The organism is Mycobacterium sp. NGS49 (genome assembly GCF_059812565.1).
Map to the genome: position 1 here is coordinate 1 of NZ_JCALCX010000021.1, position 115,343 is coordinate 115,343.

General features: G+C 67.4%; 98 protein-coding genes, 1 tRNA gene and 5 pseudogenes (1 of these 104 running past the window's edge). 62 read left to right on the forward strand and 42 right to left on the reverse strand.

The annotated features are described in order from the left end of the window. Positions 1-286, reverse strand: a 286-nt coding sequence (locus tag AC5Y7D_RS20930; protein WP_499927323.1) for a DUF4190 domain-containing protein, incomplete at its 3' end; no start/stop codon positions are given. Positions 287-437: 151 nt separating this feature from the next. On the opposite strand from AC5Y7D_RS20930, the pseudogene yaaA reads away from it, so the two are divergent. Beyond that, positions 438-1,175, forward strand: a pseudogene (gene yaaA / locus AC5Y7D_RS20935) (peroxide stress protein YaaA); the annotation flags it as partial. 36 nt (positions 1,176-1,211) lie between these two features. On the opposite strand, the gene treZ reads toward yaaA, so the two are convergent. The 6 genes and pseudogenes from treZ to AC5Y7D_RS20965 all read right to left on the reverse strand — a co-directional run bounded on the left by treZ (position 1,212) and on the right by AC5Y7D_RS20965 (position 11,386). Next, entirely contained in the window at positions 1,212-2,945 is a 1,734-nt protein-coding gene (gene treZ, locus AC5Y7D_RS20940) for a malto-oligosyltrehalose trehalohydrolase (RefSeq protein ID WP_499927325.1), read from the reverse strand. Beyond that, on the reverse strand, positions 2,938-5,238 hold the full coding sequence (gene treY / locus AC5Y7D_RS20945) for a malto-oligosyltrehalose synthase (RefSeq protein WP_499927327.1): 2,301 nt from the start codon (positions 5,236-5,238) through the stop codon (positions 2,938-2,940). The genes treZ and treY overlap by 8 nt, the downstream gene beginning before the upstream one ends. A gap of 3 nt (positions 5,239-5,241) precedes the next feature. Then, entirely contained in the window at positions 5,242-7,437 is a 2,196-nt protein-coding gene (gene glgX, locus AC5Y7D_RS20950; RefSeq protein ID WP_499927329.1) for a glycogen debranching protein GlgX, read from the reverse strand. 39 nt (positions 7,438-7,476) lie between these two features. Beyond that, positions 7,477-9,624 carry an acetyltransferase SucT gene (gene sucT / locus AC5Y7D_RS20955; protein ID WP_499927478.1) on the reverse strand — a complete coding sequence of 716 codons (2,148 nt, stop codon included), beginning with the start codon at positions 9,622-9,624 and terminating at the stop codon, positions 7,477-7,479. 312 nt (positions 9,625-9,936) lie between these two features. Continuing rightward, positions 9,937-10,614: pseudogene (ripD, locus tag AC5Y7D_RS20960) on the reverse strand (NlpC/P60 family peptidoglycan-binding protein RipD); the annotation flags it as partial. Positions 10,615-10,942: 328 nt separating this feature from the next. Next, entirely contained in the window at positions 10,943-11,386 is a 444-nt protein-coding gene (locus AC5Y7D_RS20965) for a hypothetical protein (RefSeq protein WP_499927331.1), read from the reverse strand. A gap of 61 nt (positions 11,387-11,447) precedes the next feature. On the opposite strand from AC5Y7D_RS20965, the gene AC5Y7D_RS20970 reads away from it, so the two are divergent. From AC5Y7D_RS20970 to AC5Y7D_RS20985, 4 genes are read left to right on the forward strand one after another with little or no spacing between them, the layout of a single operon-like run. Further along, positions 11,448-12,761, forward strand: a complete 1,314-nt coding sequence (locus AC5Y7D_RS20970; RefSeq protein ID WP_499927332.1) for an adenosylmethionine--8-amino-7-oxononanoate transaminase — start codon at positions 11,448-11,450, stop codon at positions 12,759-12,761. A 6-nt stretch (positions 12,762-12,767) separates the two neighbouring features. Further along, positions 12,768-13,913 carry an 8-amino-7-oxononanoate synthase gene (locus tag AC5Y7D_RS20975; protein ID WP_499927334.1) on the forward strand — a complete coding sequence of 382 codons (1,146 nt, stop codon included), beginning with the start codon at positions 12,768-12,770 and terminating at the stop codon, positions 13,911-13,913. Continuing rightward, entirely contained in the window at positions 13,910-14,584 is a 675-nt protein-coding gene (bioD, locus tag AC5Y7D_RS20980; RefSeq protein ID WP_499927336.1) for a dethiobiotin synthase, read from the forward strand. Before AC5Y7D_RS20975 ends, bioD begins: the two co-directional genes overlap by 4 nt. Next, the gene (locus AC5Y7D_RS20985; RefSeq protein ID WP_499927338.1) at positions 14,584-15,102 is read left to right on the forward strand and encodes a 2'-5' RNA ligase family protein; all 519 of its coding nucleotides are present in this window, start codon (positions 14,584-14,586) and stop codon (positions 15,100-15,102) included. Before bioD ends, AC5Y7D_RS20985 begins: the two co-directional genes overlap by 1 nt. On the opposite strand, the gene AC5Y7D_RS20990 is transcribed toward AC5Y7D_RS20985, so the two are convergent. The 4 genes from AC5Y7D_RS20990 to AC5Y7D_RS21005 form a co-directional block, all read right to left on the reverse strand. After that, positions 15,099-16,442 (reverse strand): hypothetical protein, encoded by a 1,344-nt coding sequence (locus AC5Y7D_RS20990; protein ID WP_499927339.1) that lies wholly within the window; start codon positions 16,440-16,442, stop codon positions 15,099-15,101. The two genes, AC5Y7D_RS20985 and AC5Y7D_RS20990, sit on opposite strands and share 4 nt — an antisense overlap. Continuing rightward, a complete protein-coding gene (locus tag AC5Y7D_RS20995) occupies positions 16,439-16,825 on the reverse strand; it encodes a hypothetical protein (protein WP_499927341.1) in 387 nt (128 codons plus the stop codon). Before AC5Y7D_RS20995 ends, AC5Y7D_RS20990 begins: the two co-directional genes overlap by 4 nt. 4 nt (positions 16,826-16,829) lie before the next feature. After that, positions 16,830-18,611, reverse strand: a complete 1,782-nt coding sequence (locus AC5Y7D_RS21000) for a hypothetical protein (protein ID WP_499927480.1) — start codon at positions 18,609-18,611, stop codon at positions 16,830-16,832. Between the two features lie 114 nt (positions 18,612-18,725). Further along, positions 18,726-18,869 carry a hypothetical protein gene (locus AC5Y7D_RS21005; RefSeq protein ID WP_499927343.1) on the reverse strand — a complete coding sequence of 48 codons (144 nt, stop codon included), beginning with the start codon at positions 18,867-18,869 and terminating at the stop codon, positions 18,726-18,728. Positions 18,870-19,048: 179 nt separating this feature from the next. Between AC5Y7D_RS21005 and bioB the strand changes: the two genes are divergently transcribed. From bioB to AC5Y7D_RS21020, 3 genes are read left to right on the forward strand one after another with little or no spacing between them, the layout of a single operon-like run. After that, positions 19,049-20,095: a biotin synthase BioB gene (gene bioB / locus AC5Y7D_RS21010; protein ID WP_499927345.1), complete on the forward strand. Its 1,047-nt coding sequence runs from the start codon at positions 19,049-19,051 to the stop codon at positions 20,093-20,095. A gap of 10 nt (positions 20,096-20,105) precedes the next feature. Next, entirely contained in the window at positions 20,106-20,333 is a 228-nt protein-coding gene (gene bsaP, locus AC5Y7D_RS21015) for a biotin synthase auxiliary protein BsaP (RefSeq protein ID WP_499927347.1), read from the forward strand. A gap of 6 nt (positions 20,334-20,339) precedes the next feature. After that, positions 20,340-20,993, forward strand: coding sequence for a DUF2567 domain-containing protein (locus AC5Y7D_RS21020; protein WP_499927349.1), 654 nt, complete (start codon positions 20,340-20,342; stop codon positions 20,991-20,993). Here AC5Y7D_RS21020 and AC5Y7D_RS21025 read toward each other — a convergent pair. Together AC5Y7D_RS21025 and AC5Y7D_RS21030 are read right to left on the reverse strand one after the other, a co-directional pair. After that, positions 20,990-22,330, reverse strand: coding sequence for a lipase family protein (locus AC5Y7D_RS21025; RefSeq protein WP_499927351.1), 1,341 nt, complete (start codon positions 22,328-22,330; stop codon positions 20,990-20,992). The genes AC5Y7D_RS21020 and AC5Y7D_RS21025 overlap by 4 nt on opposite strands. 213 nt (positions 22,331-22,543) lie before the next feature. Next, on the reverse strand, positions 22,544-23,248 hold the full coding sequence (locus AC5Y7D_RS21030) for an NUDIX hydrolase (RefSeq protein ID WP_499927353.1): 705 nt from the start codon (positions 23,246-23,248) through the stop codon (positions 22,544-22,546). Between the two features lie 47 nt (positions 23,249-23,295). On the opposite strand from AC5Y7D_RS21030, the gene nadA reads away from it, so the two are divergent. From nadA to nadC, 3 genes are read left to right on the forward strand one after another with little or no spacing between them, the layout of a single operon-like run. Beyond that, positions 23,296-24,399, forward strand: coding sequence for a quinolinate synthase NadA (gene nadA, locus AC5Y7D_RS21035; protein ID WP_499927354.1), 1,104 nt, complete (start codon positions 23,296-23,298; stop codon positions 24,397-24,399). Beyond that, complete coding sequence (locus AC5Y7D_RS21040; RefSeq protein WP_499927356.1) at positions 24,396-25,973, forward strand: L-aspartate oxidase; 1,578 nt, start codon at positions 24,396-24,398, stop codon at positions 25,971-25,973. Before nadA ends, AC5Y7D_RS21040 begins: the two co-directional genes overlap by 4 nt. Further along, complete coding sequence (gene nadC, locus AC5Y7D_RS21045) at positions 25,973-26,830, forward strand: carboxylating nicotinate-nucleotide diphosphorylase (RefSeq protein ID WP_499927357.1); 858 nt, start codon at positions 25,973-25,975, stop codon at positions 26,828-26,830. The genes AC5Y7D_RS21040 and nadC overlap by 1 nt, the downstream gene beginning before the upstream one ends. A gap of 7 nt (positions 26,831-26,837) precedes the next feature. On the opposite strand, the gene AC5Y7D_RS21050 is transcribed toward nadC, so the two are convergent. Both AC5Y7D_RS21050 and AC5Y7D_RS21055 read right to left on the reverse strand, forming a co-directional pair. Further along, entirely contained in the window at positions 26,838-27,548 is a 711-nt protein-coding gene (locus AC5Y7D_RS21050) for a trimeric intracellular cation channel family protein (protein ID WP_499927359.1), read from the reverse strand. A 9-nt stretch (positions 27,549-27,557) separates the two neighbouring features. Continuing rightward, the gene (locus AC5Y7D_RS21055) at positions 27,558-28,124 is read right to left on the reverse strand and encodes a TetR/AcrR family transcriptional regulator (protein WP_499927361.1); all 567 of its coding nucleotides are present in this window, start codon (positions 28,122-28,124) and stop codon (positions 27,558-27,560) included. Positions 28,125-28,164: 40 nt separating this feature from the next. Here AC5Y7D_RS21055 and AC5Y7D_RS21060 point away from each other — a divergent pair, with 40 nt between their 5' ends. After that, positions 28,165-29,190, forward strand: coding sequence for an alcohol dehydrogenase catalytic domain-containing protein (locus AC5Y7D_RS21060; protein ID WP_499927363.1), 1,026 nt, complete (start codon positions 28,165-28,167; stop codon positions 29,188-29,190). Between the two features lie 95 nt (positions 29,191-29,285). Here the strand turns inward: AC5Y7D_RS21060 and AC5Y7D_RS21065 are convergent, their stop codons facing one another. Continuing rightward, complete coding sequence (locus tag AC5Y7D_RS21065) at positions 29,286-29,708, reverse strand: nitroreductase family deazaflavin-dependent oxidoreductase (protein ID WP_499927365.1); 423 nt, start codon at positions 29,706-29,708, stop codon at positions 29,286-29,288. Between the two features lie 62 nt (positions 29,709-29,770). Here AC5Y7D_RS21065 and hisD point away from each other — a divergent pair, with 62 nt between their 5' ends. From hisD to hisI, 8 genes are read left to right on the forward strand one after another with little or no spacing between them, the layout of a single operon-like run. Next, positions 29,771-31,114: a histidinol dehydrogenase gene (hisD, locus tag AC5Y7D_RS21070; RefSeq protein WP_499927367.1), complete on the forward strand. Its 1,344-nt coding sequence runs from the start codon at positions 29,771-29,773 to the stop codon at positions 31,112-31,114. Continuing rightward, positions 31,111-32,274 (forward strand): histidinol-phosphate transaminase, encoded by a 1,164-nt coding sequence (locus tag AC5Y7D_RS21075; RefSeq protein ID WP_499927369.1) that lies wholly within the window; start codon positions 31,111-31,113, stop codon positions 32,272-32,274. Before hisD ends, AC5Y7D_RS21075 begins: the two co-directional genes overlap by 4 nt. Next, the gene (hisB, locus tag AC5Y7D_RS21080) at positions 32,268-32,888 is read left to right on the forward strand and encodes an imidazoleglycerol-phosphate dehydratase HisB (protein ID WP_499927481.1); all 621 of its coding nucleotides are present in this window, start codon (positions 32,268-32,270) and stop codon (positions 32,886-32,888) included. The genes AC5Y7D_RS21075 and hisB overlap by 7 nt, the downstream gene beginning before the upstream one ends. Further along, positions 32,885-33,505 carry an imidazole glycerol phosphate synthase subunit HisH gene (gene hisH / locus AC5Y7D_RS21085; RefSeq protein WP_499927371.1) on the forward strand — a complete coding sequence of 207 codons (621 nt, stop codon included), beginning with the start codon at positions 32,885-32,887 and terminating at the stop codon, positions 33,503-33,505. Before hisB ends, hisH begins: the two co-directional genes overlap by 4 nt. A 2-nt stretch (positions 33,506-33,507) precedes the next feature. Further along, positions 33,508-34,242, forward strand: coding sequence for a bifunctional 1-(5-phosphoribosyl)-5-((5-phosphoribosylamino)methylideneamino)imidazole-4-carboxamide isomerase/phosphoribosylanthranilate isomerase PriA (gene priA, locus AC5Y7D_RS21090; RefSeq protein WP_499927373.1), 735 nt, complete (start codon positions 33,508-33,510; stop codon positions 34,240-34,242). Between the two features lie 4 nt (positions 34,243-34,246). Next, complete coding sequence (locus AC5Y7D_RS21095) at positions 34,247-35,047, forward strand: inositol monophosphatase family protein (protein ID WP_499927374.1); 801 nt, start codon at positions 34,247-34,249, stop codon at positions 35,045-35,047. Position 35,048: 1 nt separating this feature from the next. Then, positions 35,049-35,852: an imidazole glycerol phosphate synthase subunit HisF gene (gene hisF / locus AC5Y7D_RS21100; RefSeq protein WP_499927375.1), complete on the forward strand. Its 804-nt coding sequence runs from the start codon at positions 35,049-35,051 to the stop codon at positions 35,850-35,852. Beyond that, positions 35,849-36,196: a phosphoribosyl-AMP cyclohydrolase gene (gene hisI, locus AC5Y7D_RS21105; RefSeq protein ID WP_499927377.1), complete on the forward strand. Its 348-nt coding sequence runs from the start codon at positions 35,849-35,851 to the stop codon at positions 36,194-36,196. Before hisF ends, hisI begins: the two co-directional genes overlap by 4 nt. On the opposite strand, the gene AC5Y7D_RS21110 is transcribed toward hisI, so the two are convergent. Next, the gene (locus AC5Y7D_RS21110; RefSeq protein WP_499927379.1) at positions 36,193-37,689 is read right to left on the reverse strand and encodes a serine/threonine-protein kinase; all 1,497 of its coding nucleotides are present in this window, start codon (positions 37,687-37,689) and stop codon (positions 36,193-36,195) included. The two genes, hisI and AC5Y7D_RS21110, sit on opposite strands and share 4 nt — an antisense overlap. A 75-nt stretch (positions 37,690-37,764) precedes the next feature. On the opposite strand from AC5Y7D_RS21110, the gene AC5Y7D_RS21115 reads away from it, so the two are divergent. Then, positions 37,765-38,847: a calcium:cation antiporter gene (locus tag AC5Y7D_RS21115; RefSeq protein WP_499927381.1), complete on the forward strand. Its 1,083-nt coding sequence runs from the start codon at positions 37,765-37,767 to the stop codon at positions 38,845-38,847. Positions 38,848-38,869: 22 nt separating this feature from the next. Here the strand turns inward: AC5Y7D_RS21115 and AC5Y7D_RS21120 are convergent, their stop codons facing one another. Then, the gene (locus AC5Y7D_RS21120; protein ID WP_499927383.1) at positions 38,870-39,325 is read right to left on the reverse strand and encodes a peroxiredoxin; all 456 of its coding nucleotides are present in this window, start codon (positions 39,323-39,325) and stop codon (positions 38,870-38,872) included. A 50-nt stretch (positions 39,326-39,375) separates the two neighbouring features. Here AC5Y7D_RS21120 and AC5Y7D_RS21125 point away from each other — a divergent pair, with 50 nt between their 5' ends. The 10 genes from AC5Y7D_RS21125 to AC5Y7D_RS21170 all read left to right on the forward strand — a co-directional run bounded on the left by AC5Y7D_RS21125 (position 39,376) and on the right by AC5Y7D_RS21170 (position 50,069). Next, entirely contained in the window at positions 39,376-40,917 is a 1,542-nt protein-coding gene (locus AC5Y7D_RS21125) for an anthranilate synthase component I (RefSeq protein ID WP_499927385.1), read from the forward strand. 22 nt (positions 40,918-40,939) lie between these two features. Continuing rightward, the gene (locus tag AC5Y7D_RS21130; RefSeq protein WP_499927483.1) at positions 40,940-41,581 is read left to right on the forward strand and encodes a TIGR02234 family membrane protein; all 642 of its coding nucleotides are present in this window, start codon (positions 40,940-40,942) and stop codon (positions 41,579-41,581) included. 118 nt (positions 41,582-41,699) lie between these two features. After that, complete coding sequence (gene trpC, locus AC5Y7D_RS21135; RefSeq protein WP_499927387.1) at positions 41,700-42,518, forward strand: indole-3-glycerol phosphate synthase TrpC; 819 nt, start codon at positions 41,700-41,702, stop codon at positions 42,516-42,518. Positions 42,519-42,553: 35 nt separating this feature from the next. Further along, a complete protein-coding gene (trpB, locus tag AC5Y7D_RS21140; protein ID WP_499927389.1) occupies positions 42,554-43,807 on the forward strand; it encodes a tryptophan synthase subunit beta in 1,254 nt (417 codons plus the stop codon). Beyond that, positions 43,804-44,616: a tryptophan synthase subunit alpha gene (gene trpA, locus AC5Y7D_RS21145; RefSeq protein ID WP_499927390.1), complete on the forward strand. Its 813-nt coding sequence runs from the start codon at positions 43,804-43,806 to the stop codon at positions 44,614-44,616. Before trpB ends, trpA begins: the two co-directional genes overlap by 4 nt. A gap of 8 nt (positions 44,617-44,624) precedes the next feature. Continuing rightward, positions 44,625-46,772 carry a prolipoprotein diacylglyceryl transferase gene (locus tag AC5Y7D_RS21150; protein WP_499927485.1) on the forward strand — a complete coding sequence of 716 codons (2,148 nt, stop codon included), beginning with the start codon at positions 44,625-44,627 and terminating at the stop codon, positions 46,770-46,772. A gap of 45 nt (positions 46,773-46,817) precedes the next feature. Next, on the forward strand, positions 46,818-47,216 hold the full coding sequence (locus AC5Y7D_RS21155; RefSeq protein ID WP_499927391.1) for an NINE protein: 399 nt from the start codon (positions 46,818-46,820) through the stop codon (positions 47,214-47,216). Continuing rightward, the gene (locus AC5Y7D_RS21160; protein ID WP_499927392.1) at positions 47,206-47,616 is read left to right on the forward strand and encodes a DUF2752 domain-containing protein; all 411 of its coding nucleotides are present in this window, start codon (positions 47,206-47,208) and stop codon (positions 47,614-47,616) included. The genes AC5Y7D_RS21155 and AC5Y7D_RS21160 overlap by 11 nt, the downstream gene beginning before the upstream one ends. Positions 47,617-47,779: 163 nt before the next feature. Continuing rightward, a complete protein-coding gene (pyk, locus tag AC5Y7D_RS21165) occupies positions 47,780-49,198 on the forward strand; it encodes a pyruvate kinase (RefSeq protein ID WP_499927393.1) in 1,419 nt (472 codons plus the stop codon). Positions 49,199-49,202: 4 nt separating this feature from the next. After that, positions 49,203-50,069 carry an acyl-CoA thioesterase II gene (locus AC5Y7D_RS21170; protein WP_499927395.1) on the forward strand — a complete coding sequence of 289 codons (867 nt, stop codon included), beginning with the start codon at positions 49,203-49,205 and terminating at the stop codon, positions 50,067-50,069. Between the two features lie 13 nt (positions 50,070-50,082). Here AC5Y7D_RS21170 and cydC read toward each other — a convergent pair whose 3' ends face one another. The 8 genes from cydC to AC5Y7D_RS21210 form a co-directional block, all read right to left on the reverse strand. Continuing rightward, positions 50,083-51,726: a thiol reductant ABC exporter subunit CydC gene (gene cydC, locus AC5Y7D_RS21175; RefSeq protein ID WP_499927397.1), complete on the reverse strand. Its 1,644-nt coding sequence runs from the start codon at positions 51,724-51,726 to the stop codon at positions 50,083-50,085. Beyond that, the gene (cydD, locus tag AC5Y7D_RS21180) at positions 51,713-53,326 is read right to left on the reverse strand and encodes a thiol reductant ABC exporter subunit CydD (protein WP_499927487.1); all 1,614 of its coding nucleotides are present in this window, start codon (positions 53,324-53,326) and stop codon (positions 51,713-51,715) included. Before cydD ends, cydC begins: the two co-directional genes overlap by 14 nt. 56 nt (positions 53,327-53,382) lie before the next feature. After that, positions 53,383-54,423, reverse strand: a complete 1,041-nt coding sequence (gene cydB, locus AC5Y7D_RS21185) for a cytochrome d ubiquinol oxidase subunit II (protein WP_499927398.1) — start codon at positions 54,421-54,423, stop codon at positions 53,383-53,385. A 23-nt stretch (positions 54,424-54,446) separates the two neighbouring features. Next, positions 54,447-55,916 carry a cytochrome ubiquinol oxidase subunit I gene (locus tag AC5Y7D_RS21190; protein WP_499927399.1) on the reverse strand — a complete coding sequence of 490 codons (1,470 nt, stop codon included), beginning with the start codon at positions 55,914-55,916 and terminating at the stop codon, positions 54,447-54,449. 95 nt (positions 55,917-56,011) lie between these two features. After that, positions 56,012-56,587, reverse strand: a complete 576-nt coding sequence (locus tag AC5Y7D_RS21195; RefSeq protein ID WP_499927401.1) for an HdeD family acid-resistance protein — start codon at positions 56,585-56,587, stop codon at positions 56,012-56,014. 43 nt (positions 56,588-56,630) lie between these two features. Then, positions 56,631-57,962: an adenylate/guanylate cyclase domain-containing protein gene (locus tag AC5Y7D_RS21200; protein ID WP_499927403.1), complete on the reverse strand. Its 1,332-nt coding sequence runs from the start codon at positions 57,960-57,962 to the stop codon at positions 56,631-56,633. Between the two features lie 169 nt (positions 57,963-58,131). Continuing rightward, entirely contained in the window at positions 58,132-59,409 is a 1,278-nt protein-coding gene (locus AC5Y7D_RS21205; RefSeq protein ID WP_499927405.1) for a DUF1214 domain-containing protein, read from the reverse strand. A 100-nt stretch (positions 59,410-59,509) separates the two neighbouring features. Next, positions 59,510-59,586, reverse strand: a tRNA-Leu gene (locus tag AC5Y7D_RS21210). Between the two features lie 69 nt (positions 59,587-59,655). Between AC5Y7D_RS21210 and AC5Y7D_RS21215 the strand changes: the two genes are divergently transcribed. Continuing rightward, positions 59,656-60,279: an ANTAR domain-containing response regulator gene (locus tag AC5Y7D_RS21215; protein ID WP_499927407.1), complete on the forward strand. Its 624-nt coding sequence runs from the start codon at positions 59,656-59,658 to the stop codon at positions 60,277-60,279. 82 nt (positions 60,280-60,361) lie between these two features. Beyond that, positions 60,362-61,957, forward strand: coding sequence for a serine/threonine-protein kinase PknH/PknJ (locus AC5Y7D_RS21220; RefSeq protein ID WP_499927409.1), 1,596 nt, complete (start codon positions 60,362-60,364; stop codon positions 61,955-61,957). Positions 61,958-61,966: 9 nt separating this feature from the next. On the opposite strand, the gene AC5Y7D_RS21225 is transcribed toward AC5Y7D_RS21220, so the two are convergent. Then, the gene (locus tag AC5Y7D_RS21225; protein WP_499927411.1) at positions 61,967-63,169 is read right to left on the reverse strand and encodes a lipid-transfer protein; all 1,203 of its coding nucleotides are present in this window, start codon (positions 63,167-63,169) and stop codon (positions 61,967-61,969) included. A gap of 10 nt (positions 63,170-63,179) precedes the next feature. Beyond that, positions 63,180-63,662 carry a Zn-ribbon domain-containing OB-fold protein gene (locus AC5Y7D_RS21230; protein ID WP_499927412.1) on the reverse strand — a complete coding sequence of 161 codons (483 nt, stop codon included), beginning with the start codon at positions 63,660-63,662 and terminating at the stop codon, positions 63,180-63,182. 141 nt (positions 63,663-63,803) lie between these two features. Here AC5Y7D_RS21230 and AC5Y7D_RS21235 point away from each other — a divergent pair, with 141 nt between their 5' ends. From AC5Y7D_RS21235 to coaE, 5 genes are all read left to right on the forward strand, one after another. Next, positions 63,804-64,091, forward strand: a complete 288-nt coding sequence (locus AC5Y7D_RS21235; RefSeq protein ID WP_499927414.1) for a putative quinol monooxygenase — start codon at positions 63,804-63,806, stop codon at positions 64,089-64,091. Positions 64,092-64,188: 97 nt separating this feature from the next. Continuing rightward, positions 64,189-66,864, forward strand: coding sequence for a DNA polymerase I (gene polA, locus AC5Y7D_RS21240; protein WP_499927489.1), 2,676 nt, complete (start codon positions 64,189-64,191; stop codon positions 66,862-66,864). A 28-nt stretch (positions 66,865-66,892) separates the two neighbouring features. Continuing rightward, a complete protein-coding gene (locus tag AC5Y7D_RS21245) occupies positions 66,893-67,858 on the forward strand; it encodes a lysophospholipid acyltransferase family protein (RefSeq protein WP_499927416.1) in 966 nt (321 codons plus the stop codon). A 200-nt stretch (positions 67,859-68,058) separates the two neighbouring features. Then, positions 68,059-69,504, forward strand: a complete 1,446-nt coding sequence (rpsA, locus tag AC5Y7D_RS21250) for a 30S ribosomal protein S1 (protein WP_499927418.1) — start codon at positions 68,059-68,061, stop codon at positions 69,502-69,504. A 12-nt stretch (positions 69,505-69,516) separates the two neighbouring features. Continuing rightward, positions 69,517-70,731, forward strand: coding sequence for a dephospho-CoA kinase (coaE, locus tag AC5Y7D_RS21255; RefSeq protein WP_499927420.1), 1,215 nt, complete (start codon positions 69,517-69,519; stop codon positions 70,729-70,731). 16 nt (positions 70,732-70,747) lie between these two features. Here the strand turns inward: coaE and AC5Y7D_RS21260 are convergent, their stop codons facing one another. Continuing rightward, positions 70,748-71,419 (reverse strand): TetR/AcrR family transcriptional regulator, encoded by a 672-nt coding sequence (locus tag AC5Y7D_RS21260; RefSeq protein ID WP_499927422.1) that lies wholly within the window; start codon positions 71,417-71,419, stop codon positions 70,748-70,750. A 62-nt stretch (positions 71,420-71,481) separates the two neighbouring features. Here AC5Y7D_RS21260 and AC5Y7D_RS21265 point away from each other — a divergent pair, with 62 nt between their 5' ends. From AC5Y7D_RS21265 to larC2, 4 genes are all read left to right on the forward strand, one after another. Further along, positions 71,482-71,928, forward strand: coding sequence for an Rv1443c family protein (locus tag AC5Y7D_RS21265; protein WP_499927424.1), 447 nt, complete (start codon positions 71,482-71,484; stop codon positions 71,926-71,928). A gap of 441 nt (positions 71,929-72,369) precedes the next feature. After that, on the forward strand, positions 72,370-73,191 hold the full coding sequence (gene larE, locus AC5Y7D_RS21270) for an ATP-dependent sacrificial sulfur transferase LarE (RefSeq protein ID WP_499927425.1): 822 nt from the start codon (positions 72,370-72,372) through the stop codon (positions 73,189-73,191). Beyond that, positions 73,188-73,844: a nickel pincer cofactor biosynthesis protein LarB gene (gene larB, locus AC5Y7D_RS21275; RefSeq protein WP_499927427.1), complete on the forward strand. Its 657-nt coding sequence runs from the start codon at positions 73,188-73,190 to the stop codon at positions 73,842-73,844. The genes larE and larB overlap by 4 nt, the downstream gene beginning before the upstream one ends. Beyond that, a complete protein-coding gene (gene larC2, locus AC5Y7D_RS21280) occupies positions 73,841-74,983 on the forward strand; it encodes a nickel pincer cofactor biosynthesis protein LarC2 (protein WP_499927428.1) in 1,143 nt (380 codons plus the stop codon). Before larB ends, larC2 begins: the two co-directional genes overlap by 4 nt. 10 nt (positions 74,984-74,993) lie before the next feature. Here the strand turns inward: larC2 and AC5Y7D_RS21285 are convergent, their stop codons facing one another. Together AC5Y7D_RS21285 and AC5Y7D_RS21290 are read right to left on the reverse strand one after the other, a co-directional pair. Then, positions 74,994-76,217, reverse strand: coding sequence for an MFS transporter (locus AC5Y7D_RS21285; RefSeq protein ID WP_499927430.1), 1,224 nt, complete (start codon positions 76,215-76,217; stop codon positions 74,994-74,996). A 315-nt stretch (positions 76,218-76,532) separates the two neighbouring features. Further along, positions 76,533-76,973, reverse strand: coding sequence for a ribonuclease FAU-1 family protein (locus AC5Y7D_RS21290; RefSeq protein ID WP_499927491.1), 441 nt, complete (start codon positions 76,971-76,973; stop codon positions 76,533-76,535). Between the two features lie 515 nt (positions 76,974-77,488). Here AC5Y7D_RS21290 and AC5Y7D_RS21295 point away from each other — a divergent pair. From AC5Y7D_RS21295 to AC5Y7D_RS21315, 5 genes are all read left to right on the forward strand, one after another. Continuing rightward, the gene (locus AC5Y7D_RS21295) at positions 77,489-78,340 is read left to right on the forward strand and encodes an alpha/beta fold hydrolase (RefSeq protein ID WP_499927431.1); all 852 of its coding nucleotides are present in this window, start codon (positions 77,489-77,491) and stop codon (positions 78,338-78,340) included. Between the two features lies 1 nt (position 78,341). After that, on the forward strand, positions 78,342-80,132 hold the full coding sequence (locus AC5Y7D_RS21300) for a fatty acid CoA ligase family protein (protein ID WP_499927432.1): 1,791 nt from the start codon (positions 78,342-78,344) through the stop codon (positions 80,130-80,132). 64 nt (positions 80,133-80,196) lie between these two features. Beyond that, the gene (uvrB, locus tag AC5Y7D_RS21305; RefSeq protein ID WP_499927434.1) at positions 80,197-82,365 is read left to right on the forward strand and encodes an excinuclease ABC subunit UvrB; all 2,169 of its coding nucleotides are present in this window, start codon (positions 80,197-80,199) and stop codon (positions 82,363-82,365) included. Further along, entirely contained in the window at positions 82,362-83,807 is a 1,446-nt protein-coding gene (locus AC5Y7D_RS21310) for an MFS transporter (RefSeq protein ID WP_499927436.1), read from the forward strand. Before uvrB ends, AC5Y7D_RS21310 begins: the two co-directional genes overlap by 4 nt. Before the next feature lie 2 nt (positions 83,808-83,809). Beyond that, positions 83,810-85,213: an MFS transporter gene (locus AC5Y7D_RS21315; protein ID WP_499927438.1), complete on the forward strand. Its 1,404-nt coding sequence runs from the start codon at positions 83,810-83,812 to the stop codon at positions 85,211-85,213. On the opposite strand, the gene AC5Y7D_RS21320 is transcribed toward AC5Y7D_RS21315, so the two are convergent. Further along, positions 85,202-86,773 (reverse strand): mannosyltransferase, encoded by a 1,572-nt coding sequence (locus tag AC5Y7D_RS21320; RefSeq protein ID WP_499927440.1) that lies wholly within the window; start codon positions 86,771-86,773, stop codon positions 85,202-85,204. The two genes, AC5Y7D_RS21315 and AC5Y7D_RS21320, sit on opposite strands and share 12 nt — an antisense overlap. A gap of 122 nt (positions 86,774-86,895) precedes the next feature. On the opposite strand from AC5Y7D_RS21320, the gene AC5Y7D_RS21325 reads away from it, so the two are divergent. Next, positions 86,896-87,336, forward strand: coding sequence for a universal stress protein (locus tag AC5Y7D_RS21325; RefSeq protein WP_499927442.1), 441 nt, complete (start codon positions 86,896-86,898; stop codon positions 87,334-87,336). 10 nt (positions 87,337-87,346) lie between these two features. Here the strand turns inward: AC5Y7D_RS21325 and AC5Y7D_RS21330 are convergent. From AC5Y7D_RS21330 to AC5Y7D_RS21340, 3 genes and pseudogenes are all read right to left on the reverse strand, one after another. Beyond that, positions 87,347-87,439, reverse strand: a pseudogene (locus AC5Y7D_RS21330) (MBL fold metallo-hydrolase); the annotation flags it as partial. Positions 87,440-87,455: 16 nt separating this feature from the next. Next, entirely contained in the window at positions 87,456-87,917 is a 462-nt protein-coding gene (locus tag AC5Y7D_RS21335; protein ID WP_499927444.1) for an SRPBCC family protein, read from the reverse strand. 46 nt (positions 87,918-87,963) lie between these two features. Continuing rightward, positions 87,964-88,650, reverse strand: coding sequence for an MBL fold metallo-hydrolase (locus AC5Y7D_RS21340; RefSeq protein WP_499927445.1), 687 nt, complete (start codon positions 88,648-88,650; stop codon positions 87,964-87,966). A 130-nt stretch (positions 88,651-88,780) separates the two neighbouring features. Between AC5Y7D_RS21340 and uvrA the strand changes: the two genes are divergently transcribed. Next, positions 88,781-91,687, forward strand: coding sequence for an excinuclease ABC subunit UvrA (gene uvrA, locus AC5Y7D_RS21345; RefSeq protein ID WP_499927447.1), 2,907 nt, complete (start codon positions 88,781-88,783; stop codon positions 91,685-91,687). Here uvrA and AC5Y7D_RS21350 read toward each other — a convergent pair. The 6 genes and pseudogenes from AC5Y7D_RS21350 to lysX all read right to left on the reverse strand — a co-directional run bounded on the left by AC5Y7D_RS21350 (position 91,677) and on the right by lysX (position 98,108). Continuing rightward, positions 91,677-92,594, reverse strand: a complete 918-nt coding sequence (locus AC5Y7D_RS21350) for a DMT family transporter (RefSeq protein WP_499927449.1) — start codon at positions 92,592-92,594, stop codon at positions 91,677-91,679. The two genes, uvrA and AC5Y7D_RS21350, sit on opposite strands and share 11 nt — an antisense overlap. 16 nt (positions 92,595-92,610) lie before the next feature. Beyond that, complete coding sequence (locus AC5Y7D_RS21355; RefSeq protein WP_499927450.1) at positions 92,611-93,780, reverse strand: winged helix DNA-binding domain-containing protein; 1,170 nt, start codon at positions 93,778-93,780, stop codon at positions 92,611-92,613. 51 nt (positions 93,781-93,831) lie between these two features. Continuing rightward, positions 93,832-93,921 (reverse strand): annotated as a pseudogene (locus tag AC5Y7D_RS21360) (hypothetical protein); the annotation flags it as partial. Then, positions 93,914-94,147 (reverse strand): hypothetical protein, encoded by a 234-nt coding sequence (locus AC5Y7D_RS21365; protein ID WP_499927452.1) that lies wholly within the window; start codon positions 94,145-94,147, stop codon positions 93,914-93,916. The pseudogene AC5Y7D_RS21360 and the gene AC5Y7D_RS21365, both read right to left, overlap by 8 nt. A 1-nt stretch (position 94,148) precedes the next feature. Beyond that, entirely contained in the window at positions 94,149-94,586 is a 438-nt protein-coding gene (locus tag AC5Y7D_RS21370) for a DUF6653 family protein (RefSeq protein ID WP_499927454.1), read from the reverse strand. Between the two features lie 111 nt (positions 94,587-94,697). Then, positions 94,698-98,108: a bifunctional lysylphosphatidylglycerol synthetase/lysine--tRNA ligase LysX gene (lysX, locus tag AC5Y7D_RS21375; RefSeq protein WP_499927455.1), complete on the reverse strand. Its 3,411-nt coding sequence runs from the start codon at positions 98,106-98,108 to the stop codon at positions 94,698-94,700. Positions 98,109-98,488: 380 nt separating this feature from the next. Here lysX and infC point away from each other — a divergent pair, with 380 nt between their 5' ends. The 5 genes from infC to AC5Y7D_RS21400 all read left to right on the forward strand — a co-directional run bounded on the left by infC (position 98,489) and on the right by AC5Y7D_RS21400 (position 101,564). Further along, positions 98,489-99,082 (forward strand): translation initiation factor IF-3, encoded by a 594-nt coding sequence (gene infC, locus AC5Y7D_RS21380; protein WP_499927493.1) that lies wholly within the window; start codon positions 98,489-98,491, stop codon positions 99,080-99,082. A gap of 62 nt (positions 99,083-99,144) precedes the next feature. Continuing rightward, entirely contained in the window at positions 99,145-99,339 is a 195-nt protein-coding gene (gene rpmI / locus AC5Y7D_RS21385) for a 50S ribosomal protein L35 (protein WP_065049064.1), read from the forward strand. A 92-nt stretch (positions 99,340-99,431) separates the two neighbouring features. Further along, entirely contained in the window at positions 99,432-99,821 is a 390-nt protein-coding gene (gene rplT, locus AC5Y7D_RS21390; RefSeq protein WP_499927458.1) for a 50S ribosomal protein L20, read from the forward strand. 14 nt (positions 99,822-99,835) lie between these two features. Then, complete coding sequence (locus tag AC5Y7D_RS21395; protein WP_499927460.1) at positions 99,836-100,612, forward strand: TrmH family RNA methyltransferase; 777 nt, start codon at positions 99,836-99,838, stop codon at positions 100,610-100,612. A 157-nt stretch (positions 100,613-100,769) separates the two neighbouring features. Beyond that, positions 100,770-101,564, forward strand: a complete 795-nt coding sequence (locus AC5Y7D_RS21400; protein WP_499927462.1) for a PE family protein — start codon at positions 100,770-100,772, stop codon at positions 101,562-101,564. Between the two features lie 4 nt (positions 101,565-101,568). Here AC5Y7D_RS21400 and AC5Y7D_RS21405 read toward each other — a convergent pair whose 3' ends face one another. Then, positions 101,569-102,612, reverse strand: a complete 1,044-nt coding sequence (locus tag AC5Y7D_RS21405; protein WP_499927464.1) for an oxygenase MpaB family protein — start codon at positions 102,610-102,612, stop codon at positions 101,569-101,571. Positions 102,613-102,874: 262 nt separating this feature from the next. Between AC5Y7D_RS21405 and AC5Y7D_RS21410 the strand changes: the two are divergent. From AC5Y7D_RS21410 to AC5Y7D_RS21445, 8 genes and pseudogenes are all read left to right on the forward strand, one after another. Further along, positions 102,875-103,731: pseudogene (locus AC5Y7D_RS21410) on the forward strand (adenylate/guanylate cyclase domain-containing protein). 9 nt (positions 103,732-103,740) lie between these two features. After that, complete coding sequence (locus AC5Y7D_RS21415; RefSeq protein ID WP_499927466.1) at positions 103,741-104,556, forward strand: rhomboid-like protein; 816 nt, start codon at positions 103,741-103,743, stop codon at positions 104,554-104,556. A gap of 213 nt (positions 104,557-104,769) precedes the next feature. Then, positions 104,770-106,338, forward strand: a complete 1,569-nt coding sequence (locus tag AC5Y7D_RS21420; RefSeq protein ID WP_499927468.1) for a PE domain-containing protein — start codon at positions 104,770-104,772, stop codon at positions 106,336-106,338. A gap of 167 nt (positions 106,339-106,505) precedes the next feature. Then, entirely contained in the window at positions 106,506-107,549 is a 1,044-nt protein-coding gene (gene pheS, locus AC5Y7D_RS21425; protein WP_499927470.1) for a phenylalanine--tRNA ligase subunit alpha, read from the forward strand. Next, complete coding sequence (pheT, locus tag AC5Y7D_RS21430) at positions 107,549-110,035, forward strand: phenylalanine--tRNA ligase subunit beta (RefSeq protein WP_499927472.1); 2,487 nt, start codon at positions 107,549-107,551, stop codon at positions 110,033-110,035. Before pheS ends, pheT begins: the two co-directional genes overlap by 1 nt. A 170-nt stretch (positions 110,036-110,205) precedes the next feature. Next, a complete protein-coding gene (gene folE, locus AC5Y7D_RS21435) occupies positions 110,206-110,895 on the forward strand; it encodes a GTP cyclohydrolase I (RefSeq protein WP_499927473.1) in 690 nt (229 codons plus the stop codon). A 225-nt stretch (positions 110,896-111,120) separates the two neighbouring features. Further along, positions 111,121-113,676 carry a PE family protein gene (locus AC5Y7D_RS21440; RefSeq protein WP_499927475.1) on the forward strand — a complete coding sequence of 852 codons (2,556 nt, stop codon included), beginning with the start codon at positions 111,121-111,123 and terminating at the stop codon, positions 113,674-113,676. A 149-nt stretch (positions 113,677-113,825) separates the two neighbouring features. Beyond that, positions 113,826-115,343, forward strand: the 5' portion of a protein-coding gene (locus AC5Y7D_RS21445) for a PE family protein (protein WP_499927477.1). The gene runs 300 nt beyond the window's last position; the window shows 1,518 of its 1,818 coding nt (coding positions 1-1,518); the start codon lies at positions 113,826-113,828; the stop codon falls past the right edge of the window.

Below are 115,343 nucleotides of genomic sequence, written 5' to 3' on the forward strand. Positions count from 1 at the left end.
TGGTGGTGAGCAGCCAGACGAAGACGAAGGTGTAGACGGCGAAGTGAATGACCGACAGCGCCAGGCCGGCGATCGCCAGGCCGCGGCTGGCGGTGTTGTTCTTGTCGGCCTGGTGCAGCGCGTGCACGCCGAACGGAATCGTGACCAGCCAGCACGGGATGAAGAGGACGACGTACTGCAGGATTCCCAGGACCACGCTCATTACGGCTAGACCACTGATCTTGGGGACCGAAATACCCTTGACCAGGGCGGCGGGAGCTACCAACCGAGGGGCGATCGTCGTCATGGCCTCAGTGTTGTGCGCAGCGCTTGAAGGATTCTTGGGGCTTCCTTGTCATGCCGAGCAGACGCAAACTCACCATGGAGCGTGCGCTCCACGGTGAGTTTGCGTCTGCTGGCGGGGGAGGGGCGGGGAGCGCAGGCTAACGTCTGCACGCGTGATCGTGCTGCTGCCTCCGTCGGAGACCAAACGGGCCGGGGGCGACGGCCCACCGCTGCAACTCGCCAATCTCGGCCACCCGGGACTGAATCCATTGCGGTCGGCGCTGGTGGGGGAGCTTGTCGAGTTGGCGTCGGACCCGGTGGCGAGCAGGTCGGCGCTGGGCGTCTCGGCGTCGCAAGTCGCCGAGATCGAGCGCAACGCGGCGCTTCGCCTGGCACCCACACTGCCGGCCATCCGCCGCTACACCGGGGTCCTCTACGACGCGCTGGACGTCGACTCACTGCGCGGGGCCGGAGCGAAGCGCGCAGCTGACCGCTTGTACATCGCGTCGGCGTTGTTCGGGCTGCTTCGCGCCGACGATCGGGTGCCGGCGTACCGGCTCTCCGCGACGTCGAAACTGCCGGGCAGACCCACGCTGGCCGCCCGGTGGCGGCCGCTGCTGGAGCCGCTGCTCGCCGAGTTGGCCGAGGAACACCTGATCGTCGATCTCCGCTCGGGTTCGTATGTCGCGCTGGGCCGGGCACCGGCCGCCGTCGCCGTGGACGTGTTGGCCGAGTACCCCGACGGCCGACGGGCAGTGGTCACCCACTTCAACAAGGCGCACAAGGGACGCCTGGCCCGTGCTCTGGCCGTCACCCGCGCCGAGCCCGCTGATGCCGCCGCGGTCGCAGCCGTCGCCCGCAGGGCGGGTCTTCGCGTGGAGCGCAGCGGAAATGACGTGACCGTTATCGTTCCGGCGACACCGGGCCGGCTGGCGAGCGGCGCGGCGCTACCCGCTGCGCAGGATCGCGAAGGAATGGCCGGGTAGCTCGGTGGCCTTGTCCCCGGCCTCCGGGCTGTCCCAGGCCAGCACCAGCTCGCCCTGGACCGGCACGCTCACCGCTTCGACACCCAGATTGCACGCGATCGCCAGCCCCCCGCGCCACAGCACGATCCACCGCTGTTCCTCGTCGTAGTCGACGACGAGGTGATCCAGCCACGGGTCGGCGAGGTCGGGCTCGCTGAGGCGCAGCGCGATCAGGTCGCGATACACCTCCAATAGCCGGGCGTGGTCTTCGGAACCGATCTCGTCCCAGTTGAGCTTGGAGCGCTGAAACGTCTGGGGGTCCTGGGGATCGGGAATGTCGTCGGCGTCCCACCCGTGTTCGGCGAATTCCGCCTTGCGCCCCGTCCTGGTGGCCTCGGCCAGCTCCGGCTCGGGATGCGAGCTGAAGAACTGGAAAGGCGTGGACGCACCCCACTCCTCGCCCATGAAAAGCATTGCCGTATAGGGAGATCCGAGAACCAAGGCGGCCTTGACGGCCAACTGTCCCGGCGTCAGGTTCTGCGAGGGGCGGTCCCCGAGCGCGCGATTGCCGACCTGGTCGTGCGTGCACGTGTAGGCCAGCAGTCGGGTCGCCGGGATCCCGGTCTCCTCGGTGGTGTCCAGCGGCCGACCGTGCCGGCGCCGGCGGAACGAGGAGTAGCTGCCGGCGTGAAAGAACCCGTGGCGCAACGTCTGCGCCAACGTGCCCAGGGAACCGAAATCGCCGTAGTAGCCCTGACGTTCGCCGGACACCGCGGTGTGGATGGCGTGGTGGATGTCGTCGGCCCATTGCGCGGTGAGACCGTACCCGCCGCGCTCCCGCGGGGTGATCAGGCGCGGATCATTGAGGTCGCTCTCAGCGACCAGTGCCAGCGGTCGGCCCAACTGCCTTGACAACCAGTCGGTTTCGGTGGCGAGCTCCTCGAGCAGGTGTACGGCGGTGAGGTCCACCAGCGCGTGTACCGCGTCCAGCCGCAGGCCGTCGGCGTGGAAGTCGCGCATCCACCGCAGCGCACACCCGATGATGTAGCGGCGCACCTCGTCCGAGTCGGCGTCTGCGATGTTGATGCCCTCGCCCCACGGGTTGCTGGCCGACGACAGATATGGCGCGAACTTCGGCAGATAGTTGCCCGAGGGTCCGAGGTGGTTGAACACCGCGTCGATCAGCACGCCGAGACCGCGGGCGTGACACGCATCGACCAACCTGACCAGGCCGTCGGGACCGCCGTAGGGCTCGTGCACGCTGTACCACAGCACGCCGTCGTACCCCCAGCCGTGCGTGCCGGCGAACGAGTTGACCGGCATCAGCTCGACGAAGCCGACACCGAGATCCACCAGGTAGTCCAGCTTTTCGATGGCCGCGTCGAAGGTGCCCTCGGGGGTGAAGGCGCCGACGTGCAGTTCGTAGATCACCGCGCCCTCGACGGACCGGCCGGCCCAGTCGCCATCGGTCCAGGCGGCGCCCGCCGGATCCCAGAGCTGGGAGCGTTCGTGCACGCCATCGGGCTGGCGCGGAGAACGCGGGTCCGGAAGCACGGTGGCGTCGTCGTCGAGCAGGAAGCCGTAGCGGGCATCCGGTCGCGCATCCACGCTGGCGTGCCACCAGCCGTCGTCGGAGCGGATCATGTCGTATACCGCGCCGTCGACGTCGAGGCGCACCAGCTCAGGCTTGGGCGCCCACACTTTGAATTCAGTCATCAAGACGCTCCAGTAGCACCACGGGCAGCTCGGCGAAGAGTTGGGCGGCCGCTGTCGGCCCGCTTGCCGTGGCGCCGGTCAGCCGATCGGTCCACGATCCGTCGGGCAGCGGCAGCACCGTGTCGCCCCAGCCGGTGTCGCTGAGCGCCACCGTCCAGCGGGTGACTGCCACCACGATGCCGGGGCCGCGGCGAAACGCCACGACGTGGTCGGCGGCCTGTCCGGCGGCGAGCACCGGCACGTAGTCGCCGTGCAGGAAACAATCCGGCCGTGACCGCCGCAGGCGCAGAGCGGTCGTGACGACGCGAATCTTGTTATGCTGCAATTCGTTCAGCGCTTGGCGCCGGACCGCGTAGTCGACCTCACGGCGGTTGTCCGGGTCGACCAGGCTGTCATCCCACAACTCGGTGCCCTGGTAGACGTCGGGGATACCCGGGACGGTCAGGGCCAGCAGCTTCTGGCCCAGCGCGTCGCTGGCGGCATGGGGGTTGACCTGGCCGACGAGTTTGGTCAATTCGCCGGCCACAGGTCCGTCCAGCACTTTATCCAGCCAGCTGTGCACGGCGCCCTCGAACTCGGAGTCAGGGTCGTTCCATGACGTGTGCCAAGCCGCCTCCCGGATCGCCTTCTCGGCGTAGGCGTGCAGTCGATCGCGTAACTCGCCGGTGACCTCGCCGCTCGCCGGCCAGACACCGAAGATGTTCTGCCACAGGAATTGTCCGGTCGCCGGATCAGGGGAGGGGGCATGGCTCTCCCACCGCCGCACGAATTCGGTCCACAACGACGGCACCTGTGACAGCACACCGATGCGGGCCCGCACGTCTTCTCCGCGCTTGGTGTCGTGCGTGGTCAGTGTGGTCATGGCTGACGGCCACAGCCGGGCACGGGTGGCGGCGCTCTGATGGAACTCGGCCACGCCGACCCCGAACCGGTGTGGTTCCCCGCCGACCTCGTTCAGCGATACCAGACGGGCGTCGCGGTAGAACAGACAGTCCTCGACCGCTTTGGCGGTCACCGCGCCGCACAGTTGCTGCAGCCGGATGGCGGACTCGCCGCCGCGGGCCAGTGCGGCGGCGAGAACGACGAGGGCGGGCCCCAGATCCGGTTGTGCCGCTTCGGTTTCGGCAAGTGCGGTCGGTAACATCGCCGACAACCCCTGATAGTCACACCGGTAGACGTCGATGTGGGTCAGCAGCGCCGCCACCGCCTCCGGCAGCCGCGGGTCGTCGGCGCCCGCGGCCGCCACGATGCTGCGCCGCAGCCGCGCCAGCTCACTGCCCAGGGTGTCGGTCGCGGCCCGAACCTTGAGTTCGGCCAACAAGTCCGGCATAGCGCTGTACTGCAGGCCCGCGGCATCGACGAGTTCGGTGAGCGCCGGTTCGCCGCGCGGGTCGACGAAAACCCCACCCACCTCCCGCAGCACGTCGTAGCCCGTGGTGCCGGCGACCGGCAGCGTGGGTTCCAGCGCCTCGTCGACGCCCAGGATCTTCTCGATGACGATCCACGCGTCGGGTCCGGCCAACTCGCGCAGCCACACCAGATAGCCTGCCGGATCGGCTAAACCGTCGGGATGGTCGATGCGCACCCCGTCAACGATCCCCTCACTGAACCAGCGACCCACTTCGGCATGGGTGGCATCGAAGACGCGGCGGTCCTCCTGCCGTAATCCGGCCAGCGAGGTGATCGAGAAGAACCGGCGGTATCCGACCACACCGTTGCGCCAGCCCACCAGCCGGTAGTGCTGGCGATCGTGTACCTCCGGGCCGGGCCCGTCCCCGGTGCCCGGGGCGATCGGAAGCGCCAGGTCACCCAGTCGCAGCAGGTCGCCGTCGACGGTCAGATCGGCCGCATCGTCGTCAGAACCCAACAGCGGCAGCACGATTCGCCCCGCGTCGTCCAACGTCCAATCGATATCGAAGAAGGAGGCGTACTCGGAGTCGCGTCCGTGCTTCAGCAGATCCCACCACCAGGCGTTCTGCTGGGGCTGGTCGATACCCACGTGGTTGGGCACCACATCGATCACCAGGCCCATGCCGCGGGCCCGCGCCGCCTCGGACAACCGGGCCAACCCCTCAGGGCCGCCGAGCTCAGGCGACACCGTTGTCGGATCCGTGACGTCATAACCGTGCGACGAACCGCTGGTCGCGGTCAGGACGGGGGACAGGTAGACATGGGACACCCCGAGCTCATCGAGGTAGTCCAGTAGGTTTTCCGCGTCACCGAGCGTGAACGCGAAGCCACTGGACGCGCCGCGAAGTTGCAACCGGTAGGTTGCTGAGACTGGAAAAGGCATGTGTCACAACGTCTTACGTAAGATGAGCACGGAGCGGCCGGGCAGTGCCAGCTCATCGCCCTCATTCACCACCCGGTCGGCCACGCCGGTCGGGCTGGTGGTGTCCAGCTCCACTGTCCACTGCTGTGCATAGTTGCCGTGCGGCATGACAAAGGTGACTTCCTGGTCGTGGGCGTTGAAACACAGCAGGAACGAGTCATCGACGACGCGTTCACCACGGCGATTCGGTTCGGGGAGGGCCTGGCCGTTGAGGAACACCGCGATGCTCTTGCCGAAGTCGTTGTCCCAGTCCTGTTCGGTCATCTCCTCGCCCGAAGGCGTCAGCCATGCGATGTCGTGGATGTCGGCTTCATTGCTGCGAATCGGCCGGCCCTTGAGGAAGCGGCGCCGGCGAAACACCGGATGCTTCTTGCGCAGCCGCGTCACCTTACGGGCGAAGGCCAGTTGGTCGGCGTTCTTCTCGACCAGCGACCAGTCCATCCACGACAACTCGGAGTCCTGGCAATACACGTTGTTGTTGCCGAGTTGGGTGCGCCCGATCTCATCGCCGTGGGAGATCATCGGGGTGCCCTGACTGACCATCAGCGTGACCCAGAAGTTGCGCATCTGCTTGCCGCGCAGCGCGATGATGTCCGGGTCGTGGGTAGGTCCCTCCACACCGCAGTTCCAAGACCGGTTGTGGCTCTCGCCGTCGCGGTTGTCTTCGCCGTTGGCGGCATTGTGTTTTTCGTTGTAGGACACCAGGTCATGCATGGTGAAGCCGTCGTGCGCGGTGACGAAGTTGATGCTGGCGCCGGGCCGCCGGCCGGTCGCTTCGTAGAGGTCCGACGACCCGGTCAGCCGGGAAGCGAACTCGCCCAGGGTTGCGGGCTCGCCCCGCCAGTATTCGCGCACAGTGTCGCGGTATTTCCCGTTCCACTCGGTCCACAAACCTGGGAAGTTTCCGACCTGGTAACCACCTTCGCCGACATCCCACGGTTCGGCGATCAACTTGACCTGGCTGACCACCGGATCCTGCTGGACCAGGTCGAAAAACGCTGACAGTCGGTCGACGTCGTAGAACTCGCGGGCCAGGGTGGCCGCCAGGTCGAACCGGAAGCCGTCGACGTGCATCTCCAGCACCCAATACCGCAACGAGTCCATGATGAGTTGCAGGGTGTGCGGGTGCCGCACGTTGAGGCTGTTGCCGGTACCGGTGAAATCCTTGTAGTGGCGCAGGTCACCATCGACGAGGCGGTAGTAGGCGGCGTTGTCGATGCCGCGGAAGTTGATCGTCGGGCCGAGGTGGTTGCCCTCGGCGGTGTGGTTGTAGACCACGTCGAGGATCACCTCGATACCCGCCTCGTGGAACGTGCGCACCATCGACTTGAACTCGGCGACGGCGCCGCCCGGTTTGCGGCTGGCCGCGTACTGGTAATGCGGGGCCAGGAAACCGAATGTGTTGTAGCCCCAGTAGTTTCGCAGTCCCAGGTCGATCAGCCGATGGTCGTGCAGGAACTGGTGGACCGGCATCAGCTCGATGGCCGTGACGTTCAACGCCTTGAGGTGATCGATGATCACCGGATGTGACAGGCCGGCGTAGGTGCCGCGAAGTTCATGGGGAATGCCCGGGTGCGTCTGGGTCATGCCCTTGACGTGCGCTTCGTAGATGATCGTTTCGTGATAGGGCGTGCAGGGCGCCCGGTCCGACGCCCAGTCGAAGAACGGGTTGATCACCACGGTGGTCATGGTGTGGCCCAGCGAGTCGACCATTGGGGGGATGCCGGTTTCGGACGGGTCCTCGGCCGCGACGGCAAGGTCGTAGGAGAACAGCGCCTGACTGAACTCGAAATCGCCCACGAAGGATTTGCCGTAGGGATCGAGCAGCAGTTTGCTCGGGTCGCAGCGGTGGCCGGCGTCCGGGTCGAACGGCCCGTGCACCCGAAATCCGTAACGTTGTCCCGGGGTAACCGTGGGTAGGTAGCAGTGCCAGATGTAGCCATCGACCTCGTCGAGGTTGATCCGCGTTTCGCTGCCGTCACGCGCAATCAGGCACAATTCGACTTTGTCGGCAACTTCGGAGAACAACGAAAAGTTGGTACCGGCACCGTCATAGGTGGCGCCGAGCGGAAACGGCGAGCCCGGCCATACCGTCACCAGTTCGGGTGAGCCATCCGCGCCGTCATATGAAATATCTGTCCCGCGCTCGGTCGACGACATCACTAGACCTTATCCGTGTCTGCTGCCCTGGGTGGCGTGTCACCACCAACCGGTGACCGCGGCGATCTGGCGGCCCAGTTCGGGTGCCAGCGTGCGCATGTAGGTCGGCGTCAGGTGATGCGGATCGCGATAGATCAGCACGTTTCCTTCGACCGCACGACAGACGTCGGGCTCACATATCGCGTCGGACAGGTCGATCGGCTTGAGCAGCGGGAACTGCCCGATGAAGTCCAGCGTGCCGTTGCGGTCGGACAGCAGGTCGGACCGCTTGACGCCGCAGGAGTCCGAGCCGCGCGCCTTGGCCAGGCAGTCGGCCGGGTTGAATGGTTGCCCATCCTTGACCAGCCATGGCGTGTCCCGCACGGCAAGAATCGGAATGTTGTTGTCGGACAACGTTTGCCAGATTCCGATGTAAGTGGCGGGCATCACGTCGCCGGTTTTGATGTTCCACGGTCGTGTCGAGGTGGTGAACACGTAGTCGGGACGGTCGGTGACCAGCTTGGCCATCGTGGTCTCCACCCACTCCCGGCACTGCGGATAGGGCGCGTTGTTGCCCATGATCAGCGGGACCTGTTCGGTGGACAGCGCGCAGCCCATCTTGAGGTAGGTCACCACTTTGAAGTGGTGCAGGCGACCGAGCAGATCCAGCGCGGGCAGCCAGTGCTCGGCGTGCGACCCACCGGCCAGGGCAATGGTCCGCGGGGCATCGGTATCGCCGTAGGTGCAGTTCACCACCGCGGGGTTGACGAAGTCGCTGATGCATCCGTCTCTGGTGGACGCCGGGAGGTCCTCTTTGACTTCGAGCACGGTGGGGCGCATTCGCAGTTTGGGCACCCGCACGTGATTGACCAATGCGCGCGCGCCGGGATAGTCGGCCGAGCTGAGCCCGCTGAGTTCCTTGCCGCCCGCGCGTTCGGCGACCAGGTGTTCGCGCCAGGTGAATGACGTCGCGGTCAGGGTGACGCCGAGCAGCACCACGACCGAACCCAACGCGATGGTGGGCCTGCGCAGCCGCAACCGCCACGGCACCGGTTCAGCCGGGGTAGCGGTTGCCCGGTAGCGCAACGGGTCTTCGACGTGCCGGTAGGTCAGGTAGGCCAGCACCGCCGACACCAGCAGGACACCCATGCCTTCCAGGAAGTTGGCGCTGCGGTGACCGGTGTAGGAGAGCCAGAAGATCAGCAGCGGCCAGTGCCACAGATACAGGGAGTAGGCCATCGCGCCCAGCGTCACCAGCGGTCTGACCGCCAACACCCGGTTGGGCAGGGGCATCCGGTCGCGGTTGCCGGACCGGGCCCCGATATTGGCACCGGCCATGATCATCAGCACGGCGGCCCCGACCGGTACCAGCGCCCACGGGCCGGGAAACTCCTTGACGCCGTCGATCAGGGCGCCGCACGACAGGATCGCTGCCAGCGCCAGCGTTGCGGTCAGCGTCCGCAGCCACATCGGCCACCGGATACGTGGGACCACCGCGCCGACCAGCGCGCCCAGCAGCAGCTCCCACGCGCGGGCGAAGCTGTTGTAGTACGCGGTCGCCTGGTAGGTCTCGTGGGCGACGATCGCGTACCAGAACGACGCCACCGTCAGCACGCTGAGCAAGACCACGAACACCGTGCGCAGGTGGCGGCGGACCCGCCGCCCGCGACACAGGTAGCCGACCGCGGCGATCACCAGCAGGAAGGCGACATAGAACTGGCCTTGCACCGACATCGACCAGATGTGCTGCAACGGGCTGACCGCTTCGCCGGCGCGCAGATAGTCCGCCGCCGAACTGGCCAGTTCCCAGTTCTGGTAGTAGCCCAGGCTGGCCAGGCTCTGGTCGGCGAACGCCTCCCAGCGGGTCTGCGGCTGGATCAGAACGGTGAGCAGTGCGCACCCGGCTAGCACGACCACCAGCGCGGGCAGTAACCGGCGGACGAGCCGCACCACCTCGTTGGCCGGGTTGAGCGATCCGGCCAGCGCGGAACGCAGCACCTTGCCGCCGAAGAAGAAGCCGGACAACGCCAGGAACACGTCGACCCCGCCGGACACCCGTCCGAACCAGACGTGGAAAACGGCGACCAGAGCGATCGCGATACCGCGCAGGCCGTCGAGATCGTGCCGGTAGAAGCCCGAAGAACGCGTGCCCATGCCGCCGGATGCCGTTTCGGCAGCCGGTTCCCGGGGCGGTGTCGGCGTCTGCATGGTCACCGTTAACTTACCCAAAACCGCCGCCCGCTCCTGGCGGAGCAAGCGGCGGCGGTCGGGTGATGCCGGGGAAGCCCCGAGCTTTTACCGCGGCGCGGTAGCGCCTGGGACGGGTTGCGCGGGCACCAGCTGCAGGGGCGGCTGTGGCGTCGGAACCAGTGGTGCCGCCGGCTGGGGGATCACCTGCTGCAGTGGCGGCTGCGCTGCCTGCTGCTGCAGCGGAGCCTGCTGGACCGGAGCCTGCTGGACCGGAGCCTGCTGCAACGGAACCTGCTGGCCGGGGATCTGCTGGGCCGGGGCCTGCTGGCCGGGGATCTGCTGGGCCGGGACTTGCTGGCCGGGGATCTGCTGGGCCGGGACTTGCTGGCCGGGGATCTGCTGGGCCGGGACTTGCTGGCCGGGGATCTGCTGGGCCGGGGCCTGCTGGCCCGGTACCTGCTGGACGGGCGCCTGCTGGGCCGGCGCGGCCGGTGCCGTCTGCAATGAGTTGGTCCCGAGAAGCCGGACCAGGTAGGGCGCCATGCCGCTACTGCGCACGGGCGAGACCTGCACGACGTCGCCGACCTCGAGCATCTGGCCGTTCCCGAGGTACATCGCGACGCTCTGGGTGCCTTCGGGCCCGTAGAAGATCAAGTCGGCCTTGCGGGCCTGCTGCGGAAGTACTCGTTCGCCGACCCGGTACATCTGGCCGGATGAACGCGGCAATTTCAGGCCGGCGCCGGCGTAGGCGTACTGGATCAGGCCCGACGCGTCGAACCCGACGGTGTTGATGCCCGACCCGGTGCCGCGGGTGGGGCCGGTGACACCGCCGCCGGCCCAAGAGAACGGGACACCGCGCTGCGAGAGTCCGCGCGCGATCACGGTGTCGGCGACCTGTTGGTAGTCGTTGGTCCGGGTGAACGGATCTGCGGAGGCAATGCCCGCGGCAGTCACCATTGGCGCCGCGAACATCAGCAGCCCGATCGCGAAGGCGTAGACGCGTTTCATTTCGTTCCTCTTTTCCTGGGACCCCGGGAGGCCCCTCTGTGCCTCAGCGCGGTGACCGCGCGCATCCGCCGCCGTTCAGGAGCGATAGGCCGCCTCTTCGGGGCCGAGCGCCGCTGGACTTGATGGAGCGAAACCACTCGGGGTTAGCCCGGGTGAAATCACACCAGTCACTGCAGACACTTTGACAACAGAGATAAGTAACCGCCAGAGGCGCGAAACATTATTTGTAGGAACGTGACCCGACGGTTACTGGGAGGATCAATCTTGTGACGGCAGTTGTGATTTCGGTCTCAAAGATGTTGCTGCCGCGTGATGTTGTCCGGGCTCGTCAGCGCCCGAAGGTGTTGCTGAAATCGGTCAGGGCGCGGCCCGCCACCGAGGCCAGGCTCAGGACGCCCACCGAGACGATCGGCCAGAAGGACATGAACCAGCCCTTCACCAGCGACACGAACGGGCCCACCAGGGCCGCCGTCCCCGCCGCGCCGATGCCGCCCCACACCAGCGGGTAGATGTAGTAGTTGACCCCGAACGGCACGACCGGGCAATCGTCGCCCTGGCAGACGTTGTCGGTGAAGGCGAACAGCCGCGTCGGCCAACTTGTCATGGTGACCGCGACGACGATCAACCCCAGCAGCACGAACATGGTGATGACGTCCCAGGGGACCAGGCGCAGCCTGATAACCCGCGGCCCGTCGGCCGGCTGCACCCCGTCGCGCACCCGCGTCGCATCGGCGCCCTGATCCGGCTCACGGGGCTGTTCGGGGGCTGCCATGCCCTGCATGCTCCCCGATGAACGCCTTTTCCGCGACCGCAACCGACTAGTGTCGGCTTCCATGGCAGCGGCCGGACGGTTGGAAACCGGATTGACGCCCGCGCAGATCAGCGCGATCGACGCCGCTCATCTGTGGCATCCGTACAGCACGATCGGCAGCGAAGCGATACCTCCGGTGGTGGCCGTCGCCGCGCGCGGCGCCTGGCTGACGCTGATCCGCGACGGTCGCCCGGTCGAAGTGCTGGATGCGATGAGCTCCTGGTGGACGGCGATACATGGGCACGGCCATCCGGCCTTGGACGCGGCGGTGACCGCGCAGCTGGGCACGATGAACCATGTCATGTTCGGTGGTCTGACCCATGAGCCGGCCGCCCGGTTGGCGCAACTGCTGGTGCAGCTCACCCCGCCCGGCCTGGACACGGTGTTCTTCAGCGACTCCGGGTCGGTGTCGGTGGAGGTCGCGGTCAAGATGGCGCTGCAGTTCTGGCGCAGCCTGGACCAACCGGCCAAGCACCGCCTGATGACCTGGCGCGGGGGCTACCACGGTGACACGTTCACGCCGATGAGCGTCTGCGACCCCGACGGCGGCATGCACTCGTTATGGGCCGACGTGCTGGTGCCGCAGGTCTTCGCCCCGCAGGTGCCGCGCGACTATGACCCCGCCTACAGCGCGGCATTCGAGGCCCAACTGACTGAACATGCGGCCGAACTGGCCGCCGTCATCGTCGAGCCGGTGGTACAGGGTGCCGGTGGCATGCGCTTTCACGATCCGCGTTATCTGTCCGATCTGCGCGAGATCTGCAGCCGCCGCCGGGTGCTGCTGATCTTCGACGAGATCGCCACCGGCTTCGGTCGCACCGGTGAGCTGTTCGCCGCGGACCACGCCGGTGTCAGCCCCGACATCATGTGCGTCGGCAAGGCTCTCACCGGGGGATATCTCAGCCTGGCCGCGACCCTGTGCACCACCGAGATCGCCCACACCATCAGCGCCGGCACGGCCGGTGCGCTGATGCACGGACCGACCTTCATGGCCAATCCACTGGCCTGCGCGGTCTCGGTGGCCAGCATCGAGGTACTGCTGGGCCAGGACTGGCGGTCGCGGGTCGCCGAGCTCGCTGCCGGGCTCATCGCCGGACTGGAACCGGCCCGCGCGCTGCCGGGGGTAACCGACGTGCGGGTGTGCGGCGGAATCGGCGTGATCGAGTGCGAAAAGCCGGTCGATCTGGCGGTCGCGACGCCGGCGGCGCTGGACTGCGGAGTGTGGCTGCGCCCGTTCCGAAACCTGGTCTACGCGATGCCGCCGTACGTCTGCACTTTCGACGAGGTCGCACAGATCACCTCGGCGATGGTCGAAGTGGCGCGGCTCGTAGGCTGATCAGCGATGAAGTCGATCGAGACATCCCCGCTGGCGTGGCTGGAAGCGGTGGAGGTTGCACGCCGGGAGGCCGGGTTGCGCCGGTTCCTGCGGCCGCGTTCCCCGGTGAGCACCGAACTCGACCTGGCCTCCAATGACTACCTGGGGCTGTCCCAGCATCCCGAGGTCATCGAGGGCGGCGTCCAGGCGCTGCGCGTGTGGGGTGCGGGCGCCACCGGTTCCCGCCTGGTCACCGGCGACACCGAATTGCACGCGCAGTTCGAGACAGAACTCGCCGCGTATGTCGGCGCCGCCGCCGGCCTGGTGTTCTCCTCGGGCTACACCGCCAACCTGGGCGCGGTGGTCAGTCTGTCCGGTCCGGGCTCGCTGCTGGTGTCCGACGCCTATTCGCACGCATCGTTGGTCGACGCCTGCCGGCTGTCCCGCGCCCGGGTAGTGGTGACGCCCAACCGCGATGTGGCGGCCGTCGAGGCGGTGCTGGCATCACGCGACGAAGACCGCGCCGTCGTCGTCACCGACTCGGTGTTCAGCGCCGACGGCGCGCTGGCGCCGCTGCGCGAACTGCATGACGCGTGCCGGCGGCACCGGGCCCTGCTGATCGTCGACGAGGCCCACGGTCTCGGTGTGCGAGGCGGTGGACGCGGCCTGCTGCACGAGGTCGGGCTGGCCGGGGCGCCCGACGTGGTGGTCACCACCACGTTGTCCAAGGCGCTGGGCAGCCAGGGCGGGGTGGTCCTGGGTCCGGCCGAGGTGCGGGCACATCTGATCGATGCGGCTCGGCCGTTCATCTTCGACACCGGCCTGACGCCAGCTGCGGTAGGCGCCGCGCTGGCCGCGCTGCGGGTACTGAAGGCCGAACCGTGGCGACCGGGCGCGGTGCTCGGCCATGCCGCCGAACTGGCCCGGGTCTGCGGTGTCGCCGATGTCCCGCACTCGGCGGTGGTGTCGGTGATTCTGGGTGACCCGCAGGTCGCGCTGGCCGCCGCGACGGCCTGCCTGGAGGCCGGGGTGAAGGTGGGCTGCTTCCGGCCCCCGACCGTGCCCGCCGGGACATCGCGGCTGCGGCTGACCGCGCGCGCCTCGCTGAGTGCCGACGAGCTCGACCTGGCGCGGCGCGTGCTCGCCGACGTGCTGTCCGGCGTCCGCCCTTGACGGTCCTGGTAGTCACCGGCACGGACACCGGCGTCGGGAAGACGATCGCCACCGCCGCGCTGGCGTCGTGCGCCGGGCAGCTGGGCCTCGATGTGGCGGTGTGCAAACCCGCCCAGACCGGCACCGCCGATGGCGACGACGACCTCGCCGAGGTGAGCCGGCTGGCCGGGGTGAGTGAACTCGCCGGATTGGCGCGCTACCCGCTGCCGATGTCGCCGGCAGCCGCCGCGGAGCAGGCCGGGACGTCGTTGCCCGGCCGCGACGAGATGCTGCGGTTGATCCTGGGCATCGACCGGCCCGGACGGTTGACGTTGGTGGAGGGCGCCGGCGGGCTGCTGGTCGAACTCGCTGCCGGGGGGGTCACGCTGCGCGACCTCGCCGTCGACCTGGCTGCCGGGGTGCTGGTGGTGACCAGAGCCGGCCTCGGCACCCTCAACCACACCGCGCTGACGCTGGAAGCGCTCGCCGCGCGGGGTGTTTCATGCGCCGGACTGGTGATCGGCAGCTGGCCGCGGCAGCCCGGGCTGGTCGAGACCTCCAATCGGTCGGCGCTGGGTCGGCTGGCGCCGGTGCGGGCAGCGCTGCCGGCCGGTGCTGCTGCCGCCGCCGATTTCGCGGCGTTGAGCGCGGCGGCATTCGACGCCGAGTGGGTGCGGTCCTTGGTGTCCTGATGGCGCATTCGATCGAGCTGCTGTTCGACGCCGACACCGAGGCCATGCTACGGCGCATGTGGGACGACCTGGCCGCGTTGAAGAAGGTGGGGCTGCCTATCCGCGTTCCGCCCGGCCGACCGCATGTGACGGTGGCGGTGGCGCAACGCATCGAGCCCGACGTCGACCGGTTGCTGGTTCCGGTGGCGCGCGAGCTGCCGCTGGATTGTCTGATCGGTGCGCCGGTGCTCTTTGGACGGGCCAATGTCGTCTTGACCCGGCTGGTCGTGCCGTCCCAGGAGCTGCTGGCTTTCCACCACGAGGTGCATCGGCTGTGCGGTCCGCATCTGGTGCCGGAGCCGATGGCCAACAGCCTGCCGGGGCACTGGACGGCGCATGTCACGCTGGCGCGCCGCGTCGACGCGGCCCACTTGAGTTCAGCACTGGCCGTTGCCGCTCGGCCGGCCGAATTTGACGGCCGCTTCACGGGACTGCGCCGCTGGGACGGCGACCAGAGGGTGGAGTATGCGCTGGGTTAACCGCCGAAAAGCAGATACAAGCCGGTGAAGGTGTAACCCACCATCACCAGCATCATGGTGAGCTGCCCGGTGAGCTGGTGAGCGGGCGGCACCAAGCGCAGCGCCTTGTCATGGGCCGCAATCACCGCCACGATGTGGCCGGTGACCACGCATGCGACCTTGGTGGTGGACAGCACCGCAGGGTGCATCGACAACACGTAGGCGACATTCCAGCCGCGGCTCAACGGGTCAGCCAGCGCGATGACGGCCTGCTGGCCACGTTCCACCAGGTACGTCAGGTAGTGGGCGAAGATGTAGCCGACCACGATTGGGATCAGCGAATGCGCCAGCTGGCCGGGCAAGGCGCGGCGCTGCTCAGCGTCGACGCCGCCCGTCGCTCGCGCTGCCAGTGAAAACGATAGTGCCACAACCGAAATGAAGACGATCAACCCGGCGGTACGCAGCGCCGACGACGTCAGCGTCTCCGGCACTCCGTGCGCACCGCGGGCGACTCGGTCCGAGAAATTGCGCCAGCTCGGCGACGCCGAGAAGCTGTCGAACGCGGTCGAGCCGAGCAGCACCGCCAGCACCATCACCACCCCCGGCCGGACCGGCAACGACGGAAGATGGTCGAACGGGTTGCCGACGACGATCTTGCCGGTGTCGCGATTGCGCCGGAACGGGGACAGCCGGGACACCGCCATGCTGTAGACGCCGAACGGGTCGGCCCGCGCCAGCCAGCGTTGTCCGCACAGCCACGCGCCGACCAGCAGCACCAGGCTGTAGATCAGCAGCCATATCTTCACCGCGAACACCGAGGCCGAGTCGGGACTGGCCAGTTCCATCCAGACGAAGGCGAACAGTCCCAGCGCCGCAGGGCGGTAGCCCCACCTTTCGGGATAGGAAAAGCGCGACCCGCGCAGCCGCTCCGGAGCGCACCGCCGCAGGAGCAGATAAACCGTGCGTACCGGCGAGACGACCCGCCATACCGGCCCGAAGAACAACGAGAGCGCGACGAGTCCGACCCAGAGCAACACATAGAACGCGCCGAGCAGGCCGTTGGCCGGCGTCTGCGGACCGAAGACTCCGACCAGGAGCACCCACACCGCGAACAGCAACGCCAGGCCCGCCACCAGCGTGCGGGTGGCCCGGGCGTCGACCAGCGCGGTCACCGCGTCCGGCAGGGCCCGTCCCGGTTTGGCCGGGTCGAAGCGCGGCTTCTTCCATGCCAGAGCAACCAAAGCGAACGTGAACGTCAGTGCCCACGCCGCACCGATCAATGCGTAGGTGTAGGGGATGGGGAGGTCGTTCGAACCGCCCAGGCCGTGCGCCAGCACGCTCGCCGCGGCAGCGTCGGTCACGGCTGGACTTGGATGGTGGCGATCGTGCGTTTGAGGTGATGCAACTCGAGGTCGACCGTTCCGGGCACGTCGACGCTGAACTGGAATGTCTGGTTGGGTGCGGCCGCGATCTGGAACTTGTGGTCAGGTACCGAATGCACATGCAGCTCGTCGGTGACGTCGCTGGTGATCCGCAGCGTGATCTGCTCCTTGACCTTGGCCTGCAGGGTGGCATTGGCCGGTGTCACCTGGCCGTTGGCGATGGTGACATCGATCATCAAGCCGGGAGCGGTCGAACCGCTCGGCGGGCTGCCGGCGGTAGTGGTGGGTGAACTCCCGCCACAGGCGACCAGCGCGCAGGCCAGCACGACCGCCCAGGCAGCGGCGAGGATGCGGGCTGTCATCGATTCAGGCGGCCCGGGGGAGGGGGTGCTGTTCCTCCTGCGCTCGTTTGGGTTTGGTCATCTCGCCGTTGATCCGGCCGGCGCCCCAGGTCAGGGCGGCGATCACCATCAGCGTGAAGATGAGGACCAGAATCGAGCCCGTGGTGAACAGCCACTCCGGCGCATTCGGGTCACGTTCCCGCTGCAGGATGGTGTTCTCCAGGACGAACGGGCGGGTGATCACCGGCTGGGCCGGAACCTCGGGGGCCGGAATGGCCGCGTCGGCCGGTTCGTATATCGGGACGGCGGTCATGGTGTAGCCGTCCTGCACGCGCAGCAGCGTCTTCCATGAGCCCCAGACGGGGATGGGTTCGGTGCTGCGGTAGTGCCCCGGGCCGACGCGCTCGAGCCGGTCGATGAGCAGACCGCGGTTGTTCTCCATCTTGCCCTGCCAGGACGTGATCGACACCCAGTCCGGGTCGTCGTTGATCAGGTCAGGCGGGTTGATCTGGACATCGGCGGACACCATCCGCTTGCCGGGATCACTGGGCAACTCGGTCAACTTGATGGTTGCCGTGTTCTGGCTCGGGATGATGATGTGCAGACCGTTGGCCACCGCAGCGCCGATCACCACGACGGTCGCCGCCACGACGGAAATGCCGATCGCGCGACGCGGCAGGCGTTGTCCGGTGAGCACCATTCCGGTCAGTGCCCCGCAGATCCCCATCAGGACGGCCACCGGTACCGCCATGGCGAGTGCCTCACCCCACATGCTGGTCGGCCAGGGGTAGTGGTACACCGCCCCGATCCACAGCGACTCCAGCCAGAGGCCAACAGTGCCCACCAGCAGTCCGGTGACCGCGCCATAGGCGATCGGGCGCTTGAACAGGGGCGTCAGCGCGAGCGCCTCGACCACCAGCGCGGGCCCTAGGTAGAGCGGGAACCAGTTCAGCGGCGCCCCGAGGATGGGACCGACGATCAACGCGACCGTGCCGCGCAACGCGATGGCGACCAGGGCCGCGATGATCGCCGCACCCTTCCCCAGCGTCATGCGTGCCACCACCAGAGCCAGCGCCGCTACGCCGGCGATCATCATCGGGTGGAATGCCAGGCGGAACTGTTGCACGCCGAAGTCGTATTCGATCTGATAGACCGACAAGCCGATCAGCAGGCCCCCGCAGGACAGATACCGCAGGAATTTGACGAACGGGCGTTCCGGTGGCGCATCCGGCAAAGCGTGTCCGCCCTCGTACTCGAGCATGAGCACCGCGAACAGCGAGAGCCCGGCGCCGCCGATCATCATCAGGTGCGTCGGACCCCACAGGGTGACGTCCTGACCGAAGATGCGGTGCCAGACGTCGTCGAGCGGGAACCCGAACAGCGCATAGGTTCCGCAGCCCGCCATCAGCACGCCGCCGACGGGCGCGTGCCAGTTGTCGGTGATGCGTACCGGCGCGGGACCCGGCTCGTCGAATGGCAACACGATCGCGATCATGCCGCCCAGGAAGATGCCGAACAGGCCGATGATGATGAAGTAGTGCGCAGGATTTGCCAGCGGACCGGGATCGCGGCCTTCACCGATATGCCAGCTGACGTCCCAGATGAATCCGAACAGCGCACAGATGATTGAGGTCGTGTAGACGAGCACCGGCAACGCCACCCAGGACGGGCGCTTGAATTTGACTCCGAGCCAATCGGCGAAACGCCCCAGCCAGGTGATTCGACGGGTGCGGTGTGCCCAGCCGATGGCCAGCATGATCAACGTGATGATCAGCGCAGCGACCGACAGCCCTATCACCTGGCTCAATTCGGCCCCGCGTGCCGCCGGTTCCTCCGCAACTACTGTCAACTCCACCGCGATCGCCTCCCGTTTGCGCACGGCTCACTAGGACGAACGTATAGTGCCCAGTTGCGCGCCCGGTCAATCCTGCTTTTCGCCGGAGCTTCGCCGGTTTCTCATCGCGATGTACAAAACAACTCCGACGACGATGATCGCGGGCAGAAACGCCGGTATGGCCAGCCAGATCCCGTGGTCGGCCAGATAGGTGACGGGCGGATTGCTCATGGTGGTCCTCTACCCTCCCGCGGGACGACATATCCGGCAACCGCACGGCATCCGTCGACCCGGCGCCCGTTACCCTAACCTGAACACTTTTCCGGTCGGGCCGCCACAACGACGCGGCCCGTGGAACGCAGCGCGGTCCGGACATGCTCGGACGCGATCAACAAGCAGGGGAGTACCCGGTGACTCAAGCGCCAACTCGACCGACACGTGACGCCGGCCTGGATGGCACCGAAGACGACATTCTCGCGCAGGCCCGCGCGCAGGTGCTCGAGGGTGGACAGGGCCTGAGCAGAGGCCAGGTGCTGCAGGTTCTGCAGCTTCCCGACGAACGGCTCGAAGAACTGCTCGCACTGGCCCACGAGGTTCGGATGCGCTGGTGCGGACCCGAGGTGGAAGTCGAAGGCATCATCAGCCTCAAGACCGGCGGCTGCCCCGAGGATTGCCACTTCTGCTCGCAGTCGGGCTTGTTCCAGTCACCGGTGCGTAGCGCCTGGCTCGATGTGCCCAGCTTGGTGGAGGCGGCCAAGCAGACGGCCAAGTCCGGAGCGACCGAGTTCTGCATCGTGGCCGCGGTCCGCGGGCCCGACGAGCGGCTGCTGGCCCAGGTGGCCGCGGGCATCGAAGCGATCCGCAACGAGGTCGAGATCCACATCGCCTGCTCGCTGGGAATGTTGAACGCCGAACAGGTGGAGCGGTTGGCGGCGATGGGCGTGCACCGCTACAACCACAACCTCGAGACGGCGCGCTCGTTCTTCACCAACGTGGTCACCACCCACACCTGGGAAGAACGCTGGCAAACGTTGTCGATGGTGCGCGAAGCCGGGATGGAGGTGTGTTGCGGCGGGATTCTGGGCATGGGCGAGACGCTGGAGCAACGCGCTGAATTCGCTGCGGAGTTGGCCGAACTGGACCCGCACGAGGTGCCACTGAACTTCCTGAACCCCCGGCCCGGCACGCCGTTCGGCGACCTGGAGGTGCTGCCGGCCGCCGAAGCCCTGAAAGCGGTCGCCGCGTTCCGTTTGGCGCTGCCCCGGACCATGCTGCGGTTCGCGGGCGGCCGCGAGATCACCCTCGGTGACCTCGGCGCCAAGCAGGGAATTCTGGGTGGGATCAACGCCGTCATCGTGGGCAACTACCTGACCACCCTCGGCCGGCCCGCCGAAGCCGACCTGGCGCTGCTCGAGGACCTGCAGATGCCGCTCAAGGCGCTCAACGCGAGCTTGTAGAAAGAGAAGCGTGGCGGGACAACTGGGCGCTCCGGTGGGAGCCGGCGTCTACAACGTCTATACCGGCGAGCCGGCGGGTACGGCCATGCCGACCGCGGCTCAGTTAGGTCTGGAGCCGCCCCGGTTCTGCGCCGAATGCGGACGCCGGATGACCGTGCAGGTCCGTCCCGACGGCTGGTGGGCGCGGTGCTCCCGGCATGGACAGGTCGATTCGGCCGATCTGGAGGCGCAGAAATGACCCGACATGACTGAGGTCACCGAGATGCCGGGGCCCGTCGACCGGCGCCCGCGGACCTCCCGAAACCGTGCGTCGCTGACCGTCGTCATCGCACTCACCGCCATCGGAGTCCTGGTCGGTGGACTGTGGGCGTGGATCGCCCCGCCGATTCACGCCGTCGTGGCGGTGAGCCGCAAAGGTGAGCGGGTGCACGACTATCTCGGTAGCGAATCGCAGAACTTCTTCGTGGCGCCGTTCCTGTTGCTCGGTCTGCTGGGCGTGGTGGCGGTAGTGGCCGCGGTGGCGGCGTGGCAATGGCGCGATCACCGGGGGCCGCAGATGGTCGCCGCGCTGACGGTCGGGCTGATCGGTGCCGCGGCGACAGCCGCCGGGGTGGGAGCGCTACTCGTGCTGCTGCGCTACGGCGCGCTGAATTTCGACACGGTGGCGCTCGCCTCCGGCGACCACAACGTGACCTATGTCACGGAGGCGCCGCCGGTGTTCTTCGGTCACCTGCCGCTGCAGATCGCCGCGATGCTGCTCTCACCGACCGCCACCGCGGCACTCATCTATGCCCTGGCGGCCACCGGAACGGTGCGCGACGACCTGGGTGGCTACCCGCCCGTCAGCCCGCAACCGGCGGCGCCCGCCGTCCCGGCCGGGCCGGCGATCGATCCTTAGAGCGGGCGCCGGTGGATCGTCCGGCCGGTGATCACCTTGGCCGCGATCCTGACCAGGCGTGCCATTCCGATGTAGGTCATCGGGTTGAACATGGTCGGCCAGGTGGTGCGGATGAGGTTGTCGGTCAGCGGCCGACCGGCAAACCGGTCGATGAGCCAGCGCAGCGCCATCGGCGACGACAGCGGGTGCAGCAGCATGTGCTCGTTGAACGCGTCCCGGTGATAGGTGACGTCGGCGCCGCCGGCTGAATACGAATCCGCCAGAGCGTCGATGTCGTCGACGCCGATGAGGTAGTCGTGCACGGCCTGCACGATCAGCACCGGCGGTGTCGGCACCGCGACACCCAGGGTGGTGCTGTCGAAGACATGCGCGACCGCCGGGGTGGCCAGGATGTCCTCGAGCGGCTCGTCCAGGTAGTCGGCCATGTTCTTCTTGGCCATCGAGATGACGGCTTCGGCGGTCGTCATCCGCTCCATGCTCTCGAGCATGGCCAGGCCGTCCTCGTTGGCGTGCTCCTTGATCACCGCATCCAGGTCGGGATAGGCGTGCGTCAGCGCCGCCACGACCATCGCGGGTAGCCCGGCGAGCAGGCTGCCGTTGAGTCGCTTGAAGGTGTTTCCCAGGTTGCCCACGGGTGATCCCAGTACCGCACCGACGATGTCGAGTTCGGGGGCGTAGTCGCCGCACATTTCCGCGGCCCAGGCGCTGGCCAAGCCGCCGCCGGAGTATCCCCACAGCCCGATCGGCGCCGATGCGGGCACGCCGAGCCGTTCGGAACTGCGTACGGCTCGCAGGCCGTCCAGCACCCGGTAGCCGGGTTCATACGGGGTGCCCCACAGCCCGTGCAGGCCCTCGTGGTCGGGTACCGAGACCGCCCATCCTTCGGCGACGGCGGCGCTGATCAGCAGCAGCTCGAGCTGGGCCAGCGAGCCGACGGCCTTGGCCCGGCGCCGCAGCGCGTAGGACGGGAAGCACCGGGACGAGATGGCGTCGATCGCGCACTGATACGACAGCAGGGGCATGGTCTTGCCGGGAGCCACCTCCTTGGGCAGGAGCACCGTCGTCACCGTCGCCTCCGGCTTACCGTTCATGTCCGTCGTGCGATACAGCAACTGGGTGGCCGTGGTGGACTGCGGGATCAGGCCCATGAAGGCCAGCTCGACGTCGCGGGAGCGCAGCACCGTGCCGGGTGCGGCGTGCTCGAAGCCCGCCGGCGGCTGGTAGAAGGGGTCGTCCGCCGGGAGCAGCGGGCGGACTTTACGCTGCAACTCCTCGTGCGGGGGTCGCCCGATCCACTCCGCCCCGGTTTCGCCTCCCAGCTTGGCAAGCTCCACCATCAAGGCTCCCTTTCGTGGTCCTCGTCGCGCCCGCGGTCCCGGACCAAGGCTGCGGGTCAGGCTGGTCACAACGCGGCGCCGGCTGCTCCTGGCGGCCAGCGCCCTTACTAGAATCTTATTTCGCCTTATCCAACTCTTATACAAGTTACTGTACAGACCCTCGACACGCCTAAAACCGCGCCGCGTGCCGCTCGTCACAGTCCATTGTGGGGCCTATCCCGGGGGTCTGAGTGCGGCAAATTCGTCGGTCACCCGCAGCTGCGAGTCGGTGAACCGGTACAGCGCTGCGGGGCGCCCGCCGCTGCGGCCGGACTGGGCGATGGTCCCGGTCCGGGTGATGACCCTGCGGCGGGCCAGCACGCGCTGCAGGTTCGTCGCGTCGACCTGGTATCCCAGCGCCGCGCCATAGATGTCCCGCAGCGTGGACAGCGCGAACTCCTTGGGTGCCAGCGCGAATCCGATGTTCGTGTAGGACATCTTGGCTACCAGGCGGGCGCGGGCGTGAGCCACCATGGGGCCGTGGTCGAAAGCCATCGGCGGCAGCGCATTGACCGGATGCCAGCGGGTGTCCGGAGGCAGTACGGGTGTGGCGGGGAAGGGCACCAGACCCAGGAACGTCGAGGCGATCATCCGCGAACCCGGCACCCGCTGCGGATCGGAGAACACCGCGAGCTGTTCCAGGTGGGCCAGCTCCCGTAGATCGACCTTCTCGGCGAGTTGCCGGCGGACCGAGGTGGTCATGTCCTCGTCGTTGCGCAGCCGGCCGCCGGGCAGCGACCATGCGCCGCGCTGCGGGTCCTGGGCACGCTGCCATAACAGCGCGTTCAGCTGCGGTTTCCCGGTGCGGGGCCCCGCGGTAACCATTCGAACCTGGAACACGACGGCAAGCACTTCGTGGGCGGTGCTACCATAGGCCATGTTTTCGATTGTAAGTCGAAAACCTCCCGGGTGCGAAAGGAGCCCCCATGACGGTCTTGAATCGCATGGACACGCTCGCCGAGCGGCGATCGCAAGCGCGGCGGAGCCGGGCGCCGCGGGTCGATGCCACCTGCGATGAGCTGGCGGCCCGCATCATCACCACGCCTGCCGGCTTCGCCGGGGTGGAGGGTGACGCGCAATGGGCGGCCGAGATCCGTCGACTGGCGCGCCTGCGTGGCGCCACCGTGCTGGCACACAACTACCAGCTACCGGCGATCCAGGATGTCGCCGACCACGTGGGGGATTCGCTGGCGCTGTCGCGGCTCGCCGCCGAGGCGCCGGAGGACACCATCGTGTTCTGCGGCGTGCACTTCATGGCCGAGACCGCCAAGATCCTCAGCCCGGATAAGACGGTGCTGATCCCGGACCAGCGGGCCGGCTGCTCGCTGGCCGACTCGATCACGCCCGACGACCTGCGCGCCTGGAAGGCCGAACACCCCGACGCCGTCGTCGTCTCCTACGTCAACACCACGGCGGAGGTCAAGGCGCTCACCGACATCTGCTGCACGTCGTCGAACGCCGTCGACGTCGTCGCCTCGATCGACCCCGATCGGGAGGTGCTGTTCTGCCCGGACCAGTTCCTGGGCGCGCATGTGCGCCGGGTGACCGGCCGCAAGAACCTGCATGTCTGGGCCGGCGAGTGCCACGTGCACGCCGGGATCAACGGGGACGAACTCGCCGAGCGGGCCCGCGCCAATCCCGACGCCGAGCTGTATGTGCATCCCGAATGTGGTTGTGCCACCTCGGCTTTGTACTTGGCCGGGGAGGGTGCCGTCCCGGCCGAACGGGTCAAGATCCTGTCCACCGGCGGCATGCTGGAGGCCGCGCACCAAACCCGCGCGCGCAAGGTGCTGGTCGCCACCGAAGTCGGGATGCTGCACCAGTTACGCAGGGCCGCACCGGAAGTCGACTTCCAAGCGGTCAACGATCGCGCCTCCTGCAAGTACATGAAGATGATCACCCCGGCCGCCTTGCTGCGCTGCCTGCTCGATGGCGCCGACGAGGTGCACGTGGATCCCGACGTCGCGGCGGCGGGCCGGCGCAGCGTGCAGCGGATGATCGCGATCGGCCAGCCCGGCGGTGGCGAATGACGACCCGGCCGGTCTGGCGCGACAACGCCGACGTCGTCGTCATCGGCATTGGCGTCGCGGGACTGGCCGCCGCGCTGGCCGCTCACCGCGCCGGCGCTCGGGTCGTCGTCCTGAATAAGGCGGCGCAGACCCGGGGCGTCACCGCGACGCACTATGCCCAGGGCGGTATCGCGGTGGTGTTGCCCGACAACGACGATTCCATCGACGCCCACGTGAGCGACACGTTGACGGCCGGTGCCGGATTGTGCGACCCCGAGGCGGTGTACTCGATCGTCGCCGACGGCTACCGCGCCGTCATCGAATTGGTCGGTGACGGCGCGCGATTCGACGAAGCCGTGCCCGGCACCTGGGACGTGACCCGCGAGGGCGGCCATTCGAAGAGACGGGTAGTGCACGCCGGAGGCGACGCCACCGGCGCCGAGGTGCAGCGCACGCTCGACCGCGCCGCGCGCACGCTCGACATCCGCAGCAGCCATGTGGCGCTGCGGATACTGCACGATGACGCCGGGGTGACCGGAGTCTTGGTGGCCCGCCCGGACGGTACCGGCGTCATCAGCGCGCCGTCGGTGATCCTGGCCACCGGCGGTCTCGGTCACCTGTACAACGCGACCACCAACCCGAACGGGTCCACCGGCGACGGCATCGCGCTGGCGTTGTGGGCCGGTGTGGCAGTCAGCGACCTGGAATTCATCCAGTTCCACCCGACCATGCTCTTCGTCCCGGGCGCCCAGGGCCGGCGCCCGCTGATCACCGAGGCCATCCGCGGTGAGGGCGCGATACTGGTTGACAGTCAAGGCAATTCGATCACCGCCGGGGTGCACCCGATGGGGGACCTGGCCCCCCGCGACGTGGTCGCGGGCGCTATCGACGCCCGACTGAAGGCGACCGGTGACCCCTGCGCCTATCTCGACGCGCGGGGCATCGCGGGATTCGCTGCGCGCTTCCCGACCGTCACCGCCGCCTGCCGGGCGGCCGGCATCGACCCGGTGCGGCGACCCATTCCGATAGTTCCCGGCGCGCACTACAGCTGCGGTGGTGTGGTCACCGACGTGTCCGGCCGGACCGAGTTGCCGGGCTTGTATGCGGCAGGCGAGGTGGCGCGCACCGGAATGCACGGCGCCAACCGGCTGGCCTCCAACAGCCTGCTGGAAGGCCTGGTGGTGGGCGCCCGCGCCGGACAGGGAGCGGCCGCGCATGCGGTGGCCACCGGAGGTCCGCGCGCGAAGATGCCAGAACCGGTCATTCATGCGGCTCCGCGGCGTAGCGAGCTGCAGCACGCGATGAGCCGGGATGCCTCGGTGGTGCGCGACGCCGCCGGGCTGCACCGGCTGGCCGACATGCTGCGCGCGGCTCCGGGCCGCACCGTGACGTGCCGTCAGGATGCCGAGGACGTGGCGCTGACGCTGGCTGCCCGTACGGTGGCGGCCGCTGCGCTGGCCCGCACCGAAAGCCGGGGTTGTCACCACCGCGCAGAGTACCCGTCGACCGTTACCGACCAGGCGCGTAGCGCTCTGGTGCGGCTCGGTGCGGACGGCGGCACCGTGCAGGTGGAGACTTTGCTGGCGGTGGGCTGATGAAGCTGGACGCCGGCGAGCGGGCTGATGCGTTGGCGACCATTCGGCGTGCCCTGGACGAGGATCTGCGGTATGGGCCGGACGCCACCACGCTGGCGACGGTGTCAGCTGGTGCAGTGGCCACTGCATCGATGGTGCCCCGCGAGGCCGGGGTGATCGCCGGTGTGGACGTGGCGCTGCTGGCGCTCGACGAGGTGATCGGCAGCGACGGCTATCAGGTGCTGCACCGCGTGGAGGACGGCGCGCGGGTGGGGGCGGGTGAGCCGGTGCTGACGGTGCGGGCCGAAACACGGGGCCTGTTGACGGCGGAACGGACCATGCTCAACCTGGTGTGCCACTTGTCAGGTGTGGCGACGGCCACCGCGGCGTGGGTGGCGGCGGTGGAGGGCACCAAGGCGAAGATCCGCGACACCCGAAAGACCCTGCCGGGCCTGCGCGCGCTGCAGAAGTACGCGGTGCGGGTGGGCGGCGGTGTCAACCACCGGCTGGGCCTGGGCGACGCCGCGCTGATCAAGGACAACCACGTCGCGGCCGCCGGGTCGGTGGTGCAGGCGCTGCATGCGGTACGGTCCGCCGCGCCGGAGCTGTCCTGCGAGGTCGAGGTGGACACACTCGAGCAGCTCGACGAGGTGCTACCGGAGAAGCCGCAGTTGATCCTGCTGGACAATTTCCCGGTGTGGCAGACGCAGATGGCGGTGCAACGCCGCGACGCGCGTGCCCCCGAAGTGCTGCTGGAATCTTCGGGCGGGCTCAGCCTGGATACCGCCAAAACCTATGCGGCGACCGGGGTGGACTACCTCGCAGTGGGCGCGCTTACCCACTCGGTGCGGGTGCTCGACGTCGGCCTGGATATGTAGCTTCGGGCTAGTGCTCCGGAGGCGGCGCCGGCCGTCGGTTCACCCGAACCGCGATGCGCGGCAGCAGCCGGCCCGGTGACCGCTGGATGTCGTAGTCCCAATCCAGCCCCGTCCACAATTGCCAGCCGCGCCAGCGGGCCAGCAGCACGAACCCGGCACCGACCAACGTGGCGATCACCATGCCCGCGGATGCCCGCCCCACATAGTCGAACGCGACGGCCACGACACTGGCGGCCACCGCGCAGGTGGCATAGAGGGTGTTGCCCCCGAAGATCTGCGGCGTCCGTCGTACGGCGAGGTCCCGCATCGCACCCCCGCCCACCGCGGTGATCGTGCCCAGCAGGATCGCGGGCAGCCAGCCCAGTCCGACGTGCAGCGTCTTCTGGGCGCCCGCCGCTGCCCAACAACCCAGGGCCAGGGCGTCGACCACCGGAAAGATCAGTGCCCACGCGCGGTCGTGCACAGGCGTGAGGAACGCGACGATCGCCCCGGCGATGACGGCTAGCGCGTAGAGGTAGTCGGTCAGCGCGACCGGCGGGCCGTGTTGCAGCAAGGTGTCCCGGATCAGGCCGCCGCCCAGGCCCGACAACGTCGCCAGCGCGGCGAACCCGATGGGATCCAGGTGCAGTTCGCGCGCCACGAGCCCACCGAGGATGGCGTTGCCGAAGACTCCGGTCAGGTCGATGACCCGCAGGAATTCGCCAACGGTGTCGGTCACGCCAATACGTTAAACCGTCAGTAACAGCCGCGCGGCGGCCTTCGCCGCGTCCAGCGCGGCCGTGTCTCCGCTGGTGCGCGACAGGATCAGTGCTCCCTCGATCAATGCGATCACCGCCAAGCCGGTCTGCTCGGCGCGTGGCGCGGACCAGCCGTCGCGGCGCAGCCGGTCAGTGATCGCCGCGCACCATCCGGCGAAGGCGCGCGCTGCCGCGTCGCGCACCGCAGGGCTGCCGTGCACCGCCTCGGTGGCCAGCGGTTCGACGGGGCAGCCGTCGCGGGGATCGCCGGCCAGGCCGGCCGCCAGCACGTCGATCCACCGATCGACGATGTCGCTGACCGGTGTTTCGGTGGACAGCAGCCGGCGCAGGAGTTGTTCGATGGCCGTCCCGGCGGTGTCGACCGCCGCCGCGGCGAGCTGCTGCTTGCCCTGCGGGAAGTGGTGATACAGCGAGCCGGGCTTGACGCCGGCCTCCTGGAGGATCTGGCTCAGGCCGGTCGCCGCGTATCCCTGGCGGCGGAACAAGGTCGCCGCCGTGTCGATGAGCGCGGCGCGGCTGCGGTCGGGTCTCGGCATGCCCTTGACAATACTTGATTAATCACTCAACAATGTTGCAATGAGGCAACTGATGCACGCAGACTCCGGCCGCTACTCCTGGCAGGACGTCGCCGACCCGGTCATCACGGCACCAAAGCAGGCTTTGGTACGACCGCTGGCGGTGGCGTGCTGCGACCTCGATGTCGCCGTCTGCGCCGGCAGGTTGCCGTTGCCGCCGGGATACGCCGTCGGCCACGAGGGACTGGCCGAGGTCGTCGCGGTCGGCGACGACGTCACCGGTGTGCGGGTGGGCGACCGGGTCGTGGTGCCGTTTCAGATCAACTGCGGAACCTGCCGCGAATGCCGCCGCGGTGTCACCGGATCGTGCAGCGCGCAGCCATTGCTGGCGATGTACGGGATGGGGCCAATCGCCGGCCTCGACGGCGGCGGCTTCATGTCGGATCTGGTGCTGGTGCCCTACGCCGACGCGATGCTGATCCCGGTGCCGGACGGGGTCGATCCTGTGGCGATCGCGTCGTTGTCGGACAACATTCCCGACGGCTGGCGAACGGTGGGACCGTTCGCCGACGAGCTTGCCGGCCTGGACCCGGTCGATCGCCGGGTGTTGGTGGTCGGCCGGTTGTCCATCGGCCTGTATGCCGCGGCCGTCGCGGCTGCTTTGGGAGCACAGGTCGACTACGTCGACACCGACGCGCACCGGCTCTCGGCCGCGGAGAAGCTGGGCGCGACCGTGCACGACCGGGTGAAGCCGGCCAAGGACTGGGATCCTTATCCCGTCACGGTGAACACTTCGGCCGATCCGGCGCTGCTGGCAGCCACGCTGCGCGCGACGTGGCCGGACGGCGTGTGCACCGACACCGGCATCTACTACCAGCCGACCGAGTTGGCGTTGCTGCCGCTCTACACCCGTGGCGTGCGGTTCGTTACCGGGCGGGTCAACGCCCGAGCCGCTATCCCGCAGGTTCTGGCGCTGCTAGCCAACGGCTGCGACCTGTCGCCGGCCGTCGACGGCGTGGTGCCGTGGGAGGACGCGCCGGCGGCCTGGCCGGAGATGACCGGGAAGACCGTGTTCGTCAGGGGCTAGCCCCGGTTTCGGGTGTGCGGCTAGGGTGCGGAAAACGCGATTTTTCCGCGGTGGCGGCACACTCAAAGCGGTACGCGCACACTCAACGGAGCAGATCAGGCGATATCGCCGACGAAAACCGCCATCCGGCGCAGTTGTGCGCGGGCCATCTTGGGCAGACCCTCGGCTTCCGGGCCGTCGCTGCCGGCCGGCAGGATCCGCGCATTGGTGATGTGCACGCTCTGACGGGCGTAGCGGACGTCGGCCTCGCCCGCGGCCAGCACATTCTTCACCCAGTCGGTCTTGCCGTGGCCGAGTGCGATCGCCAGCACATCGCCCCTGCGGTAGGTGGTCACGATGGTCTGGTACTGCTTGCCGGACTTGCGGCCCCGATGTTCGATGGTCGCGGTTCCGGGCAGGAAGCGCGCGATCGGTTTGATGAGCGGGTTGAGGTATTTGACCTGGATGTTCTCGAACCACACCGGAAAGATCATGGGAACGCCGGGGGCGTTGTTCGGGTGTCGATCCCGTGCTGACATGGCTGGCTCCTTTTACCCGCGCACTGTACCGGTCGAATATCGACTTGAGCTGCTCTGGGACAATGGTCGTCGTGACCACACCGTCTTCGCCACTGGCCCGTATCGACTTGCGGGGCGTGGAGTTGACGGCTGCGCGATTGCGGGCTGAGCTGCCGCGCGGTGGCGTCGACGTGGAGGCGGTGCTGCCCAGGGTGCGGCCCATCGTCGAGGCGGTGGCCGAGCGTGGGGCGGTGGCCGCACTGAACTACGGCGAGGAGTTCGACGGTGTGCGGCCCGCAGCCGTCCGGGTGCCCGACAGTGCGCTCGAGGCAGCCGTGGTGGGCCTCGACGGCGACGTGCGGGACGCGCTGCAGGTGATGATCGAGCGCACCCGCGCGGTGCACGCCGACCAGCGCCGCGCGGACACCACGACCACCCTCGGCCCCGGCGCCACCGTCACCGAACGCTGGGTCCCCGTCGCACGGGTCGGCCTGTATGTGCCCGGCGGCAACGCGGTGTACCCGTCCAGCGTCGTGATGAACGTGGTGCCGGCGCAGGCGGCCGGCGTCGAGTCGCTGGTGGTGGCCAGCCCGCCACAGGCGGCCTTCGGCGGACTGCCGCACCCGACCATCCTGGCGGCGGCGAGCCTGCTGGGCGTCGACGAAGTCTGGGCGGTCGGCGGCGCACAGGCGGTGGCGTTGCTGGCCTACGGCGGCACCGACACGGGCGGGGCCGAGCTGGTGCCCGTCGACATGATCACCGGACCCGGCAACATCTACGTCACCGCCGCCAAACGGCTGTGCCGCTCCCGGGTGGGCATCGACGCAGAGGCCGGCCCCACCGAGATCGCCATCCTCGCCGACCACACCGCCGACCCCGCACACGTGGCCGCCGACCTGATCAGCCAGGCTGAACACGACGAGATGGCCGCCAGCGTCCTGGTTACCCCCAGTCCCGAGTTGGCTGACGCCACGGACACCGAACTGGCCGCCCAGCTGCAGAGCACCGTCCACCGCGAACGGGTGACCACCGCACTGTCAGGCCCGCAATCCAAGATCATCCTGACCGACGACCTCGACGCGGCCGTCCAGGTGGTCAACGCCTACGCCGCCGAACACCTGGAGATCCAGACCGCCGACGCGGCGCAGGTGGCGACCCGGATCCGTTCGGCCGGAGCGATTTTCGTCGGACCGTACGCGCCGGTGAGCCTCGGCGACTACTGCGCCGGCTCCAACCACGTGCTGCCCACCGCCGGCAGCGCCCGCCACTCCAGCGGCCTGTCGGTGCAGACCTTCCTGCGCGGCATCCACGTCGTCGAGTACACCGAGGCCGCCCTCAAAGACGTCTCCGGTCATGTCGTCACGCTGGCCAAGGCCGAAGACCTGCCGTCGCACGGGGAGGCGGTACGCCGGAGGTTCGAGCGATGAATTCAGCGGGGACTCGACCTACCCTTGACGACCTGCCGCTGCGGGATGACCTGCGCGGCAAGTCGCCCTACGGTGCGCCGCAACTGGATGTTCCGGTGCGGCTGAACACCAACGAGAACCCGCACCCGCCCACCCCGGCGTTGATCGACGACGTGGTGCGCTCGGTGCGTGCCGCGGCCGGCGACCTGCACCGGTACCCCGACCGTGACGCGGTGGCGCTGCGCACCGATCTGGCCGCCTACCTCAGTGCCCAGACCGGCACGCCGATCACCGTCGAAAGTGTCTGGGCCGCAAATGGTTCCAACGAAATACTGCAGCAGCTGCTGCAGGCCTTCGGCGGGCCGGGCCGTAGCGCGATCGGATTCGTGCCGTCCTATTCCATGCACCCAATCATCTCCGACGCCACGCGCACCGAATGGCTCGAAGCCGCCCGCGCCGACGACTTCGGCCTGGACATCGAGCAGGCGGTCGCCGCCGTCATCGACCGCCGGCCCGACGTGGTCTTCGTCGCCAGCCCGAATAATCCTTCGGGACAAACCGTTTCGTTAGCCGACCTGCGCAGGCTGCTCGGCGTGGCCCCGGGCATGGTGATCGTCGACGAGGCCTACGGCGAGTTCTCGTCACAGCCCAGCGCCATCACCCTGGTCGAGGAATACCCGGCCAAACTCGTCGTCACCCGCACCATGAGCAAGGCGTTCGCTTTCGCCGGCGGGCGACTGGGCTACCTGGTCGCCACCCCGGCCCTGGTCGAGGCCATGCTGCTGGTTCGGCTGCCATACCACCTGTCGTCGGTCACTCAGGCAGCGGCCCGGGCGGCGCTGCGGCACGCCGACGACACCCTGGGCAGCGTCGCCACCCTGATCGCGGAACGGGAACGGGTGTCAACGGCATTGACCAACATGGGCTTTCGGGTGGTGCCCAGCGACGCCAATTTCGTCCTGTTCGGTGAATTCGCCGATGCGCCGGCCGCCTGGCAGCATTACCTGGAAGCCGGCGTGCTGATCCGCGATGTCGGCATCCCTGGCTATCTGCGCGCCACCATCGGACTGGCCGAGGAGAACGACGCGTTCTTGAAAGTGAGCGCTCAGATCGCCGCCGCTGATCTAGCCGGCCCCAGCTTCGCCGGAGCGGGTCGCGACCACACCTTAGGAGCATCGTGACAACGCAGAACCGGCGTGCGCGCGTCGAGCGCCGCACCCGCGAATCCGACATCGTCATCGAACTCGACCTCGACGGCAGCGGCGAGGTGGACGTCGACACCGGGGTCCCGTTCTACGACCACATGCTCACGGCGCTGGGTTCGCACGCCAGTTTCGACCTCATGGTGCGCACCAAGGGTGACGTGGAGATCGAGGCGCACCACACCATCGAGGACACCGCGATCGCGCTGGGCACCGCACTGGGGCAGGCACTCGGCGACAAGAAGGGCATCCGCCGGTTCGGTGACGCCTTCATCCCGATGGACGAGACCCTGGCTCATGCCGCCGTCGATGTATCCGGCCGCCCGTACTGTGTGCACACCGGGGAGCCGGATCACCTGCAGCACACCACAATCGCGGGAAACTCGGTGCCCTATCACACCGTCATCAACCGGCACGTGTTCGAGTCGCTGGCCGCCAACGCCCGGATCGCGCTGCACGTGCGGGTGCTGTACGGGCGCGACCCGCACCACATCACCGAGGCGCAGTACAAGGCCGTCGCCCGCGCGCTGCGCCAGGCCGTCGAACCCGACCCGCGCGTGTCCGGCGTTCCGTCCACCAAAGGTGTGCTGTGACAGCGAAATCCGTCGTAGTGCTGGACTACGGCTCCGGTAATCTGCGCTCGGCGCAGCGCGCGCTGGAGCGCGTCGGTGCGGACGTGGAAGTCACCGCTGACGCCTCGGCGGCACTGGCCGCCGACGGGTTGGTAGTGCCCGGCGTCGGCGCCTTCGAGGCCTGCATGACCGGCCTGCGCAAGATCGGCGGAGAGCGACTCATCGCCGAGCGAGTTGCCGCCGGACATCCGGTGCTCGGCGTCTGCGTGGGCATGCAGATTCTGTTCGCGCGCGGCGTCGAGTTCGGCGTGGAGACCACCGGATGCGGTCAGTGGCCCGGCGCGGTGACCCGGTTGGATGCGCCGGTGATCCCGCACATGGGCTGGAATGTGGTCGATGCCGCGCCGGACAGCGTGCTCTTCCGGGGCATCAGCGCCGACACCCGGTTCTATTTCGTACACTCCTACGCCGCGCAGCGGTGGGAAGGTTCACCCGACGCGATGTTGACGTGGGCGACACATCAGGTGCGGTTTCTGGCGGCGGTGGAGGACGGGCCGCTGTCCGCCACCCAGTTCCACCCGGAGAAGAGCGGCGACGCCGGGGCCGCGATCCTGCACAACTGGGTCGAGGGACTGTAGCCATGTCGCTGATCCTGTTGCCGGCCGTCGACGTGGTCGAGGGTCGAGCCGTGCGCCTGGTACAAGGCAAGGCCGGCAGTGAAACCGAATACGGCTCGGCCCTGGACGCGGCACTGGGCTGGCAGCGCGACGGCACCGAGTGGATCCATCTGGTGGACCTGGACGCCGCGTTCGGCCGTGGCTCCAACCGCGAACTGCTTGCTGAAGTGGTGGGCAAGCTCGACGTGCAGGTCGAACTGTCCGGCGGCATCCGCGACGACGATTCGCTGGCGGCCGCGCTGGCCACCGGCTGCGCCCGGGTCAATGTGGGCACAGCCGCATTGGAGAACCCGCAGTGGTGTGCCCGGGCGATCGCCGAGCACGGCGAGAAGGTCGCCGTGGGCCTCGACGTTCAAATCGTCGATGGTGCGCACCGATTGCGCGGCCGCGGCTGGGAGACCGACGGGGGAGACCTGTGGGAGGTGCTGGACCGGCTGAACGCGCAGGGGTGTTCGCGCTACGTCGTCACCGACGTCACCAAGGACGGCACCCTGGGCGGGCCCAACCTCGACCTGCTGGCCCGGGTCGCCGAACGCACCGATGCGCCCGTGATCGCCTCCGGCGGGGTCTCCAGCCTGGACGACCTGCGCGCCATCGCGACGCTGACCGACCGCGGGATCGAGGGCGCCATCGTGGGCAAAGCCCTTTATGCCGGCCGGTTCACGCTGCCGCAGGCACTGGACGCGGTGCGGAAGTAGCGCAATGGATTTGGACACGTTGGTTCGACAGGCAGCCGACATCCTGGACGATGCCGCCGAGCCGTTCCTGGCCGGCCACCGCGCGGATTCGGCGGTCCGCAAGAAGGGCAACGACTTCGCCACCGAAGTCGACCTGGCCATCGAGCGTCAGGTCGTCGATGCCCTGGTCGCGGCGACCGGAATCGAGGTGCACGGCGAGGAATTCGGCGGCGCCGATGTCGAGTCGCCCTGGGTCTGGGTTCTCGACCCGGTCGACGGCACGTTCAACTACGCCGCCGGGTCGCCGATGGCCGGCATCCTGCTCGGACTGCTTCGCGATGGCGAGCCGGTGGCCGGGCTGACCTGGTTGCCCTTCACCGGACAGCGTTACACCGCCGTAGCGGGCGGCCCCCTGATGAAGAACGGTGTGTCGCAGCCCCGGCTCGCCCGCACCGAGCTGGCCGACGCGCTCGTCGGCGCCGGCTCCTTCAGCGCCGACTCCCGGGGCCGCTTCCCGGGCCGGTACCGGGTCGCGGTGCTGGAGAACCTCAGCCGCCTCTCGTCGCGGTTGCGCATGCACGGCTCCACCGGCATCGACCTCGCCTATGTGGCCGATGGAATCCTGGGCGGCGCAATAAGTTTCGGCAGCCACGTGTGGGATCACGCCGCCGGGGTGATGTTGGTGCGGGCCGCGGGCGGCATCGTCACCGACCTGGCCGGCGAACAATGGACGCCGGCCTCCCGGTCGGCTTTGGCCGCCGCGCCCGGTGTGCACGCCGAGATTCTCGAAATCCTGCGCAGCACAGGGCAACCGGAGGATTACTGAGATGCAGCATCACTCCGGTGACGGGCTCGCGGTGCGCGTGATCCCCTGCCTGGACGTCGACGCGGGCCGCGTCGTCAAGGGCGTCAACTTCGAAAACCTGAGGGATGCGGGTGATCCCGTCGAATTGGCGGCTGCATACGACGCCGAGGGTGCGGACGAACTCACCTTTCTCGACGTGACCGCGTCCTCCTCGGGCCGGGCCACCATGCTCGATGTGGTGCGCCGCACCGCCGAGCAGGTGTTCATCCCGCTCACCGTCGGTGGTGGGGTACGCACCGTCGCCGACGTCGACACGCTGCTGCGGGCCGGTGCCGACAAGGTCTCGGTCAACACCGCCGCCATCGCCCGACCGGATCTATTGGCCGAGATGGCAAGGCAATTCGGTTCCCAGTGCATCGTCTTGTCCGTCGACGCGCGCACGGTACCGGAGGGATCGGCGCCGACGCCGTCGGGTTGGGAAGTCACCACCCACGGCGGGCGGCGGGGGACCGGGATCGACGCCGTCCAGTGGGCGGCTCGGGGCGCCGAACTGGGCGTGGGGGAGATCCTGCTGAACTCGATGGACGCCGACGGCACCAAAGCCGGTTTCGACCTGGCCATGCTGCGCGCGGTACGAGCGGCCGTCACCGTGCCGGTGATCGCCAGCGGCGGGGCCGGGGCAGCGGAGCACTTCGCACCGGCGGTTGACGCCGGGGCGGATGCGGTGTTGGCGGCCAGCGTCTTTCACTTCCGGGAGCTAACGATCGGACAGGTCAAGGCCGCCATGGCGGCCGAGGACATCACGGTGCGGATCACCCCGGCATGACCCTCGACCCGACGATCGCCGCGCGGTTGAAGCGCAATGCCGACGGATTGTTCACCGCCGTCGTGCAGGAGCGTGGCAGCGGCGATGTACTGATGGTGGCCTGGATGGACGACGACGCCCTGGCCCGCACCTTGGAAACCCGCGAGGCGACCTACTTTTCCCGGTCCCGCGGCAAGCAATGGATCAAAGGGGAGACCTCGGGTCACACCCAGCGGGTGCACTCGGTGCGCCTGGACTGCGACGGCGACACCGTGCTGCTGACCGTCGACCAGGTCGGGGGAGCCTGCCACACCGGTGATCACAGCTGCTTCGACGCCGCGGTGCTGCTGGAACCCGAACGTTAGCCGGCAGGCACATCCAAGCCGGTGGCCGCGGCCAGCGCCGCCCGGGTCCATTCGCGGCGTTCCACGTCCGGCTTGATGCGGTCCCGGCGGAGCACCTCGAGGTCGATGGCCCGGCCCGCGGTGACCGCCGCCGGCACGTGGAAGACGAAATACGGCCGGTCGGTCGTGATGCCCAGCAGGACGTCGGTGTCGGCCAAACCATTGGCGCGTATCACGTCTTCGGTCCATTTCGCAGGTTTGACGCCACCGAAGTCATTGATGTAGACGACCCAGAGTCGAGTCCCTTGCCCCTGGTAAAGCCTATTGACGGCACGCTCGATCAGCAGGCGTTCGCCGGGTCCCAGCACGTGAGCCTGATCGGTGATCTGGTCGGCCAGTTTGAGCGCCGGGGGAGCCGCGCCGGTGCCCGTAAGCGAGGCGCCGGCGTCCGGGCTCGAGTTGCCCGCTGCCTGCTGTCCGCCCGAATGTCCGCGCATCACCATCACCGCGAGAATTGCGGCCACCGCCACCAACGCGACGGCTACCACCGTGGCGATGATCGGGGCGCGGCGACGGCCGGTGGGCTTCGGCGCCGGGATCACCTGGGTGGGCGCTTCGACGGGCGCCGTGTCGACGGGCGCCGCGACCGTGCCGGGCTGCGCGGCCAGCGCGGCGGCGAAATCTGAGCAGGACGCGAAACGCGCCGAGCGGTCCTTGGCCAGCGCCCTGGCGATGACGGGATCGAGGTAGCCCAATTCCGGTCGTCGCTCGCTGAGTAGCGGCGGCGGCGACGACAGGTGCTGGGTGATCACCACGGCAGGGTTGGAGTGCTGGAACGGAGCGCTTCCGGTCAGCAACTGATACGCGGTACAGGCCAGCGCGTACTGGTCGGCGCGCCCGTCGAGATCGGAACCCTGAAGCTGTTCCGGCGCACAGTAGGCGGTGGTGCCCAGCATCATGTTGGTGGCGGTGAGGCCGCTGATCTCACCGAGTTCGCGCGCGATGCCGAAATCCGCGAGCAGGATCCGCCGCCGCGCGGTGGCATTGCCCAACAGAATGTTGGCCGGTTTGACGTCGCGATGCAGCAAGCCTCGGGAATGCGCGTAATCCAGCGCATCGGCTACCGCCGTCACGATCTCGACCACTTCCGGCAGCGGCATCCCGGACGGGTATCGGTCGCGCAGCAGTCGGGCGGCGTCGGTTCCCTCCACGTAGTCCATCGACAGCCACAGCTGCCCCTGGTACTCGCCGCGGTCGTGAATGCCGACGATGTGTTCGTTGTACAGGCTGCCGGCCAGGTCGGCCTCGCGGTTGAATCGCTCGCGGAATTCCAGGTTAGAGGTGAACTCGGCGGGCAATACCTTCAAAGCGTCCTGGCGGGGCAGGCGCGGGTGCTGCGCCAGGTACACCTCACCCATTCCGCCGGCACCGAGTCGCCGCACGATGGTGTAACCGGCGAAGAGCTCGCCTTCCTGCAGGCCCGGGGCGGGTCCTCTGTCAGCGCTGGTCGGCATGTGAGCATGCTACTGAGGCGAGACGGCGACCCGACGCGCTGCAATCGTCATGCCGAGCGAAACGAGGAGTGATCGTTGGTCAAGCGTCTGTCCTGGAACGTCGTCGCGCCGCCGATCGCTCTCCTGGCCCTGGCGGTTACCTGGGGCCAGCAGATCGGGCCGGTGGTGGCCGGCGTGGCGGCGGTGCTGCTCGGGAGTGCCGTTCTGGCCGCGGTCCATCACGCCGAGGTGGTCGCGCACCGGGTCGGCGAACCGTTCGGCTCATTGGTGCTGGCCGTCGCGGTGACCGTCATCGAGGTAGCGCTGATCGTGACGCTGATGACCTCCGGCGGCGACAAGGCGGCCACGTTGGCGCGCGACACGGTGTTCGCCGCGGTCATGATCACCACCAACGGCATCGTCGGGTTGTCGTTGCTGCTGGGATCCCGCCGCTACGGCGTGACGCAGTTCAACGCGCACGGCAGTGGCTCGGCACTGGCAACTGTCGCCACCCTGGCGACGTTGTGCCTGGTGTTGCCGACCTTCACCACCAGTCATCCGGGGCCGGAGTTCTCTCCGGGCCAGCTCACGTTCGCCGCGGTCGCCGCATTGGCTCTGTATCTGATGTTCGTCTTCACCCAGACCGTTCGGCATCGCGACTTCTTTCTCCCGGTGGCGCAGAAGGGCGCGGTCGAAGACGACAACCACGCGGACCCGCCGAGCACGAGGTCGGCGCTGGCGAGCCTCGGGCTGTTGCTGCTGGCGCTGGTGGCGGTGGTGGGTCTGGCCAAGGTGGAGTCGCCCATCCTGGAGCGCATGGTGGCTGCCGTCGGCTTTCCGCACTCGTTCGTCGGCGTGGTGATCGCTCTGGTGGTGCTGCTTCCGGAGACCCTGGCCGCCGGCCGCGCCGCGCGCCAGGGCCGCATACAGACCAGCCTCAATCTGGCTTACGGCTCCGCGATCGCCAGCATCGGGCTGACCATCCCGACGATCGCGCTGGCTTCGATCTGGATCAGTGGGCCGCTGATATTAGGGCTCGGAGCCACCCAGTTGGTGCTGCTGGCGCTTACCGCGGTGATCAGCGTGCTCACCGTGGTGCCCGGCCGGGCCACCCGGTTGGAAGGCGAGCTACATCTGGTGGTGCTGGCCGCCTGGTTGTTCCTGGCGATCAGCCCGTGACGGCGGGCCCGCCGCGCCGGGCTCAACGCCCGCGCAGCGTCTCCAGTGCCTTGTCGGCGTGGGTGTCCATGCTGATCTCGCTGGAAATCACGTTGAGCACCGTGCGATCGGTGTCGATGACGAACGTGGTGCGCTTGACCGGCATCAGCTTGCCCAGCAGGCCGCGTTTGACACCGAACTGCCGGGCCACGGTGCCCTCGGTGTCCGACAGCAGGGGGTAGTCGAATTTCTGGGCGCCGGCAAACTTGGCCTGCTTCTCCACCGGATCGGTGCTGATACCCACCCGGTTGGCGCCCACGGCGGCGAATTCCGAGGCGAGGTCGCGGAAGTGGCAGGCTTCTTTGGTGCAGCCCGGCGTCATCGCCGCCGGGTAGAAGAAGAGCACCACCGGCCCGCCGGCGAGCAGGTCGCTGAGTTTGCGCGGCGTGCCCGTCTGGTCGGGAAGCTCGAAGTCGGCCACGGTGTCACCAATTCTCATGGCCGTCACGCTACGCGGAGTGTCACCACACAATCTGATTGGATGGTCCGGTGCACGCCGACCTCGCAGCCACCACAACGCTGGAGGACTTCCGCGTGTTGGCGGCCGAGCACCGAGTGGTCCCGGTGACTCGCAAGGTTCTGGCCGACAGCGAGACTCCGCTGTCTGCGTACCGCAAGCTCGCCGCCGGCCGACCGGGCACTTTCCTGCTCGAGTCGGCCGAGAACGGCCGGTCGTGGTCGCGCTGGTCGTTAATCGGCGCGGGGGCGCCGACGGCGCTGACCGTGCGAGACGGGCAGGCGGTGTGGCTGGGCGCGGTGCCCAAGGATGCCCCCGCCGGCGGGGACCCGCTGGACGCGCTGCGCGCCACCTTGGAGGTGCTGGCAACCGCAGCCCTGCCGGGGCTCCCGCCGCTGTCCGGGGGCATGGTCGGCTACTTCGCCTACGACATGGTGCGGCGCCTCGAGCGCCTGCCCGAGCTGGCCGTCGACGACCTGCAGCTGCCGGACATGCTGTTGCTGCTGGCCACCGATTTGGCAGCGGTGGACCACCACGAGGGCACCATCACCCTGATCGCCAACGCGGTGAACTGGAACGGCACCGACGAGCGGGTCGACTGGGCCTACGACGACGCGGTCGCGCGGCTTGACGTGATGACCGCGGCGCTGGGCCAACCGCTGCCGTCGACGGTATCCACCTTCAGCAAGCCCGAACCGGTGCATCGCGCCCAGCGCACGGTCGAGGAGTACGGCGCGATCGTGGACTACCTGGTGGAACAGATCGCCGCCGGCGAAGCCTTTCAGGTCGTGCCGTCGCAGCGCTTCGAGATGGACACCGACGTCGATCCGATCGACGTGTACCGGATGCTGCGGGTGAGTAATCCCAGCCCGTACATGTACCTGTTACAGATTCCGAACAGTCAAGGCACGGTTGACTTTTCGATCGTCGGTTCCAGTCCTGAGGCGTTGGTCACGGTGCACGACGGACGGGCGACGACCCATCCGATCGCCGGAACACGGTGGCGTGGGGAGACCGAAGAAGAAGACGTGCTGCTGGAAAAGGAGCTGTTGGCCGACCAGAAGGAACTCGCCGAGCACCTGATGCTGGTGGACCTGGGCCGCAATGACCTGGGCCGGGTCTGTACCCCGGGAACCGTCCGCGTCGAGGACTACAGCCACATCGAACGCTACAGCCACGTGATGCACCTGGTCTCCACCGTGACGGGACTGCTGGCCGACGGCCGGAGCGCCCTCGATGCCGTGACGGCGTGCTTTCCGGCCGGCACCCTGTCCGGTGCACCGAAGGTCCGCGCGATGGAACTCATCGAGGAAGTCGAGAAGACGCGCCGGGGTCTGTACGGCGGTGTGGTGGGCTACCTCGACTTCGCCGGTAACGCGGACTTCGCGATCGCGATCCGGACCGCGCTCATGCGCAACGGCACCGCCTACGTCCAGGCGGGCGGCGGCGTGGTCGCCGACTCCAACGGCCCGTACGAATACAACGAGTCGAGGAACAAGGCGCGGGCGGTGCTCAACGCGATCGCCGCAGCCGAAACGCTGACCGTCCCGGTGCCCGGTGACGGCGGTGGCTGAAAATCCGCGTAGCGGCCGGCTCATCGTCGGTGGCGCCCAATTGCTGCTGGTGGTCGCCGCCGGTGCGCTCTGGGGAGCCTCGCGGCTGACCTGGGTCGTCGTCCGATCTTTCGACGGGCTGGGCCCGCCCAAGGAAATCGCCTTGTCCGGTGCATCCTGGTCGACCGCACTGCTGCCGTTGGCGATCGTGAACCTGGTCGCCGCGGTGGCGGCGTTGGCGGTGCGCGGCTGGCAGTTGCGGGCGCTGGCGGCACTGCTGGCGGCCGTGAGCTTCGCGATCGGCTACCTGGGCGTCAGTCTCTGGGCCGTACCGGATGTGGCGGCGCGCGGCGCCGATCTTGCGCACGTGCCGGTGGCGACGCTGGTAGGCAGCGCACGTCAGTACTCCGGTGCGGTGGCCACTGTGCTGGCCGGGGTGTGCACTCTGATCGCCGCGGCGTTGCTGATGCGCTCGGCGTCGGCGCTCGCCGGCACCCGGTCGGGCGGCACGAAATACCTGGCGCCCGGGGCCCGTCGCTCAGCGGCGCGCGAAATCGACGGGACACAGATCGAGGGTCGGTCGCAGGCGCAGGACGGGCAGCCGCAGCTCTCGGAGCGCATGATCTGGGACGCTCTCGACGAGGGCCGCGACCTTACCGATCGCCCGCGTGACTCGGACACCTAGGGGCGGTGACGGACCCCGTCGTGAGGGTCGCTACCCTTCTTTCACGCCGTCGAAATCGGTTGGCGAGCGTGGGGTGACCCAGAGTCACAGTGGGTTACAGGAGGAAGGAACCGCAGGTATGAGTCCGGCCAACGTGCTTGACTCCATTCTTGAGGGAGTCCGGGCCGATGTTGCCGCGCGCGAAGCCCGCGTGAGTCTTTCCGAAATCAAGGCCGCCGCGGCCGCCGCTCCGCCGCCGCTGGACGTGATGGCCGCGCTGCGCGAGCCCGGTATCGGCGTGATCGCCGAGGTCAAGCGCGCCAGTCCGTCGAAGGGCCCACTGGCGACCATCGCCGACCCGGCGAAGCTGGCCCGCGCCTACGAGGATGGCGGCGCCCGGATCATCAGTGTGCTGACCGAGGAACGCCGGTTCAACGGATCGCTCGACGATCTCGACGCGGTGCGCGCCGCGGTGTCGATTCCGGTGTTGCGCAAAGACTTTGTCGTGCAGCCCTACCAGATCCACGAGGCCCGCGCGCACGGTGCCGACATGTTGTTGCTCATCGTCGCCGCGCTGGACCAGTCGGCCCTGGTGTCGATGCTCGACCGCACCGAGTCCCTCGGCATGACCGCGCTCGTCGAGGTGCACACCGAAGAGGAAGCCGACCGTGCCCTGAAGGCCGGCGCCAATGTCATCGGGGTCAACGCGCGCGATCTCACCACCTTGGAGGTCGACCGGGACTGTTTCGCGCGGATCGCCCCCGGACTGCCCAGCAAGGTGATCAGAATCGCCGAATCCGGCGTGCGTCACACCGGCGACCTGTTGGCGTACGCGGGCGCGGGCGCGGACGCCGTACTGGTCGGTGAAGGTTTGGTGAAGAGCGGTGACCCACGGGCCGCGGTCGCCGATCTGGTCACCGCGGGAACTCATCCCTCATGTCCGAAACCGGCCCGCTAGCCCTTGATGTGCTGCGCACGCGCTGAGTCCTGGTAATGGCAGATCTCTCGAGTCCGGATGTTCCGCGCACCAGCGCCGCCATCGTCGAACGCACCCACTACGACCCGGACGCCGGCGGCCATTTCGGCGTGTACGGCGGCCGCTACGTTCCCGAGGCGCTGATGGCGGTCATCGAGGAAGTCACCGTCGCCTACGAAAAGGAACGCGTCGACCAGGATTTCCTGGACACCCTGGACAAGCTGCAGACGCACTACGCAGGTCGCCCGTCGCCGTTGTACGAAACCACCCGGCTGGGTGAGCATGCGGGGGCGGCCCGGATCTTTCTCAAGCGAGAAGACCTGAACCACACCGGTTCTCACAAGATCAACAATGTGCTGGGTCAGGCGCTGCTGGCCCGCCGGATGGGCAAGACCCGGGTCATCGCCGAGACGGGCGCCGGTCAACACGGCGTCGCCACGGCCACCGCATGTGCGCTGATGGGTTTGGAGTGCATCATCTACATGGGCGCGGTCGACACCGCGCGCCAGGCGCTCAACGTGGCCCGGATGCGGCTGCTCGGTGCGCAGGTCGTTTCGGTGGAGACCGGATCCAGAACCCTCAAAGACGCCATCAACGAGGCGTTCCGGGACTGGGTCACAAATGCCGACAACACCTACTACTGCTTCGGTACGGCCGCCGGTCCGCATCCCTTCCCGACCATGGTGCGCGATTTCCAGCGCATCATCGGCATGGAGGCGCGCGTGCAGATCCAGCACCAGGCGGGCAGGTTGCCCGACGCGGTCGTCGCATGCGTAGGTGGGGGATCCAACGCGATCGGTATCTTCCATGCCTTCCTGGACGATCCCGGCGTGCGGTTGGTGGGCTACGAAGCGGCCGGTGAAGGCGTCGAAACCGGCCGGCACGCGGCGACGTTCAGCGGCGGGTCGCCCGGCGCTTTCCAGGGTTCATTCTCCTACCTGTTGCAGAACCCGGACGGGCAGACCATCGAATCGCACTCCATCTCAGCGGGTTTGGACTACCCCGGGGTGGGCCCGGAACATGCCTGGCTCAAAGACGCGGGACGCGTTCAGTACGAGCCGATCACCGACACCCAGGCGATGGACGCGTTCAGCCTGCTGTCGCGCACGGAAGGCATCATCCCGGCAATCGAGTCCGCGCATGCGGTGGCCGGGGCGCTGCAGTTGGGTGCCGAATTGGGAAGGGGCGCGGTCATTGTGGTGAATCTGTCGGGCCGCGGCGATAAGGATGTGGAAACCGCCGCCAGGTGGTTCGGCCTGATGGACAAGTGATGACGGTGCAGCAGAGCGCGGCCGGCAGACTGGGGCCCGTGTTCCAGTCCTGCCGCAGGGACGATCGAGCGGCATTGATCGGCTACCTGCCGACCGGCTATCCGGATGTGCCGACATCGTTGCAGGCCATGACCGCACTGGTGGAATCCGGTTGCGACATCATCGAAGTCGGAGTGCCATACTCCGACCCGGGGATGGACGGCCCCACCATTCAGCGGGCCACCGAGCAGGCGTTGAGTGGGGGCGTCCGGGTGCGCGACACGCTGACCGCGGTCGAGGCGATCAGCGCCGCGGGTGGCCATGCTGTAGTGATGACTTACTGGAATCCCGTGCTGCGCTATGGAATCGACGCGTTCGCGCGTGACCTGGCAGCAGCGGGAGGCGAGGGGCTGATCACTCCCGACCTCATCCCCGACGAGGCGGCGCAGTGGATTACCGCCTCCGAGGAGCACGGTTTGGATCGCATTTTTCTGGTCGCGCCGTCGTCGACGCCCGAACGGTTGGTGACCACGGTCGAGGCGTCGCGCGGGTTCGTCTACGCGGCCTCGACGATGGGAGTCACCGGGGCGCGTGACGCGGTATCGACGGCCGCACCTGAACTGGTGCGGAGGGTGAAGGCGGTGGCCGACATACCCGTCGGGGTCGGCCTGGGCGTGCGGTCGGGAGAGCAGGCGGCACAGATCGGCAGCTACGCCGACGGGGTGATCGTCGGATCGGCGCTGGTGTCGGCGTTGGGGGAGGGGCTGCCCGCGCTGCGTGCCCTCACCGAGGAACTCGCCGCCGGCGTGCGCCAGAGGAAGTCCGCATGACGTCAGCGATGTCGCAGACCTACCTCGCCTACATCCCCAGCCCGCCGCGCGGTGTCTGGCACCTGGGGCCGCTGCCGATTCGCGCCTACGCGTTCTTCATCATCACCGGCATCGTCGTGGCTTTGCTCATCGGAGACCGGCGCTGGGCCGCCCGCGGCGGCGAACGGGGCATCGTCTACGACATCGCGCTGTGGATGGTGCCGTTCGGTTTGGTCGGCGGCCGCCTCTACCACCTGGCCACGGACTGGCAGACCTATTGGGGGCCCGGTGGTGCCGGACTCGGTGCGGCGCTGCGGATCTGGGACGGCGGCCTGGGCATCTGGGGCGCGGTGGCACTCGGCGTCGTGGGCGCGTGGATCGGCTGCCGGCGCCATGAAATTCCGTTGCCCGCGTTCATCGACGCGGTAGCTCCGGGCGTGGTGCTGGCCCAGGCGATCGGACGGCTCGGCAACTACTTCAATCAGGAGCTGTACGGGCGCGAAACCACGATGCCGTGGGGTCTGGAAATCTTCTACCGCCGCGACCCGGCGGGATATGTCGACGTCCATTCGCTCGACGGTGTCTCGACGGGACAGGTGGCGCTCGTCGTCCAGCCGACGTTCCTCTACGAATTGATCTGGAATGTACTGGTATTCGGCGTCCTGCTGTACCTGGACCGGCGTTTCACCCTGGGGCACGGGCGGCTGTTCGCCTCCTACGTCGCGCTCTATTGCGTCGGGCGATTCGGCGTAGAGCTGCTGCGCGACGACAACGCGACGCACCTCGCGGGCATCCGGATCAATACGTTCACATCGACGTTCGTCTTCATCGGCGCGGTGGTCTACATCATCCTGGCCCCGAAGGGTCGCGAGGATCCGGCTTTGTTGCGCGGCCGCGGGGCCGACGACGCTGAGGAGGCTTTGGAGCCCGAACCCGAGCCGGACAAGGAGCTGGCGGCTGTCGCGTCTGCTGCCGCGGCGGCCGGGGCTACGGCAGCCGGCGGTGCCGACGGCGCTGACGGGGGTGGCGAGCCGGAAACGGCGGTGGTCGCCGCCGAGCCCGACGAGGAGCCGGAAACGGAGGTTGCGCAGGCCGCGGTGGCCGAGGCCGGCGACGCGCAGCCCGAGGACTCCGAGCTGCCTGACGTCGTCGACGCCGAGGAGTCCGAGCCGGCCGAGGTGGATGTCGAGCCCGAGGGCACCGACGAGGCCGGCGACGCGCAGCCCGAGGACTCCGAGCTGCCTGACGTCGTCGACGCCGAGGAGTCCGAGCCGGCCGAGGCGGACGTCGAGTCCGAGGACACCGACGAGGCCGAGGCTGAGGCCGCCATGGACGAGCCGGTGATGATGGACCAGGCTGATGAAGCCGAGATGACAGAAGCCGCGGCCGAGACCCCGGACGTCGACGCGGTGGAAGTGGAAGAGGTGCCGGAGGATGCCGAACCCGCCGCCGAGGCCGAGGTTCTCGATGAGGTCGCAGTCGGGGCCGACGAGGGCGAGCCGGCCGAGGCGGATATTGCGCGCGAGGACACCGACGAGGCCGAGGCTGAGGCCGCCACGGACGAGCCGGTGACGGCGGACCAGGCTGATCAAGCCGAGGAGGTGCCGGAGGATGCCGAACCCGACCCCGACGCCGAGGTAGTCGAGGTGGCGGAATCGGAGGTCGTGGACCCGGAGGAAGGCCAAGGTTTTGCCGGAGACGGAGAACAGGCCGGCCAGGCCCCCGCGGCGACTACTGAGGGCGGTGGTCATCCGCTGCTTAGCGGTGGTGCCGGTGCGGTAGCGACCGAGGACGCCGAGGAAGCCGAAGCGGCTGCGGAAGAAGAAGAGGCCGTCGAAGCCGAGCCGGAAGTCTCTGGGGTCGAGGCCGCAGATACCGACGAAGCCGAAGACGCCGAGGAAGCCGGCGCTGCGGAGGTGGTCGAGTCACCGGATGAGCTCGAGTCACCGGATGAGCGCGAGTCACCGGATGAGCTCGAGTCTGCGGCACCTGAGGCGGCGCAGTCCGAGGCCGGCGACACCGTGTCCGAGGAAGTCGAGTCCGAAAGCACCGAGTCCGAGAGCGCCGAGTCCGACAGCGCCGGGGACGTCCCGCCTCCGATCTCCGCTGCGGACACCGACACCACCGGCACAGCGCGTCAGCGGTGGCGATTACGGCTCCGAAGACAGCGTTCGTAGTTGGGCCATCGGGCGGCGAAAGGCGGCATCTGGCATGCTGAAACCGTGACTGACCAGCCGTGGCCCGGCACGCCCGAGCCGGGACCTCCGCAACCGGAACCCGGGTATCCGCCGCCGCCTTTTCCGTCGCCGTATCCGTCGTATCCGCCGTATGGGGCCGGCTACGACCCCTCGGCGCCGTACGGCCGGCACCCGGTGACCGGGCAACCATATTCGGACAAGTCGAAGACCGTCGCGGGCCTGTTGCAGCTGCTCGGACTCTTCGGTTTCGTGGGCGTCGGACGCATCTACGCGGGGTACGTGGGGTTGGGTGTCGCGCAATTGATCGTCGGTTGGGTGACGTGCGGGCTCGGCGCCTGGATATGGGGCGTGATCGACGCGGTGCTCATCCTCACCGACAAAGTCACCGATCCGCAGGGTCGTCCATTGCGCGATGGAACCTGACCCACCCGCTCCGGCGGCACCGAAGTACATCGGCGCAGGATCCGCCGTCCTGCTCGCCGGCGCCTTGGCCTACATCGGGATCGCCGACCCGCACGAACCGAATTCGGTTTATCCGCAATGCCCTTTCAAATTTCTCACCGGCTGGAACTGTCCGGCCTGCGGTGGGCTGCGAATGACACACGATCTGCTGCATGGTCACCTGACGGCCGCCGTCTACGACAACGCCTTCGTGCTCATCCTGATCCCGCTGTTGGCGGGCTGGGTCCTGGTACGCCGGTCAAGCGGCCGCTCGTGGTTGCCGATACCGACGACGGTCACGTTGCTGGTTGCTGCGACGGTGTGGACCGTGGTGCGCAATCTGCCGGGTTTTCCGTTGGTGCCGACCGTCCTGAGCGGCTGATTGACGTAGGCCACCCCCTCCGTCGCCGGCCGCGAACGTGAAGCTGGCGGCACATTCGCCACGCCGAACGTGAAGCTGGCCGCACCCTCGAGGCTCACCACTGCGCGCGCCTCGCGCATTCCAGTCATCCTGATGCCATCCGGCGCGACTATGCTTTGTCGTCGTGACTAGACGCGGAAAGATCGTCTGCACCCTCGGCCCGGCCACCCCCACGGACGAGTTGGTCCGTGACCTGGTCGAAGCCGGAATGGATGTCGCCCGAATGAACTTCAGCCACGGCGACTATCCGGACCATGAAGCCGCCTACAACCGTGTTCGCCGCGCTTCCAACGCCACCGGCCGCGCCGTCGGCGTCTTGTGCGACCTGCAGGGCCCGAAGATCAGGCTCGGACGGTTCGCCAGCGGGCCCACGTACTGGGCCGACGGTGAAACCGTCCGCATCACGGTCGCCGACTGCGAGGGCAGCCACGATCGCGTCTCCACCACCTACAAGCGACTGGCCGAGGATGCGACTGCCGGCGACCGTGTGCTCGTCGACGACGGCAAGGTGGGTCTGGTTGTCGAGCGCGTCGAAGGTGACGACGTGGTCTGCAAGGTCACCGAGGGCGGTCCGGTCAGCAACAACAAAGGGATTTCGCTGCCCGGCATGAACGTCTCGGCGCCGGCGCTGTCCGAGAAGGACATCGACGACCTCACGTTTGCGCTCAAGCTTGGCGTCGACATGGTCGCGCTGTCCTTCGTGCGCTCGCCTTCCGACGTCGAACTGGTCCACGAGGTGATGGACCGGGTGGGGCGACGGGTGCCGGTGATCGCCAAGCTGGAGAAGCCGGAAGCCATCGACAATCTCGAGGCGATCGTGCTGGCGTTCGACGCGGTGATGGTGGCCCGCGGCGACCTGGGTGTCGAGCTGCCGCTGGAGGAAGTGCCGCTGGTGCAGAAGCGGGCCATCCAGATGGCCCGGGAGAACGCCAAGCCCGTCATCGTGGCCACCCAGATGCTCGATTCCATGATCGAGAATTCGCGTCCCACCCGCGCCGAGGCCTCCGACGTCGCCAACGCGGTCCTCGACGGGGCCGACGCCCTCATGCTGTCCGGGGAGACGTCGGTGGGCAAGTATCCGCTGCAGGCGGTCAAGACGATGTCGCGGATCGTGTGCGCGGTCGAGGGGAACTCGACGGCCGCGCCACCGTTGACCCATGTGCCCCGCACCAAACGCGGCGTGATCTCCTATGCCGCGCGCGACATCGGCGAACGGCTGGACGCCAAGGCATTGGTGGCGTTCACCCAATCCGGCGACACGGTGCGACGATTGGCCCGCCTGCACACGCCGCTGCCGTTGCTGGCGTTCACCGACCTGCCGGAGGTCCGTAGCCAGCTGGCCATGACGTGGGGCACCGAGACGTTCATCGTCCCGCACATGAAGTCCACCGACGGCATGATCCGCGAGGTGGATAAGTCGCTGCTCGAGCTCGGCCGCTACAAGCGAGGGGACCTGGTGGTCATCGTCGCCGGTGCGCCTCCCGGCACCGTGGGATCCACCAACCTGATTCACGTCCACCGCATTGGCGAGGACGACGTCTAACAGCGTGTCCGACTTCGACGAGCTGCTGGAGGTGCTGGACCTCAACGGTGGTGCCGACGACCGGTTCACCGGATCTCATCCCAGCAAGAACCCGATGCGCACCTTTGGCGGTCTGCTGGTCGCGCAGTCATTCATCGCGAGTACTCGGACACTGACCCGTAAGCATCTGCCACCGAGCGCGTTGTCGATGCATTTCATCAACGGCGGCAACACCGCCAAGGACATCGAGTTCCACGTCCTGCGACTGCGCGACGAGCGGCGGTTCGCCAATCGGCGCGTCGATGCGGTGCAGGACGGCACCCTGCTCGCCTCGGCGATGATCTCCTACATGGCCGGCGGGCGCGGTCTCGAGCACGGCATCGAACCCCCGCCGGTCGCCGAGCCGGAAACAGTGCCGCCGATCGGCGAATTGCTGCGCGGCTACGAGAAAACCGTCCCGCTGTTCGTCAACGCACTGCAACCCGTCGACTGGCGCTACACCAACGACCCGTCCTGGGTGATGCGCGACAAAGGCGAAAATCTTGCCTACAACCGGGTTTGGCTCAAGGCAGCGGGTGCGCTGCCCGATGATCCGGTGCTGCACACCGCGACGATGCTGTACTCCTCGGACACCACGGTGCTGGATTCGGTGGTCACCACGCACGGACTGTCGTGGGGACACGACCGCATCTTTGCGGCGTCGGCCAATCACACGGTGTGGTTTCACCGCCAGGTCAATTTCGACGACTGGGTGCTGTACTCGACCTCGTCGCCGGTCGCCGCCGACTCCCGCGGCCTGGGTACCGGACACTTCTTCGATCGTTCCGGGCAGGTCGTCGCCACGGTCGTGCAAGAGGGCGTGCTGAAATACTTTCCCCCGCCGAACCGTTAGCCGCCGCGGGGTTTCACGCCGCGCCGCCAACCTGGGTAACGGCGAAGTCGACGCCGCCGGGCAAGTGATGGGTTGCCACCACCACGGTTCTGGTCGCCGGCAGCAAAGCCGTGTCACCGGCCAACAGCGCACGCAGGATCCGGTCGGCAGCTGCGGCATCGAGGTGTTCGGTCGGTTCGTCGAGCAGCAGGATCGATGCGGGGGAGAGCACCGCTCGGGCCAGCAACAGCCGTCTGCGCTGGCCGGCGGAGAGCGCCTGGGCGCCGGCGGTCAGAACGGTCGACAGGCCCTCCGGCAGGCCGGACAGCCAGCCGCCCAACCCCACCGCATGCAGGGCCGCCGTTAGTTCCACGTCGTCGCAGTCACCGCGGGCCACCAAGAGATTGTCCCGGACCGTGGTGCCGAAAATATGGGCGTCTTCTGCGAAAAAGCTTATGGTGCGCCGTAATTCGTCTTCGCGAACGGTTTGCAGATCTATTCCGTCCAGCGTCACCTCACCCCGTACCGGCGCCAACAGCCCGGCCAACGTCATCAGCAGGGTCGTCTTGCCGGACCCGCTGGGGCCCGTCACGGCGAGCCGGGCCCCCGGCGGCAGGTCGATAGTGGCGTGCTGGATGCGTGCCCCAGCGTGGCCGAAATCCACTCGTGCGGATAACCGGCCCAGTGGCCGCGCCGGTGAAACGCGTCCCGCGCTGCTGCCGACGGCCGGTGGCGCCAGGTCCAGGAGGCGGCGCGCTGCAATTCGCGACCTGGTCAGCTGGACCGCGGCGGCCGGCAGCACGCCGGCGGCCTCAAAGGCCGACAGGGGCAACAACATCAGCACGGCCAGGGTCGTCGGTGCCGCGGCGGGCGCCATCCCGAGGGCTGCCACCACCGCGCCGATCACACTGATTCCGGTCGCGAGGGTGGGCAGCGCCTCGGCGAACGCGGCCGGTCTGGCGGCGGCGTCCAACGCAGCGCCCCAGTCTCGTTGCCGTTGCTGGGACTCGGCGATGACCTTCGGTAAGGCGCCCGCCACCCGAAGTTCGGGCGCATGTTCCAGTGCCAGCATCGCGGCGTTGTCGCGCTGGGAATGATGCTGGCGGGCAATGGTTTCCTGGGTGGCGGCGGCTCGTCCCGCCAGCCAGGGCGCGATCCCGCCGGCGACCATGAGGCACACCGCCAGCACCGCCGCGGCCGGCCAGGAGATGGCTGCGACCACCAGGACGGCTGCCAACGACAGCACCGTCGCGACACCGACCGGCACCAGCGCACGCACCAGCACGTCGGCCAGCGTGTCCACATCGGCGCCGACCCGGGCGACCAACTCGCCGCTGCGCAGCCGCACCGCGCCGGCGACCGGGCCGGTGGCCAGCCGATGGTAGATCTGCGCGCGTGCCGTGCCGGCGGCCCGCAGTGCGGCGTCGTGGGTGACCAACCGCTCGCAGTAGCGCAGCACGCCCCGCGAAATCGCGAAGGTGCGCACGGCGACGACCGCGACGGACAGGTCCAGCACCGGCGGCATCTGCGACGCCCGGGTGATCAGCCATGCCGAGACTCCGGCCAGCGCGAGCGCGCTGCCCAGCGCCAGCACACCCAGCGTGATGGCCGCAAGGAGGCGGGGCAGGCGGGGCCGCAGCAGGTCCGCGCTTTGTCGCAGGGGATCAGACCGGCGCATAACGCGCCTCGTTTCCGGCGACCACGCCGACGACGCGGTCGCCGATCGCGATAACCCGCTCGCGGTGCCCGACGACCAGCACCGTTGCCCCGGCACGGGCCCGCGCGACGATGGCGGCCAGCACCCGATCCTCCGTGACGGCGTCCAGGTGCGCGGTGGGCTCGTCGAGCAACAACACCGGCGCCGGCGACCCCAGTACCCGCGCCAGGCCAAGCCGTTGTCGCTGCCCCAGCGACAGCCCGACGCCGCCGCGGCCCAGGACGGTATCCAGTCCCCCAGCCAACTCGGCCAATACTGAATCGAATCCCGCTGCGGCGCAGGCACTCTCAAGATCGTCGAGGCCGCCGAACAGCTCCAGGTTCTCCCGGACGGTGCCCGGCACCAGCACCGGACGTTGAGCCAGCCAGGCCACCTGGGGCCACCACCGGTCGGGTGCCAGGGCCCTGATGTCGACTCCGGCCACGGTGATCCCGCCCGACGACGGCGCGGTGAGGGCGGCGATCACCTGCAGCGTGGTGGTCTTGCCTGCGCCGTTGCTTCCGGTGAGCACGGTCACCTGACCCGGTTCGATGACCGCGGTGAGGTCCCGCGGCGAGTAGCCGTCCCGGCCGGCAACGCTGAGGCTCTCGATGCGGATCTGCGCTCCGCGCGCGGTGACCGTCAGCTGTCCGGGCGCTTCGGGCGCCGGTTCGCCGATGAGGGCGAAGGCTTTGTCGGCCGCGGCCCGGCCGTCCTGGGCGGCATGGAATTCCACCCCGATACGGCGCAACGGCCAGTACACGTCGGGCGCCAGGAGAAGCACGGTCAGGCCGGCGGTCAGGCTCATCTCGCCGAAGACCAGGCGCAGGCCGATGGCGACAGCCACCAGGGCCACGCCCAGGGTGGCCAGGAGTTCCAGCACCAGTGCCGACAGGAACGCGATCCGCAGGGTCGCCATCGTCGAACGGCGGTGTGCGGCGCTGAGTTCGGTGATGCGACGCTCGGGGCCCGACGCGCGCCCCAGCGCGCGCAAGGTGGGGATGCCGGCGATCAAATCAAGCAGGCGGGATTGTAGCGTGGTCATGGCTTCCAGCGAGGCCGCCGATCGCTGCGCCGTGGCCAGTCCGATCAGCACCATGAAGATCGGTATGAGCGGCAACGTGACTACCACGATGACTGTCGACTTCACGTCGTACCAGGCGATGACCGCCACGGTGGCCGGAGTCAGGATCGCGGCCAGCAGCAAAGTGGGCAGATAGGCGGTGAAGTACGGGCGCAAGCCGTCCAGGCCCCGGGTTACCACCACCGCGGCGGCGTCACGCTGAGTTGCCAGCTCACCGGGTTGACGGCCCGTCACCGCGGTCAGCACCTGGCCGCTGAGATCGGCGATCACCGCGCTGGCCCCGCGTTGCCCCAACCTTGCCTGCAGCCAGTGCGCGACCCCGCGGAAAGCCCATAGCCCCAGCAGGATCGACAGCGGTCCGAGCCAGTCGTGCACATGGCGCGCAGCGGGATCCGTTGCCACCCGAGCGACGACGGGCCCCAGGACGACGGCCGAGCCGATCGCGCAACCGCTGATCACCACTCCACAGGCCACTTCGGCGACCAGATAGCGCCGCAGCGCGCCCGATGCCCGCCACAGCCGTGGGTCCAGTGGTGCCCGAGAGCCTTGCTCGGTCAGGACGGGCGCCTGGTGAGACCGATCGAGGGGGGTATTCCGTCAGCCGAAATACGTTGCCGGAAAACCCAATACGTCCAGGCCTGATAGATCACGGTCAGGGGCGTCATGATCGCGGCCACCCAGGTCATGATCTTCAGCGTGTAGGGCGTCGAGGAGGCGTTGTAGATCGTGACGCTCCATTGGCTGTTCAGCGTCGATGGCACCAGATTGGGGAACAGCGAGCCGAACAACAACACCACGACGCTCGCCACCACCAGCAGGGCGCAGACGAACGCCCACCCGTCGGATGCTCCCCGCCACGCCAGCAGCACTGCGGTCAGCTGGGCCAGGACCGCCACGCCCAGCACCGCCCAGGTCCACTGCTTACCGTAGGCCAGTTGCGTCCAAACCCCGAAGCCCGCAACCAAAGCCGTGGCCGGCAGGGAAAACCACCGAGCGAATCGGTGGGCGTCGTCGCGGACGCCGCCGGCGGTCTTCAACGCCACGAACAGTGCACCGTAAAACAGGAACAATGCGGCGGTGGCCACCCCGCCCAGCAGCGTGTAGGGGTTGAGCACATCGCCGATCGACAGGTTGACCTGCCCGTCGGCGTCCACCGGCAGGCCGCGCACCAGGATCGCGAACGCCGTGCCCCACAGGATCGCGGGCAGCCAGGACCCGACCGCGATGCCGAAGTCGGCCCAGCCACGCCATTTGGTGTCATCGACCTTGCCGCGCCATTCGATGGACACGATGCGCAGGATCATTCCGAACAGGATCGCGAGCAGCGGTAGGTACAGCGTCGAGAACACGGTGGCGTACCAGCCGGGGAATGCGGCAAACATCGCCGCCCCACCGGTGATCAGCCACACTTCGTTGCCGTCCCACACCGGCCCGATGGTGTTGAGCACGGCGCGCCGGTGTGCTTCGCGGTCACCCTTGCTGACCCGCGCAAAAGGCTCCATCAGCATGCCCACCCCGAAGTCGAATCCCTCCAGGACGAAGAAGCCCAGAAACAGCGCCGCGATGAGGCCGAACCACAGCTGTTGCAGGTTCATGTGTCAGCTCCGTTCGGGCTCTGCTAGTAGGCGAAGGACAGGGGTTTGACCTGCTCGGGCTCGGTTTCCCGGTCCTGCGGCGGCGGCGCGGCCGGTTCGGCGTCGTGTTCCTGCGGCCCTTCGGCGATATAGCGCTTGAGCAGCCAGAACCAGATGACCGCCAGAACCGCGTAGACCAGCGTGAAGGTCGCCAGCGAGGTGACGACCATGCCGGGGGTGTGGTGTGAGACGCCGGCCGCGACCGTGAGGTGAACGTTCTGGTCCCCGGTGGGATTCGGGGCGACAATCCATGGCTGACGGCCCATCTCGGTGAACACCCATCCGGCGACATTGGCCAGGAACGGGGCGGGGATCGTCAGCAGCGCGAACCAGCCGAACCAGCGCTGGTCGGGAATACGTCCACCCCGGGTGAGCCACAGTGCAAGCAAGGCGAACAGCACCGGGATCGCGAGCAGCCCGATCATCACCCGGAACGACCAGTAGGTGACAAAGAGGTTGGGGCGGTAGTCATTTGGTCCGAATCGCTGCTCGTAGTCCCGCTGGAGGTCGCGCACACCCCGCAACTGGACACCCTCGGTCTTGCCTTCGGCAAGGAAGGGCAGCACGTACGGCACCTCGATGACACGGGTGAGGGCGTCGCAGTTGTTCTGCCGGCCGACGGTCAGGATGGAGAAGTCCGGATCGACCTGGGTGTCGCACAACGATTCCGCGGACGCCATCTTCATCGGTTGCTGCTGGAACATCAGCTTGCCCTGGTGGTCGCCGGTGAAGAACAGGCCGACGGTGGCCAGCAACACCACCCAGCAGCCCAGCGCGGTGGCGGGCCGGTACATCGCCCGGGTGCCGGGGCCCACGGTGGTGGTCTGCGACCGGACCAGCCACCATGCGCTGACGGCGGCGACGAACGTTCCGGCGGTCAGCAGCGCGCCGGTCACGGTGTGACTGAACGCGGTCAGCCCGGTGTTGTTGGTGAGCAGCGCCACGATGTTGTTCAACTCGGCGCGTTTGGTTTCCGGGTTGTAGTGCACACCGACCGGGTGCTGCATGAACGAGTTCGCCGAGATGATGAAGAACGCGGAGACGTTCACCGATATGGCGACGATCCAAATGCAGGCCAGGTGTACCAGGCGCGGCAACCGGCTCCATCCGAAAATCCACAGGCCCAGGAAAGTCGACTCGAAGAAGAAGGCCAGCAGGCCTTCCATGGCCAGTGGCGCGCCGAAGACGTCGCCGACGAATTTCGAGTACTCGCTCCAGTTCATCCCGAACTGGAATTCCTGCACGATCCCGGTCGCCACACCGATCGCGAAGTTGATCAGAAAAAGCTTGCCGAAGAACTTCGTCAGCCGGTACCAGGCGACGTTGCCGGTCGCGGTCCACGCCGTCTGCATGATTGCCAGCAGCGGGGCCAGGCCGATGGTCAGCGGCACGAAAAGGAAGTGGTAGACGGTCGTGATGCCGAACTGCCACCGCGATATGTCGACGACGTTCATCTGTTAACTCCCAGGCTGCGGGGACAGTCAAACACCTACGACACAGTGTAGTAGTCGTGATTGACCATCGCTAGCGTCAATAGGTGGAGGAACTTCTACCTGAGCCCTTGTGAGGCCTTGCGGATACCGAATGCGGAGACGATCTCGAATACGCCGATGACCATGCACCAGATCCCGACGACCAATGCCAGGGTGATGATCGACTCGAACGGGGAAGCCATCACCACGATCCCGGCGAGCAGGCTGATCACGCCGATGAAGATCTGCCAGCCACGACCGGGCAGAGCCGGATCGCTGATGGCCGATACCGTGGTCGCCACGCCCCGGAAGATGAAGCCGACGCCGATCCAGATCGCCAGCAGCAGCACTGCGTTGCCGAAATGCCGGAACGCCAGCACGGCCAGAATCAGCGACGCCGCGCCGCTGACGAACAGCAGGATGCGGCTGCCCGCCGATACGTGCAGGGCGAATGCGAAGGCCACCTGCGCGGCGCCGGTGATGAGGAGATAGACACCGAACACGATGGCGGCGACCAGAACGGACTTGCCCGGCCAGGCCACAACCAGGGCGCCGAGAGCAAGTGACAAAACGCCCGATATCAGCGTGGTCTTCCAGAGATGTGGCAGCAAGCTCGGGGCAGGCAACGTCACAGGACTGTTTTCCATGGGCATCAGTGTGGCCCATGTGGTGGTTTCCTGGAAGGGGCTTTTGTCCTTAGACGACGGCGGCGCGTGCGTCTTCGGCGCGTAGATCGCCGGCCGGTTCGGGCAGCTTGCGGCCAACGAGATACCAGGTGCGCATCACGCCCTTGCCCTTGACGTCGATGTGGCCGCGTTCGCGCAGCACGAATTCGTCTTTGAGGCGTTCGTAGACCTCGTCGGGCACCTGGATCTGGCCGACGGAGTCGGTGGACTCCATCCGGGATGCGACGTTGACCGCGTCGCCCCAGACGTCGTAAAAGAAGCGGCGCGACCCCACGACGCCGGCCACCACCGGTCCGGTCGCCAGGCCGACCCGCAGCGGAACCGGACGACCATGCGGATCCTTGAGCGCGGCCGCGACGTCGGCCATATCGAGGGCAAAGTCGGCCAGTGCCTGGACATGGTCGGGCCGGGGCTGCGGAACCCCGCTGACCACCATGTAGGAGTCGCCGCTGACCTTGATCTTCTCCAGCCCGTGCTTGTCCACCAGTTCGTCGAACGCGGTGTACAAGCGGTTCAGGAAGCGGACGAGGTCGGCGGGTGGGGTGCTGCTGGCGCGCTCGGTGAAGCCGACGATGTCGGCGAACAGGACGGACGCGTCGTCGTACTTGTCGGCGATGACTCGTCGGTCCGGCGCTTTGAGGCGTTCGGCGATGCTGGCCGGCAACATGTTGGCCAGCAGCGCCTCGGAGCGTTCGTACTGGTCTTCCATCGCCGCTTCGGCGCGCGCGGTGTCGCGCAGGGCGAACCAGACCGTCACCACCACCACCACGCACGCCGACAGGGTGGTGATGACGAAGCCCGTCGTCTGGGCCCAGGGCGGCTGCAGGCCGGTGTCGCGGGGAAGCGCCAGCTCGGCGGTGATGACCAGGGCAGCGGAGAGCGCCGCCAGGAAGCTCGCCAGCACAATGTGCTCGATGCCCAGCACCAGCACTACCAGACACGCGCCGACCAGGAAGAACAGTTTGGCGCCCGAGCCGGTGCCGACTTCCCAGCAGCTGGCGAACACGGTGGTGTACGCCGTGAAGATGAACGTCAGGGGCGCCACCAGCTCTCCGAAGCGATGCAGCATCGGAACGATCGCAAAGATCGCCATTGCGGCGATATTGATCCAGAGGACTTCCCACAGCCACGAGCCCATGAAGAACTGCACGCCGACGAAGCTGGCGCTGACCACGACCGACATCCAGGCGGCGATATTTAGAATGCGCGCCCGGCGGGCAGCGCTTGCGGCGTAGTGCTGCCGGATGTCGCGGGTCTGCGATCGGACGGCGGCAACGCAGTCTGGCCGGAGTTCTGAGCCGTCCGCGCCGGCCGATCGAACACCGCATTTCTTGGCGGCCACGGATAAAGCCTAACTGTTGACCTCACTAAACGAGCGGTCTTGCCGCCCGCTATTCCACCGGCGTCAACAATGAGCACCGCGGCCGAAATTCCCGAGCCGGGTGAGCTGAGGTCTCGCGAGCAACCGACGGTGCTCAACGTCTTGCCAATCTCGAGGCGGGGCGAGGAGTTCAGGTCGACAACCCCGGCTCGAACACCTCAGCGACGGGAAGCTCGCGGTGCTGGGGCAACAGACAGCGGATGGCGAAGATCCCTTCGGTCAGCCCGGCGGTGTCGATCCAGTTCGGATGATCGGGATCTCGCGGTCCAAGCACCACCTCATAGCTGCCGTCGGGGGCCAGTTCGACATCGGCGCCGGTGAGATAACAGCGGTGTTCCGGGAAGTCCGGGGTGTTGAACCAGCGGTCGTAGAACACAAAGGACCAGAACCGCGCCGTCGGGGGTGTGCCACGCAGACGCAGCGCCTGGCCGGGTCCCAGATTGACATAGAACCCGTCATAGACGTTGTCCAGTGTCGGAAACAGCGCGCCGGTGTAGCGCGGATGGTGAATCGGCGCCTCCGGCGGCGGGTAACCGTTCACCCCGGCGGCGCGCAGCACCTCGGTCACGGCCATCGTGGACTGGATCTCGTCACGAAAGAACGCCTCGGCGCTGTCGGCCCGCTGCGCCATCGACGGTCCGCCTCCAGCCGGCGGGTTGAGGCACCGCAGTATGAGACCGGGCTCCGCCTCAGGTGGGCTCTGATGGTAGAGCCGAACCATCACCAGATAGTCATCGTCGACCAGCGGCAGCCACGGCGTGCCGTCGACGGGATCCCGGCCACCGATGAGCAGGTCGATCTCTCGGCCGTCACCGAGCAGCCTCTTGTCAGAGATGTTGGCCGCCGGTGCGTTGTAGCCGGGGCCTTTGGTGTAGACCTGCACACCGGCGTAGACGGCCGCGCCGATCGACCCATGCAGCCGGTACCGCAGATCCGGCGACACCGGAGCGCTCAAGTAAAGGGTCGTCGGATTGTCCCCACCGTACTTGCGCCAGGGCCTTTCCCAGTTGGTCAACCGCGGGGCCGTCGGATCGCCCTTCTGGAACCACATCTCGGTGGCCAGATCGTAGGCCGACAGCAGAAAAAACAGTGCCCGCTCCGTCTCGACCGGACCCAGGCCGGCCACCTCGCGATGGACGCGGTCCGCGTTGTCGGTCAGGGCGCGCGCCAAGCGCAGGGCGGAATCCGGCACGCTGACATCATGCCCGGTCCGCTTCCGGTCCAGCAGCAGGAACAACGCCGGGTCGAGTACTACCGCCAGGATCAGCAGCCAGGTTTGGCGCCGGTCTCCCGGTGTACCCGCAGGTGCCCGAGAAAGACCGTCCCGTGGACGATCGGGACCGCCAGGCTGGTCTGACGCACCGTCCGCGCGGACGGCCGCGTTGACGATCTCGCCGTCGGCGTTCACCCTTGTTTCAGCCGCGGGCTCCACTGCGTCGTCCCGGGGGGAACCGGACGACAGATAGGCCTCTGATCTGCAACAACATTCATCGTTGACTTGCCGTCGGTGGTGCCCTCGGTGAGATTCGAACTCACACTGTACGGGTTTTGAATCCGTTTCCTCTGCCAGTTGGGATACGAGGGCCGGTGCCGGTCTCCTACCTTAGAGGACCCCCCGAGTTCCCTTGCAGAGCCTCGCGACACAATGTCCGTCATGACCGGCCCCACCACCGCTGCCACCGACGCCGCTCCGCCGCCGCGCCGGGTGCTCATCGCGGAAGACGAAGCGCTCATCCGCATGGACCTGGCTGAGATGCTGCGAGAGGAGGGGTACGACATCGTCGGCGAGGCCGGCGACGGCCAGGAAGCGGTCGAGCTCGCCGAGCAGCACAAGCCCGACCTGGTGATCATGGACGTCAAGATGCCCCGGCGCGACGGCATCGACGCGGCGGCGGAGATCGCCAGCAAGCGCATTGCCCCGATCGTGGTGCTGACGGCGTTCAGCCAGCGCGATCTGGTCGAGCGTGCCCGCGATGCCGGGGCGATGGCCTACCTGGTCAAGCCGTTCACTGCCAGTGACCTGGTTCCGGCCATCGAGTTGGCGGTCAGCAGGTTCAGTGAGCTCACCGCCCTGGAGCGGGAAGTCGAGACACTGTCGGATCGGCTGGAAACCCGCAAGCTGGTCGAGCGTGCGAAGGGCCTGCTCCAGGTGAAACAGGGCATGACCGAGCCGGAAGCCTTCAAGTGGATTCAGCGCGCCGCCATGGACCGGCGGACGTCGATGAAGCGCGTTGCCGAGGTCGTGCTGGAAACGCTCGATACGCCCAAGGACGCCTGACGCGGTCAGAAGCACAATCGGGAGTCAGAGAGGCGATCTTGCGACTGCTCGCGATGGAAGCGGGCGGGATTCGGGTAGGTGGATGCAGAGCGAGCAACTCTTTGGTGACTACCGGCTGATCGATCTGATTGGCCGCGGTGGCATGGGCGAGGTGTATCGCGCGTTCGACACCACCACCGAACGGATGGTGGCGCTGAAGGTGCTGCCGCAGCATCTGGTGGAGGACGACAACTTCCAACAACGGTTTCGTCGGGAAGCTCTCGCGGCAGCCGGGCTCAACGAACCGCATGTCGTGCCGATCCACCGCTTCGGCGAGATCGACGGGCGCCTCTACGTCGACATGCGGCTCATCGAAGGCCGCGATCTGGAAGCTGTCCTGCAAACCGGCCCGCTGGCACCGCAGCGCGCCGTCGACATCACCCGGCAGGTCTCTGCGGCGCTGACCGCAGCGCACCGCGTCGGGCTGGTGCACCGCGACGTCAAACCTTCCAACATTCTGGTGACCGACGACGATTTCGCGTACCTCATCGACTTCGGTATCGCGCGCAACGTCAACCAGTCGGCCCTGACCAGCACTGGCGTGGCTGTCGGGACATTCGCCTACATGGCTCCGGAACGCTTCAGGGACCAGAACCCCGATCCGCGATCCGACGTGTATGCGTTAGCCGCCGTGCTGTATCAGTGTCTGACCGGCCGGCGTCCGTTCGCCGGGGACAACGCAGAACAGCAGATGATGGCCCACCTCACTGCTCCGCCACCGCGGCCCAGTGCCCTGGAACACGCATTGCCAGCCGGATTCGACGACGTCATCGCCAAAGGCATGGCCAAGAATCCAGACGATCGGTATCAGACCGCATCAGAGTTGGCCCAGGCCGCCCAGCACGTCGTAGCGGCCCTGGGACCGTCATCGACTTCTTCCGTGCTGGCCACCGAACCGGCCCAGAAAGCACCGCTGCCGCGCAACACGTCTGCGCCTCAATCCCCGAAGCGTCGGCGCAACGCTCTGCTCGCCACCTGCGCGGCCATCGTGGTGGCCACCGCGGCTGTCGTCGCAGTGTTGCACTTCGGCGGAAGTCGCACGCAATCAACGACTGCCGGGAGTGCGACCACGTCGAACGTGCCCGCGACTCGCATTGATTCGCTGATGTTGAGCACTGCGGAGGTCGCTGCGGCAACGGGCATCGCGGATCTCCGGCCCAATTCGGCCCGAAATAAGGCCCCGAGTATTTCCCCGACAAATCCGCCGGAGTGCGCACCGGTCTTCAACTTCTTCGTCGACTCGCTGATCAACGTGTCGGGCAACGCTCAATTGCGTTCCATCACCTACAAATTCACCAAAGGAAACTCCGACGGACTGATCGGTCAGGGCGTGCTCGAACTGCCCTCGCCTGAAGTGGCGACCGAAGTGCTAAACCGCATCACCGCGGCGTGGCGGCAGTGTGAGGGAAAGGTGTACCAGGGAAGTGACACGAGCAACCCATACCAGCTGAGTCCGCTGGTGGTCAGCACCGGCCGAACCTCCGCAGTGGCGATCAACCAGCGGCGCAACAACCTGCGGTGTGAGGACGTCGTCGCGACGGTGCAGAACTACGTCATCAAGACCGAAGCTTGCGGCAACATCGACGCGACCGTCGGCAACAGACTCGCCGACGCGCTGGCCGCCAAGGTGCGGGGTTGAGTCGCCCGGTCAGCGGGCGACGATTACCGATGACCCGTGGCCGAACAACCCCTGGTTGGCGGTGACGCCCACTTTCGCGTTCTCCACCTGCCGGCCCGTCGCCTGGCCGCGCAGCTGCCAGGTCAACTCGCAGACCTGAGCGATCGCCTGGGCGGGAATGGCCTCGCCGAAGCACGCCAGGCCGCCCGACGGGTTGACCGGAACGCGGCCTCCCAAAGCGGTGTCGCCAGAACGCAATAGCGCCTCGGCCTCGCCCTTGGGGCACAGCCCCAAATGCTCGTACCAGTCGAGTTCCAGCGCGGTGGACAGGTCGTACACCTCGGCCAGGCTCACGTCCTCCGGGCCGATGCCGGCCTCGGCGTAAGCGGCATCGAGGATCTGGTCCTTGAACACCCGCTCGGGCGCCGGCACCACCGCAGTGGAATCCGTTGCGATATCCGGCAATTCGGGAAGGTGCTGCGGGTATTGCGGAGTCACCGTGCTGACTGCACGCACCGACGGCACACCGTCCAGCGAACCCAGGTGCTTGCGCGCGAACTCCGCGCTGGCCACGATCAACGCCGCCGCGCCGTCGGAGGTGGCGCAGATGTCGAGCTGGCGCAACGGGTCGGAGACCACGGGGCTGGCCAGCACGTCCTGCACCGAGGATTCCTTGCGGTAGCGGGCATTCGGGTTCTGCAGGCCGTGCTGAGAGTTCTTGACCTTCACCTGAGCGAAATCCTCGGAGGTCGCCCCGTACAGGTCCATTCGGCGCCGCGCGAGCAGCGCGAAGTACACCGGGTTCATCGCGCCGATCAGGTGGAAACGCTGCCAGTCCGGGTCGTTCTTGCGTTCGCCACCGACCGGGGCGAAGGCACCCTTGGGCGTGGTGTCCGCGCCGATCACCAGCGCGACGTCGCAGAAGCCGGCCAGGATATGCGCGCGGGCACTCTGCAGCGCCTGCGAGCCGCTGGCACACGCGGCGTAGCTGGAGCTGACCGGCACCCCGTTCCAGCCGAGCTTCTGCGCGAACGTCGATCCGGCGATGAACCCCGGGTAACCGTTGCGGATGGTGTCGGCCCCGGCGACCAACTGGATCTGGCGCCAGTCCAGACCCGCCTCGGCCAGCGCCGCGCGGGCGGCGACCACGCCGTATTCGGTGAAGTCGCGGCCCCACTTGCCCCACGGGTGCATACCCGCGCCGAGGATGTACAGCGGTTCGGGGGCGCTCATGACGCATACCTCATTTGTGCCGCTCCTCTTCATCGCTACGCTCTGCATCGTCGCCGGCACGCTTCCACGCGTGCACGATGCGCTCGACACCTTCGTTGTCGGTGAACAGGGTCATGGTGGCCAGCTCCATCTGCATGCCGACCTTCAGGTCCGCCGCGAGGGTTCCTTCAATCACCTTGCCCAGCACGATGATTCCCTCGTCGGCAAGTTCGACGGCGGCGATGGCGAACGGCTCGAACGGATCAGCTGCCGGATAGGGTGCCGGCGGTGGGTAACGGTTCTCGGTGTAGCTCCACAGCTTTCCGCGCCGCGACAGGGCGACCGACTCCAACGAGTCGCTGGCACAGCCCGGGTTCGGGCAGTTGTTTTCGCGCGGCGGAAAGACATAGGTGCCGCACTGCGGGCACTTGCTGCCGATCAGGTGGGGTAGTCCGGCATCGTCGGTGGCGAACCACCCGTCGATCGCCGGTTCTTGGCTTTTGACCTCTGGCACTACGCCAGATTACTCAACACCGGCCGAAAAACTGAAACGTGTTCCAGTTCGGCCCCGCGGTGCCCGGCGCACACCGATGAGATCGGCGGGTGCCGCCGGTCATAACCGGCGACCGCAATCGTTCAGGCAAAGGAGTGCGCAATGGTGATCGTCGCGGGATCCATCGTCGTCGACCCGCTGCGACGGGATGACTACCTGGCCAGTTGTGCAGCGGTGATGCGGCAGGCGCGGCGTGCACCGGGCTGCCAGGACTTCGCGATCACCGCCGATCTGCTCGATCCGGGTCGCGTCGACATCTTCGAACGATGGGAGTCGCAGGCTTCGGTCGACGCCTTCCGCGGCAGCGGACCGGGGACTGAGCAACAAGACGCGATAGTTTCGGGAAGCGTGTGTGAGTACGACGTGGCGGCCGAGCGGCGGCTGCTGTGATGTCGGCGGTGGTGCCTAGAGTAGGCCCGTGAGCCCACCAAGGACCGCCGCAGGCACGGCGAATCCCGCAGACACCGCCAACGACAAGCCCACGCTCATGCTGCTCGACGGCAATTCGCTGGCTTTCCGGGCGTTTTATGCCCTCCCGGCAGAGAACTTCAAGACCCGCGGCGGATTGACCACCAATGCGGTGTACGGCTTCACCGCGATGCTGATCAACCTGCTGCGCGACGAGTCGCCGACGCACATCGCCGCGGCTTTTGACGTCTCCCGGCAGACTTTCCGCTCGGAGCGCTATCCCGAGTACAAGGCGAACCGGTCCTCGACGCCCGATGAGTTCCACGGCCAGATCGACATCACCAAGGAGGTGCTCGGCGCCCTGGGTATCACGGTCCTGGCCGAGCCCGGATTCGAGGCCGACGACATCATCGCCACGCTGGCCACCCAGGCTGAGAAGGAGGGCTATCGGGTGCTGGTGGTCACCGGCGACCGGGACTCGCTGCAGTTGGTGAGCGACGACGTCACGGTGCTCTATCCCCGCAAGGGCGTCAGTGAACTCACCCGGTTCACCCCGGAGGCCGTGGTCGAGAAGTACGGGTTGACCCCGCGGCAGTATCCGGACTTCGCGGCGCTGCGCGGTGATCCCAGCGACAACCTGCCGGGCATCCCCGGGGTGGGGGAGAAGACGGCATCGAAGTGGATCATCGAGTACGGCTCATTGCAGTCCCTGGTCGACAATGTCGACTCGGTGCGCGGCAAGGTCGGGGACGCACTACGGGCGCACGTGGCCAACGTGGTGTTGAACCGGGACCTCACCGAACTGGTCAGGGATGTGCCGCTGGCGCAGACCCCGGACACGCTGCGGCTGCAGCCCTGGGACCGCGACCACATCCACCGCCTGTTCGACGACCTCGAGTTCCGCGTGCTGCGGGACCGGCTGTTCGACACGCTGGCCGCCGCCGGGGGACGGGTACCCGAGGTCGATCAGGGCTTCGACGTACGCGGCGGCGCGCTGCAGCCCGGCACCGTCGGGCAGTGGCTGACCGACCATGCCGGCGACGGCCGCCGGTCCGGACTGACGGTGGTGGGCACGCACCTGCCGCACGGTGGCGACGCCACGGCGCTGGCCATCGCCGCAGCCGACGGGGACGGCGCCTACGTCGACACCGCCACGTTGACACCCGAGGACGACGCCGCATTGGCAGCCTGGCTGGCCGATGCCGCCAAACCGAAGGCCCTGCACGAGGCGAAGCTGGCGATTCACGACCTGCGCGGTCGCGGGTGGAACCTCAACGGCGTCACTTCCGACACCGCGCTGGCCGCCTACCTGGTGCGGCCGGGGCAGCGCAGCTTCACTCTCGATGACCTGTCCCTGCGTTATCTGCGTCGCGAGCTGCGTGCCGAAAGTGCTGAGCAGCAACAGCTCTCGCTGCTCGATGACGACGACGGCACCGACGACCAGGCCGCGCAGACCGCGATCCTGCGGGCCCGGGCCGTCATCGACCTCGCCGACGCCCTGGACGCCGAACTGGCGCGCATCGACTCCACGGCGTTGCTGGGCGAGATGGAGTTGCCGGTGCAGCAGGTGCTGGCCGGCATGGAAAGCGTCGGCATCGCCGTCGACCTGGGCATGCTCGGGGAGCTGCAGAGCCACTTCGCCGACCAGATCCGCGACGCCGCCGAGGCGGCCTACGCCGTGATCGGCAAGCAGATCAACCTGGGTTCGCCCAAACAGCTGCAGGTCGTGCTGTTCGACGAGCTCGGCATGCCCAAGACCAAGCGCACCAAGACCGGCTACACCACCGACGCCGATGCCCTGCAGTCCCTGTTCGACAAGACCGGCCACCCCTTCCTGCAGCACCTGTTGGTCCACCGCGACGTCACCCGCCTCAAGGTCACCGTCGACGGCTTGCTCAATTCGGTGGCCGCCGACGGCCGGATTCACACCACTTTCAACCAGACGATCGCCGCGACGGGCCGCCTTTCCTCCACCGAACCCAACCTGCAGAACATCCCGATCCGCACCGACACCGGCCGGCAGATCCGGGATGCGTTCGTGGTTGGTTCGGGCGAGTACACCGAGCTGATGACGGCCGACTACAGCCAGATCGAGATGCGGATCATGGCGCATCTGTCCCGCGATGAGGGGTTGATCGAGGCGTTCAACACCGGTGAGGATCTGCACTCGTTCGTAGCGTCGCGCGCGTTCGGGGTGCCGATCGACGAGGTCACCGGCGAGCTGCGGCGCCGGGTGAAGGCGATGTCTTACGGACTGGCTTACGGCCTGAGCGCCTACGGGTTGTCGGCGCAGCTCAAGATCTCCACCGAGGAAGCCAAGGAGCAGATGGATCAGTACTTCGCCCGGTTCGGCGGTGTGCGCGACTATCTGATGGCGGTGGTCGAACAGGCTCGCAAGGACGGATACACCTCGACGGTGCTGGGCCGGCGGCGCTATCTGCCCGAGTTGGACAGCAGCAACCGCCAGGTGCGCGAGGCCGCCGAGCGGGCGGCGCTCAACGCGCCGATCCAGGGCAGCGCCGCCGACATCATCAAGGTGGCGATGATCGAGGTGGACAAGGCGATCAAAGCCGGCGGGCTCGCGTCACGGATGTTGCTGCAGGTCCACGACGAGTTGCTGTTCGAGATCGCGCCCGGCGAACGTGACCGGCTCGAGGCGCTGGTCCGCGACAAGATGGGTGGGGCCTATCCGCTCGACGTGCCGCTGGAGGTGTCAGTGGGATACGGCCGGAGCTGGGACGCGGCCGCCCATTAACGGGTGCTGCCCACCGTAAACTGCTGAGATGGCGGATGTGGCCGAGCGCAAGCCGCTGGTGCGTTATCCGCTGATGGTCTTCTCCAAGCTGTTCGGACTGCTGCCCGGGCCAGTCGCCGATGCGTTCCTGGCGGTACTGGCCAGGGTCGTGTACTGGCGGGGCCGTGCTCAGCACCTGCACGTGTTGCAGGACTTTCGCGACAACGTCGACCCGACGGCGCAGTTCTCCGCACGTAAGTGGCGGCCGGTCCAGGCGATGTACCGGGCGCTGGTCCGTAACGCCAATGACGCCATCTGGTTCCTCGCGGCCACCCATCGCGCGGCGCGGCGGCGCTTCAGGATCGCGGACCCGTCACCCCTGTATGCGGCCCTCGAAGCCGGGCGCCCGGCAGGGGTGGGTGCCATCGTCGCGTTCCCGCATCTGGGTTCCTACGCGGCGCTGCCGATCGTGCTCGCACTGAACGGGCTGCCCACCACCGTGGTCGCCAACCGGCAGCGTGCCCTGATGCAGTGGGTGATCGCCCGCGGCGCGCAGAAGGCCCGGCTGGAACTGATCACCGTCGAGCGCACCGGGGGAGTGAGTACCACCGCGGCCATGTCGGATGCCATCCGGCGCGGCCGCATCGTCGCGGTCGCCGGCGACTACTTTCGCGCCCGCGAAGGTGCCCAGGGCGCATTGAGCTCGGGTGTTGCTGTCGACCTCGCAGGCATCAAGCGCCCGGTCGGCCCGGGACCGGCGCTGTTGGCTCTGCGCACCGGTGCCCTGATCGTCCCCGGCGCCGTGTTTCAGCACAAACATCGACGGGAACCGGTCTTCGGGCAGCCGATCTGTGCCAGTGACCCGCTCGGCAGTGACGACGGCGACATGAGGGAGGCCGTCCAGGTCACCTCGCAGCGCATCGCCGACGCGATGGCGCAGTTCATCGAGCGCGCGCCCGACCAGTGGCTGATGCCGGGCGGACTGGTATCGGACTCCGTGGGCCGCCGGCGATAGGTATCGCCGGCTCGAACCCGGGGCCGGGTGTGACCCACGGCCGGCACCCCAGTAGTCTGATCGGGATTTCGACCGAGTTTGTCCAGCGTGTATGCCGTCAAGTAGCCTCGACAGATACCCGTTTGCGCTCGATCGCGGGTCACATCAATATCGCAAGTCCCAGTCCCTACGATGAATCCTGTCCGGAGCAACCCAACAATATGCCGAGTCCCACCGTCACCTCGCCGCAAGTAGCCATCAACGACATTGGCACCAGCGAGGACTTTCTCGCCGCAATAGACAAAACGATCAAGTACTTCAACGATGGCGACATCGTCGAAGGAACCATCGTCAAAGTGGACCGGGACGAGGTGCTCCTCGACATCGGCTACAAGACCGAAGGGGTCATCCCTGCCCGCGAGCTCTCGATCAAGCACGACGTCGACCCGAACGAGGTCGTTTCCGTCGGTGACGAGGTCGAGGCACTGGTTCTCACCAAAGAGGACAAAGAGGGCCGGCTCATCCTGTCCAAGAAGCGCGCACAGTACGAGCGCGCCTGGGGCACCATCGAGGAGCTGAAGGAGAAGGACGAGGCCGTCAAGGGCACCGTCATCGAGGTGGTCAAGGGTGGCCTGATCCTCGACATCGGGCTGCGCGGCTTCCTGCCCGCCTCGCTGGTCGAGATGCGTCGCGTCCGCGATCTGCAGCCGTACATCGGCAAGGAGATCGAAGCCAAGATCATCGAGCTGGACAAGAACCGCAACAACGTGGTGCTGTCGCGGCGGGCCTGGCTGGAGCAGACCCAGTCCGAGGTGCGCAGCGAGTTCCTCAACCAGCTGCAGAAGGGCACCATCCGCAAGGGTGTCGTCTCGTCCATCGTCAACTTCGGCGCCTTCGTCGACCTGGGCGGGGTGGACGGCTTGGTGCACGTCTCCGAGCTGTCCTGGAAGCACATCGACCACCCGTCCGAGGTGGTGCAGGTGGGCGACGAGGTCACCGTCGAGGTTCTCGACGTCGACATGGACCGCGAGCGGGTTTCGTTGTCGCTGAAGGCAACTCAGGAAGACCCGTGGCGGCACTTCGCCCGCACCCACGCGATCGGGCAGATCGTGCCGGGCAAGGTCACCAAGCTGGTGCCCTTCGGTGCGTTCGTCCGCGTCGAGGAGGGCATCGAGGGTCTGGTGCACATCTCCGAGCTGGCCGAGCGCCACGTGGAGGTGCCCGACCAGGTGGTCGCCGTTGGCGACGACGCGATGGTCAAGGTCATCGACATCGACCTGGAGCGTCGCCGAATCTCGTTGTCGCTCAAGCAGGCCAACGAGGATTACACCGACGAGTTCGACCCGGCCAAGTACGGCATGGCGGACAGCTACGACGAGCAGGGCAACTACATCTTCCCCGAGGGCTTCGACGCCGAAACCAACGAGTGGATGGAAGGCTTCGACGCCCAGCGCAACGAGTGGGAGGCGCGCTACGCCGAGGCCGAGCGCCGGCACAAGATGCACACCACGCAGATGGAGAAGTTCGCAGCTGCGGAGGCGGCGGACCACGGTGGCGGCGGGCAGTCGTCGTCGAGCAGCAGCTCCTCGGAGAAGTCTGCGGGTGGGTCGCTGGCCAGCGACGCCCAGCTGGCGGCTCTGCGGGAGAAGCTCGCCGGCAGCGCTTAACAGCACGCGCGGATGCTGCGCATCGGGCTGACCGGCGGCATCGGTGCCGGGAAGTCGGCGGTGTCCACCACGTTCTCGCAATGCGGCGGGATCATCGTGGATGGGGATGTCATCGCCCGTGAGGTGGTCGAGCCAGGGACCGAAGGACTGGCGTCGCTGGTAGACGCCTTCGGCGAAGACATTCTCCGTCCCGACGGTGCCCTGGATCGCCCCGCTTTGGCGGCCAAGGCGTTTGCCGACGAGGAACAGCGCAAGAAGCTCAACGGCATCGTGCATCCGCTGGTCGGCAAGCGACGTGCCGAGATCATCGCGGCCGTTTCGCAGGATTCCGTTGTGGTGGAAGACATTCCGCTGCTGGTGGAATCCGGGATGGCGCCGCTGTTTCCGTTGGTGGTGATCGTGTACGCCGATGTCGAATTGCGGGTGCGGCGTCTGGTTGAGCAACGCGCCATGGCCGAAGCGGACGCCCGGGCGCGGATCGCCGCGCAAGCCACCGACGAACAGCGTCGGGCCGTCGCGGATGTGTGGCTGGACAATTCGGGCAGTCAGGATGACCTGGCATTACGCGCCCGAGACGTGTGGCACAACCGAATCGTGCCCTTCGCGCACAATCTCAGCGAGCGGACCTGTGCCCGCGGCCCGGCCCGGCTGGTTGCGGCTGACCCGACGTGGCCGGATCAGGCCCTTCGCATCGTCAACCGGCTCCGGACGGCGTGCGGTCACCGGGCGCTGCGGGTGGACCATATCGGGTCGACGGCGGTGCCTGAATACGACGCCAAGGACGTGATCGACATCCAGATCACCGTCGAATCGCTGGAAGTGGCCGACGAACTCGTCGAACCGCTGTTGGCCGCCGGGTATCCGCGACTCGAGCGCATCACCCAGGACAACGCCAAGGCCGATGCCCGCAGCACCTTACCCGGACTGGACCACAGCGACGATCCGGCACTGTGGCGCAAGCGCATTCACGCCTCGGCCGACCCGGGCCGGCCCACCAATGTGCACATCCGGGTGAGTGGCTGGCCCAATCAACAGTTCGCGCTGCTGTTCGTCGACTGGCTGAAAGCCAATCCGGTTGTGCGCGAAGACTATTTGACGATCAAGCGAGCAGCCGAAGCGCATGGAGACGGCGACACCACCCGGTACGCCACCGCCAAGGAACCGTGGTTCCTCGACGCCTACCGACGTGCGTGGGAGTGGGCCGATACCACCGGCTGGAAGCCCTGAGCCGGTATGCCGTTCGTCACCGACATCCTGGGCCCGTGACACTTGGCGAGTTGCGCGGGCCGCCGCCTTCCAGATACCCCATGAGCAATGCCACGATTTCGTCCTCGACTTCCTGAAAATCCGCCGGTTCCGCTGACGTGACGAGTCGGTGCACCAGCGAATCGATGGTCGCGACGACGACGTGGGCGGTCAGGCGGCCGGCTCGGCTGTCCGGGTGCTGCTGGAGTAACTGATTGGCCAGGTTCACGGTGAACTGCTCCAACTCGCGTACCCGGGCAAGAAACGCCGGCGCCCTCGGGGCCTCCTCGAACAACACCCGATGCAGGCGAGGATTCTCCCGGTGGTTATCAATGGTGGCACGCACGAACAATCGCAGGGTGTCGTCGAGCCGTGGTGGCAGGCCTGCGGCCAGACGTTCGCTCAGCAGCTTCGTTCCCGCATCCACGTGTTCGTCCATCAAGGACCGCAATACCGCATCTTTATTGGGGAAGTACTGGTAGAACGACCCGATCGAGAGTCCGGCCCGTTCGGCGATGCGGTTGGTAGTACCCGCGAAGTACCCGTGCTCGGCGAAAACCTGAGCCGCGGCATCGAGGATGCGTTGCCTGGTCTCGGTGGCCCGCTCCTGTTTGGGCTGCTTACGCTGCCGAAATCGGTCGCTGGGAGGGATGGTGCGTCTCCTGGTCAAAAGCGAGTAGTCATTCGGCGCGCTACTGAGCAAAATTAGGGGAGCCTAACAAGGAGCCGATCGTGCGCACCGTACACGTCGAAACTATCCTGCCCACCAGCGCGGACCGAGTGTGGTCGGCAATGCTGTCGCCGGCCACCTTCCTCTACGTGTGCAAGGGCTTGCTCGGATTCCCCGCGTTGGCCGGGCGTACCGAACCGCTGCGGCAGGGCGAACGCGGTACCGGTTGGCTGTTGGCGTTTCATGTGATCCCCGCCTACCGGCACACCATTGAGGTCATCGACGTCGACGAGGCCAGCGGAACCATCCGCACCCGGGAACACGGCGGAATTCTCAAGGCGTGGAACCACACCTTGCGCGTCGAGCCGTTGCAAGGGGATTCGTGCCGCTACAGCGACACGGTCGACATCGACGCCCGCCTGCTCACCGGCGTCGTGGTGGTGCTGGCGAACGCCATCTACCGGTATCGGCAGCGGCGCTGGCGCAGGCTCGTGCGAGGTATGTCATGACACGTCATGACCAATTTCCGCGCGCCGTTTGACCAGCAGCCACGTTCTGCCGAGCCCCTCCGCACGCGGGTCATGGCATAACGGCCATGCAGTTTGTCGCACCGCTGGTGGAGCGAGACCTGCGCGCGCCGGCAAACAGTTACTGAACCGCCGCAGGCGTCTGATCTGCGGTCCGTACCCCCGTCGGAATTGATAGTTGCGCATTGCAACAATATCTATGCATAATAATGCTGACCGCCGACCGAATAACGTTCGGAATCACATACGCAAAAGGCGGTTGCGCTGTCCCGACGCGGGGATCTCCGCAACGCAATATCGTGCTGGCCGTACCTAGCTCGCCAGCCCACACTTACTTAATACTCAACTTGTGAGCACGGGAACAGTGCACGGCCAGCGAGGGTCGACGACATGAACGCATCACACGGAGATTCAAGGAAGACAATGGTTACCCAGAAGGTCCCGTCGATGAAGCTTACTCAGCTGCGGCAAGCCCTGGATGCGACGCCGGCCCGCATCGTGGCGTGCAGCGGCGGCGTGGACAGTCTGCTGCTGGCTACTGTCGCCCATCGGGCGGCGCCGGAGAACACGGTAGTGGCTCACGCCGTCACACCGGCCGTGCCCGCGGCGGCCACAGCCCGGGTCATCGCCCAGGCTGAGCGTGAGAATTGGACGCTTGAATTGGTCCGTTCCGCGGAGTTCGACGACGAACGTTATCTCGCCAATCCGCGCAACCGCTGCTATTTCTGCAAAAGTCACCTGTACGCGGCGATCGGCGAGCTACCGACCCGTGCCGGCGCAACGGTGTTGAGCGGCGCCAACACTGACGATCTGGGCGAGTACCGTCCCGGTCTGATCGCCGCCGAGGAGAACGGCGTCCGACACCCCTTCATCGAAGCGGGTTATGGCAAGGAAGACATCCGGTCGGTCGCCCGCGAGCTGGGGCTTAATTTCGCGGAGCTTCCAGCGTCACCCTGCCTCGCCAGCCGCCTATACACGGATACCGCCGTGACGCCGTCGCGGCTTCAGTCGATTGAAATCGGTGAAGACCTGTTACGGATGCTGACCGGAATCGATGTCGTCCGGTGCCGGCTACGTGAGGACGTCGTGCTAATCGAGGTGACGGCCGAAGACCACGAATTGGTCACCACTGACGTCATCGATCGGGTGGCTACGGCCATGCGGACGGTTGAGCCGTCGCTGCGTGATGTCGTCTTGGACGACAAGCCCTATCGTCCCGGTCGCGCCCTTAAGCTGCTCGCGTGACCCTTCGATACGACTACGCCCGCCTGGCGCGGATTGGAATGCCGGAGGCGACGTTCTGCCTTAACAAGACGACGCAGCAACTCCGCGCTATCGTCACCGAGCTGGTCGGACGTCCCGACAACCCGGTGCTGTTCACGCGGATGAGCGACTCTCAGTACCAGGCTGTCCGGGATCTTGCCGGCAACTCGATGGACTACGACTCGGAGTCGGCAACATCCTTTATGCATGGTTGCCTGTCACCCCGGGAGGGCGCGGTGGCCGTTGTGACTGCTGGAACGTCGGACATCCCTGTCGCAGCCGAGGCTTGTCGCACTCTCGAATTTCTTGGTTTCACAGCCACTCGTATCGTCGACGTCGGGGTCGCTGGTCTCTGGCGTCTGCTGGAAAGAGTTGAAGACATCGGCGCGTGTGACGTCGTGATCGTGGTCGCCGGAATGGATGCCGCACTGGCCTCGGTGATGGGGGGGCTTACCGGCCAGCCCATCATCGCCGTACCCACATCGACCGGCTACGGCGCCGCCGCGGACGGGCACTCCGCGCTTCACTCGATGCTGACCAGCTGTGCGCAAGGCATTGCCGTGACGAACATCGACAACGGGTTCGGGGCGGCGTGCGCGGCCAACCGAATCTTGCTGAGGCTGCACCGCAAGTGATCGGCTGGATCGACGCCGGAGCTGGGGTAAGCGGCAAAATGCTACTCGGCGCTCTCGTCGACGCCGGGGTGCCCCTGGAATTGTTGCAAGCGGCGATTGACCGACTTGACCTCGGCCTCATGCTCCGGTCGACGATCTGCGAGCGGGCCGGCACCATTGCCACCGATGTCGAGATTTACGGGGACCAGGACCCGCGGCTTCCGGAATTTGAACGGCTGATCGATCGAATTGAAGAACCTGTTCGCTCTGTCGCCGGCGCCATCTGTCGTCGGCTTGTCGAGGCTGAGTCGCGCGTCAAGCGAAAGCCCGCGACCAGAGTCGACCCGGGTCATCTGCGCGACACGCTCGCTTACTCCGTCGGCTCAGCGGCCGGGTTCCATCACTTGGGCCTGGAGGAGCTACATTGCTCGCCGGTGAGTCTTGGCAGCGCAGCGTCGATGTCAGCGCGTGTGGTTTTGGAACTCCTCAAGGGCCTGCCGGTGGCCGTGGGTCCGACCACGTTGGAAGGCACAACGCCCACGGGCGCAGCGGTGCTCGCAACGCTGGTGACGGGATGGGGCGAGATGCCCCCGCTGGTCTTAGGTCAGGTGGGATACGGTGCGGGCCAGGGCAATGGGCCCGAAGTAGCCAATGCGCTCCGCATCGTGGTCGGTGAACCGTTCGACCAAGAGGCCTGCAGCGTGCAGCTCGAAACCAACGTGGACGACCTCGACCCACGCGTATGGCCATACGTCATCGAGCGACTGCTCGCCGCCGGGGCCTACGATGCCTGGCTCACCCCTATCATCATGAAGAAGGGGCGCCCCGCCCACACACTCTCGGTACTGGCCCCCGCAAATCGCGCTAGGGATCTGCGTGCCATCATATTTCGCGAGACCAGTTCGATCGGACTGCGCGAATCGACGGTGACCAAGCACTACAAGTTAGCCAGAACGGAAGTCCTGATTCAAATCGGCGGGCAACCGATCCGCATCAAGATCGCCCGGCTGGACGGTGAAACCGTCAACATCAACCCCGAGTGGCGAGATGTGGTGGCGGCTGCACAAGTGCTCGGACAACCCGCGAAGCATGTGTTGGCTGATGCCCGCCGACTTGCATACGACGAGGCTATGAAAAGTACTGTCGCGCAGTCGGATTGAACGCGTCACGTTATGAGTCAGCTGTCTCGCCTACGTTAGGTGCCGGTGTAACGGTCCGCGACGACGCAAGAAATGCAGCGATCGCAAACGTCAGCGCGACTGCGAGGAAGACCCACGGAAGCACTCGGTCGACGGTGAACAACGAGGAAAACACTCCCGGGCCGACAGCGATGGCGATACCCCACGACCACGAATAGACGGCGGAATGGCGACCCGTCCTTCCTGGCGGTGCGAAGCTCAACATGACCTTCAGTCCGGTGGCACCGAAAGTGGCGGAGGCCAAACTGAACAGGACGACGGCCACGCCCAGCAAAACTGATCTCCCCGCCGGGGCCGTCACCATTACGATGAGCACCGCGAAAACGATCTCGAGCAGCCCGGCCGCCAAAGCCAACAACCGCAGCCCGGATCGGCGACGTCCCCATCGAGCCGCCAGCGGCGCGAAGGCAGCGACCAAGATGCTGACCACCAGATAGGCAACCGACGGAGCCCAGATCGGGAAGCTCAGCGAGAGCAGATACACCGGCAGTATTGAGTCGAAGCCGATGTTTGCCAACGCGACCGCGAAGATCGCCGCGACGAACACCAAGAACCGCCGTTGCGCCAGCACGTCGCGATAGCCGCCCGTACCTCTGTCGACACCGTGCCTAGCCTGATGATCGAAGCGCCGCAGCCGCCAGAACAGCATCCCGCAAACAGCAAAGCTGAGGGCGTTCGCCAGCACGATGGACGTCCAGAACAGCCCGCCACCGCGCTGGGCCCACGCGCCGAGCGACCCGATCAGTCCGCCGAGCCCCAGACCGACACTGCGCGAGGCATTGATCATCGAAAAAAGGTTGACGCGAGCGTCTTCAGACCGAGCCAACGCACTTACCATCCCGGGATGCGCCACCCAGAACAAGCGGCCGCCAAAGCTCAACGCCACCGCGATCACCGACAGTGACGCAAAGGTGTTGTCAGCGAGGTAGCAAGGAAAGGCAATCACCCGGATCAGCGAACTGAGCGTTGCGGTGCGAAAAGGCCCGATATGGTCAACGATGGCTCCAGTCAACAAGCCGCCCCCCACCAGCGCGACGAGGCCACCCAGTGTCAGCGCGGCGCCGGCATCGGCCAGCTTCATGTGACGTGCGTAAGTGAAGTAGAGCAGGGAGAACGGAATCCACACGCCGCTGCCGGTGGTATCGATGACCATCGCCATCAGATAAGTGCGGCGGTCGGCCTGCCGCGTTACCATGCCACGCCGACTGTCCGAGCACCGCGCGTGCGCCCTATTGCTTCAGACAACTGTTGCCTACAGTACTTATCGCATGTGACCGTGACTGACAAAATAGCGTATCCGTCGCGGCGTACGTGAGAAGCGGTTTTGCGGTGTCTGGCCGCAAAACAAGCACCATGCAATGGCCGGATCCTGGCGGATGGGATGGGCCGCGGTGTTTGACGAGCAACCACTTTCGCCATGTCTGACGGGTTTCGTTGGCCTAGGCGCCGTAGTCCCGATTTCAAGCCGAAAGCCACTCTGGAGGGTCCCGGTACGTTAGGCACTTTCGCCCTAGGCCTGTCGCCAGCTGAGCGTCATGCCCTGGCCGGCCAGCCAACCCATCAAGTCGTAGCCGTGGCGGGCCAACCCGTCGAGTGCGCACACGGCGCGCCGGATCGCCAGCTCAGCCGTGTCTGGGCTCAGCAGGCCTTGCCGCACCGCGTCCAGCAGCTCGTCGACGTCGGTTAATTCCGCGCCGCCGGCCGTGCGTACCTCGATATCGAGGTAGTGGTCTTCCGAGCGCCATACTGTCTCGCCGGCTGTGTACTCGCCGATGTCGAGGTAGAAGTCATGTTCGCGTTCATGGCCCGGGTTGAAGTGAAACACCGTGGCACGCAACCCCAGTGCGGGCAGCAGCCAGGACTGCAGGTAGTGAAACTGGGCGCGGCCCGGAGTCGGTCGCGCCAGGTACAGGCCCCACGGGTGCACCCCATACTCGTCGACCGCCCGCACGATGCCTTTCGGATCGGTGTTGGTGTGGGCGGTCAGGTCGAAAGTCTCGTGCTTCGGTGGGTGGATCATCCGACTCTACCTACGGAGGCGCAGTTTCCAACGGACGAAGCAGGCACAGAACACCGACAGTGCGACCAGCATCCCCATGTCCAGCAACCAGATCTTGGGTGCACTCCGCCGGCAGCAGCTGCTACCGGCCGGGACATTCCGGTATTGGCGATGTCGGCCTCCAGCGACGGGTACCTGATCGAATGTGACCCCGTGTCCCGGATGTGGACGCGTCACCGCTGACCTGCGCGCAGGGAGCGCACCCGGCGTCGATACGAATGCAGGTGACGTGGGTTGACGTCGCGGTTAGGGGACTTCGGCCCTACCCGCGGGTTAGTCCCCGTGATTGCATCGAGAGACGGTGTCGGCCGGTAGGCCGCCGTGCTGAAGCTACGTGGCTGGCCGCCGCCGTCGGCACGGGCTGGTGTGCAGCGCGGCGGTACTCATAGGCGCGAGGGCGGGATGCGTTGGAGAGCTTCGACTTCCGGGGATTACTGATCACCTATGAGCACATCGGGCAGGGTGAGCCGGTGATCATGCTCCACAACGGTGGTTCGTCGCATGCCATCTGGAAGGAAGTAGCTGACAGACTGGCCGGCAAATACGAGATCTTCGCCATTGACCTGCTGGGGTTCGGCGGCTCGGCCAAGCCCGGCGCGGGCTACACCTTGGGCAACTACGTAGCGATGCTGGAGGAGTTCGTCAGCTCACTAGGGCGGGACAAGGTCGTGCTGGTGGGCAACTGCATGGGATGCGCCATTTCCCTGGCGTTCACCGAGAGCCATCAGGACCAGGTCAAGGCCCTGGTGCTGTGCAACCCGCTGACCGAGTCGACCTTCCTGGGTGGCTGGTTGGGACCGTTGCTCTGGTTGCGGGAGCGGATGCCCGCAGTCAATCGGCAGGTGTACCGGGTGCTCGGGCACCTGAAGCTCACCAACGGCATCGGCTCGGTCGCCACCGCGTTCCAGCTGGGGCCCCGTGGCCGCGCCCTCAAAGTCCATCGCAGCGCCGAAATCTACGGTCCCTATGCGGCCACCGGCCAGCTGGAGTCGCTGCTCGGGGTGCTCGACGACCTGGAGAACTACGCGGTCATCGACAACCTCGCGCCGCAGCCTGGGTTCCCGCCCATCTGCACCATCTGGGGGCTGAAGAACAAGATCGTCTCGCCCAAGGCAGGACGCCGCCTCAATTCGACCCTCCACCCCGCACGCCAGGAGTGGTTAGCCGACTCAGGCCACCTGCTGATGCTGGAGCGGCCGGATGAGGTCGCGTCGATCATCGACGAGTTCCTGCAGACTGCCGCAAGGACGCAGGCCTGAGATGGAGCCGTTCCCCGACGACATCTTCAACCTCGCCGACATCGTGTTGCGGGTGGCGCGCGAGGACCCGGATCGCATCGCGGTCATCGACTTGGACGGCTGGGAGGGCTACGGCACGCGCCGCTACCAACGTCACACCTACGCCGAGCTGTCGGCCGACGTCGAGTCGGTCGCCGTGGGGCTGCGCGAGATGGGCATTGCCGAGCTGACCCGGATCGTCTGCATGTCGCCTCCCAGCTACGAGACCTGCGTCATGGGCGTAGCCCTCACTCGGGTGGGCGCCTTCTCCATCTGGATCGACCCCGCAGTCGGCTATCGCAACGTCGCGGAGCGGCTCAGCCGCGTGCAGCCGGAGGCGTTCCTGGGCAACGCGCTCGCGCACCTCGGGCGGATCACATTCGGGTGGGGTCCTCGTGACCTCCGCAAGCTTGTTCTCACGGAAAGCCCACTGCTGCCGGGCGGCCGAATCATCACCGGGTTTCCACCCTTCCCCGGCGCGCGATCGATCAGGTCGCTGCGAAAACACGCGCCGGCCGACCCTCAGCCGCCACGAGTCGGGCCGGACGATCCCTGCGCCGTTCTCTACACCACCGGCAGCACCGGGCCGGCGAAACCGTCGCTTTACCTGCACCGCAACTTCTGTCAGCTGTTCCGCAACGCGCACCACAGCTGGCGCTGGGATCCGGACCACGAGGTCCCGGTGGATATGGCCGTCTTCCCCGCGTTCCTGTTCATCCCGATCAGTGCCGGCGGCACGATGGTGGTGCCGCCCATCGACTTTGCCCGGCAGGGCCCCGCGCAGGTTGACTCGGCCGCCCTGATCCAGGTGATCAACGACTGCAAGGTCGGGTCGTTTTTTGCCGCACCGATTCTGATCGAGAACCTGGCCTCCGAAGCGCTGGCGCGCAACCTGACGATGCCCTCGTTGAAACGAGTCATCGGGGCCGGGGCGCCGATCTCCGGGCCGGTCGAAAAATTGATGAACGCGGTGATGGCTCCCGACGGCGAGGTGGCGGCGAACTATGGAGCCACCGAGGCCATGCCGTCGACCGAGATTGGCAGTCGTGAGCACCTCGACGGCGTGTGGAATTTGACCGAGCAGGGTGCCGGCGTTTGTGTGGGCTACGCCCTGCCGGGCGTCGAACTGAAGATCATCGACATCGTGGACGGTCCCATCGACTCCATCGCGGAAACGTCGGAATTGCCCACGGGACAGGTCGGCGAAATTTTGGTGCGGGGTAGGCACGTCAGCCCCGAGTACTACCTCGACCCCGAGAGCACTCACAAGAACAAGGTGCCTGACTCGCAGGGGGACTGGCACCGTTTCGGGGACGTCGGCTACCTCGACGCGCAGGACAAGCTATGGGTCTGCGGTCGGGTATCGCAGCGGGTGAAGGCAGCTACCGGGAACCTGTTCCCGCTGCAAGTCGAGCCGCTCTTCGACGCTCATCCCAAGGTGCGGCGAAGTGCACTGGTGGGGGTGCCCACACCGGCCGGCGAGCTGCCCGTCCTCTGCGTCGAGGTCGAGCCCGACGTTGCCAAGAACGAGCTCGCCGGCTTGCACCAGGAACTGCTCGAGCGGGCTGCAGCTTCCGAGCTGGCGAGCAAGATCCATGCCATTCTCTTCAAACGCAGGCTGCCGGTGGATCCGCGCCACAACTCCAAGATTGAGCGCCCGAAGCTGGCCACGTGGGCCGCCCTGCAGTTGTCGGGACCTCGATCCCGTAGCGGGCGCACCCGCCCGGTCGCCGAATCCTCGCCTTCGCCGGACGCCAGGTCCGGGACCGCCTGACGACGCCTGAAGCGGACCTACGCACCCGGGCAGCTTGTCGGTGCCGCCGACTACCCTGGCGACCATGGCTTTCGCCACTGAACACCCAGTACTCGCCCACTCGGAATACCGCGCCGTCGACGACGTCGTGCGCGCCGGCGCCCGCTTCGAGGTGGTCAGCCCGCATCAACCCGCCGGCGACCAGCCGGCTGCCATCGACGAGCTGGAGCGCCGGATCAGGGCGGGGGAGCGTGATGTGGTGCTGCTCGGTGCCACCGGTACCGGTAAGTCGGCAACCACGGCATGGCTGATCGAACGGTTGCAGCGGCCCACCCTGGTGATGGCGCCGAACAAGACGCTGGCCGCGCAGCTGGCCAACGAACTGCGAGAGATGCTGCCGCACAACGCGGTTGAGTACTTCGTCTCGTACTATGACTACTACCAGCCCGAGGCTTACATCGCCCAGACCGACACCTACATCGAAAAAGACAGTTCGATCAACGACGATGTCGAGCGGTTGCGGCACTCCGCGACGTCGTCGCTGCTGTCCCGCCGCGACGTGGTGGTGGTGGCGTCGGTGTCGTGCATCTACGGCCTGGGTACGCCGCAGTCATACCTGGACCGGTCGGTCGAGCTGCAGGTCGGCATGGAGGTGCCGCGCGACGGGCTGCTGCGGCTGCTGGTTGACGTCCAGTACACCCGCAACGACCTGTCGTTCACCCGCGGCTCGTTCCGGGTGCGCGGCGACACCGTCGAGATCATCCCGTCCTATGAAGAACTGGCCGTCCGTATCGAGTTCTTCGGCGACGAGGTCGAGGCGCTGTACTACCTGCACCCCCTCACCGGTGACGTGGTTCGCCGGGTCGACTCGCTGCGCATCTTCCCGGCCACCCACTATGTGGCGGGTCCCGAACGGATGGCGCAGGCGATCTCCACCATCGAACAGGAGCTGGCCGAGCGGCTCGCCGAGCTGGAGGGGCAGGGCAAGCTGCTGGAAGCGCAGCGGTTGCGGATGCGCACCAACTACGACATCGAGATGATGCGGCAGGTCGGGTTTTGCTCGGGCATCGAGAACTACTCGCGGCACATCGACGGTCGTGGTCCCGGCTCGCCGCCGGCGACGCTACTGGACTACTTCCCCGAAGACTTCTTGATGGTGATCGACGAGTCGCACGTCACGGTGCCCCAGATCGGGGGGATGTACGAGGGCGACATGTCGCGCAAACGGAACCTGGTCGAATACGGTTTCCGGTTGCCGTCGGCGGTCGACAACCGCCCGCTGACGTGGGAAGAATTCGCCGATCGGATCGGGCAGACGGTGTACCTGTCCGCCACGCCCGGGCCGTACGAGCTCAGTCAGACCGGCGGCGAGTTCGTCGAGCAGGTCATCCGGCCGACCGGCCTGGTCGACCCGAAAGTCGTGGTCAAACCGACCAAGGGGCAGATCGACGACCTGATCGGGGAGATCCGCAAACGCACCGAACGCGACGAACGGGTGCTGGTCACGACGCTGACCAAGAAAATGGCCGAGGACCTCACCGACTACCTGCTGGAAATGGGCATCCGGGTGCGCTACCTGCATTCCGAGGTGGACACGCTGCGCCGGGTCGAGCTGCTCAGACAGTTGCGGCTCGGGGAGTACGACGTGCTGGTCGGCATCAACCTGCTGCGGGAGGGCCTGGACCTGCCCGAGGTGTCGTTGGTGTCGATCCTCGACGCCGACAAGGAAGGTTTCCTGCGGTCGGTGCGCAGCCTGATCCAGACTATCGGCCGCGCCGCCCGAAACGTCTCCGGTGAAGTCCACATGTATGCGGACAAGATCACCGACTCGATGAGGGAGGCCATCGACGAAACCGAACGGCGCCGGGCCAAGCAGATCGCCTACAACGAGGCCCACGGCATCGACCCGCAGCCGCTGCGCAAGAAGATCGCCGACATCCTCGACCAGGTCTATCGCGAGGCCGCAGATACCGAGGCCACGGACACGGTCCAGATCGGCGGGTCCGGGCGCAACGCGTCCCGGGGCCGCCGAGCCCCTGGCGAAGCCGGCAGAGCCGTCAGCGCCGGAGTGTTCGAAGGGCGCGACACCTCCGCGATGCCGCGTGCCGAGCTGGCCGACTTGATCAAGGACCTCACCGCGCAGATGATGGCCGCTGCGCGCGACCTGCAGTTCGAGCTGGCCGCCCGGTTCCGCGACGAGATCGCCGACCTCAAGAAAGAGCTGCGCGGGATGGACGCCGCCGGTCTGAAGTGACGGAGACGACGAGCGACACCGGTAGCTGGCGTGAGCTGCTCGGGCAGCATCTCGGCACGTCGACCCTCCTGGCGGGCGGCGTCGCGATGTACGCCACCAACGAGTTCCTGACCGTCAGCCTGTTGCCGAGTGCGATCGCCGAAATCGGCGGCGATCGCCTCTACGCCTGGGTCGTCACGCTGTACCTGGTCGGATCGGTGGTCGCGGCGACGACCGTCAACTCCGTCCTGCGCCGATTCGGCGCACGCTCGTCGTTCCTGATGGCGCTGGCTGTCTTTGGGGTGGCCAGCGCGGCGTGTGCGGTCGCTCCCACGATGGAGGTGTTGATCGCGGGACGCACCATGCAGGGGGCGGCGGGCGGCACCCTGGCCGGACTGGGTTACGCGCTGATCAATGCCGCGCTGCCGCGTTCGCTGTGGACGCGAGGATCAGCATTGGTGTCGGCGATGTGGGGTGTCGCGACCGTGGTGGGACCGGCGACGGGCGGACTGTTCGCACAATTCGGCCTGTGGCGCTGGGCGTTCGGCGCGATGGCGGTGCTGACGGCGCTGATGGGCATATTGGTTCCCGTGGTGCTGGCGACGAGTTCGGCCGGTGGCACCGACCCGGCGACGGCTCCCGCCGCACTTCGGGTGCCGGTCGGCTCGTTGCTGCTGGTGGGTGCGGCGGCGCTGGCGGTCAGCGCCGCGCAGTTGCCCCGCCACACGGCGGCGATCGCCGCGCTGCTCGCCGTCGCGGTGTTGCTCGTCGCGGCTTTCGTGGCCGTCGATCGCGGCAGCCGCGCAACGGTCCTGCCCCCCAGCGTGTTCGGCAGCGGGCCGCTGCGGTGGGTGTACCTGACGTTGGCGGTGCTGATGATGGCCGTCATGGTCGACACCTACGTGCCGTTGTTCGGCCAGCGGCTGGGACACCTCACGCCCGTGGTGGCCGGCTTCCTCGGTGCCTCGCTGGCGATCGGCTGGACCGTCAGCGAAATCGGCAGCGCATCGCTGAAGAGCCCGCGGGTGATCAACCGCGTGCTCCTGGTCGCCCCGCTGGTGATGGCGGCCGGGCTGGCGTTGAGTGCCGTAACCCAACGGTCCGACGCGTCGCCCGGTCGCATCGTGGTGTGGGCTGTGGCCCTGCTCGTCGCAGGCACCGGCATCGGGATGGCCTGGCCGCATCTGTCGGTGCGTGCCATGGAGTCGGTCGACGATCCGGCCGAGAGCGGTGCGGCGGCCGCGGCGATCAATACCGTGCAGTTGATTTCCGCGGCCTTCGGCGCCGGGGTGGCCGGCGTGGTGGTGAACTCCGCCTCCGGCGGCGCGGTGATCCAGGCCCGCTGGCTGTACACGGTGTTCACCGTGCTGGCGGCCCTCGGGGTGCTGGCGTCCTACCGGGCGACGCGCCGCAGCGGCCCGGCCAATCCGCCGGCAGACCCGGCCGGACCTCTTACGGTGTAGGAGTGACGGAGGCGGTCGACGAGACCGGCAGCTGGCGTGAGCTGTTCGGCCGGCACCTGGGCACCTGCACCGTGTTGGCCGGCGGAGTTGCGCTGTACGCCACCAACGAATTCCTCACCGTGAGCATGCTGCCCAGCATCGTCGCCGACATCGGCGGCGATCGGCTGTTCTCCTGGGCGACCACGCTGTATCTGATCGGTTCGGTGGTCGCGGCCACCACCGTCAACCCGATGTTGCTGGTTGTCGGGGCACGTTCGTCGTATCTGATGGGCCTCACTGTGTTCGGGTTGGCGGGCATCGTTTGTGCGCTGGCACCGAACATGGAAGTGCTCGTCGCGGGGCGCATGCTGCAGGGGGTGGCCGGCGGCCTGCTGGCCGGTCTCGGATACGCACTGATCAACGCCGCCTTACCGCGTCCGCTGTGGACCCGCGGCTCCGCGCTGGTGTCGACGATGTGGGGCGTCGCGACGCTGATCGGACCCACGGCAGGTGGGTTCTTCGCGCAGTACGGGCTGTGGCGATGGGCATTCGTGGCGATGGGAGCGACGGCCGGGCTGATGGCGATGCTGGTGTTGAAGGTGGTGACCCCACGACCGCGCGACACCGGTGAACAGGAGACCCGGGCGGTGCCCATCTGGTCTCTGCTGTTGATGGGGGCCGCGGCGCTGGCCGTCAGCGTCGCGGCGCTGCCGCACTACCTGGTGCAGACTCTGGGCCTGTTGGCCGCCGCCGTGCTGCTGGTCGCTGTGTTCCTCGTCGTCGACTGGCGGATGCACGTAGCGGTGTTGCCGCGCAGCGTCTTCGGCTCCGGGCCGTTGAAGTGGATTTATGTGACGATGGCCGTGCAGATGGTCGCCGCGATGGCAAACACCTACGTGCCGCTGTTCGGTCAGGAATTGGCCGACCTGAGCCCGGTGGAAGCCGGGTTTCTCGGTGCGGCATTGGCCACCGGGTGGACGATCGGCGAGATCGCGAGCGCTTCGCTGACCAATCGACAGGTGATCGGGCATGTCGTCGCGGCCGCACCGCTGGTGATGGCGACAGGTCTGGCGCTGGGCGCGGCGACCCAGCGTCCCTACGCCCCGCTCGGCGTGGTTGCGATCTGGGCGCTGGCTCTGCTCATCACCGGCTCGGGTATCGGGATCGCTTGGCCGCACCTGGCCGTGCGCGCGATGACCGCTGTCGACGACCCGTCCGAAAGCAGCGCCGCTGCGGCCGCGATCAACATCATCCAGCTCAGTTCGGGCGCCTTCGGTGCGGGTCTGGCCGGTGTGGTGGTCAATACCGCCCCGGGCGGTCAGGTGACCTCGGCGCGGTGGTTGTTCTCGGTGTTCACCGTACTGGCCGCACTCGCTGTGTTCGCCTCCTATCAGGCAACTCACCGCGATCGGCGCTCACCGCGTTGACTTGATCACCTGGGAGTAGTGGAACTGCCAGCGTTCCACAATGCGGAAACCGAGGTAGTTCGGGAACTGGTAGACCGGCGTCCGCCCGAATGCCGTTCCCGGCGACAACGCCCGGCCCGCTTGATGATCGGGCAGCGAGCTGTCCCGGTTGGTGATCGTCCACAACGCCGGGCACTTGTTGATCTTCGCCGTCGTCAACCACACTGCGACGTGACCGTCCCACAGCGCGCCGACCTTGGGGCCGTAGAAACCCCGCTCCACGTCGACCAATGAGCGGAAGGCGGCCGGCCGGCTCGCCAGCAGGGCGCGGATCGGTCCGGGCCGCCACGGCACCGTGTTGTCCACCAGCAGACAGTCGCCGGGAGAGGCGTGTGCGCTGATGACATCGGCGACCTGGCTGTAGTCCCAGCCCTCCTTGGCATACGGTCCCCGCTGGGTGAAGAAGTAGTTCGGGAAGGCCGCCGCGGTGAGCACCACCACGAGGGCGACGGTCTGCCAGCGTGTGCGGGCGATCGCGACAATGCAGACGGCCAGAACGATGGCGGCGCCGGGAGCGGTGAAGATCAGGTAGCGCGGGTAGTAGATCGGTTCGCTGACGACCGAGTAGATCAGGACGGCAGCAGTCGGAACCACCACCCATAGGGCGCTGACCAGCAACAGTCGGGCGGCGCCGGGCTCGGAGCGGGCCTTGCGTGCCAGCCGCAGCCCGGTCGCGGCAATCAGGACGACGCCGGCCAGGATCGCGAACGCGACGCTGTGGTCGAAGTACTGCCGGTGCACCACGTCGAGGAACAGGTTGCGATTGAGACCGTTGATCCACCCGACCTGCCACACCTGCTTGTGGGCAAACAGCACGAACGGGGTCATCGACCCGAGAGCAACAACCGAGGCGACACCCAACCAGATCGCGGGCCACTTGCGCGACCGCCTGGATGCCAGCAGGGGCAGGATCGCGGCATAGACCGGGACCAGCAGCACCATGTTGACGTTGACCAGAATGGCCAGCATCAGCAGCAGCGAGTAGGACACCCACAACCGCGCCCGATTCCGCCGCACTGCGGCGACCACCAGGACGGTCAACCAAGCCGCCACCGCGACGACCAACGCCGACGAGCGGGCTTCGATGCCTGCCCAGGTGACCCGTGGGAGGATGGCGAAAACCGCGCCCGCCGTCAGCGCGGTGGTGCGTCCGCAGAATTGCTTGGCGAAAACCACCACACCGGCGGCTGCCGCGCCGACGGCCAGCGCGCTGGGGACTCGCGACCAGAACTCCGTCGGCGGAAAGATGGCGAACCAGCCGTGCATCAGCAGGTAGTACAGGCCGTGCACCGCGTCGATGTGGCCCAGCAACTTCCACAGCTCGGGCAGCGTGCGACTGGCCGAGGCCGAGATCGTCGCGCCCTCGTCGAACCACAGCGACGGTCGGCCCGCCCAGGCGCCGCTGATCACCGTGGTCAGCGCCGCAACGGCCCAGGGGTCGACGAAGCGGCCCCTCGCGTACGCCGGGGCCGCCGGTGCGGCGTCGTCAGCCACGGGATTCGCGGCGATGGATACAGACATGATTGCCGTCAACTTTAGGTGCACACCGGTCTGGACGTGACCCGCGCCGCAAACCTCTCCCGTCCATGTCCAGCAACGCGATAGTGTCTTGGGTTGGCGGAAACCAACACCTGGGAGGGTAAATGAGCGCCTATCAAACCGTGGTCGTAGGGACTGACGGCTCGGATTCGTCGATGCGCGCGGTAGACAGGGCAGCCAGGATCGCGGGAGCGGACGCCAAATTGATCATCGCTTCGGCGTACCTGCCGCAGCACGAGGACGCCCGCGCCGTCGACGCCCTTAAGGACGAGAGCTACAAGGTCACCGGCACCGGCCCGATCTACGAGATACTGCACGACGCGAAGGAGCGGGCGCACAACGCGGGCGCCAAGAAGGTCGAGGAGCGCGCCATCGAAGGTGCCCCGGTGGACGCGCTGGTTCAGCTCGCCGAATCGGAGAAGGCGGATTTGCTGGTGGTCGGCAACGTCGGCCTGAGCACCATCGCGGGTCGGCTGCTGGGCTCGGTGCCGGCCAACGTTTCCCGCAAGGCCAAGGTCGACGTGCTGATCGTGCACACCACCTAGAACCGAGGCGTCAACAGCCTCCTTCGCACCACTCCTCGAGGTGCGGACGTTCGGTGCCCAGCACCGTGTCGTCGCCGTGGCCGGGGTAGATCACGGTGAAGTCGGTTGTTCCAGATCGTTCAGCTCCCCTCGGCAAGTCGCTTCAGCCTGCGTAAATCCTCCACGTGGAGCGGCCGGATCGACTTCGTCAGGTATCTGTGCGCCAGGGGACGCAAGATCTTCGGCACCGGAGGTTCAACCTCGAAGTCGAGGTAGGCGCGGCTCCCGTCACCGTCCGGCTCCACCCGGAAATCCACTGACGGCTCGACCCACCGGCCACCTGGGCCGCGGTTTCGCATCTTGTTGCGGACAACGTTCTGCTCGACCGCCGTGATGCGCTGTCGTCCCATGTGTTTCCCAGCTGGATCGGAAAAGACGATTTCCGAGCCCACCGACCGCCCGTCACCCGAAACCGAGCACTGGTAGCCCGTGGCATCCGGCCACGCCGACCACTGGACCACCTGATGCTGGTCGAGCATGGCGTCGAAGACCACTTCGGGACTTGTGGCGATGTGGATGCTCTCGCTCCAGCGCAATGGCATACCTCTCTCGATACCCTCAGCGACCGCCGGCTGCGTCGCCTCGCCGCTACCAGCCGCGTTCGCGCCACTCCTCGAGGTGCGGCCGTTCGGTGCCCAGCACCGTGTCGTCGCCGTGGCCGGGGTAGATCACGGTGGAGTCGTCGTAGACGTCGAACACCCGAGTGGTGACATCGTCGAGCAGCTGCTCGAAATCGCCCGGTTGCCAGGTTTTTCCGACCCCGCCCGGGAACAGGCAGTCGCCGGTGAACAAATGCGTGACCCCGCCGGTCGCCTTTCCGTCCAAAGCCAGCGCGACTGAGCCGGGAGTGTGTCCGCGCAGGTGGATCACGTCGAACGACAGCTCGCCTATCTGCACCTTGTCACCGTTCGCCAGCAAACGGTCCGGCCGCAGCGGAAGCGGCTCGGCGTCGATCTCGTGGGCGGCCGTGGGCGCTCCGGTGGCGGCAGCGACGGCTTCCAGGGCCTGCCAGTGGTCGAAATGCTGGTGGCTGGTCAGGATCAGCGACAGCTTCGGCGCGTACCGTCGAACCAGGTCGATCAGGACGTCGGCGTCGTTCGCGGCGTCGATCAGCAGCGTTTCTCCGGTCGCGGAACACGTGATCAGGTAGGCGTTGTTGTCCATCGGCCCCACCGAGGCCTTCACGATCGTCGCTCCGGGCAGCGTGCGTCGGGCCGCCGTGCCGGGTTCGACGTGTCCGGTGTAGTTGTCACTGAGCTCAGGGGCAGCGGTCATACCCCTGCACGCTACTGGGTGACGGGCGGCTTGGCCGCGTTCTTGTCAGAGGGGCGACCTAGCATGGAATGCGGCCCGCGCTATGACTGTTCATGGCCAGGCCAGTACGCGATTATTTGAAAGGGGCAGCGTGGCTGACCGCCTCATCGTCAAGGGTGCACGCGAGCACAACCTGCGCAGCGTCGACCTTGATCTACCCCGGGATGCCCTGATCGTCTTCACCGGGCTCTCGGGATCGGGTAAGTCCTCGCTGGCGTTCGACACGATCTTCGCCGAGGGGCAGCGCCGCTATGTGGAGTCCTTGTCGGCCTACGCCCGCCAGTTCCTGGGCCAGATGGACAAGCCGGACGTCGACTTCATCGAAGGGCTGTCGCCGGCGGTGTCGATCGACCAGAAGTCGACGAACCGCAATCCGCGCTCGACGGTCGGCACCATCACGGAGGTGTACGACTACCTGCGTTTGCTGTATGCGCGTGCGGGCACCCCGCACTGCCCGAGCTGCGGTGAACGCATCGCGAGGCAGACGCCTCAGCAAATCGTCGACCAGGTGCTGGCCATGGAGGAGGGCATCCGGTTTCTGGTCCTCGCCCCGGTGGTGCGAACCCGCAAAGGCGAGTTCGCCGACCTGTTCGACAAGCTGAACGCCCAGGGTTACAGCCGGGTGCGGGTCGACGGTGTGGTGCATCCGCTGGCCGAGCCGCCCAAGCTGAAGAAACAGGAGAAGCACGATATCGAGGTGGTGGTAGACCGCCTCACCGTCAAAGCCGGTGCCAAACAGCGGCTCACCGACTCGGTCGAGACCGCGCTGAACCTGGCCGACGGCATCGTGGTCCTCGAGTTTCCCGATGACCGGGATGAACACGATCACCCGCGTGAGCAGCGCTTCTCCGAGAAGCTCGCCTGCCCCAACGGGCACGCACTGGCCGTCGACGATCTGGAGCCGCGGTCGTTCTCGTTCAACTCGCCGTACGGCGCCTGCCCGGAGTGCGTCGGACTGGGCATTCGCAAGGAAGTCGATCCCGACCTGGTGGTGCCCGACCCGGAACTCACGCTGGCCGAGGGCGCGGTGGCCCCGTGGTCGACGGGGCACACCGCCGAGTACTTCACCCGGATGATGGCCGGTCTGGGCGACGCGCTCGGGTTCGACGTCGACACCCCGTGGCGCAAGCTGCCCGCCAAAGCCCGCAGGGCGATTTTGGAAGGTGCCGACGAGCAGGTGCATGTGCGCTACCGCAACCGGTACGGGCGCACCCGCTCGTACTACGCGGAATTCGAAGGTGTCCTGGCGTTCCTGCAGCGCAAGATGGCCCAGACCGAGTCCGAGCAGATGAAGGAACGCTACGAGGGCTTCATGCGCGACATCCCGTGCCCGGTCTGTGACGGCACGCGGCTCAAGCCGGAAATCCTGGCGGTCATGCTGACCGCGGGGGAGTACGGTGCCAAGTCCATCGCTGAAGTCTGCGAGCTGTCGATAGCCGACTGCTCGGACTTTCTGAATGCGCTCACCCTGGGCACCCGCGAGGCGGCGATCGCCGGGCAGGTGCTCAAGGAAATCCAGTCGCGGCTGGGATTTCTCCTCGACGTGGGCCTGGAGTACCTGTCGCTGTCGCGGGCGGCGGCCACGCTGTCCGGCGGCGAGGCCCAGCGAATCCGGCTCGCCACCCAGATCGGCTCCGGGTTGGTCGGCGTCCTCTACGTGCTCGACGAGCCGTCCATCGGGCTGCATCAGCGCGACAACCGCCGCCTCATCGAAACCCTCACTCGGCTAAGGGATCTGGGCAATACGCTGATCGTCGTCGAACACGACGAGGACACCATCGAGCACGCTGACTGGATCGTCGACATCGGCCCGAGGGCCGGTGAGCACGGCGGGCACATCGTGCACAGCGGCCCGTACAGCGAGTTGCTGCGCAACAAGGACTCGATCACCGGCGCCTACCTGTCCGGCCGCGAAACCATCGACGTTCCCGCGATACGCCGGCCAGTGGACAAGCGGCGTCAGCTCACCGTCGTCGGCGCCCGCGAACACAACCTGCGCGGCATCGACGTCTCGTTCCCGCTCGGAGTGCTGACGTCGGTCACCGGCGTATCGGGATCCGGCAAGTCCACCTTGGTCAACGACATTCTGGCTGCGGTGCTCGCCAACCGGCTCAACGGCGCGCGGCAGGTGCCGGGCCGGCACACCAGGGTCACCGGCCTGGACCACCTCGACAAGCTGGTGCGGGTCGACCAGTCACCGATCGGGCGGACGCCGCGGTCCAACCCGGCTACCTACACCGGTGTGTTCGACAAGATCCGCACGCTGTTCGCCGCCACCACCGAGGCGAAGGTCCGTGGTTACCAGCCCGGCCGGTTCTCGTTCAACGTCAAGGGCGGCCGCTGCGAGGCGTGCACCGGCGACGGCACCATCAAGATCGAGATGAACTTCCTGCCAGACGTGTATGTGCCGTGTGAGGTGTGCCAGGGTGCCCGCTACAACCGGGAGACCCTGGAGGTGCACTACAAGGGCAAGACCATCGCCGAGGTGCTGGACATGTCCATTGAGGAGGCCGCGGAGTTCTTCGAGCCGATCAGCGGCATCCACCGTTATCTGCGCACCCTGGTCGACGTCGGACTGGGTTATGTACGGCTCGGCCAACCCGCCCCGACGCTGTCCGGCGGGGAGGCGCAGCGGGTGAAGCTGGCCTCCGAGTTGCAGAAGCGTTCGACCGGCCGCACCATCTACGTCCTGGACGAGCCGACCACCGGCTTGCATTTCGACGACATCCGCAAGTTGCTGAAGGTCATCAGCGGACTGGTCGACAAGGGCAACACGGTGATCGTGATCGAACACAACCTGGACGTGATCAAGACCTCGGACTGGATCGTCGACATGGGACCCGAAGGTGGTGCCGGCGGTGGAACCGTGGTGGCGCAGGGCACTCCGGAAGAGGTGGCCGCGGTGCCGGAAAGCTACACCGGGAAGTTTCTTGCCGAAGTGGTGGCACCGCCCACGGCCAGGCGGGCCGGCGCCAAGCGGCGCAAAGTCAGCGCCTGAACCCCGGCAGGTTCGCCCGCTCGGCCGCCTCTTGCGTCTGAGCGCCTTCCTCACGGGCGAGCGCGATCGTGGCCACCAGCATCGCGGCGATCGCCGCCGGCAGCGCGACGGCTCCGACGCCGTGCGCCGTCAGATGCTCGCCCAGGACGACGGTGCCCAGCAGGACCGCGACGACGGGTTCGCCGACCAGCATGATCGGTACGGACGCCTGTAGTGCACCGGCATGAAACGCCCACTGCTGCAGGACGGTCGCCGTGACCGCCAGCGCCACCAGCACGTAAGGCGCGGGGACGCTGAGCAGCCCATGCCAGCCCCCGACCGCGTAGCGGTGCGTGCAGGTCTTGGTCAGCACGGCGATCGTGCCGAGCAGAAGCGCCACCGCAATCCCCAGCCACGTGGCGCGCACCCGGCCGCTGGTGCGCCGGGCGGCCAGCACGGCGATCACCACCGGTACCGCGGCGCCGAGCGCCAGCGTCCAGGCCGGCGTCGGCGGCCGATAATGTCCTTCCCGGGGCTGCCCTACCAGCACAAACACCGTGAGTGCGGCGGTCAGCAGGCTCGCCCAGGCCCACTCCGAGCCGGGTACCCGATTCCCGGACCGGGCCGCGCTCAGCGGCAGCACAAACAGCAGCGAGGAGACCAGCATCGGCTGTACCAACAACAGGGATCCGTGCGCCAGAGCCATGGCCTGGAACGCGTAGGCCGAGACGGCCGCGGCCGTGCCGGCCCACCACAGCCGGTCACGAAGCACGGTGATCGCGGCCGATGGTCCGCTCTCCACGGCGGGACTTTGCAGCGCGGCCTGCCGCACCACGATGCCTACGGCCGCGACGAACGACGCCAGCAACGCCGAGCCGATCGCTACCCCATGCGACGTCAGCCAATCCATAGCGCAGGCATACCCCATGCGTCGTCCTTCGATGTCACCGGTGCAGGCCCGACTTCGACAGCGGTGACGGGAAGCGCGCGCTGATCCGGACACCGTCCAGCCACTCGGTGAGTTGGTCGGCGCGCCGTTGCAGGGTACGCCGCGCGTCGGCACCGGGGTCCTCCAACAGTTGCAGGTGTACGCGGGCGCCGTCATCCTGGCACCAGCCGCCCACCACCCTGCCGCTCCACCATGCCGTGGGCCCGGCGTTGCCGTTGCCGTCGAAGACGTCACCGCGATGCCCGCCCAGATACCAGTCCCGGTCCGACCAACCCATCGTCGTGCAGTCCAGACCCGGCAGCAGTGCGCCCCACGGCGCGATGTCGGGCTCAACGCCCAGGTCGCTGGCCAAGGCATAGCCTGGTCCGCCGTGCAGATCCACCTCCACCGCACCGATGGTGGCCAGCGCGGCCCGTACCGCTGTCAGGGTGGTGCCGAACCACCACTTGATGTCGTTGACGGTCGCGGGCCCGAACGTCTGCAACCAGCGGCGGATCAACTCGGCCCGCGCCGCTGCCTCGGGTACCGGATCGTCGATGTGTGTCAGCCATTCCGCGCTGGTGCTCCACCGCGGGCGTGACGCGGTCCAACCTCCATCGTTGGGGCCGCGCACGATGTCACCGCGCGCCGACATCACCGTCAGCACTCGCGGGGCCACCGGAACTGATCCACCCCAACGCTTTCCGGGCGCCGGATCGTAGCTGCCGGCCAGTTCCGGCAGCGCGGCCCGCAGTTCGGTGCTGGTGGCCGGGCCGTGCTCGCTCAGATGGCGCACCACCGCCGCACACGCCTGGTCCAGCCAGCTCTCGCCGTCCGTCGTCAACCCGGCCTTGTGCAGGTCGGCGACCAGCCGGCGCCGCTCGTTGTCGGCGACCTGACCGCCGGCTGCCGACCGGACCAGCGCGACGTCCTCGGAGTTCACCAACCATAAGGTCCGGCGCATCGCCAGTTGCTTGACCGCAGAACGCTTTTCGTATAGCACCCGGTCCAGGGCGGCGGTGGAGAACCCGCGGCAGCGGGCCCACAACGACAGGTAAGGCGTGGCCGGATCGGTTGCGTGCAATCCCACCAGCCCGCCGGTGACGCGCGACACCGAACCGGCGCCGACCAGGAAGTGTCTGCGCGCCAACCGGTTCTGGCGCTCAGCGATGCTGAACCTGCGCACGGCTCAGCCGGCTGCACAGGTCATGTGGACGCCCGCAGGGCCCTGGCACGCTTCGCCCATTCCACCGCGGCCCAGCAGCGGGCGCAGTCGGTAGGGTCCGAACTGCATCCCGGCCCGCGAGTTCGGCATGGCGTCAGTCATCGGTGTGCATGGACTCCCGGATCTGAGCCAACCGCTCCGCGGCCGCGCGCTGACGCTCCTCGTACTGCTCCTCGGCGGACCGACCAGTGTCGGCCGCGAGTTCCTCGGCACCTTGAGCTGTCCCGAAGCGCGACTCGATCTTCTCGCGCACCGAGTCGAACGTCGGCACGCCCGAACTGTCGTATCCGGGATCGGGAGTGGTCGGTGGCTCGGGCATGTCCGACACGTTACTGGTGCGGGGCCGGACAGCCTTCCTGCCGCGCGAGATAGCGCACCATCTGCTGCCAGTAGACCATTGTCAGGGCCATTTGCACGGCCACGGCGACGACCGCTGGGCCCAGCCGGCGACGTCGAGCGGCCACCAACGCGACTGCCGCGGCTACCGACGTCGCCGCGCTGACAGCCATGGCGGCATCCCGGGGCCGGCGGGTGATCCACAGCTCCTCGCCCAACATGGCCCGCGTCGCCCAGGCGCGGTGGTGTTCGGGCTTGCCGAAGACGAACGGGTTCAGCGCCAGCCACACCGCCAGCAGCACGGCGTGACCTGGCCGTCGTGTCCAGACCGGCACCAGGACCAGCGGCGTGCCGGCCCACCGGGTCCACGCGCTCCACGGGTGGCAGTGCCGCGCGAAAATCGCGCGGCGGACACGGGCTACCGAAACCATCAGCTCGCGTCCCGCGTGCGCGTGGGGTGGGACTGCGGGCGTCGGGGAAGTCGCGGTCTCCGGCGGCGCAAGCCCGGGGCGGTCGTCATGTTCTTGTCGGGATCAGCTCGGTCAATGCGGTTTGGCCAGCGGGAACGGCAGCGTCTCGCGAATGCTGCGGCCGGTGATGAGCATCACCACGCGGTCGACGCCCATTCCGAGGCCTCCGGTGGGGGGCATCGCGTACTCCATCGCCTGCAGGAAGTCTTCGTCGAGCTCCATCGCTTCCGGATCGCCGCCGGCGGCCAGCAGTGACTGCTCCTGCAGGCGCCGCCGTTGTTCCACCGGGTCGGTGAGCTCGCTGTAGGCGGTGCCCAGCTCGACGCCCCAGGCCACCAGGTCCCAGCGCTCGGCGACCCCGCGTTTGCTGCGGTGGGGCCGGGTCAGGGGGGACACCGAGGTGGGGAAGTCGATGTAGAACGTCGGATGCTGGGTGCGGTCCTCGACCAGATGCTCATAGAGTTCCAGCACCACAGCGCCGGCGTCCCAGTACGCGCGGTAGGGAATGTGGGCGGCATCGGCGAGTCTGCGCAGGGCGGTCAAGTCGGTGTCGGCGTCGATGTGCTCGCCGAGCGCCTCGGACACCGCGTCGTGGACCGTTTTCACCGGCCAGACGCCCGAGATGTCGACCGGCTCCAGACGGTCGCCGGTCGAATCAGTCGGGCCGACGGGCCGCAGCGCGGTCTGCGCACCGTTGGCGGCTTCGGCGGCGTTCTGGATGAGTTCGCGGCAGCCGTCGATCCACACCCGGTAGTCGGCGTGCGCCTGGTAGGCCTCGAGCAGAGTGAACTCGGGATTGTGGCTGAAGTCGACACCCTCGTTACGGAAAGCCCGGCCGAGTTCGAAGACCCGCTCGACACCGCCGACGCACAGTCGCTTGAGATACAGCTCTGGTGCGATGCGCAAGAACAGGTCCATCGTGTAAGCGTTGATGTGGGTGACGAACGGGCGGGCGGTGGCGCCGCCGTGCACCTGCTGCAGGATCGGTGTTTCGACCTCGATGAACCCCTTGGCGAACAGGGTTTCGCGGATCGAGCGCAACGCGCTGCTGCGCGCCGTGATCAGGTCGCGCGAGTCCGTGTTGACGGCGAGGTCGACGTAGCGCGTGCGCACCCGGGCTTCGGGGTCGGTGAGGCCCTTCCATTTGTTCGGCAGCGGGTGCAGGCATTTGCCGATCAGCCGCCAGTTGGTGACGATCAGCGATCGGGTGCCCTTGTCGCTGAAGCCCATGTGACCGGTCGCCTCCACCAGGTCACCGAGATCGATCGCCGCGTTGAAGTCGGTCGTCTTGCCCTGCTTCAACCGTGAATTGTCTAGCAGCAGCTGCATTTCGCCCGACCAGTCGCGCAGGTGGGCGAACAACACGCCACCGTAATTGCGCACCCGCAGGATGCGTCCGGCGACCGAGACGGCGGTGCCGTCTTGAATGTCGGCCGCCATCGCTTGCGCGACGGTGTGGCTGGGCGGCTCGCCCACCGGATAGGCGTCGATGCCGTTGTCGCGCAGCTTCTTCAGCTTGGCCAGCCGGACCCGGACCTGCTCGGGCGAACGGCGCCCATCGTCGAATTCCGGGTCCGCCAGGTCCTCCGCCTGCAGGCTGCTCACGTCGGGCGCGGTGCCGTCGGGGTGCAACAACCCGGAATCCACCAGCCGTTGCGGTACCGCCGTGTGGTGGCCGGTGTGGGACTTGTCGCGCCGGCTGAAGGGCAGCACCAGGAAGCCCTCGGCGATCACCGAGGCGACGCCCACCCGCGGCATCATCCGCGCATCGTCGTAACAGGCGTAGCGGGGCACCCACTCGGGCTGGTACTTGGCGTTGGAGCGGTAGAGCGTCTCGAGCTGCCACCAGCGCGAGAAGAACACCAGCAGCCCGCGCCACAACCGCGCGACGGGTCCGGCCCCGAGTTGCTCGCCCTGCTCGAATGCCGAACGGAATACCGCGAAGTTCAACGAGATTCGGCTGATGCCCAGATTCTCGGCGTGCAGCGTGAGCTCGCTGACCATCAATTCGATGGTGCCGTTGGGGGATTGCCGCGATCGGCGCATCAAGTCCAGCGACACGCCGGTGGTGCCCCACGGCACCAGCGACAGCATTGCCACCACCTCGCCGGCCGGATCGACCGCCTCCACCAGCAAGCAGTCGCCGTCGGCCGGGTCGCCGAGCCGGCCCAGTGCCATGGAGAAGCCGCGTTCGGAGTCGGTGTCGCGCCAGTTGTCCGCGCGCGCCACCGTCTGCTCCATCTCGGCCCGCGAAATATCGCGGTGGCGCCGGATGCGCACCGTCAGCCCGGCACGCCGGGCCCGCGTCACCGCCTGTCGTACGCCGCGCATCTCCGGGCCGGACAACTTGTACTCGGCCGGCCGCAGAATCGCCTCGTCACCCAGCACCAGCGCGTTGAGGCCGGCTTCTCGGTAGACCTGTGCGCCCTGGGAACTGGCTCCCATGACGCCCGGTGCCCAGCCATAGGTCTGGCACAGCTGCAACCAGGCCTCGACGGCCTGCGGCCATGCCCTGGGATCACCGACCGGGTCGCCGCTGGCCAGGCAGACGCCGATTTCGACGCGGTAGGTGAGTGCTGCGCGGCCGCTGGGGGCGAAGATCACCGACTTGTCGCGGCGGGTGGCGAAATACGCCAGCGAGTCGTTCTTGCCCCACAGTTCGACCAGGCCCCGGATCGCGGACTCGTCCTCGCCGGTCAGCGCGTTTTCGGCACGCTGCGACAGGAACAGCACGATCGTCGCGGCGATCAGCGCGAACGCGCCGAACAGCCCGAAGATGGCGTTGAGGAAGACGTGCGGTCGGCCAGTGAACAGGTCGGGATCGGCGAAGCCGAACCCGACCACCCGGTTGGCCACGTACGGCAGCCGCTCCGGCGCCGTGAGCGTCCCGGGGAACATCTCCACCAAAGCCCACGAGGCCAGGATTCCAATGGCCCCGCCCACCACCAGCACAGCGGCGGCTCGGAAAAGTGCCCCGCGGCGGACCTTGGCCCAGAACTCCCGGTAGCCCAGCACCAGCAGGACGATCGTCACGATGTGGAATGCGAAGCCGAGGTTCTCGCCGAACGCTTCGGCCGGCGTGTTGCCGCCCGCGGCGATATCGGCGGCATTGATCACGGCGTGCACCACCATGTTGCCCAGCAGCACCAGCCAGGCAACGCGCTTGCGTGCGGTCAGTGCCGCGGCCAGCAGGGCGAGCACGAATGACCACGCGAAGCTGGTGTCGGGGAAGTTGAACAGGTAGCTGTTGATGAACACCCGCGGACCGTGGATCAGCCAGCGGATCAGTGGGGACACACTGGCCAGCAGCGACACGGTGGCGATCACGCCGACAGTCCAACCGGCTGCGGCGGGCAGCCAGTGATACCGGGAAGTCGGCCTGCGAGTCGGGCGCGGCTTGGTGAGTGTCACAGACCGCGAGGATATTCGCTTGAGCCGGGAAATTCCCGGCTTAGTCAGGCTTACCCGTGGACTTGCGCGCATAGGCTCGTCAGACGGACCTTCGGCGGCCCGATATATGGACGCCGGGCGCCCCGCTCGGCGGATTGCCGGCGGCACGCGTCTTGCCTGCTAAACTGATCGCTGCGACCATCCCGGCCTCAGGCCAGGGACAGTGAAGAGGAGTCCCACTCCCACCGGTTGCCACGAGATTTTCTCAAGGCAATTCGGTCCGGTCACAGGCATCATAAAATGCCTGTTCTGTGCCTTGCGCAGGCGGTTTGACCAGGTCAAGCCGTGATCGGTCGGCAATGGGCCCTGCTTGTGCAGGGCTTTTCTGCTGATGGTTGGGTGTGCCTCCGCTGCTGTTTCCGGCCGGGTCCAGGTTTGGGCCGCGCGGAATATAAGCCAACGAGGGAGGCCCCATCAGCACTGAGACCCGCGTCAACGAGCGCATTCGCGTGCCTGAAGTTCGATTGATCGGCCCTGGGGGGGAGCAGGTAGGCATCGTGCGTATCGAAGACGCACTCCGCGTTGCCGCGGACGCCGATCTCGACCTTGTCGAAGTTGCTCCCAACGCCAGACCGCCGGTCTGCAAGATCATGGACTACGGCAAGTACAAGTACGAGGCGGCGCAGAAGGCGCGCGAATCGCGCAGGAATCAGCAGCAGACCGTCGTCAAGGAACAGAAGCTGCGGCCCAAGATCGACGACCACGACTACGAGACCAAGAAGGGCCACGTGGTTCGCTTCCTCGAAGCGGGGTCGAAGGTCAAGGTCACGATCATGTTCCGCGGCCGCGAGCAGTCACGGCCGGAGCTGGGTTACCGGTTGCTGCAACGGCTGGGCGCCGACGTGGCCGAATACGGCTTCGTCGAAACCTCGGCCAAGCAGGACGGCCGCAACATGACGATGGTGCTGGCACCGCACCGCGGCGCGAAGACTCGTGCCAGGGCACAGCATCCGGGCAGTGCGGCGGGGCCGGCCGACGCTGCCGACGACGACGTCAAACCGTCCTAGCACCAAACTGCGGCACGACAACAGCTCACCAGAAGCTCACCAGAACCAGAAACTGAGGAAACATGCCCAAGGCCAAGACCCATAGCGGGGCTTCCAAGCGGTTCCGGCGTACCGGTACCGGCAAGATCGTCCGGCAGAAAGCCAACCGCCGGCACCTGCTCGAGCACAAGGCGACCAAGCGCACCCGCCGGCTGGACGGCCGCACCGTGGTGTCGGCTAACGACACCAAGCGCGTCAACTCGATGCTCAACGGCTAGCCCTTCGCCGCAACGTATCCCTCACGAAACCCCCCGGCAGCCGCGGGCTTTCGGCAGCCCCCGACCGATTTTGAACGAGAGTAGGAACACCCATGGCACGCGTGAAGCGGGCGGTCAACGCCCACAAGAAGCGGCGCAGCGTCCTGAAAGCTTCGAAAGGCTATCGCGGACAGCGATCCCGCCTCTATCGCAAGGCCAAAGAGCAGCAACTGCATTCGCTCAACTACGCCTACCGTGACCGTCGCGCCCGCAAGGGGGAGTTCCGCAAGTTGTGGATCTCGCGGATCAACGCCGCCGCGCGTGCCAACGACATCACCTACAACCGGCTGATCCAGGGCCTCAAGGCCGCCGGTGTGGAGGTCGACCGCAAGAACCTCGCGGATATCGCGATCACCGATCCGGCAGCCTTCACCGCGCTGGTCGAGGTCGCTCGTGCGGCGCTGCCCCAGGACGTCAACGCACCGTCCGGAGAGGCTGCCTGACGCCGAGCCCTTCGGTGCTGACCGAACGCTCGGCCCGGGTGGCCGCGGCGGTCAAGCTGCATCGGCACGTCGGCCGGCGCCGCACAGGGCTGTTTCTCGCCGAAGGCCCGAACCTGGTCGCGGCTGCCCTGCAGCGCGGTCTGGTTGTGGACCTGTTCGTCACCGAGGAGGCCGCGCGCCGTCATGACCGTTTGCTCTCCGGACCGCAGGTGCCGGTTCACCTGGTGACCGAGCGGGCCGCAAAAGCGTTGTCCGACACCGTAACTCCGACGGGTCTGGTCGCGGTGTGCGAGATCCCGGCGACGAGCCTGGACGACGTGCTGGCCGGGTCACCCAGGCTGATCGCCGTTGCGGCGGACATCGGCGAACCCGGCAACGCCGGCACGCTCGTGCGCATCGCCGACGCGATGGGTGCGGCGGCGGTGGTCTTGGCCGGGCACAGCGTCGACCCGTACAACGGCAAATGCCTGCGTGCCTCCACCGGTAGCATCTTCGCCATTCCCGTCGTGGTCGCCCCAGACGCCGGGGCCGTGCTGACCCTGCTGGGCGCCGCCGGCCTTCAGGTGCTGGCGACCGCGGTAGACGGTGAGACGTGTCTCGATGATGCCGACCAGATGCTCGCCCGGCCGACGGCGTGGCTTTTCGGGCCCGAGTCGCACGGACTGCCCGCCGACCTCGCCGCGCGGGCCGACCGACGGGTGCGTATCCCGATGGCGGGCGGCGCGGAGAGCCTGAACGTTGCCGCGGCGGCAGCCATTTGCCTGTACCAGAGTGCGCGGGCCTTGCGCTAAGCCCCGGTACCGCCGCCTAGCAAATCTTTCGTCCGGCCCCGACCGTCATCGAGAAATATGAATTCGGTTAGCGCAGAATTTGCCTGCCGCCTGTTAGTATTCATCTCACGTCGAATAGTCGGCGGGTGTCACAAGCACTCTCGGGGCAGGTGCAGCTATGTCGCAATTGAGCGTGGTGCCGGAGATTCTGAGCTCGGCCAGCGGATGTCTTGAATCCATAGGTAGCGGATTACGCACCGCCAACGCGGCGGCAGCCGCCCAAACGACCGCCATTGCAGCCCCGGCACTCGATGAGATTTCGGCGGCCATCACAACGCTTCTTGGTAAGCGCGGCCAGCAATTCCAAGCGCTGAGCGCGCAGTCTGCGGCTTATCACGACAACTTCGTCAACTTGCTGAACGGCGGCGCCGCGCATTACCTGAGAACCGAATTGGCCAATGTACAGCAAACGATGGAGAGTCTCGGACCGGTCGGCGCTGCCGCGGTCGCCCCAACAGACGTCTTCACCAGTCTCACCACGGTCACCCAGAGCTCCCACTATGGCCCCTTGCAGCTCTCGTCGAGCATCGGCCTGTCGGGGCTGTACCAATCCGCGACCCTGAACGGGCCGTTCGGTCCGGTGGCATCGTTGTCGCTGAGTGGCACCCCTATCCTTCCCACCAGCATGACGGGAGCATTGGGGCTGGTGGCCAACGCAACCGGAACACTGAACACCGCGTTCGGTCCCGTGACGTGGATGTCGGCGAACGGAATCGTGTCGATGTCAGCGACCGGGGGGTTCTCCGGGTCCTTGAGTGGCCTGACGCCGTTGGGTCCCGCAGCGATCACGCTGAACGGAACCGTGCCCACGGTCACCGGGGGCTCGATCACCGCGCTCGGCTGGCAGTTCTGGTTTCAGGGCACCCAGTTCGGCGTCGTCCCGCTGTTCCTGCAGCCGCTCGGCCTGGCTTAGCGTCTCAAGCAGCGCGGCTGCGTCCCCGCGAAGGGCGCAGGCCCGCGATGGACAGCGTGCCGTGCACCAGCGCACCCGCCCGCTCCATGATCACCCGGGCCGGGTCCAGGGGCGAGCGCGGCCGCGGCGGAAAGTAGTGCATCGGCAGCCCGCGGCGGTCCCGCGGTGGTGCCATGAAGACGGGGGCCTCGACCAGCGGCGCGTCGTCGCGAATGCGTCCCTCCGCGCGCCGGTAGGCCGCCAATGCGCGCGGGTGCAGCCGGATTTCGTCGGGCACCGCCAGAAACGCCAACTCGACCAGCTTGCCGAAAAGCCGCAACAGGATCTCGTCGCCGGGAGTCCAGCGCATGCCGGCTTTCTCCCGGACCGCCGGCTCGAACAGTCCCGCGGCGATCCAGCGCTGGCCGGCCACCAGCGGCTTGAACAGCTGATCCCAGATCGGCGTGGGCATCAGCACGAACTTCGGCTTGGGGATCCGAATCTGGAAGATGTCCAGCACCGCCTGGTTGATCTCCAGCTCTTCGCGGCCGACCCGCTCCCAGTACTCCTGGAATTCCTCCCACGACTTGGGCACCGGCCGCATACTCATGCCGTACATCCGGTACCACTGCACGTGCTCGTCGAACAACTGGCGCTTCTCGGCCTCGGTCAGACCGCCGCAGAAGTATTCCGCGACCTTGACGACGAGCATGAAAAACGTCGCGTGCGCCCAGTAGAACGTCTCGGGGTTCAGCGCGTGATAACGACGACCCGCGCTGTCGGTTCCTTTGATGGTGCGGTGGTAGCCCTTGATCTGCTGGCCGGTCTGGGCCGCTCGGTCGCCGTCGTAGACCACGCCCATGATCGGGTACACCGACCTGGCCACCCGCTGTAGGGGCTCACGCAGCAGGATCGAGTGCTCCTCGACCCCCGCGCCCAGCTCCGGGTACATGTTCTGGATGGCACCGATCCAGACGCCCATCATTCCGGTGCGCAGGTCCCCGAAGTATCTCCAGGTGAGCGAGTCCGGCCCGAGGGGGTCGGCCGCTGTAGTCGAACTAACAGTCATCACGGCCTCCAAAGCGCCTCATTTGGGCCCACGATAAACGGTGACAACATACGTTGTCTAGAAAATCATCGGATGCGTCGCGGCTGTGTTACGAGCTCTCCACAGCACCGCTGCACACGCGTGATCAGGCTCTTTGCCTCGGCGTGTGACGCAAGTGGCGTGTGCCTCGTTGCCTGGTTCAGTCCGGACCGCCTACCCTTGCCGAGTGGAGGTCGGGCCTGGCGAAGCGGAGTCCGGCGTGCCCGATGAGACCGCGACAGCCGTGGCAGAAGACGATGCCGTGCGCCGGCGTTCGCCGGCGAAATGGTTCAGCAGCACCAATCGCAGTCCGGGCGTGGTTGCCTTCGTCAAGCGAGCCCGACGGTTGCTGCCGGGCGATCCCGAGTTCGGCGACCCACTGTCGACCGCCGGGGAGGGCGGTCCGCGCGCCGCCGCCCGTGCCGCCGACCGGCTACTGGGGACCGCGACGCGGCATCGCGCGAGCTCAGTCTGGGTGTCTTGCAGGTGTGGCAGGCGATGACCGAGGCGGTGTCCAGAAAGCCGGCAAACCCGGAAGTGACGCTGGTGTTCACCGACCTGGTGGGTTTCTCCGCGTGGTCGCTGCAAGCCGGCGACGATGCCGCTCTCACGCTGCTGCGTCAGGTCGCCCGGGCCGTCGAGTCACCGCTGTTGGACGCCGGCGGGCACATCGTCAAGCGGATGGGTGATGGCATCATGGCCGTCTTCCGTCGTCCCGGGGTTGCCCTCAAGGCGGTCCTGGCCGCTCAGGAGGCGATCAAATCCGTTGAGGTGCAAGGATATCGGCCTCGAATGAGGGTGGGGATCCACACCGGAAGGCCACAGCGGCTGGGCGCGGACTGGCTGGGCGTCGATGTGAACATCGCCGCCCGGGTGATGGAGCGCGCCACCAAGGGCGGCGTGATGATCTCGAGTCCGACCCTGGACCTGATTCCGCAGAGCGAGTTGGACGCCATGGGCGTCACCGCCAAGCGGGCGCGTCGCCCGATGTTCGCCAGCAAACTGACCGGTATTCCGCCGGACCTGGCGATATATCGTCTGAAGACGCACAGAGAGCTGTCAACCAGCGATAACACAAACGAGACAAACATCCAGGCATAGTGGAACGTGATGTTCTCTAACCTCGTCTCCCGGCTGTCGCGGGTCCGCTTCACGGTGGGCTACGTGGCGGCGTTGTTCGCGGTCAGCATCACGATGCTGATGCTGAGCCCCCAGGCTCACGACCGCGTGATCCGGCACGCCAGCACCAACCTGCACAACCTGTCACACGGACGCGTCGGCACGCTGATCGGCAGTGCCTTCGTCGTCGAGGCCGGGCCGCTGTGGTTCTGGCTGCCGTTCCTGACCTGCCTGCTGGTGCTGGCCGAGCTGCACCTGCGCACCATCCGGCTGCTCGTGGCGTTTTTCGTCGGCCACATCGGGGCCACGCTGGTAGTGGCGGCGGCACTGGCGGCGGCGGTGAAAATGGGCTGGATGCCGTGGTCCATCACCCGTGCCAGCGATGTCGGAATGAGCTACGGCGCGCTGGCGGCGCTGGGCGCGCTGACCGCCACGATTCCGCGGCGCCTGCGGTCGGCGTGGATCGGCTGGTGGATCTCGGTGAGCGTGGCCGCGGCGATCATCGGCGGCGAATTCACCAACGCGGGCCACGCCGTGGCCGTCGCTCTCGGTGTCCTGGTCTCGCTGCGCTTCCGCGCGCCGGTGCACTGGACGCCGGCGCGGTGTCTGATGCTGCTGGGGTCCGCAGGCTTCGGTTTCCTGATGCTGGCGCACAGCCTGTGGGGGATGGCCGCCGGCATCGTATGCGGTCTGTCCGGGGCCCTGGTGACCCATGTCGTCACCGCTCGGTTCACCCCCCGCGCCGCCGGCGATGCAGCGTGGGACGACGTGGCTTCCGACGCACGGCCCGCGACGGTTGGAACTTAACCGGTCAGCAAACTAGAACCCGGTTCTGGTTGGCCGGTTGTGTGCGTCGCTTGAACGACGCCCGGCCTCCTGGGGTGTTACTGAAACCGCTGCTCAAAGGCCTGAAAGGCCGCCTGTTCGTTGACCGCACGATTCGGGCGGCGCACGGTGATTGAAAATGTCCTACCCAAGTGGCAACGTATCCGGGGCGTACCGAACCGACCGGAGGAAGCCATGTCGTTTGTGATCGCCGATCCGGAGATGCTGTTCGCTGCGGCGACCGACCTGGCGGGCATCCGGGCGGCGGTGGTGGCCGCGAACGCAAACGCCGGTCTGTCGACACTCGCCCCGGCCGCCGCTGACGAGGTATCCACCGCAATCGCGGGGATGTTCGGAGCCTACGGCCAGGAGTACCGGGCGCTCAGTGCTCAAGTGGAGGCATATCACGCTCGGTTTGTACAGGCCATGGCCGCGGGTGCGGGTTCGTTTGCCAGCGCCGAGGCGGCCAACGCCTCGGCGTTGCAGGTCCTCGAGCAGCAGCTGCTCAGAGTCGTGAATGCGCCCACTCAACTGCTGTTCGGTCGCCCGCTGATCGGCGACGGGGCCGACGCGTCGGTGGCCGGCGGCCGCGGAGCTGACGGCGGGTTGCTGTTCGGAAATGGCGGCAGGGGAGCGGCGGGTGCCGGCGGGCAGGTCGGTGGTGCCGGCGGCGATGCCGGGTTGTTCGGCAATGGGGGTGACGGCGGCAACGGCGGTGCCGGGGCGGCGGGCGGTGCCGGCGGGCGGGCCGGACTGCTGTTCGGCCGGCCAGGCATCGCGGGGCAGTTCGGCGGCGTCACGCCGCCGCCCCCGATCGTCAACGGAGTGTTTTCGCCCTATGTCGACATGACACTCTGGCCGCAGTTCGATTTTCCGGGTGCCGCCCGCATCGGGAGCATCGAGGACGTCACGTTGGGCTTCATCACTGCCAACTCCGCCGGCCAGCCGGCGTGGGGAGGTTTCGACGCGTACACGATCGGCAACGGCGATACCGTCGCCGAGGGGAATCTGCTGTTTCAGATCAACAGACAGATGGACGCCATGCGCGCCGCAGGCATCGATGCCACCATCTCCTTCGGGGGCGCGGCGAATCAGGAGCTTGCCCTGACCGGCGGGACGGCTGCAGAGCTGGCGGCGAAGTACTCATCGGTGATGGACGCTTACGGAATTCGCAAGCTCGATTTCGACATCGAAGGTGCGGCCCTCGGCGACACGGCCTCGCTCACTCTTCGCTCGCAGGCCATCGCCTCGTTGCAGGCCGAGGGGATCGCTGCCGGCAAGCCGGTGGAGGTGTCGTTCACCCTCCCGGTGATGCCGACGGGCCTGACGCCCGAGGGACTGCGGGTCGTCCAGAACGCGGTCGACAACGGCGTTCAGATCTCGCGCGTGAACATCATGGCGATGGACTACTTCGATCCGACGCTGTCGTACGAGGGAAAGATGGGCGACTACGCGATTCAGGCGGCCACCGCCGTCCACGATCAACTGGTACCGCTGTATCCGTCCAAGAACGACGCCCAGATCTGGTCGATGGTCGGCGTCACGCCGATGATCGGCGTCAACGACAATCCGGCCGAAATCTTCACCCTGGCCGACGCGCAGAAGCTGACCGCCTTCGCCGAGCAGAAGGGTCTGGGCGGCCTGCACATGTGGTCGGCTAACCGCGACTTCCCGGGCCTGCCGGGGGTGCTGTCGAATACGAGCAGCGGGGTGGCGCAGGACCCTTGGGAGTTCTCCCAGACCTTCGAGGAGTTCGACACCTGATCTCAGGTCGTCGTGATCCGTGGCACAACGGGTTATGACTTATGATCGGCAGTTGCGTCATACCCCTGCCGCGACCCTCCCGCTGCCGATGCGGGCCGCGCTCGAGCCCATCGCGCGGGGTAGAGGCCGGGTAGCCCGACCAGCCTCAACAAGGAGAGTGCCGCCGCGTGGGTGATCAACCCGTCGACCTGTCGCAGGAAGCACTGGCCCGGGCGGTCGAGGCCGCCCAGCGCGCCATTGCGGCCGCCGACAGTCTGGATGCGCTTTCGCACACCAAGACCGAGTACCTGGGCGACCGCTCGCCGTTGGCCCTGGCACGTCAAGCGCTGGGCAGCCTGCCGAAGGACGAGCGCGCCGACGCGGGCAAGCGGGTCAACCTCGCCCGCAGCGCAGCGCAGCGCAGCTATGACGAGCGACTGAAGGAACTGCGCGCCGAGCGGGACGCGGCTGTGCTGGTGGCCGAACGCATCGACGTCACCCTGCCTTCGACCCGGCAACCGACCGGCGCGCGGCACCCCATCACGATGCTGGCCGAGCACATCGCCGACACGTTCATCGCGATGGGCTGGGAACTGGCCGAGGGGCCGGAGGTCGAGACCGAGCAGTTCAACTTCGACGCTCTCAATTTCCCGCCGGATCATCCGGCACGCAGCGAGCAGGACACCTTCTACATCGCACCGGAGGACTCGCGCCAATTGCTGCGCACCCACACGTCGCCGGTGCAGGTGCGCACCCTGCTCGAGCGCGAACTGCCCGTCTACATCATTTCGATCGGACGCACCTTCCGTACCGACGAACTCGACGCCACCCACACGCCCGTCTTTCACCAGGTCGAGGGACTGGCGGTGGATCGGGGGCTGACCATGGCCCACCTGCGTGGCACGCTCGACGCGTTCGCCCGCGCCGAGTTCGGGCCGTTGGCACGCACCCGGATGCGCCCGCATTTCTTCCCGTTCACCGAACCCTCCGCCGAGGTGGACGTCTGGTTCGAAGGCAAGAAGGGTGGTGCGGACTGGGTGGAGTGGGGTGGCTGCGGAATGGTGCACCCCAACGTCTTGCGGGCCGCCGGCATCGACCCGGAAGTGTATTCGGGCTTCGCCTTCGGAATGGGGCTGGAACGCACGCTGCAGTTCCGTAACGGCATACCTGACATGCGAGACATCGTTGAAGGCGACATACGGTTCTCACTGCCGTTCGGGGTCGGGGCCTGATGCGCGTTCCGTACAGCTGGCTGCGCGAGGTCGTCTCGTCCGGTGCCCCGGGATGGGATGTGGGACCCGGTGACCTCGAACAGGCGCTGGTGCGCATCGGCCACGAGGTGGAAGAAGTGGCCAGGCTCGGTCCGGTCGAGGGCCCGCTGGCGGTGGGCCGAGTGGCCGAGATCGAGGAACTGAGCGGGTTCAAGAAACCCATCCGGGCCTGCCTGGTCGACGTCGGCTCCGGGCAGATGCAGGAAATCGTTTGTGGCGCCACCAATTTCGTGGTCGGTGATCTGGTAGTCGTGGCATTGCCCGGAGCTGTCCTGCCCGGGAATTTCACCATCGCTGCACGCAAGACCTATGGCCGCAACTCCAACGGGATGATCTGCTCGGCCGCCGAACTCGGCCTGGGTACCGATCATTCCGGAATCCTGGTTTTGCCGCCGGGAACCGCAGAACCCGGTACCGACGGCGCCGTGGTGCTGGGCCTGGACGACGTGGTCTTCCATCTGGCGATCACGCCCGACCGCGGCTACGGCCTGTCGGTGCGCGGGTTGGCCCGGGAGATCGCGTGCGCCTACGACCTGGACTTCGTCGATCCCGCTGCCGTGCCGCCACTGCCGGCCCAGGGCGAGGCCTGGCCGCTGTCGGTCGACCCCGACACGGGGGTGCTGCGGTTCGCGTTGCGGTCGGTCACCGGGATCGATCCGGCGCTGGTGTCGCCGTGGTGGCTGCAGCGGCGGTTGCTGTTGTGCGGCATCCGCGCCACCTCGCCGGCGGTCGACGTCACCAACTACGTGATGCTCGAACTCGGCCACCCCATGCACGCCCACGACCGCAGCCGCATCACCGGTGGCTTTCAGGTGCGCTTCGCGCGGCCCGGTGAGACCGTCGTCACCCTCGATGACGTCGAACGCAAGCTGGAACCGGTCGACGTCCTGATCGTCGACGACGTCGCGACCGCGGCGATCGGCGGCGTGATGGGCGCAGACAGCACCGAAGTGCGCCCCGACTCCACCGACGTCCTGCTGGAGGCCGCAGTTTGGGACCCGGCGGCGATTTCGCGTACCCAGCGACGGTTGCACCTGCCCAGCGAGGCGGCGCGACGGTACGAACGTGCGGTCGATCCGGCCATCTCGGTAGCCGTGTTGGACCGGTGTGCCAGGCTGCTCGTCGACATCGCCGGCGGGGTCGCCGAACCTACCCTGACCGACTGGCGGGGCGACCCACCGCGCCAGGACTGGTCGCCGCCGCCGATCCGTATGCGGGCCGACCTGCCGGACCGCATCGCCGGGGTGACCTACGCGGCAGGCACCAGCGCCCGCCGCCTGACCCAGATCGGTGCCCAGGTGTCGCAAGACGGCGACACTTTGGAGGTCACGCCGCCGAGTTGGCGTCCCGATCTGCGGCAGGCCGCCGACCTCGTTGAAGAGGTGCTGCGGCTGGAGGGGCTGGAGGCGATCCCGTCGGTGCTGCCGTCGGCGCCCGCGGGCCGCGGACTCACGGCCATCCAGCAGCGCCGTCGCGCGATCGGCAGGTCGTTGGCGTTGTCCGGCTATGTCGAGATCCTGCCGACGCCGTTCCTGCCGGCCGGTGTGTTCGACCTGTGGGGACTGTCGGCCGACGACCCGCGCCGAACGACCATCAGTGTGGTCAACCCGCTGGAGGCCGATCGCCCGCAGTTGGCCAGCACCTTGTTGCCGGCCGTACTGGAAGCGCTGCATCGCAATGTGTCCCGCGGGCTGGGCGATGTTGCGCTGTTCGCGGTCGCGCAGGTGGTCCAACCGACCGAGCAGACCCGTGCTGTCGACCTGATCCCCGTCCACCGCCGGCCCACCGATGCCGAGATCGCCACCCTGGACGCCTCGCTTCCCCGGCAGCCGCAGCACGTCGCCGCGGTGCTGGCGGGGTTGCGCGAGCCGCGCGGTCCGTGGGGACCGGGCCGTGCCGTGGAAGCCGTCGATGCATTCGAGGCGGTCAGAATCATCGCGCGCGCCAGCAGGGTGGAGGTCACGCTGCGGGCGGCCCAGTACCTGCCGTGGCATCCGGGCCGGTGTGCCGAAGTTGTCGCCGCCGGAACGGTCATCGGGCATGCGGGGCAGTTGCATCCAGCCGTGATCGAGCGCGCCGGACTGCCACACGGGACGTGCGCGGTCGAGTTGAACCTGGACGCGGTTCCGATCGGCGAGGTACCGCCCGCGCCGCGGGTCTCGCCCTTCCCGGCCGTGTTCCAGGACGTCAGTCTGGTGGTGCCCGCCGACGTCCCCGCGCAGGCGGTGGCGGACGCGGTGCGCGAAGGGGCCGGCGAACTGCTCGAACATCTGCAGTTGTTTGACGTATTCGCCGGTGCGCAGATCGGTGCGAATCGCAAATCGCTGACCTTCGCCCTGCGGTTCCGGGCGCCGGATCGCACGCTCACCGAGGACGATGCCACCGCGGCCCGCGATGCCGCGGTGCGGTGTGCTGCCGAGCGCGTCGGCGCCGAACTGCGTAGCTGAGCATCGCCGGGAGGCCGACACCCGGCCCATGCCGTTTGGTCGTCATCGATGTTGGCACAGGTGGGCGTGAGAGTTTCAGGGGTTGTGCCCGAACTCGACAGCTGCGTAGGTTTAATTCGTCAATTTGCTGAGATGATCCCGCTTCCCGGCGCCGTCGGCGAGGAGCCTGCATGACCAACGTGGCCGATCAGCCGGACAATGTCATCGAGATAGCGTCTGGGGGGATGAACCCGAACCGGGCCAGCCGTTGGTTCGAAACCCCGCCTCGGCAGATCTCCGAGTCGCAGTGGGAGCGGTTCCGGGCGTCAATCTCCGAGATCTTGACCGCATTCGGAATGGATCTGGAGACGCCGGGCACCCGGGAGACTCCGAGACGATTCCTCAAGGCGCTCTACGACATCACCGCCGGATATGACGGCGATCCGAAGCTTGCGACCAGCTTCCCCACCGAGCAGGGCAAGGCCGTCGAGGTCGCGCCCTCGCAGGTGATCGAGGGACCGATCGAGTTCAACTGCCTGTGCGAACACCACGCCCTGCCGTTTTTCGGAACCGCGTTCATCGGCTACATCGCAGGTGACCAAATCATCGGCATCTCCAAGCTGACTCGACTGGTCCGGCTCTTCGCGCGCAGGTTCACGGTTCAGGAGCGGCTCGGCGAGCAGGTCGCCGACGGCCTCATCGCGTTGATCGAACCTCGCGGCGTGGCGGTGCACCTGGAAGCCTCGCATCTGTGCACCCATGCCCGCGGGGTCGAGGAGCATTCGCGGACGACCACGATGGTCTGGCGCGGCGAGTTCGCCGACGCCGATCTGCGCCGCGAGTTCCTTGCCGAGGTCCGCGCGCTGCGGCGCGGGCTGTAATTGAGGCCGCGCGCTGATTCCCCTCGGGCCCGCCAGCTTTGGGCTGGTTCGGCGACGTCCGCCGATCTGTCGGCGCAGTTGATCGGGCGTCCCGCGCCCCGGCGGTGGCTTCGAAGAAGCACATTGAAAACATGCGTTTTCCCACGCGTATAGTTCGCGCACCGCTAGGCTGCGTTTTCCGGCGATACGCCGGGCTCAACTTTGCATCGAGGCGAGGGGCTGGCAGTGTCATATTTGGTCGCGACTCCGGACTTGGTGACTGCCGCAGCAGACAATCTGGCAGGAATTCGGACCGCACTCGGCTCGGCGGCCGCCGTGGCGGCAGGACCCACGACCGGAGTGGTGGCAGCCGCATCCGATGAGGTTTCAGCCGCGATCTCACAAGTTTTTGGTAGCTACGGTCAGCAATTTCAAGCCCTCACCAGACAGGCGACGGCATTTCACGCCGAGTTCGTGGGTCTGCTCAATAGTGGCGCTGCCGCCTATGCCGCCGCCGAAGCGGCCAACGCATCGCCGATGCAGTCTGTACTCAACGCGGTGAACGCACCTGCCCAGGCCCTTTCTGGGCGCCCGCTGATCGGTAACGGTGCAGATGGGGCGGCCGGCATCGGAACCGGGGCCGGGGGAAACGGGCAGCCGGGTGGCCTCTTGTACGGCAACGGCGGCAACGGCGGGGCCGGCGGGCCCGATGGCGGTGCCGGCGGTAACGGCGGATACGCCGGGTTGATCGGCAACGGTGGACAGGGCGGAGCCGGCGGCGCCGGGGTCGGTGTCGGCGGGGCCGGCGGTTTCGGCGGCGCCGGTGGCCTTCTGTTCGGCAACGGCGGGGCCGGCGGTGCCGGTGGCGTCGGCGCGACCGGGGTCGGTGCCGGAGGGGCGGGCGGCAACGCGCTGCTGTTCGGCGCCGGCGGCAACGGTGGAGACGGCCCGTCCGGTGGCGCCGCAGGTCGCGCCGGGTTGTTCTACGGTGACGGTGGCAGTGCGGGGGCCGGGTCTGGACAGGCCGGTGCCGCCGCCGGCCTGTTCGGCAATGGCGGCAACGGCGGGTCCAGTGAGACGGCCGCCGGCGGTGGCGGCGGTAATGCCTTCTTCGGCAATGGCGGAGACGGCGGCTCCAGCCTCGCCGGTGCCGGCGGTGCCGGCGGGAACGCCATGGTCGGACAGGGCGGGAACGGCGGTGCGGCCGGCGGCGTGGTGAGCGCGGCGGGCGGTACCGGCGGCAGTGTGGGGCTATTCGGCTCCGGCGGGAACGGCGGGAACGGCGGCACCGGCGTAGCAGTTCCGCTCACCATCGGCCTCAGCGGCGGTTTCGGCGGAAACGGCGGCGGCGGCGGACTGCTGGGCGGTAACGGCGGCGCCGGTGGGGCAGGTGGCACAGGTGGGGCCGGCGGCGCCCTCGGAGTCGGCGTCGGAGGTAACGGTGGTGCCGGCGGCAACGCCAGCTTCTTCGGTAGCGGTGGGGCCGGCGGGACCGCTGGCGCTGGTGGCGGAGGCTTCCTCGGCTTCGCCGGCGGCGCCGGTGGTGTTGGCGGGAGCGGCGGCAGTGCCGGGCTGTTGATCGGCGACGGTGGGGCCGGTGGGGGCGGTGGCGCCGGCGGCATAGGCGGCTCCATCGGCGGTAAGGGCGGCGCCGGTGGCGCGGCCGGAGTTGGCGGCGACGGCGGCCTGCTGTACGGGAACGGCGGAGACGGTGGGGCCGGTGGGGGCGGCGGTGCCCGCGGAAGCATTGGCGCTTCGGGTGGGGCCGGCGCGAACGGCGGCGACGGCGGCGACGCCAGGTTATTCGGTACCGGTGGGGCCGGTGGCGCGGGTGGGGCCGGTGGGACCCCCGGTGGCGGGGCCCCCGGTGTGGCCGGTAACCCCGGCTCGAACGGGCTCTTGGGGGCAGGTGGTTCATCCAGCGCGGCCGCGGTGGCCTACTCCGCCGCGAGCGGCGACTCGATCGTCGGGCCGTATCAAGACCTCTTCACCAACACCGTCACCAACCTGCAGAGCATCGGCGATACCTGGCTGGCGAACCCGGCACCGTTCCTGGACCAGTTCCTCACTAACCAGTTTGGTTACGGGTCGCTGACCTTCACGGCGCTCACCAGTGCCACTCGGGAATTCACCATCGGACTGGCCGGTATACCGGGCAGCCTGCAATCGGGCGACGTGGCGGGTGCTTTGGTAGGTCTGTTCGTCAGTGGTATCGACGCGAGCGACTTCGCGAACATTCAACTGCTCGGCACCGTGGGAGATCTGTTCCCCCTGTTGACAATTCCCGGAGACACGGCACAGAACTTCACCAACGTGATCAAGACGGTCCTGGACACGAACATCGCGTTCACGATCGATATCCAGATCGATCCGCCGGCGGTGTCCGGTGCAGCGACCGTAGGATTGCCGCTGGCCATGACCCTCAATGCGGTGGGCTCGCCGATCACCACGGCGCTGGCGTTCGCCGATAGCGCAACGGCGGTTACAAGTGCTCTTCAGGCCGGGAACGTGACGGCCGCAGCGACCGCACTGGTCGGTGCTCCCGCCAACATCGCCAACGGCTTCCTCAACGGCGAGGCGACGCTGCCGCTCGCGCTGCCGCTGTCGGCCACGGCGGGGATCCCGGTGACGCTTGACATCCCGGTGGGAGGCATCCTCGCGCCTCTCCGGCCGTTGATGGCCACTGTGGATATCCCAGATTTCGGGCCGGTAACCATCGCGCTCGGTGGAACGCCGGCCGGAGGCATCATTCCCGCGTTGCTGAATTACGCGCCCGTCCAGCTCGCGAACGCAATCAAGTAGCCTGCGGCTTGCAGGCCTCGCCCGGGCATTCCGCGGTTCTGCGCGGGCGGAGATCGCGGCTTGTATCCCGCACCCTGAGCTGAGGTTTGGCAATTGCGCCGAGTGGGTACTGCGCGCCTACATCGGATGTCCATGGACGGGGGTTGACTGTGTCGTTTGTGATCGCTGAGCCGGATCTTGTCACGGCGGCCGCCGGGCAACTGGCCGGGATTCGATCGTCGATCGGTGCAGCCGCCGAAGCCGCTGCAGCTCCGACGACCGGGATCGCCCTGGCGGCGGCCGACGAAATCTCCGCAGCGATCTCGCGACTGTTCGGCACTTATGGGCAGGAGTTTCAGGCGGTCAACTCCCAGGCGGCGGCGTTCCACGCCGCGTTCGTGCGCCTACTCAACGGGGGGGCGGCGGCATATGTCGACGCCGAAATAATCAACGCCGAGCGCATTCTGCTCGGTGGCGCCGCGGGTTTCCCGACGGCCGCGCCCACCGACCCGCTCGGTGGTTTGTTGGACGGACTGCTCGGCGGCGGCACCAGCGCTACCACCGGTGGCGGCCTGAGCTCCGTGCTCGGCGGCAGCGGCGGAATACTGGGTCCGCTGTTATTCGGGGGGACGGGTGGGCTGCTGGGCCCGCTTGTCGGCGGCAACGGCCTCCTGACTGGCCTCGTGGGCGGTGGGCCGCTGGCGCCGGTCTTCGGCAGCGCGGGTCAGCAACTCGGTCTGCTTGCGTCCGGGTTCTTGAACGGCACGGGCGGTGCGGCGCTCACCGGTGCGCTGCAGTCGCTTACCGGTCCGCTCGGGACCATCCCGGTGATCGGGGACCTGGGTCGCACGCTGTTGCCCGGGTTGTTCCCGTCCGCGATTACCGCATCCGCATATCCGGTGGGCAGCGCATGGCAGCGGCTTTTCGTCAACACCTCCAATAACCTGTCGGCGCTCAACGCCGCCTTCGGTCAGGACCCATTCCCGGTTCTTCGGCAGGTCCTGGCAAACCAGCAGGGCTACGGGGTCCAGATCGGCACGGAGCTGTCGTACGCCGCCCAGAACCCCGCGCTGTGGGCAGAGGCAACCCTTCGATATCTTGCCGCGGCGAACCCGGCGCTGGCCCTGCAAACGGCCCTCACCGACCAGGTCACATACGCCAACACCATCGTCAGCTCGCTGAGCAGGTTCGGCTCAGACCTCCAAGCCGGTCTGGGACAGTTCCAAACAAGCATGCAGGCGGTGAGCCAGGACATCTCGGCGGGTGACTACAACGGCGCCGTCCAGGACGGCACGGCGGCATTCCTGAACCTCTTCATCACCGGATTCGACACCAGCAACCTCAACGACATCAAGGTGCTGGGCCCGGCGGCCGATCTTTTCCCGCTCTTCGCCATCCCTGGTCAGGAAGCGCAGACTTTCGCGAACCTGCTTCCGGCCGGCAGCGTGCCGAACAAGATGATGCAGAACGTCGCGAACATGCTCAACGCGTTCGCCGACACCAGCATCTCGACGACCATCGGCGGAACGCTTATTCCGCCGTCGCTGCAGCTCGACGCCAATTTCGGGCTGCCGCTGTCGGTCCTCTTCTCGGTGCTGGGGGCGCCGGTAGCGGGCCTGAACGGATTCGCGACCGCAGCGACCGTCATCGGAAACGGCATTGCGACGGGCAATATCGGGATGATTGCC

Excerpts from the sequence above, each read along its gene's own strand:
- nadC (WP_499927357.1), top strand. The coding sequence starts at position 25,973 with ATGAAGCTGGACGCCGGCGAGCGGGCTGATGCGTTGGCGACCATTCGG.
- AC5Y7D_RS21325 (WP_499927442.1), top strand. The coding sequence starts at position 86,896 with ATGAGCGCCTATCAAACCGTGGTCGTAGGGACTGACGGCTCGGATTCG.
- AC5Y7D_RS21405 (WP_499927464.1), bottom strand. The coding sequence starts at position 102,612 with ATGACTGTTAGTTCGACTACAGCGGCCGACCCCCTCGGGCCGGACTCG.
- AC5Y7D_RS21350 (WP_499927449.1), bottom strand. The coding sequence starts at position 92,594 with ATGGGGTATGCCTGCGCTATGGATTGGCTGACGTCGCATGGGGTAGCG.
- AC5Y7D_RS21195 (WP_499927401.1), bottom strand. The coding sequence starts at position 56,587 with ATGCCCATGGAAAACAGTCCTGTGACGTTGCCTGCCCCGAGCTTGCTG.
- AC5Y7D_RS21025 (WP_499927351.1), bottom strand. The coding sequence starts at position 22,330 with ATGGTGGAGCTTGCCAAGCTGGGAGGCGAAACCGGGGCGGAGTGGATC.
- polA (WP_499927489.1), top strand. The coding sequence starts at position 64,189 with ATGCTGCTCGACGGCAATTCGCTGGCTTTCCGGGCGTTTTATGCCCTC.
- AC5Y7D_RS21110 (WP_499927379.1), bottom strand. The coding sequence starts at position 37,689 with ATGCCGACCAGCGCTGACAGAGGACCCGCCCCGGGCCTGCAGGAAGGC.
- AC5Y7D_RS21235 (WP_499927414.1), top strand. The coding sequence starts at position 63,804 with ATGGTGATCGTCGCGGGATCCATCGTCGTCGACCCGCTGCGACGGGAT.
- AC5Y7D_RS21400 (WP_499927462.1), top strand. The coding sequence starts at position 100,770 with ATGTCGCAATTGAGCGTGGTGCCGGAGATTCTGAGCTCGGCCAGCGGA.
- trpB (WP_499927389.1), top strand. The coding sequence starts at position 42,554 with ATGGCAGATCTCTCGAGTCCGGATGTTCCGCGCACCAGCGCCGCCATC.
- AC5Y7D_RS21095 (WP_499927374.1), top strand. The coding sequence starts at position 34,247 with ATGGATTTGGACACGTTGGTTCGACAGGCAGCCGACATCCTGGACGAT.
- AC5Y7D_RS21020 (WP_499927349.1), top strand. The coding sequence starts at position 20,340 with ATGACTGAGGTCACCGAGATGCCGGGGCCCGTCGACCGGCGCCCGCGG.
- AC5Y7D_RS21030 (WP_499927353.1), bottom strand. The coding sequence starts at position 23,248 with ATGGCCTATGGTAGCACCGCCCACGAAGTGCTTGCCGTCGTGTTCCAG.
- AC5Y7D_RS21150 (WP_499927485.1), top strand. The coding sequence starts at position 44,625 with ATGTCGCAGACCTACCTCGCCTACATCCCCAGCCCGCCGCGCGGTGTC.
- treY (WP_499927327.1), bottom strand. The coding sequence starts at position 5,238 with ATGCCTTTTCCAGTCTCAGCAACCTACCGGTTGCAACTTCGCGGCGCG.
- folE (WP_499927473.1), top strand. The coding sequence starts at position 110,206 with ATGACCAACGTGGCCGATCAGCCGGACAATGTCATCGAGATAGCGTCT.
- AC5Y7D_RS21225 (WP_499927411.1), bottom strand. The coding sequence starts at position 63,169 with ATGAGCGCCCCCGAACCGCTGTACATCCTCGGCGCGGGTATGCACCCG.
- rpmI (WP_065049064.1), top strand. The coding sequence starts at position 99,145 with ATGCCCAAGGCCAAGACCCATAGCGGGGCTTCCAAGCGGTTCCGGCGT.
- AC5Y7D_RS21340 (WP_499927445.1), bottom strand. The coding sequence starts at position 88,650 with ATGACCGCTGCCCCTGAGCTCAGTGACAACTACACCGGACACGTCGAA.
- hisF (WP_499927375.1), top strand. The coding sequence starts at position 35,049 with ATGCAGCATCACTCCGGTGACGGGCTCGCGGTGCGCGTGATCCCCTGC.
- AC5Y7D_RS21220 (WP_499927409.1), top strand. The coding sequence starts at position 60,362 with ATGCAGAGCGAGCAACTCTTTGGTGACTACCGGCTGATCGATCTGATT.
- sucT (WP_499927478.1), bottom strand. The coding sequence starts at position 9,624 with ATGCAGACGCCGACACCGCCCCGGGAACCGGCTGCCGAAACGGCATCC.
- hisI (WP_499927377.1), top strand. The coding sequence starts at position 35,849 with ATGACCCTCGACCCGACGATCGCCGCGCGGTTGAAGCGCAATGCCGAC.
- AC5Y7D_RS21320 (WP_499927440.1), bottom strand. The coding sequence starts at position 86,773 with ATGTCTGTATCCATCGCCGCGAATCCCGTGGCTGACGACGCCGCACCG.
- AC5Y7D_RS21245 (WP_499927416.1), top strand. The coding sequence starts at position 66,893 with ATGGCGGATGTGGCCGAGCGCAAGCCGCTGGTGCGTTATCCGCTGATG.
- pheT (WP_499927472.1), top strand. The coding sequence starts at position 107,549 with ATGCGCGTTCCGTACAGCTGGCTGCGCGAGGTCGTCTCGTCCGGTGCC.
- AC5Y7D_RS21005 (WP_499927343.1), bottom strand. The coding sequence starts at position 18,869 with ATGAGCAATCCGCCCGTCACCTATCTGGCCGACCACGGGATCTGGCTG.
- AC5Y7D_RS21065 (WP_499927365.1), bottom strand. The coding sequence starts at position 29,708 with ATGTCAGCACGGGATCGACACCCGAACAACGCCCCCGGCGTTCCCATG.
- AC5Y7D_RS21075 (WP_499927369.1), top strand. The coding sequence starts at position 31,111 with ATGAATTCAGCGGGGACTCGACCTACCCTTGACGACCTGCCGCTGCGG.
- AC5Y7D_RS21335 (WP_499927444.1), bottom strand. The coding sequence starts at position 87,917 with ATGCCATTGCGCTGGAGCGAGAGCATCCACATCGCCACAAGTCCCGAA.
- AC5Y7D_RS21040 (WP_499927356.1), top strand. The coding sequence starts at position 24,396 with ATGACGACCCGGCCGGTCTGGCGCGACAACGCCGACGTCGTCGTCATC.
- AC5Y7D_RS20970 (WP_499927332.1), top strand. The coding sequence starts at position 11,448 with ATGGCAGCGGCCGGACGGTTGGAAACCGGATTGACGCCCGCGCAGATC.
- priA (WP_499927373.1), top strand. The coding sequence starts at position 33,508 with ATGTCGCTGATCCTGTTGCCGGCCGTCGACGTGGTCGAGGGTCGAGCC.
- AC5Y7D_RS20985 (WP_499927338.1), top strand. The coding sequence starts at position 14,584 with ATGGCGCATTCGATCGAGCTGCTGTTCGACGCCGACACCGAGGCCATG.
- AC5Y7D_RS21060 (WP_499927363.1), top strand. The coding sequence starts at position 28,165 with ATGAGGCAACTGATGCACGCAGACTCCGGCCGCTACTCCTGGCAGGAC.
- trpC (WP_499927387.1), top strand. The coding sequence starts at position 41,700 with ATGAGTCCGGCCAACGTGCTTGACTCCATTCTTGAGGGAGTCCGGGCC.
- AC5Y7D_RS21120 (WP_499927383.1), bottom strand. The coding sequence starts at position 39,325 with ATGAGAATTGGTGACACCGTGGCCGACTTCGAGCTTCCCGACCAGACG.
- glgX (WP_499927329.1), bottom strand. The coding sequence starts at position 7,437 with ATGTCGTCGACCGAGCGCGGGACAGATATTTCATATGACGGCGCGGAT.
- AC5Y7D_RS21300 (WP_499927432.1), top strand. The coding sequence starts at position 78,342 with ATGGAGCCGTTCCCCGACGACATCTTCAACCTCGCCGACATCGTGTTG.
- AC5Y7D_RS21370 (WP_499927454.1), bottom strand. The coding sequence starts at position 94,586 with ATGGTTTCGGTAGCCCGTGTCCGCCGCGCGATTTTCGCGCGGCACTGC.
- larE (WP_499927425.1), top strand. The coding sequence starts at position 72,370 with ATGGTTACCCAGAAGGTCCCGTCGATGAAGCTTACTCAGCTGCGGCAA.
- AC5Y7D_RS21285 (WP_499927430.1), bottom strand. The coding sequence starts at position 76,217 with ATGGTAACGCGGCAGGCCGACCGCCGCACTTATCTGATGGCGATGGTC.
- cydC (WP_499927397.1), bottom strand. The coding sequence starts at position 51,726 with ATGCGCCGGTCTGATCCCCTGCGACAAAGCGCGGACCTGCTGCGGCCC.
- AC5Y7D_RS20965 (WP_499927331.1), bottom strand. The coding sequence starts at position 11,386 with ATGGCAGCCCCCGAACAGCCCCGTGAGCCGGATCAGGGCGCCGATGCG.
- uvrB (WP_499927434.1), top strand. The coding sequence starts at position 80,197 with ATGGCTTTCGCCACTGAACACCCAGTACTCGCCCACTCGGAATACCGC.
- lysX (WP_499927455.1), bottom strand. The coding sequence starts at position 98,108 with ATGCGCGCAAGTCCACGGGTAAGCCTGACTAAGCCGGGAATTTCCCGG.
- AC5Y7D_RS21215 (WP_499927407.1), top strand. The coding sequence starts at position 59,656 with ATGACCGGCCCCACCACCGCTGCCACCGACGCCGCTCCGCCGCCGCGC.
- AC5Y7D_RS21055 (WP_499927361.1), bottom strand. The coding sequence starts at position 28,124 with ATGCCGAGACCCGACCGCAGCCGCGCCGCGCTCATCGACACGGCGGCG.
- coaE (WP_499927420.1), top strand. The coding sequence starts at position 69,517 with ATGCTGCGCATCGGGCTGACCGGCGGCATCGGTGCCGGGAAGTCGGCG.
- nadA (WP_499927354.1), top strand. The coding sequence starts at position 23,296 with ATGACGGTCTTGAATCGCATGGACACGCTCGCCGAGCGGCGATCGCAA.
- AC5Y7D_RS20995 (WP_499927341.1), bottom strand. The coding sequence starts at position 16,825 with ATGACAGCCCGCATCCTCGCCGCTGCCTGGGCGGTCGTGCTGGCCTGC.
- rpsA (WP_499927418.1), top strand. The coding sequence starts at position 68,059 with ATGCCGAGTCCCACCGTCACCTCGCCGCAAGTAGCCATCAACGACATT.
- AC5Y7D_RS21415 (WP_499927466.1), top strand. The coding sequence starts at position 103,741 with ATGTTCTCTAACCTCGTCTCCCGGCTGTCGCGGGTCCGCTTCACGGTG.
- treZ (WP_499927325.1), bottom strand. The coding sequence starts at position 2,945 with ATGACTGAATTCAAAGTGTGGGCGCCCAAGCCTGAGCTGGTGCGCCTC.
- rplT (WP_499927458.1), top strand. The coding sequence starts at position 99,432 with ATGGCACGCGTGAAGCGGGCGGTCAACGCCCACAAGAAGCGGCGCAGC.
- AC5Y7D_RS21160 (WP_499927392.1), top strand. The coding sequence starts at position 47,206 with ATGGAACCTGACCCACCCGCTCCGGCGGCACCGAAGTACATCGGCGCA.
- hisD (WP_499927367.1), top strand. The coding sequence starts at position 29,771 with ATGGTCGTCGTGACCACACCGTCTTCGCCACTGGCCCGTATCGACTTG.
- cydB (WP_499927398.1), bottom strand. The coding sequence starts at position 54,423 with ATGAACCTGCAACAGCTGTGGTTCGGCCTCATCGCGGCGCTGTTTCTG.
- AC5Y7D_RS21420 (WP_499927468.1), top strand. The coding sequence starts at position 104,770 with ATGTCGTTTGTGATCGCCGATCCGGAGATGCTGTTCGCTGCGGCGACC.
- AC5Y7D_RS21190 (WP_499927399.1), bottom strand. The coding sequence starts at position 55,916 with ATGAACGTCGTCGACATATCGCGGTGGCAGTTCGGCATCACGACCGTC.
- AC5Y7D_RS20975 (WP_499927334.1), top strand. The coding sequence starts at position 12,768 with ATGAAGTCGATCGAGACATCCCCGCTGGCGTGGCTGGAAGCGGTGGAG.